The following is a 115,343-nucleotide window of genomic DNA, read 5'->3' as shown; positions in this document are numbered from 1 at the left end:
TCCGTCGGTGTGCGGCATGGCGTTTCGCGTCAAGGACTCGCAAAAGGCCTACACCCGCGCGCTGGAACTGGGTGCCCAGCCGATTCATATCCAGACCGGTCCGATGGAACTCAACCTGCCGGCCATCAAAGGTATCGGCGGCGCGCCGTTGTACCTGATCGATCGCTTCGGCGAAGGCAGTTCGATCTATGACATCGACTTCGTCTACCTCGACGGCGTGGAGCGCAATCCTGTCGGCGCTGGTCTCAAGGTCATCGACCACCTGACCCACAACGTGTACCGCGGCCGCATGGCCTACTGGGCGAACTTCTACGAGAAGCTGTTCAACTTCCGTGAGGCGCGCTACTTCGATATCAAGGGCGAGTACACCGGCCTGACGTCCAAGGCCATGAGTGCGCCGGACGGCATGATCCGTATCCCGCTCAACGAAGAGTCGTCCAAGGGCGCGGGGCAGATCGAAGAATTCCTGATGCAGTTCAATGGCGAGGGCATCCAGCACGTGGCGTTCCTCACCGACGACCTGATCCAGACCTGGGACGCCTTGAAGCGGATCGGCATGCGCTTCATGACTGCGCCGCCGGACACCTACTATGAAATGCTCGAAGGCCGCCTGCCCAACCACGGCGAGCCGGTCGACCAGTTGCAAGCGCGCGGCATCCTGCTGGACGGTTCGTCGATCGAAGGCGACAAGCGCCTGCTGTTGCAGATTTTCTCGGAAACCCTGATGGGGCCGGTGTTCTTCGAATTCATCCAGCGCAAGGGCGACGATGGGTTTGGCGAGGGCAACTTCAAGGCGCTGTTCGAGTCGATCGAGCGCGACCAGGTGCGTCGCGGTGTGTTGAGCACCGACTGACGCATAAATAAAAAGCCCGGCGTCGGCCGGGCTTTTTATTGCCTGCCATTCACGCCCGACGCTGGCGCACCAGGTGCTTGAAGCCTTCGAACACCAGCACCATCACCGCGATCCAGATCGGAATGTAGGTCAGCCATTCGCCCGGTTTGATGCCCTCACCGAGCAGCAGTGCCACCACCAGCAACAACACGGGTTCAACGTAACTGAGCAGCCCGAACAGGCTGAACGCCAGCAGTCGACTGGCAATGATATAGCTCACCAGCGCCGAGGCACTGATCAGCCCGAGTATGGGGATCAACGCGTAGAGTTTCGGGTGCGTATCCATCACCGCAAACCCCTGTTCACCGCTCTGCACGAACCACCAGGCGACCGGCAGCATCAGCGCCATGTCCAGCCATAGCCCGCCCAGGTGGTCGGTCTTGAGGTATTTGCGGATGATGAAATACAGCGGGTAGCCGATGATCACCACCAGCGTCGCCCAGGAGAAGCCTCCGGCCTGGAACACCTCGTTGAGCACCCCGAGCCCGGCGAAGAACACCGCAATTTTCTGCAGATAAGACAACTGCTCGCCCCACACCAGGCGCCCGGTGAGCACCATGGTCAGCGGCAGCAGGAAATAGCCCACCGACACGTCCAGGCTGCGTCCGTTGAGCGGCGCCCACATGAACAGCCACAACTGCACACCAAGAAACGTCGAGGACAGCATCGCCCCGACAATCAACTGTGGCTGGGCCGCGATCCTGCGCAACAACGCCCATGCACGCCGCCACTCGCCGGTGACGATCATGAACACAGTCATGCAGGGCATGGTCAGCAGCATGCGCCAGCCAAAAATTTCCAGGCCGCTCAACGGCGTCAGCAACGACGTGAAGTAGTACATGACGGCAAACAACACCGAAGCCGATACGGATAACACAACACCTTTAGACACGCTGCCCTCGCGCAAACCGTTCAATCCAATTTCAAGCGTAGATTATGGTGGTTTTAGCGAAGCAGCGTCGCGCTATTTTGGGGCGTTTTTTGACGGCTCCCGGCCGGCTCAGGCCTTCAGGCTGCGGGTCATGCGCAAAGCCAGCACACTGCCCGCCACAATCACCGCCGCCAGCAGGTACAACGCCATATCCGTGGACCCGGTGGCATCCTTCACAAAGCCGACGATATACGGGCTGAGGAAGCCAGCCATCTGGCCCATGGAGTTGATCAACGCCAGGCCGCCCGCCGCCGCGCCTGCACTGAGCATGGCGGTGGGCACCGGCCAGAACATTGGCAGGCCGGTAAGGGCGCCCATGGTCGCAATGCTCAGGCCGAGGATCGCGATTGCCGGCGTGCTGGCGAAATTCACCGCAATCACCAGGCCGATGGCGCCCATCAGCATCGGCACCACCAGGTGCCAGCGCCGCTCCTTGCGCAAATCGGCGGAACGCCCCACCAGCAGCATGAACACCGCCGCCAGCAGATAAGGAATCGCGCTCAGCCAGCCAATCACCAGGTTATCGCTGAATCCCAGGTTCTTGATGATCGACGGCAGCCAGAAGTTGATCGCGTAAACACCGCTCTGGATACAGAAGTAGATCAGGCCGAACGCCCAGATGACTGGGTTCTTGAACACCTCAGCCAGCGAATCGGTGCTGGTTTTCGGCTTGTTCGCCAGGTCTGTGGCCTGGTCGGCCTCCAGCACCGCACGCTCGTGGGGCGTCAGCCACTTGGCATGGGCAAAGCTGTCGCTGAGCAGGAAGTAGGCGAGGGCGCCGAGTATTACAGTGGGAACGCCCTGCAACAGGAACATCCACTGCCAGCCCGCAAGGCCGCCCTGGCCGGCGGCGAAATGGTTGAGGATCCAGCCGGAAAAGGGGCTGCCAAGCAGGCCGGACACTGGGATTGCCGACATGAACAAGGCCATGATGCGCCCCCGGCGGAAGGTCGGGAACCACTGCGAAAGGTACAGCACCACGCCCGGAAAGAAGCCCGCTTCGGCGGCGCCGGTAAACAGACGCAGGGTGTAGAAATGCGTGGGCGTGGTGACGAACAGCAGGCAGGTCGACAGCGTGCCCCACACGATCATCATCAGTGCGATCCAGCGCCGCGGGCCGAACCGCGTCAGCGCCAGGTTGCTCGGCACGCCGCACAGCACGTAGCCGATAAAGAAGATCCCGGCCCCCAGGCCGTACACGGTTTCACTGAACTTCAACGCGTCGAGCATCTGCAGCTTGGCAAAGCCGACGTTGACCCGGTCGAGGTAGTTGAACAGATAGCAGATGAAGATGAAGGGGATCAGGCGCAGGGTGACGCGCTTGTAGATCGCGTTTTTTGCGTCATCGGTGGCCGGTGCTGCAGCGGCGCTCTGGGACATGGCGGTCTCTCTTTATTATGATTTTTTGCGATGCGCAGGTAACGTTGATCGCCCAACGAGTCTCGGCCAACGGGCAGGCTGCTGTCTTTGTGCCCGCGCACAGTCAAGCATGCGCTGCGCTGTGCCGATGAACAACCTCGCTTTCAAGGAAAACAGTCCCATGTTCGAGCTTGATCATGACCTGGCACAGGATATCGTCGATCGCACCATGGCGATCCTGCCCTATAACGTCAATGTCATGGACAGTCAGGGCCTGATCCTTGGCAGCGGCGAGCCGGAACGCATCAACACCCGTCACGAAGGCGCGCAGCTGGTGCTGGCCAACGGCCGCGTGGTGGAGATTGACACGCAGACCGCCAAGCACCTCAAGGGCGTGCAACCGGGCATCAATCTGCCGCTGCTGCATGATCAGCGCCTGATCGGCGTGCTCGGCATCACCGGCGAGCCGCAAGGGTTGCGCACTTACGCCGAACTGGTGCGCATGACCGCCGAAATGCTGGTGAGCCATCGTCATCAGCAAATCGAGCAACAATGGCGACGTCAGCGCTGCGATGACCTGCTGGCGCTGCTGTTGGCCGACAACGGCGACTCGCCGCGCCTGGTGGATGAGGCGCAACGCCTGGGCCTCAAGCCGCAAGCGGCGCGCATGCCGTACCTGTTTGAGCTGGGGGCCGGGCAATCGGCTCAGGACTTGAGTGCCTGGCTGGCCTCACGCTACCCGGACAGCTGGTGCGTGAGTTCGGCGCCATCCTCACTGCTGTGGTGCCGGCCCGCCGCCGTGCCGGTGGATAATCCACGCCTGCTGGAAAAACTCGACGGTCTGGGCTGGAACGTCCTGCGCGTGGCCATTGGCGGGCAGGCCGAGGGGCTGGCCGCATTGCGTCGTTGTTACCGCCGCGTCGGCGATCTGCTCGCCTACGGCCGCGATGTGCTGCCGCAATCGCGCGTTCTTACCCTCAACCGCTACCGCCTGCCGGTGATGCTCTGGCGCCATCGCCACGAAGACGCGCTGGATGAGCTGCTCAACCCGCTGCGCCAGGTGCTGGCCAGGGACAACAATGGCCAGTTGCTGGCCACGCTGCGCAGTTGGTGCGAACACGACGGGCAGAGCCAGGCCTGTGCCGACGCCCTGGGCATCCACCGCAACAGCCTGCGCTACCGCATGGAGCGTATCGCCGAACTCAGCGGCGTTGACCCGCTGACCCTGGACGGCATGCTCGCGCTGTATCTGGGTGTGCAACTGTTGCCCCAGCCATTGTCACAATGAACAACAAACCTGCGCCGCACTTGTGCATCGGACAGGCGTCATGACCGGTGGCAACTGGCAGCATGGGCGTTATAAAAACCGGAGAACGCCCATGAAAATCATCATCGCCCCTGACTCGTTCAAGGACAGCCTGAGTGCTGCAGGCGTGGCCCAGGCCATTGCCGAAGGGCTGGCTCAGGTCTGGCCGACTGCCGAGCTGGTTCAATGTCCGATGGCGGACGGCGGTGAAGGCACGGTCGATGCCGTGCTGGCTGCGTGCAACGGCGAGTTGCGCAGCCAGACGGTTCGAGGGCCATTGGGCGGCACGGTTGAAGCCCGTTGGGGCTGGCTGGCCGACAGCCACACGGCCATCATCGAAATGGCCGAGGCCAGCGGCCTGCAACTGGTCGCGCCGGGCCAGCGCGACGCCTGCTCCAGCACCACTTACGGCACGGGGGAATTGATCCGCGCCGCACTGGATCTCGGCGCGCGGCGCATCATCCTGGCCATCGGCGGCAGTGCGACCAATGATGGCGGCGCCGGGGCGATGCAAGCCCTTGGTGTGCAACTGTTCGACGCGGCAGGCCAACAATTGCCCCCCGGCGGCCTGGCATTGGCGCAGTTGGCGCATATCGGCCTGGACAACCTTGACTCGCGCCTGGCACAGGTGCGTTTTGAAATCGCCGCCGACGTGAACAACCCGCTGTGCGGCCCGCACGGCGCTTCGGCGATTTTTGGTCCGCAGAAAGGCGCCAATCCCCGGCAAGTCCAATACCTGGACGCCGCGCTCGGTCATTTCGCCGACCACTGCGCCAGCGTGCTGGCCACCGACGTGCGCGACGAGCCCGGCAGCGGCGCCGCCGGCGGCCTGGGCTTTGCCGCCAAGGCATTCCTGGGGGCGCAGTTTCGGGCGGGAGTGGAGGTAGTCGCCGAACTGGTCGGCCTGGACGCCGCCGTGTGCGGCGCCGACCTGGTCATCACCGGGGAGGGCCGCTTCGACGCGCAGACCCTGCGCGGCAAAACGCCGTTTGGGGTGGCACGCATTGCCCAACAGCACAGCGTGCCGGTGATCGTGATCGCCGGCACCCTGGGTGATGGCTATGCGCAGATGTATGCCCACGGCGTGGACGCAGCCTTTGCCTTGCCGTCAGGACCCATGAGCCTGGAGCAGGCCTGCAGCGAGGCGCCACGCCTGTTGCGCGAGCGCGCATCGGATATCGCACGGGTGTGGCGACTGGCGGCGCCGGTTCAATCTGCACCGAAGCAGATCAGATAACGTTCAGGCTTGCGTCCGTATGCCAGGTAATCACCGACACTCTTATTGACGCAGGCGCTGCTGTCGGAAAAAGACACACCATGCTGATAGCTGCCCTTGAGCAACGTCATGTGGGTGTTGGGCAAGCTTTTGAAGGCTTTCAACGCGCCCGCTGCCGGTGTCTGGTCGTCAAATTCGGCCTGGACCATCAGGATGCTGTGCACGTGCTTCAGGTTTTTCACGGGAACACCGTTCAATGGTTGAACACTCCACCCAGCGCAGTGCGCGGCCTGGAAAAAGCTGCCGCCCACCGGGTACTGGGTGGCGTAGCGGTTGCCCTTGTCGGCCCAGAATGCCTCGCCCGCCGCTGGTGTGTCATTGCATAACACCGTGCTGCGTACAGAGGCCGTCGGCGTGAGCTTCAGCGGACCGGGTGCCAGACCATTCCAGGGTTCAGGGTTGCGGATGAGCGTAAGCAAGTGCATGAACGCACTTTTAGCAGACTGATCCACCTCGGTGTCCGGGCTGAATCGGTGGGTGCGTGCCCTGGACAGAAGGTGGGTGTCATTGGTGTCGGGCGTTTCTCGCAACCATTGACTGAGCAAGCGTGCTGCCATCAGATACTCTGCAGAACTGTAAAGCTCATTGTCCGAACGCAGTGCCGCGCGGACCTCGGGTAACAGTTCGAGGAAAATGTCACGTATGGCCTTGGGATCGTTGCCCATCTGATAGACCTGCGGGCGGCGGGCGGCGGGCTGCGCAACAAAACGTTCGAATATCTTTTCCTTCTCTGGCGCCTGGATTAATGAGGCGTCCTGGAAAGTCGATGTCCAGTCCGTGTTCGAATCGAGCACCATGCGACCAACGTGCTCGGGGAACAGTCCCGCATACCAGGCGCCCAGCCAGGTGCCGTAGGAATTACCCAAATAATTGAGCTTTTTCTCCTTGAGTAAAACGCGCACGAACTCCATGTCACGCGCAGTCTGAGCGGTATTGATATAGGGCGCCAGGCGCTGACTGGCGCAGCCACGGGCCAGTACGGCGGCGTTGTGTTGCAGGGCCATCAGGTTGGCGGGGCTGCGGTCTTCAGTGATGTCGTTGTGCGCGACGATCAGCTCATCGGATTGGCACACCAGCTGCGAATCTTTCGTGCTGCCCATTCCCCGGGGCGTGAGACCGATAACGTCAAAGGTGTCGGTCAGATGCCGATACGCCTCGCCGTCGGGCTTTTCGCCGTAGTTTTTCCAGATTGAAGCCAGCAGCACCGCAAAGCCGTCTGCTTCAGCACCGGGGCCGCCCGGGTTGGTGAATATCGCGCCTTCTCGCTTGCCTGGCTGGCGCGCGGTCACCCGCGTGATATCCAGGTCGAGGGTGCCGAGCGAAGGTTTCAGGTGATTCAACGGCACGCGGACGATGCCGCACTGTGTTCTGGCAACGACTTCCGGGTCCAGGCCGCGGATAGGCCGTGCGTCGCAGTCGGGGAGCCATCGAATATTTTCCGCCTGTTTTCTGGTCGCACAGGCTCCGCTGGTCATTAGCGCAATGATAATAAGGCTGCCCAATACTGTTCGTTGCTTGCTCACTGTTTGAAGACCCGGCTGTGGTTGGATGGCCGGGAGTATTACAAGGTCGGTCTGGCCGTGAATGTAGGAAAACACAGCGCTTGTTACCGGCAGGCTCCGGGAACGTACGGCACTTTCCTTTGCGCCGACTTGCGCCCTACACTGGGCGGCCATGTGTCTTTCAAAGGATGAAACACAATGCATGCGCCTGAAACCCCGATCGTGATCCAGCGCTTCACCGAGGCCCATCTGGAAGGCGTCACCGCCCTCTATAACGAGCCGGCGGTGTGCAGGCAGGTGCTGCAGATGCCCTTCCAGTCGGTCGAAGCCTGGCGCAAACGTCTGGTGCTGGATAACGAGCGCCGACTCCAGCTGGTTGCGCTGCATGGCGGCGAGGTGGTTGGCCAACTTGGCCTGGAGCAGTACCTGCGGGTGCGCCAGAGCCACGTCGGTTCGTTCGGCATGGGCGTGGCGACGGCCTGGCAAGGCAAGGGAGTGGGCTCCCGGCTGCTGGCGGCCGCGCTGGACGTGGCCGACAACTGGATGAACCTGCACCGGGTGGAACTGACGGTGTATGCCGACAACGAAGCCGCGCATCACCTGTACCGCAAGTTCGGCTTCGAGGTGGAAGGGCGCCTGCGCGACTACGCCCTGCGTGACGGTGTGTTTGTCGATACATTGAGCATGGCGCGTCTGCGCAGCTCGATCTGATCCGCAAACAGCCGACCAAATGCCCCGAACAGTTTTTAAGCCGTACGCCATGTGGGCGCATCTGCCATGATCGGGCTTCGCAACTTGGTTCACCCAAGGATTTCCGAAATGGACGATGTACACCAATTGGGCGAGATGCTTCGTCACTACGCTGATAGCGAAGCGCGTAAAAAACAGCTGTTCGATGTGCAGTCGGCGCGCTGGGCGCACAAACTCGGCGAGCTGTTCCAACTGATTGAACAGTGGCTGGAACCGGTAAAGCGCGCCGGATTGCTGGAGGTGAGCCGTGAAGCCTACGTCGCCAGCGGCCCGAGCGCAGCTGCACAGGCATCGGCCTTCAACACCGAAAAGCTCACTGTGCTAATCACCGGCAAAACCGTAGAGTTCGTGCCGGATGTAATGGGAGCGGGCGGGTTGATCTCCGTGGCGGTGACGGGCCTGACCGCGACGCGCCATGGCAGCATATCGCTGGTGCTGCCGGCGGACAAAAACGATTGGCTATGGAAGAAAACCAATGGCCTGAAAGACCCGGACACCTATGCCTTCGATGCCAACTTTCTGGCATCGCAGCTACAAAGCCTGATTCCCCGCGAACGCGCCTGAAGCGTCTATTTCAACGGCGTCAATGGAGGCAGTTTCCATTGCCCATTACCCACTTCAGGTTTGGGCAGGTACACCCGCAGTACCGCATAGAACGGGCCTGGTGGCGCCGGCAGCCAGTTGCTCTGTTCGGCCTTCGGTGGTTCGTGGTGCTGCAGCGCCAGGGTCAGGCCACCGTCAGCGTCGCGCTTGAGGGCGGGCAGCATGCGTGAATTGATCAGGTAGCGCTTCTTGTGGTTCGGCACCAGCAAGCGGGTTTTGGCGTCGTACATCGTCAGTGACCAGAACGCATCGGCGGGCGGCAACTGGTTCTTGGCAAAATGCACCGTGTAGCTGTGACGTGCACCGTTGGCCGGTTTGCCTTCGCTGTCGACGACGTATTTGAAGTAGGCCGCTTCATCACTCGAGTTGCCGAACAAGCCCGTTTCGGCACCGGCGTAGCGGTACAGGTAATTGTTCTGCAGGTGGTCGCGGCTGCCGTAGAGGTCTGCGCTGGTGACCTGACGGGTCTCGATTTTGTCTTTCTTGAACGCAGCGAACTCGGCCTTGGCGTCGGCGATGCCGTCTTCCAGCGCCTTGCGTTGCTCAGCCGTCAACTGTTTGACCTTGAACGGCGCGCCGGGGGCGATGCCGATGGTGGCAAAGCGCGCGAGCATCTCCTTTTCACTGTCCTGGGGCGCGGCAAAGGCCAGCATGAAGTTCAGATAGCGAAACAGCTGCGGGCCCTCGGTCATGGTCGCCATCGGCTTGGGCCACTCGACCTTTGCAACCTTGGGCGGCGCGGCCTGTTTCACATAGCTGCTCAGCGCCTGCACCTTGTAGCCTTCCTGGATCTGCCTGACCTTGTTCAGGTCCTTTTCATCGAACAACTGCGTGCGGTAGAGGGCGTAGGCGATATTGCTCTCGCTGTAGAGCACTCGGTCGACGTCCACCGGCTGCTGACCTTTCCAGTCAGGCCCGGCGATCATGTAGTGACCGCCGTTGTTACCCGTGCTGCGGGTGCCCAGGTAGGCGAAGTTCTGCGTATACAGGTCGATCAACTGCACCGAGTAATAGCGGTCGTCTTCGATTTTGGGCAGGGTCAGTACCAGCGGTTCCCTGCGCAGGTCCATCCATACGAAGGAGTAGGGCGTATCTGCGTTCGGGCTGGGGAACGCAGCGTCCCTGGGCGTCACCACCTGCGCGGCATTGCCGATCTGGTTGAACGGTGCCTTGTAGTTGACGCCGCCCTTGTCCACCGCCTGGGTGTAGAGCGTTTTGTACATTTGCACCACCGGGAAGCCATACAGGTAGGCTTCCTTGGCGATCGCCCGCGCTTGCGCCGGCGTCGCCGTGAAGTCGGCCCATGCGCCGGTACTCATGAGGAGGGAGAGGCTCGCCAGCACCAGGCGCGCAGGTTTTCCGATCATGTTGTTGCGTCCTTCCAGAGTTCTTTTGACTGACGGGAGATGAAGGCGACGAGTTTCCCGTTTTATTGGGCAAACGTCACGTAAATCCCTGCACGCACACTGAACTGAGCAAATGGATAAGGCGAGGGGCAGGTATCAGGCTGCGGGGAGCATGGACTTGACCTTGTCGCGCAACTGATCGATCGAGAACGGTTTGCCAATCACCTGCATGCCGGGGGGCACATCGATATTGTCGGCGTAGCCGCTGGCAAACAGGATCGGCAGTTCGGGGCGCAACTCACGTACTTTGGTTGCCAGTTGCTTGCCGTCCATGTCCGGCAGGCCGACGTCGGTCATCATCAGGCTGATGACCTCATCGCGATTCTGCGCAAATGCCAGTGCCTGTTCGGCGTCAGCAGCCTCCAGCACAGTGAACTCCAACTCTTCGAGTACATCGACGATCAGCATGCGCACGATGTTGTCGTCTTCTACTACAAGGATGGTGGAGGAGGTGGAGGACATAATGAGCATTCCTGAAAAGTGAGGGGCTGAACGTGACGAGGCAGAAGCTAACCCGGTAGTGAGTGATAACAATGCCAGCAAGTTCAAAATGAATGGCTGGCATTGTGACCTTAGGCACGCCGAATGTCCCGTCAGCGTGCTGGTTTACTCATACGTTTGACTGCCGAGGGGTTGCGACCCGCCTTGAAGTCGCTGGAGGCGTACAGAACGCCCGGCGTTGAAACCCTCTTGCACGAATGTGTGAGCCCTGGCTCAAAGAGCCGCGTTGAACAGCGCATACGGGTTGTTATAGGGCACTGTCATTAGAAAGTCAGACTCATTGAAAAGGCTGACATTGAATTGCGGCCTGCCGCTGGTAATGGCGACAGGGCTCAGTGTGCCTGCTGTTCTTCCGCTATTCAGGCAGACCTCTATTCCGCGCTGCATTGTGGCTTCGCTGGTGAACGTCGCCAGGCCGAAATTGGGGTCAAAGAAAAACCACTCCTTCTGGCCGTTGCTATTCAACATGGCCCCCGCGAGCAGACCGTGATTTTGCGTAGCGACCCTCATCATGCAGGGCGGGGTTGCTTTGCTCAGGGTAGCGCCGATGTCAATGTGTGACATTTGGGACACGGGTTGAACACCATGAAAATGGTCGCGAACGATCTGATGCATCTCGTTCAGTTGTTTGCGAAACGCGAGGACTTTGGAATCATTGGTCTTAATGCTCGCTTTGAAAAAATTATCGATCAACGTCTGTTGGCGCCCATTCTGAATGGCTATGGCCATGGTATTGACCAAGGCCGCGCATTCGCCGTTTGATGCCAGATCCCCTTGGCTCAGGTAGAAGTTTTGCGGCATCAGCGTGGCTTTGCCACCTGCGGCCGCGATTTGCTCGCTGAAGATTCTCGCGCTTTCAAGGCTATTGCGCACCATTCTGGTTTCTATCACTTTGGCCAACGAACCGATCTCTTCGGCCGTGCGCCCCGAACTGACGGTCAACTCCTTGAGATCCGAAACATTCATGGAACTGTAATACCCAGGGATGTTTTCGATGTTGCCAGCATCATGACCTCGGGTGAAGGCGGCAAGGTCATTAGCCTTGGCCTTTGCCAAGGTGTCTCTGAGGACATCAGAAATGTGGGGCGTTCTCGGGGTTGGAGCCACAACAGCGGTCAACCAATTAATCCAGTTGCCGTTTATCTCACCGTTGGCGGCGACCGTTACCGGTTTGAAGTTCGCCAACGCCGTTCCATAAGGACCAATGACCGGGTCCAACGAGTACCATTTACGGTTTTCAAACACTGCACCGCCTTGGACAACCTCGTCTGCCAGCTTGAAGGTGCCGGTTGCAACGATGCGATTATGTTTACTGGCTGCTTTGAGCGCATCGTAACTGCCACTTGCGCCCCTGAGCGCGGTGACCACATCGGCCCCCTTGGCAAGCCCTCTTCCAACCAGCTTGGCTCCTCCCACCAACACGTCGCCCACCCCGCCCACGGGATTAATAAACTCAATAGCAGCCGCGCCAATAAACTTTACCGCTTTGGTTGCCTTGGCAGCGGCGTTCAAACCCGACATGCCCTTGCCAAAGACTTTTACCGCTTGCGCCGCCTTGCCCGCACCCAGCGTGAGCAGTCCGAACGCGTCAATAGCCAGATCACCGACCCCGTCAAGGGTGTTGCCTTGCAGAAAATTATTGATAGCCGATCGAAACGGAATCAGGTTGAGAAAAAACTCATCAATCACGCTACCTAGCGCCCGACCTTTGTCGAAGGACGTAATACCTCTGGCGTGGTTCAACAGCTCCTCGCCATCCAGCGCGAGCGCTTTGACGTACATGTCGGCAATAAAGTCGGTGCGCTTGGAGCGATAGCTGTCGGGCGTTTGAGCGGTAACGGGCTTCTCTGTCGTTTCGCTGTCTCGAGCACCGTTGTAAGGGTTCAGCACGGACATTCGAGTAATGAGATTCGCGGCTCTGGAATCCATCTTCTCAGCGGTATAGGGCTCGCTGAGTCTGCGAATCAGGTGTTCCTTTTTTTCAATGGTCCCTGTGCTGGAGTCGATTTCATACACGTTGACCTCGCCGTTGAGCGTAGTCTTTACATGCATCGTGCGCGCACGATGTACCAGTTCGAGCGGTGAAGTGAAATCGAGTGCAATTTTGTAGTCGCTGGTGTGAAAAAATTTCACGTCGCCCTGTTCAAAATTCCTGCGGTCAGCCAGTGGCAAGTTGGATACCAGCTGCTTGACAAGTTCATGGTGGCCGTCACCCAGCGATTTCATGGCGGCTTCATAATGAGTGTCGAATAACTTTTTGACCTCAGTATGTTTTTTGGTTTTTAAGTAAGTGTTGAACGAGGCGATCGGAATTCGCCTATCCGGCGTGACCCATACGTGATGCTTGTCGAGCGGTTTGCCCTCCATCACGATATCAAGCATCGAGCGTCGCGTAAGATAAGCGGGGTAAACGCGGAGTGCGTTCTGGTCGCGTATTTGCAAATTCCTGATTTCAAAGACGGAAGGATCCACCTGAGGAAATTCAGCTTTCAGGTATTCCAGCGCGATGTCCTTTCGACTGGGCACGGGCGTCTCCAGTAATGACGAAGACTTCACCAGCGCGCTGAGTTGATCGTTATAGGCGATCCTGGCCTGTTGTATCTCGGCCGCAGAATGTTCGGTTTCGCTGGGCTTCAGCACTCCATTGGCTACGGCCCAATCGATCAGGGCGCCGCGTTGAGCCAATTGACTGGTGTAAGTGTCAGCCGCTATTGACTCAGCTTGAGCGATAACCTCTGCGTAGGTCATGTTCTGCACCCGACCCGGCGTCTGCGCCTCGATCCTGGCTGCGGCAATCGTCAACTGCGCCCACATGGCAGAGCCTACGGTGACGCCGCCTGGAATGTCTTTAACCAGAAATTGCGGTGCACTGGAGGCCAGTAAAAGGTGAGTCGCGAGCGTGGCTGAATACGGTGCAGCCCGTCCATTGTCGACAAGATGACGGCTCAGTTCGCTGACGACGTGCGACGGGGCGAGGCCCCAATGCTCGGGACGTAACAGATCAAAGTGCGCGGTGTGGTTGCGAATTTTTTTTAGAGAAGATTCCGGATCCAGCCGAAGGTGAATCGCCGCCAATATATAGTCGTAAATACTGGTGTCCGACGCCACACCCCCCAGGTGCGCCTGGAGGGCTTGCCCCAGCGCCAGGGCGTTTGGGCTGTCGAGCAATTTCTGCATGGCCATGGTGGCGGGGCCTTTCAAATCATCGTGTGTCACCGAGCTGCCAATCAATAAATAATCCAGCACACCCCTGTCAGTGGACAACGGTAAACCCGGCAGCCCCGTCTCGCTGGAAAGCAGGAATTGGGCGATGCGGTACTGGTCAGTTTGCGCCATCGGTATCGGCCAGGACAGCGCGCCACCGAAATCCCCCAGGAGGAGCACCGACGCTTTTTTCTCCAATATGTCTGCCAGCGCTTTGGCTTCAACGACGTTCTGCGGCAAGTCATAGCCAAGGTCGGTGATGACGGTAGCCAGGGTCGGGGGAGTGGTGCGCGCCAGAGCGTAGGAAGAACCTACATAGGGAAGCACGACATCGCTGTTCAACTGGTAGGAAAACTTGTGATCCACCCAGGTTGTCAGGCCCCTTAGTTTATCGGCCAAACTGAACATATCCTGTTGGTCCGCCAGCAATTGCTGCACGGTTTTGACGGCAGGTGTCGCAACCGAGGACGAACGGTCCCGGGGAGATGGGTTCGCTGTTACCGCACCCGCTTTTTTTGCACCCGGCTCAGGTGCTTCGGTGACAAGGTTCATCGGTCGATGCGCTACGCGGGTGATGCTCATTCGAAATACCCCGGTCTGTCAGAAGGACGCCTTTACGTTGGATCTCCCTGTTCCTGAGGCGCAGCCATGAGTGCCGGATCGATGCACTGACGTTCCAACTTCGCTGCGTCGATCTGTAAAAAAAATTGTAAGTAAGCTGGCGAAACTGGCGGTAAGAGGTGTGGGATTTATGCATCGAGCCCGTACTGTTGCGTCAAATCAGCGCACAAACATAGCCTCGGCACCCGATATTCGGGCAAACTCCCGGTTTTTCCGTATTGGCCAAGGCATGCCCATGACTCCTGCGTCATCCGTCGATGAAAAGAGCTTCCGTACCCTGCTGGGCCGAAACGTCGCGTTACCCTTAAGCGTCGGCGTACTCAGCGCGGTGTTTTTCGTCTGCCTGATCACCTATCTGCTGTCGGTGATCCAGTGGGTGGAGCACACCGACCGGGTCATCAACAACCTCAATGAGTCGTCGAAACTGACAGTGGATCTGGAAACCGGCCTGCGTGGCTTTCTGATCACCGGCGACGAGCATTTTCTCGACCCCTACGAAGTGGCCAAGCCGCGCATCATTGGCGACCTGCGTAACTTGCAGGAGCTGGTGGCGGATAACCCGCAGCAGGTGGACCGCCTCAAACGCCTGGAAGCGATGCAGGGCGAGTGGAACAAGTACGCCCAGTCGATGATCGACCTGCAGCGCAACAGCGGTGACTACCGCTCGGCGGTCAAGGCCGGTCGGGGCAAGGGCCTCACCGATGCGATCCGCCAGGAATACGCGGATGCGGTGGCGATGGAGCAGCAGTTCCGAATCGCGCGCAACAAGGACGTCACCCGTACCACCATTGTCAGCGTTGCGCTGTACCTGACATTCGTATTGGGGCTGAGCGGTTTTCTTGCCTATATCGGCCGCAGGAATTTGGTAGCGTTATCAGATAGCTACAGCGCAAACCTCGCGTCGCAACAGAAGATTGCGCGGCGTCTTGAGCAACAGGCCTGGCTGCGCAACGGCCAGACCGAACTGGCCGAGCAGGTCCTCGGCCAACTGACCCTGAACATGCTCGGCCGCAATATCCTGCAGTTCTTCGCTCAATACATGGGCTCTGCCGTGGCTGCGTTGTACGTGCGTCAGGAGCACGGGGGTCTCAAGCGTGTGGCCACTTATGGTTTCTCACGCGAGCAGGAACAGCACGAACAGTCGATCTACAGCGACGAAGGCATCGTTGGGCAGGCCGCCCAGCTTGATCGCCTGATTCGCCTGGACGATGTGCCGGTGGATTACTTCAAGGTCAGCTCCGGGCTGGGCGAGGGCTCGACGCGCAGCGTACTGGTGGTGCCGACCAGCGACGAGGACCGTGTCAACGGTGTGATCGAACTGGGTTTCCTGCGCCCCCTGGATGAACGCGACGTCGAGCTGCTGGAACTGATCGCCGGCAATATCGGCACCTCCATCGAAGCTGCGCGCTACCGTCAGCGCCTGCAGGAAGTGCTCGCCGAGACCCAGCAGCTCAACGAAGAGCTGCAAGTGCAGCAGGAAGAACTCAAGACCGCCAACGAAGAGCTCGAAGAACAGTCACGCATCCTCAAGGAGTCCCAGGCCCATCTGGAAACCCAGCAGGCGGAGCTGGAGCAGACCAACGAGCAGTTGGCCGAGCAGACCCAGACCCTGTCCGAGCAGCGCGACGCCATGGACCGCAAGAACATCGAACTCAACCAGGCCCAGCTTGAACTCGAAGACCGCGCCGACGAGTTGCAGCGTTCGAGCAAATACAAGTCCGAATTCCTCGCCAACATGTCCCACGAACTGCGTACGCCGCTCAACAGCTCGCTGATCCTGGCCAAGTTGCTGGCCGAGAACCCTCAGGAAAACCTCAGTGCCGAACAGGTCAAGTTCGCTGAGTCGATCTATTCGGCGGGCAACGACCTGCTGAACCTGATCAACGACATCCTCGACATCTCCAAGGTCGAAGCCGGCAAGCTGGAAGTGCGTCCGGAAACGTCCAGCGTGGCGCGTCTGGTCGAGGGTTTGCGCGGGATGTTCGAGCCGCTGGCCGCCGACCGCAAGCTGGGTTTTCAGGTGGATGTACAGCCCGGTGCGCCGGCCATGCTGTTTACCGACCGCCAGCGCCTGGAGCAGATCCTCAAGAACCTGCTGTCCAACGCGGTCAAGTTTACCGAGCAGGGTGAGGTCAGCCTGTCGGTGTCCCGTGCGCAGGATGCGGGCATTGCCTTTACCGTGCGCGATTCGGGCATCGGCATTGCGCCGGACCAGCAGGAAAGCATCTTCGAAGCCTTCCGCCAGGCCGACGGCACCACCAACCGCCGTTACGGCGGCACCGGCCTGGGCCTGTCGATTTCCCGCGACCTGGCCGCGTTGCTCGGCGGTTATATCAGCGTGACCAGCGAGCCGGGCAAGGGCAGCGTGTTCACCCTGGTCTTGCCTGAGCACTACGTGGAGCGCGAGGCCGATGCGCCGCTGGCAGAGCAGGCGCGCCAGCCGCTGGCGGCCGCGCCTGCGCCGGTCAAGGTCTCGCCGCTGCCGGTGGCCGATACCAGCCAGATCCCGCGCTTTGCCGACGACCGCGACAAGGCGCCGTTCACCACCCGCTGCATCCTCGTAGTGGAAGACGAGCCCAATTTTGCGCGGATCCTCTTCGATCTGGCGCATGAACTGGGCTACCACTGCCTGGTGGCCCATGGCGCGGACGAAGGCTACAGCCTGGCGGCAGAACTCATTCCCGACGCGATCCTGCTCGACATGCGCCTGCCGGACCATTCCGGTCTCACCGTGCTGCAGCGCCTCAAGCAGAACGCCGGCACCCGCCACATCCCGGTGCACGTGATTTCCGTGGAAGACCGCGTCGAAGCGGCGATGCACATGGGTGCCATCGGCTATGCGGTCAAACCCACCACCCGTGAAGAGCTCAAGGATGTGTTCGCGCGTCTGGAGGCCAAGCTGACGCAGAAGGTCAAGCGTGTGCTGCTGGTGGAAGACGACGACCTGCAACGCGACAGCATTGCCCGCCTGATCGGCGACGATGACATCGAGATCACTGCCGTGGGCTTTGCCCAGCAAGCCCTGGACCTGCTGCGCGATCATATCTATGACTGCATGATCATCGACCTCAAGCTGCCGGACATGCTCGGCAACGAGCTGCTCAAGCGCATGGCCACCGAAGATATCTGTTCGTTCCCGCCGGTGATCGTCTACACCGGGCGCAACCTGACCCGCGATGAAGAAGCCGAACTGCGCAAGTATTCGCGCTCGATCATCATCAAGGGCGCGCGTTCGCCGGAACGTCTGCTGGACGAGGTCACACTCTTTCTGCACAAAGTCGAATCCCAGCTGTCCCATGAGCGCCAGACGATGCTCAAGACCGCGCGCAGCCGCGACAAGGTGTTCGAGGGCCGCAAGATCCTGCTGGTGGACGATGATGTACGCAATATCTTTGCCCTCACCAGTGCGCTGGAACACAAGGGCGCTGTGGTGGTGATCGGCCGAAACGGCCGCGAAGCCATCGAACGGCTCGATGAAGTCGAGGACATCGACCTGGTGCTGATGGACGTGATGATGCCGGAGATGGACGGTTACGAGGCCACTGCGTTGATCCGCCAGGACCCGCGCTGGAAGAAGTTGCCGATCATTGCGGTCACCGCCAAGGCCATGAAAGACGATCAGGAGCGCTGCCTCGCCGCAGGCTCCAATGACTACCTGGCCAAACCGATTGACCTGGACCGGCTGTTCTCGTTGATTCGCGTGTGGCTGCCGAAGATGGAACGCATTTAAGTGGAGCGCAGTTTCTTGGACAAAAGCAGCGACATTGAGCTGCGCCTGTTGATTGAGGCGATTTACCTCAAATACAGCTACGACTTTCGCGATTACTCGGGCGCGTCGGTCAAGCGCCGTGTGGCCCATGCGTTGCGTCAGTTCGACTGTGCGACCATCTCGGCGCTGCAGGAGCGGGTGCTGCACGATCCGTCGGCGTTCATGCAACTGCTGCAATTTCTGACGATCCCGGTGAGCGAGATGTTTCGCGACCCTTCGCACTTTCTCGCGATCCGCCAGGAAGTGGTGCCGCTGCTCAAGACCTACCCGTCGATCAAGATCTGGATTGCCGGCTGCAGCACGGGGGAGGAGGTGTACTCGATGGCGATCCTGCTGCGTGAGGAAGGCTTGCTCGAGCGCACGATCATCTACGCCACCGATATCAACCCGGCGTCGCTGGACAAGGCCAAGCAGGGCATCTTCTCCCTGGAGAACGTGCGCGCCTACACCGCCAACTATCAGCAGGCCGGCGGCCAGCGCTCATTTGCCGACTACTACACGGCAGCCTACGATTACGCGATCTTCGACAAGACACTGCGTGAGAATGTGACCTTTGCCGATCACAGTTTGGCGACCGATAGTGTATTCTCCGAAACTCAATTAATTTCGTGCCGTAACGTGCTGATTTACTTCAATAAAAAATTGCAGGATCGCGCGTTTGGGCTGTTCCATGAATCGCTGTGTCATCGCGGCTTCCTGGTGCTGGGCAGCAAGGAAACCCTGGATTTTTCCGCCTACAGCAAGCAGTTCGAGCCTTTGGTCAAACAGGAACGGATCTACCGCAAATCATGAACGACGCCGCAGCCAACCCGATTCGCGGGATTGAAGCCATCGTCGTCGGCGCGTCCGCTGGCGGTGTCGAGGCGTTGCTGAGCATATTTGGCGAGCTGCCCACGGGCTTCGGCCTGCCGATCATTGCCGTGCTGCACCTGCCGGACGAGCGTCGCAGCCAGTTGGCCGAAGTGTTCGCGCGGCGCCTGCGCATCCCGGTAAAAGAAGCGCGGGACAAAGAGCTGATCGAGGCCGGCACCCTGTATTTTGCCGGGCCCGGCTATCACCTCTCGGTGGAGCAGGATCGCAGCCTGTCCCTGAGCCAGGAGGACCGCGTGCACCATTCCCGGCCAGCCATCGATTACCTGTTTGCCTCGGCTGCCGACGTGTACGGCGCCGGCCTGCTGGCGATCCTGCTCACCGGCGCCAACCAGGACGGCGCGCGCGGGCTGGCCCATGTCAAGCAATCGGGCGGCACCACGGTGGTCCAGGACCCCACGGAAGCACGCATCGCCGTGATGCCGCTGGCGGCCCTGGCCCTGCACACACCTGATCATATTCTGACTATGGGCCGAATCGGCTCATTGCTGGCTTCCCTGGAATCTTCCCCATGTTAAGTACCGTCCAGGCCAAACTGCTGATCGTCGACGATCTGCCGGAAAACCTGCTGGCCCTCGAAGCGCTGATCAAGCGTGAGGACCGTCACGTCTACAAGGCGTTGAGCGCCGATGAGGCCTTGTCACTGTTGCTCGAACACGAGTTCGCCATGGCGATTCTCGATGTCCAGATGCCCGGCATGAACGGCTTCGAGCTGGCCGAGTTGATGCGCGGCACCGAAAAGACCAAGAACATCCCGATTGTGTTCGTCAGTGCCGCCGGTCGCGAGCTGAACTACGCGTTCAAGGGCTACGAAAGCGGCGCCGTGGACTTCCTGCACAAACCGCTGGATATCCATGCGGTGAAGAGCAAGGTCAATGTGTTCGTTGACCTGTATCGCCAAAGCAAGGCCATGAAGCTGCAGGTCGAAGCCCTGGAGCGCAGCCGCCGCGAGCAGGAACTGCTGCTGACGCGCCTGCAGGCCACCCAGGCAGAGCTGGAGCAGGCGGTGCGCATGCGCGATGACTTCATGTCGATCGTCGCCCACGAAGTGCGGACGCCCCTCAACGGCCTGATCCTGGAAACCCAACTGCGCAAGATGCACCTGGCCCGGGACAACGCTGCGGCGTTTACCCTGGACAAGATGCACGCGATGGTCGACCGCGACGAGCGGCAGATCCGCAGCCTTATCCGGTTGATCGAAGACATGCTCGATGTGTCGCGTATTCGCACCGGCAAATTGTCGATTCGCCCGGCGCCTTTTGATCTGGCGCAGTTGGTGAGCAGCCTGGTGAACAATTTTGCGCCGCAGGTAACTGCCGCCGAGTCGTCCATGCAACTGGTGGTCGACGGGCCGGTGGAGGGGCATTGGGACGAATTTCGCATTGAACAGGTGATCAACAATCTGCTGACCAACGCGTTGCGCTACGGCGCCAAGAGCCCGGTGCACGTGCGGGTATACGCCGAGCATGGCGAGGCACGCGTGGAAGTGCGCGACCACGGCATTGGTATCAGCGAAGAGAACCAGAAGCGCATCTTCCAGCAGTTCGAGCGCGTTTCGGCCAGTCATGCAGCGGCCGGACTGGGCCTTGGGTTATTCATTTCCGAGCAGATCGTGGCAGCCCATGGCGGCACCATCGAGGTGGAGAGCCAGATAGGCGAGGGCGCCTTGTTTCGCGTGTGTCTGCCTCTGCAGGCGGCGCCCTGAAATCAATCGTCAGCTCAACGCAACCTCTGCTTGACCCCATGGTCGTAATTGCAGCAATTGACCGGACATAGGCTTCCCATGAGTGAAGATGCACAAGACGTCGTACTGATCGTCGAGGACGACGAATCCATTATGTTTGTGCTGGGTGAATACCTGGCAGGCCTGGGTTATCGGGTATTGAAGGCGGTCAACGGAAAAGAGGCGTTTGAAATTCTCGCGACCAAGCCGCACCTGGACCTGATGGTCACCGACTACCGTCTGCCCGGTGGCATCTCCGGGGTGCAGATCGCCGAGCCAGCTCTGAGGGTACGGCCGGAATTGAAGGTTATCTTCATCAGCGGCTACCCGCAGGAAATCCTCGACTGTGACAGCCCGATCACACGCAATGCGCCGATCCTGGCCAAGCCATTTGATCTGGATACGCTGCAGGAGCATATCCAGCGGCTGCTGGCCTGACAGCCTAGGGCTGCTTTCATGCAGCCCTAGGCCTGGATCATTTCCCGAACCTTGGCGGTCAACAGGTCAAAGGTGAATGGCTTGGTGATCAGTTGCATCCCAGGGTCGAGAAACCCGCCACGCACCGCCGCATGTTCGGCATACCCGGTGATGAACAGCACCTTCAACCCGGGTCGGATCTGCCGGCCAATCTCAGCCAACTGGCGTCCATTCATGCCCGGCAGACCGACGTCGCTGATCATCAGGTCAATGCGTTGCTCGGACTCGATGATCGGCACCGCCGTGACAGCGTCCACCGCCTCGACGAATCCATAGCCCAACTCCTTGAGCACCGCGCTGACCAACACGCGTACGGCGGGGTCGTCCTCGACAATCAGCACCGTTTCGCCGGCATTGGCGTACGGCAGCAGCGTCGGATTGGTGGCCTCCTGCGCGGCGATCTCACCGGCAAAGCGCGGCAGGAACAGGCTGACGGTGGTGCCTTTGCCCACTTCACTGTGGATGGTCACATGCCCGCGAGACTGGCGGGCAAAGCCGTAGATCATCGACAAGCCAAGGCCTGTGCCCTGGCCGATCGGCTTGGTCGTGAAGAAAGGATCAAACACTCGGCCTATCACGCTGTCGGGGATGCCACAGCCGGTATCGCTGACGCTTAATTCAACGTAATCGCCGGGCTGCAGGGTGCCGTAGGCGGCGGTAAACACGCTGTCCAGATGGCGGTTGCCGGTTTCGACCGTCAGGCGGCCGCCGCCCGGCATCGCATCGCGCGCGTTGAGCACCAGGTTGAGCAGCGCGCTTTCCAGTTGATTGGGGTCGGCTTCGGCGGTCCAGAGCGGGCCGCTGAGGCGCATGTCAAGCGCGATGCTTTCATTGATGCTGCGTTGCAGCAGCTCACCCATCGAGTTCACCAGTTGGTTGATCTCCACAGGCTTGGGGTCCAGCGATTGGCGACGGGAGAAGGCGAGCAAACGGTGGGTCAAGCCGGCGGCGCGGTTGGCCGAGGTGACCCCCAGGTCGATCAGGCTATCGAGGTCGTCGAGCTTGCCCCGTGCAATGCGCCTTCGCAGTAATTCCAGGCTGCCGATGATGCCCGTGAGCATGTTGTTGAAGTCGTGGGCAATGCCGCCGGTCAACTGGCCGACCGCTTCCATTTTCTGCGACTGGCGCAGGGCGTCCTCGTTGCTGCGCAGTTGTGCAGTACGCTCCTCGACTTGCTGTTCGAGGGTTTCGAGGGTGCTTTGCAGGCGCTGCTCGCTTTCGCTCAAGTCAATCAGGCGGTCACGGGCTTCGTATTGGCGGCGACGGCCACGCAGTGCGGCGCTCACCAGGCTGATCAGCGTGACCGGATGAAACGGCCGTTCCAGAAAGGTCACGTTACCCAACAGGCCGCTCAGGTGCGATGAGCCGTTTTGTTTGGTGCCGCCGTGGTGGGTCATCAATACGATCGGCAGGTCCGACCAGGCGGGTTGTTGATGCAGGTATTCAAGCAATGGTTCGAGGTCGACGCCGCGCAGGGCTTCTGCCGCAATCACCAGCAAGCCGGCGCCTTGTTCAAGTGCCTCGCACAGGGCGCCCAGGTTGGCGGCGACGATGCCACTGTAACCGGCTTCGTTGAGCATCATCAGCGCCAGTGAGCTGTCACGGCCGACGGGGGCCAGGATGATTGCCCGCTCGGAGACAGGGGAAAGACTGGTCACTGGCCCTCTTCCTTGAGCAGGGGAGAGCCCGCGCCCATGTAGGTAGGGATACCGCGCAATACGCCCTGGAAGTTGTCGAGGGGCTCACCCACGGTCAGCCCGCGCCCGCTGATGCGGTACTCGCGAATCGACGATTCATGGGCGCCGGTGCGTTTCTTGATGATCGAAATCGCGCGGCGGACCTTGCCCAGTGCCTCGAAGTAGCGCAGCAAAATTACGGTGTCGGCCAGGTAGGTGATGTCCACGGGTGTCTGCATATCGCCGACCAGCCCGTGCTGGGCAACCGTCATGAAGGTCGCCGCGCCTCGGCGGTTGAGGTACAGCAGCAATTCATGCATGTGCAGGATCAGCGCGTTCTCTTCCGGCATCGCGGCCTGATAGCCGTTGATGCTGTCGATGACCACGGTTTTGATGCCGCGCTCGTCGACGCAACGGCGCACCCGGTGCGAGAACTCGCCAGGCGACAGTTCGGCGGCATCTACTTGTTCGATCAACAGGTTGCCGGTCGCTTGCAGGGCGGCCAGGTCAATGCCCATGTTTTTCATGCGTTCAAACAGCAGGCCCAGCTCTTCATCGAAGATGAACAGCGCGGCTTTTTCGCCACGCGCCACTGCGGCGGCGGCGAAGACCATCGAAATCAGCGATTTGCCGGTACCGGCCGGGCCAAGGATCAGGCTGCTGGAACCGGTCTCGACACCGCCGCCCATCAGCGCATCCAGTTCAGGAATGCCGCTGCTCAGCGTCTCTCGTACGTAACCGCCACGGTGCTCGGCGGCCACCAGACGCGGGAACACGTGGATGCCGTCCTGCATGATGGTGAAATCGTGAAAACCGCCACGGTATTTCTGGCCCCGGTACTTCACCACGCGCACGCGGCGGCGCTCGGCGCCGTAGCTGGGCGTCAGCTCCTCCAGGCGAATCACGCCGTGGGCCACGCTGTGCACGGTCTTGTCCAGGGATTCGGTGGTGAGGTCGTCCAGTAGCAGCACGGTGGCGTCGTAGCGCACGAAGTAGTGCTTGATCGCCAGAATCTGCCGGCGATAGCGCAACGAGCTTTGGGCCAGCAGGCGAATTTCCGACAGCGAGTCGATCACCACGCGGCTCGGCTTGACCCGCTCGACGACCTCAAAGATCTGCCGGGTGGCTTCGCCCAGTTCCAGGTCGGAGGAGTACAGCAGGCTCTGCTGATGGTCGGCGTTGAGCAGGCTTTCGGGCGGGGTGAGCTCGAAGATATGAATATTGTCATCCAGGTCCCAGCCGTGGGACTTGGCACCCTGGCGCAATTCACGCTCGGTTTCCGACAGCGTGATGTACAGCGATCGCTCGCCGTTTTTGGCGCCCGCCTGCAAAAAGTGCAGGGCTACGGTGGTCTTGCCGGTGCCAGGTTCGCCTTCCAGCAGGAACAGGTGGCTGCGCGATAGCCCGCCGCAAAGAATGTCATCAAGACCTTCAATGCCGATGGCCGCCTTTTCACTGAACAGCTCGTTGGATGTAGACAAGAAGTGCCCTCAGGTCACGTACAGATAGAGGGCGTGCCCGCTTGGCACGCCATAATCTCTTGACCGTAGCGGCCTGTAGCCGTTCCGCGAACTTGCGATTATGTGCTGTGGGCGGCTCTCGGTTGTTGTGTGAGGCGGGTCTAACGGTGGAAAGCAGGTCTTTAATGTGGCGAGCGGGCTTGCTGTGTTGTGGCAAACGGGACCTGTTGTGGCGAGCAGGCTTATTGTGGCGAGCGGGCTTGCCCCGCGTTGGGGTGCGAAGCGCCCCCAATCAAGCAAAACGCGGTGTACCTGATACGGCTCAGCGCCTGGCTTTGGGACTGCTGCGCAGCCCAACGCAGGACAAGCCTGCTCGCCACAGGGAATCTGCGCTTAACTGAACGGCATTAGGGCAAGCCCGCTCGCCACAGCAGGTCCGTTTGCTGCGAGGATTTTTACAGGCCTTGCTGCAACGCGGGGTCGTCGGGGTTCTGTTGCTCAAGCTGCGCGAGCAATATCTGCACGTTCTGCAACTGCCCGCTCTCTTTCCAGTAGTTGACCAGTAGAACCCGCGCCTTGCGGTTGGCGGGGTGGCGCTGGATGATTTCCTCCAACTGGCGCTGGGCCGCTTCCAGTTCGTCCTGAGCGTGCAGGGTGGTGGCGAGGTCGTAGCGGTAATCCTGATTGTCCGGCTCCAGTTCGATCGCTCTGGACAGGCCGAGCAGTGCATAAGGCCGCTCGCCGTGGTGCAGCAACCACATGCCGAGCGCATGCTGCAAATAGGCCGATTCCGGGTGCGCCGCCAGTTGGCGCCCGAGCAATTGGCGGGACTCGTCGGTCTTGCCCTGTTTATCCAGCAGTTCAATCTGCGCAACCACGGCTTGCAGGTTGTCCGGCTGCAGACGTATTGCCTGCTCCAGCGCATTTTGCGCATCCGGCAGCAGAGCACTGTGAATGTACAGGCGCGCCAGTTGAATCCAGCCCTCGGCGGTTTCGGGCTCGGCCTTGAGCTTTTTCACGAACTCATCGAGCACTTGCTGCAACGGGCCGAAGTACAGGCCCAACGTGTCCGGCGAGAGGCCGAGCAAGGCATTGGCGGCGGCAAAACGAACCTCCTGCTCCGGGTCGTCCAGCGCCGGCCCGAGCAGCAGGGTGCGCTGGCCGGTGGGCACCAGGCCGACAATGCTGTGAATGGCCGCTTCGCGTACCACGGGCGAGTCGTCAAGCAGGTCTTTATCGGCCAGTTTCAATGCCTGGGGGCTGGGGTAGTTGGGCAGTTCGGCATGCAGGGCGGCGCGGCGTTCCGGCGACAGGTCCGGGCGGCCCAATTGCTGGTACAGCACCCGCGCCGCGCCCGGTTCGCCGTTGTGTGCCTGCCGCAGCGCCTTGGCATATCCATGGGCAATCGCAGGCGGCACCGCCGTCGGGGTGGATCGGGAGAAATACCAGGTGATCACTACAATAAACAGCAGGGCGCACAGGCCGGCAATCGAGTAACGGCGTGACTTTGACATGCGGGCGTCCAGAAAACGTGAGCGACTGTTACAAGGCCGTCAGCTTCGACCAGACCACGGCAGGTGTCAAACCTGTGTCCGCTCCCGCGCGCAATGGCCAAACCAGTCAACTATCTTGAAGGCTTTGACCATTGCCGCTGCAACACTCTGACGCCACTATTTCTGCTGTTGACGCCCTGAAAATAAAAACACAGAGGGATTTGAAGCGATGCGTGACTACCTGTCTGCGATCACCGAGTTCGATTACCCGCGTACCGTTGACGCGGCGCTGGCCGGCAACCTGCAGGCCCTCAACGCCTGCGTGGAATGCTGTGACCGCCACGCGCTGCCGGGGCGCATCGCGCTGTTCTGGGAGGGCCGGGACGGGCGCAGCGCCACGGTGACTTTCAGCGACCTGCAGGATCAGGCGGCACGCTTCGCCAATTTCCTCCTGGCTCAGGGCGTACGGCGCGGCGACAAGGTCGCGGGGCTGCTGCCACGCACCGCCGAGCTGCTGGTGGTGGTGCTTGCCACCTGGCGCATCGGCGCGGTCTACCAACCGTTATTTACCGCCTTTGGCCCCAAGGCCATCGAGCACCGCTTGAACAGTTCCGGCGCGGCGCTGGTGGTCACCGACGCGGTCAACCGACCCAAACTCGCTGACGTCGACGCTTGCCCGACCATCGTCACGGTCACCGGCCCCAAAGGCGAAGGCCTGGTGCGGGGCGACTTCAGTTTCTGGGCCGAGCTGCCCAATCACGCCCATCATTGCGAGCCGGTGATGCTGGGCGCGGACGAACCGTTCCTGCTGATGTTTACCTCGGGCACCACCGGCCCCTCCAAGGCACTGTCGGTGCCGCTCAAGGCCATCGTCGCGTTCCAGAGCTACACCCGTGACGCCGTGGACTTGCGGCCCGAAGACGCCTTCTGGAACGTCGCCGACCCGGGCTGGGCCTACGGCATCTATTTCGGCGTGACCGGGCCGCTGTCCATGGGCCACCCAATCACCTTCTACGATGGACCGTTCACCCTCGAAAGCACCTGCCGGGTGATCAACAAGTACGGCATCACCAACCTCACCGGCTCGCCCACGGCCTACCGTTTGCTGATTGCCGGCGGCAAGCAGTTCGCCGAATCGATCAAGGGCCGGCTGCGCATCGTCAGCAGCGCCGGCGAGCCGCTGAACCCGGAAGTGATCCGCTGGTTCGCCGACAACCTGGGCGTGACCATCCACGACCATTACGGCCAGACCGAACTGGGCATGGTGCTGTGCAACCATCACGGGCTGACGCATCCGGTGCACGTGGGCTCGGCCGGCTTCGCTTCGCCGGGCCACCGTATCGTGGTGCTGGACGATGACTGCCGGGAATTACCTGCCGGCCAGCCGGGCATCCTGGCCATCGACCGCGAACAATCGCCGATGTGCTGGTTCGCCGGTTACGACGGCGTAAACACCAAAGCGTTCGTCGGCAAGTATTACCTGAGCGGCGACACCGTGGAGCTGAACCCGGACGGCAGCATCAGTTTTGTCGGGCGCAGTGACGATGTGATCACCACGTCCGGCTACCGCGTCGGCCCGTTCGACGTGGAAAGCGCCCTGGTGGAGCACCCGGCAGTGGTCGAAGCGGCCGTGGTCGGCAAGCCGTGCCCGGAGCGCACCGAGTTGGTGAAGGCGTTTGTGGTGCTCAACGAGCAGTACCGCGCCACCCCGGAACTGGCCGAAGAGCTGCGCCTGCATGTGCGCAAGCGCCTGGCGGCCCATGCGTACCCACGGGAAATCGAATTTGTCAGCGACTTGCCCAAGACCCCGAGCGGCAAGCTGCAACGCTTCATCCTGCGTAATCAAGAGATCGCCAAGGCCCAGGCGGCCGTGGCGTGATCCACTTTTCAAGGAAACCATGATGCAGATTGAAAACAAGGTGTTTCTGGTCAGCGGCGGTGCCTCGGGCCTCGGCGCGGCCACGGCCGAGATGCTGGTGGCGGCGGGTGCGAAAGTGATGCTGGTGGACATGAACGCCCAAGCCGTCGCCGCCAAGGCCGAACAGCTGGGCGAGCGTGCACGCAGCGCCGTGGCCGATATCAGTCAGGAAGCTGCCGCCCAGGCGGCCGTGCAGGCGGCGGTCGACGCGTTTGGCGGCCTGCATGGGCTGGTCAACTGCGCCGGTGTGGTGCGCGGCGAGAAAATCCTTGGCAAGGACGGCCCTCACGGCCTGGCGAGCTTTGCCCAGGTGGTCAACGTCAATCTGATCGGCAGCTTCAACCTGCTGCGTCTGGCGGCGGCGGCGATGGCCGACAGCGACGCCAATGCCGACGGCGAGCGCGGGGTGATCATCAATACCGCCTCGGTCGCCGCCTTCGACGGGCAGATCGGCCAGGCGGCGTATGCCGCGTCCAAAGGCGCCATCGCCAGCCTCACATTGCCGGCCGCCCGTGAGTTGGCGCGTTTCGGGATCCGCGTGATGACCATCGCCCCCGGCATCTTCGAAACGCCGATGATGGCCGGCATGACCCCCGAGGTACGTGACGCCCTGGCCGCCGGCGTGCCGTTTCCGCCGCGCCTGGGCAAACCTGCCGAGTACGCTGCGCTGGTGCGGCACATCATTGAAAACAGCATGCTCAACGGCGAGGTGATCCGTCTGGACGGCGCCTTGCGCATGGCAGCCCGCTAAGGAGGTCTCATGAACGATCCGATTGTTATTGTCAGCGCCGCGCGCACGCCCATGGGCGGGTTCCAGGGCGACCTCAAGGGCTTGACCGCGCCGCAACTGGGCGCCGCCGCGATTCGTGGGGCACTCGAACGCGCCGGGATCGCCGCAGACGGCGTCGACGAAGTGCTGTTCGGCTGCGTGCTGCCGGCGGGCCTAGGCCAGGCGCCGGCACGTCAGGCCGCGCTGGGCGCCGGTCTGGACAAGGGCACACGCTGCACCACCCTGAACAAGATGTGCGGTTCGGGCATGCAGGCAGCGATCCTGGCCCACGATGCCTTGCTCGCCGGCAGCGCCGAGGTGGTGATTGCCGGCGGCATGGAAAGCATGTCCAACGCGCCGTACCTGCTCGACCGTGCCCGCAGCGGCTACCGCATGGGCCACGGCAAGATGCTTGACCACATGTTCCTCGACGGCCTGGAAGACGCGTACGACAAGGGCCGGCTGATGGGCACATTCGCCGAAGACTGCGCCCAGCATAACGGCTTTACCCGCGAAGCCCAGGACGCCTTTGCCATTGCCTCCCTGACCCGCGCACAGGAAGCGATCAGCCACGGCAGTTTTGCCGCCGAGATCGTCCCGGTGCAGGTCACCGTGGGCAAGGAGCAGCAAACCATCCTGCATGACGAGCAGCCGCCCAAGGCCCGACTGGACAAGATAGCCAACCTGAAACCGGCGTTCCGCGAAGGCGGCACGGTGACTGCAGCCAACTCCAGCTCGATTTCCGACGGCGCGGCGGCCTTGCTGCTGATGCGCCAATCCGAAGCTGACAAGCGCGGGCTCAAGCCTCTGGCAGTCATCCATGGCCATGCGGCGTTCGCCGATGAACCAGGGCTGTTTCCGGTGGCGCCGGTAGGGGCGATTCGTAAGCTGATGAGCAAGACCGGCTGGAACCTCGACGAAGTCGACCTGTTCGAGATCAACGAAGCGTTTGCCGTGGTCAGTTTGGTCACCATGAGCACGCTGCAGATTCCCCACGGCAAAGTGAATATCCACGGCGGTGCCTGCGCCCTTGGCCACCCGATTGGCGCCTCCGGCGCGCGGATCCTGGTGACGTTGCTTTCGGCGCTGCGCCAGCAAGGCCTCAAGCGCGGTGTGGCCGCCATCTGCATCGGCGGCGGTGAAGCCACGGCCATGGCCGTCGAATGCCTGTATTAAGGAATGAGCACCATGCTGCCCAATGACGAACAGCTGCAAATCAGTGACGCCGCCCGGCAATTTGCCCAGGAGCGGCTCAAGCCGTTTGCCGCCGAGTGGGACCGCGACCACCGTTTCCCCAAAGAGGCCATCGGCGAGATGGCCGAGCTGGGCTTTTTCGGCATGCTGGTGCCGGAACAGTGGGGCGGCTGCGACACCGGCTATCTCGCTTATGCCATGGCCCTGGAGGAAATCGCCGCCGGCGATGGCGCCTGCTCGACCATCATGAGCGTGCACAACTCGGTGGGCTGCGTGCCGATCCTCAAGTTCGGCAGCGAGCAACAGAAAGCGCAGTTCCTCGCGCCCCTGGCCAGTGGCGCCATGCTCGGCGCCTTCGCCCTCACCGAGCCCCAGGCCGGCTCCGACGCGAGCAGCCTGAAAACCCGCGCGCGCCGCGACGGCGATCACTATGTGCTCAACGGCTGCAAGCAATTCATCACCTCGGGGAAAAACGCCGGGGTGGTGATTGTGTTCGCCGTCACCGACCCGACCGCGGGCAAGCGCGGCATCAGTGCGTTTATCGTGCCGACGGATTCGCCGGGGTACAGCGTGGCGCGGGTCGAGGACAAACTCGGCCAGCATGCTTCCGATACGTGCCAGATCCTGTTTGAAGACCTGAGGGTGCCGGTGGCCAATCGGTTGGGCGAGGAGGGCGAGGGTTACCGGATCGCCCTGGCCAACCTGGAAGGCGGCCGTGTGGGCATTGCGTCGCAAGCGGTGGGCATGGCCCGCGCGGCGTTCGAGGCGGCGCGTGACTATGCGCGTGAGCGCGAGAGCTTCGGCAAGGCGCTGATCGAGCACCAGGCCGTGGCGTTTCGTCTGGCCGACATGGCCACGCAGATAGCGGTGGCGCGGCAGATGGTGCATTACGCGGCTGCGCTGCGCGACAGCGGCAAGCCGGCGTTGGTGGAGGCTTCCATGGCCAAGCTGTTCGCCTCGGAAATGGCCGAGAAAGTCTGCTCGGCCGCCTTGCAAACCCTGGGCGGTTACGGTTACCTGAGCGACTTTCCTCTGGAGCGGATCTACCGCGATGTGCGGGTCTGCCAGATTTACGAAGGCACCAGCGATATTCAACGCATGGTCATCTCACGCAATCTCTAAGGAGCCAATCCATGAGCTACGAAACCATTTTGCTCGACGTGCAGGGCCGTGTCGGGCTGATTACCCTCAATCGCCCGCAGGCGCTGAACGCGCTGAATGCGCAGTTGGTCAGCGAGCTGAACCAGGCGTTGGACGGCCTGGAAGCCAATCCGCAAATCGGTTGCATCGTACTGACCGGTTCGAAAAAAGCCTTCGCCGCCGGCGCCGACATCAAGGAAATGGCCGAGCTGACCTACCCGCAGATCTACCTTGACGATCTGTTCAGTGACAGCGACCGCGTGGCCAATCGCCGCAAGCCGATCATCGCGGCGGTCAACGGCTTCGCCCTGGGTGGCGGCTGTGAACTGGCGCTGATGTGCGACTTTATCCTGGCCGGTGACGGCGCCAAATTCGGCCAGCCGGAAATCAACCTCGGCGTGCTGCCGGGCATGGGCGGCACTCAGCGCCTGACCCGCGCCGTGGGCAAGGCCAAGGCCATGGAGATGTGCCTGACCGGGCGCTTTATCGATGCGGTGGAAGCGGAGCGTTGCGGCATCGTCGCGCGCATCGTGCCGGCCGATGAACTGCTCGACGAAGCGCTTAAAGTCGCGACCCTGATTGCCGGCAAGTCGGTACCGATCAGCATGATGGTCAAGGAGAGCGTGAACCGCGCCTTTGAAGTCAGCCTGTCGGAAGGTGTGCGCTTCGAGCGTCGAGTGTTCCACGCAGCCTTTGCCACCCATGATCAAAAGGAAGGCATGGCCGCCTTCGTGGCCAAGCGCGCGCCTGAATTCAAGGACAAGTAACCGATCTGCCCGGCGCTAAGGATAGCTGCGCCGAATGGAGCTTCTGTGGCGAGCGGGCTTGCCCCGCGTTGGGGTGCGAAGCGCCCCCAATCAAGCAAAACGCGGTGTACCTGATACGGCTCAGCGCCTGGTTTTGGGGCTGCTGCGCAGCCCAACGCAGGACAAGCCTGCTCGCCACAGGGAATCTGCGCTCTTGTGGGCTTATTGTGGCGAGCGGGCTTGCCCCGCGTTGGGGTGCGAAGCGCCCCCCATCGAGCAAAACGCGGTGTAACTGATACGGCTCAGCGCCTGGCTTTGGGGCTGCTGCGCAGCCCAACGCAGGACAAGCCTGCTCGCCACAGGGAATCTGCGCTTGTGGGCTTATTGTGGCGAGCGGGCTTGCCCCGCGTTGGGGTGCGCAGCGCCCCCAATCGAGCAAAACGCGGTGTACCTGATACGGCTCAGCGCCTGGCTTTGGGGCTGCTGCGCAGCCCAACGCAGGACAAGCCTGCTCGCCACAGGGAATCTGCGCTCTTGTGGGCTTATTGTGGCGAGCGGGCTTGCCCCGCGTTGGGGTGCGAAGCGCCCCCAATCGAGCAAAACGCGGTGTACCTGATACGGCTCAGCGCCTGGCTTTGGGGCTGCTGCGCAGCCCAACGCAGGACAAGCCTGCTCGCCACAGGGAATCTGCGCTTGTGGGCTTATTGTGGCGAGCGGGCTTGCCCCGCGTTGGGGGGCGAAGCGCCCCCAATCAAGCAAAACGCGGTGTACCTGATACGGCTCAGCGTCTGGTTTTGGGGCTGCTGCGCAGCCCAACGCAGGACAAGCCTGCTCGCCACAGAGGAATGTGGCTGCCTGAGACTTCAGGTTTTAAAGTCAAAAAGTTATTGGGTGTTTGATAAGAGGGAGCAAGCTCCCTCCCGCAGCTTGGCGTTGCATCAGTCAGAGCGGATAGTTTTTCAACTCTCTGGCAATCACCATCCGTTGAATCTCACTGGTGCCCTCGTAAATCTGCGTGATCCGCGCGTCCCGGTAGTAGCGCTCCACCGGGTAGTCCTCCAGGTACCCGTACCCGCCATGAATCTGCAGCGCAGACGAACACACCTTCTCGGCCATTTCCGAGGCAAACAGCTTGGCTTGCGAGGCTTCCGACAGGCACGGTTTGCCGGCACTGCGCAGGCGCGCGGCGTGCAGGATCAGCAATCGGGCCGCATTAAGGCGGGTCTGCATGTCGGCCAGCAGGTTGGCCACGCTCTGGTGCTCGATGATCGGCTTGTCGAACTGCGTGCGGTCACGGGCATACACCAGCGCCGCTTCGAACGCTGCACGGGCAATACCGAGGGCCTGGGCGGCAATGCCGATGCGGCCGCCTTCCAGGTTCGACAGCGCAATGGCGAGACCCTTGCCGCGCTCGCCCAGCAAGTTGGCCTCGGGCACGGTGCAGGCCGTGAAGGTGACGGCGCAGGTGTCGGACGCGCGGATGCCCATTTTGTGTTCGGTACGGTCGACCACGTACCCCGGGGTGTCAGTGGGCACCAGGAACGCCGAGATGCCTTTCTTGCCGAGATCGGGGTCGGTCACCGCAAACACGATCGCCAGCTGCGCGCGCTTGCCGTTACTGACAAATTGCTTGGCGCCGTTGATCACCCACTGACCGTCGCGCAATTCGGCGCGGGTGCGCAGGTTGTGCGCTTCGGAACCGGCCTGGGGCTCGGTCAGGCAGAAGCAGCCAATCGCCTGGCCGCTGGCAAGTTTCGCCAGCCAGGTTTGCTTCTGCTCCAGTGAGCCGTAGTTGAGGATTGGCCCGCAACCTACTGAATTATGGATACTCATCAACGCACCAGTAGCGCCATCCCCGGCGGAAATCTCCTCCACCGCCAAGGCATAAGCCACGTAATCGACATAGGCGCCGCCCCATTCCTCGGGGACCACCATGCCCAGCAGGCCCAGTTCGCCCATCTTCGCGACCAGGGCGTCGTCGATCCAGCCGGCTTTTTCCCACGCCTGGGCATGCGGGGCGATCTCATGGCGCGCAAAGTCGCGTGCCATGTCGCGAAACATTACCTGATCTTCTGTGTATTCAATATCTTGCATGACTTATCTCCCAACCTGCTTGAAGTCGCGAAAGAAGCGTTCAACGTGGGCGGCGTGCAGCTCGTGGAGGGACGGCGGGTTCCAGCGAGGCGCCTTGTCCTTGTCGATGATCAACGCGCGCACGCCTTCGATGAGGTCGCCGTGCTCGAACCACTGGCGGTCCAGGTGCAGCTCCAGGGCGAAACATTGCTCCAGCGGCAGGCGGCGGCCGCGACGCAGCATTTCCAGGGTCACCGCCATGGCAAGCGGCGAGCGGGTCTGCATCAGGCTGGCGGTGGTGATCGCCCATTCATGGCTGTCGGCGACCGTGACCTGCTGCAGCTGTTCGACCATGCTCGGCACATCCGGCAAGGCAAAGAAGTGGTCGATAGCCCGGCGCAACCCGGCCAGCGGTGCATCGGGCAGTTGCTGCACGGCCAGTCTGGCCAGCACGCCCTGCAGGTCCTTGAGCGGGGCGCCGTGCCAGCGCAGGTCGTCCAGCTTCTGATCCAGGTCGGTCAGCCGCTCGCTCTCCAGGTACCAGTCGGCCAGGCCGCAATAAAGTGCATCGGCCGCACGAATCTGCACGCCGGTAACGCCCAGGTAAATCCCCAACTCACCGGGAATGCGCGGCAGGAAGTAACTGCCGCCCACGTCGGGGAAGTAACCGATGGCCACCTCCGGCATGGCCAGTCGGCTGCGCTCGGTGACCACCCGCAGGTCAGCGCCTTGCACCAGCCCCATGCCGCCGCCCAGCACGAAGCCATCCATCAGGGCCAGTACGGGTTTGCGGTAATGGTGGATCGCCAGGTCCAGCGCGTACTCCTCGACGAAAAAGTCCTCGTGCAGGGTATCGCCGGCCTTGAAGCTGTCGTACAGGGAGCGGATATCGCCGCCGGCGCAGAAGGCTTTTTCGCCGGCGCCGCGCAGCACCACCGCGTACACCTGCGGGTCATCGGCCCAGGCCTGCAAGTGGCGGTTGAGGCTGCGCACCATGTCCAGCGTGAGAGCGTTCAAGCCGGCCGGGCGGTTGAGGGTAAGGTGGCCGATATGGTTGCGGACTTCGGCCAGAACATCCGTGGTGTGCGTGTCGACGTGGCTTGCCTCGGCGGAAACCTGAGCAGTCATCTCTAACTCCCTGCTTTTTATTGTCTTTATCAAGATATTCGCGAACGAACCTGCTCACGATCCTACCAGTGCAAATTTGCCCAGTACAACCTTCAAACATGCAGGTGCTTCCTGCATTTATGCAGCCATGCTCACGCCGCGCGACGGGCCAGGACTTCGCCGATGCTGCGGCGGCGCGCATGGCCCTCGGCCGCATGGACCAGTTGCTCCAGCGCGTTCGGTTCAATGTCGTAGAACTGTTCCATTTCAGCCAGGGCCCGCTTCAGGTCGGCGGCGGTGATCGCCGGGTCAGTCATCGGCGGTTGGCTGCCCATGACGGCCTCGGGTGACCTATCGGCTGCCTTTGGATAGCGGAGGCGGGTGGCATTGTTGTAGGCCAGTGCACAGGTCAGCAATGCGCCGGCGCCGAGCATCACGGCGAACAGTTCGTGCCAGCCAAGGGTGGCGGACGCAGGATCGGCCAGCACCAGGGTCATCGCCAGCCCCCCGGCCGGTGGGTGCAGGCAGCGCAGCCAGCACATCAGGATTACCGTCATGCCTGCCGCCAGACACGCGCTGCCCAGGGTGCGCCCCAGGACCCGGGCCACCAGCAGCGCAACGACCGTCGCACACAGGTAACCCCCGATGATTGACCACGGCTGCGCCAGTGCGCCGGATGACACCGCGAACAGCAACACTGCCGACGCACCCAGCGGCCCCAGCAGGTGCAGCGCTACGTCCATGCCAAATACCTGAGCGCACAGCCACACGCTGAACAGGGTGCCCAGGGCCATGCCGATGGCGGCACGGCTCCATTCGGCGGGTCGGGTATTGATGGCTGCGGGTAACCAGCGAGCGAACATTGTACGAATCCATGAACAGCGGGCAAAAAAAAGGGCTTGCCTGGTTTCCCGGAAAAGCCCTCGCAAGTTCCAACAATTGGGGGAAGGAACCTGCGCAGTGTGCCGCCGTTGAATGGGCGGGTCCAATGCATATTAATGCAGGTTGAATGCAATAAAACTGGAGTCAAGGCCATCAGCCAAAGGGAATTTGCCGGGTGTCTTGTGCTGACACCGCACTGATGCGCCCCAGCACGCGGGTCCTGCGTTCCTCGTTGAACAGCTGACGGTGCAGGTTTTCCTGCACCGCCGGGTCCTCCGCCAGCGGCCCGTTCAGCGCCACCACGGCATCGCGAAGTTCCATCAATCCATCCAGCCTCGGCACGGCAACAAGCAAAAAATCATCCGACACGGCATTGCCCTCTTTTATGCAGTAGGCGGCCGTGATGAGGCTGGCCGACAGCGTCCTTGTGGTTATGCAGTGTGCGTCGGGTGGTAGATAGTTAACGCACTGGCAAGCGAGTTTACCGACGGGGTGGGGGCGCCGAAAGGCAGAGTTAATCGGTCTTTACGCATAGATGTGTAGGGTGTTTCCGGGTGCTTGTGACGAAAAACGCCCGCTCCTGAAAGAGCGGGCGTCACGTCCTACAAATCGGTCAACACTGCGCTCAAGGCGGCGAAGCCTTCTCCAGATGCAGCAGCACGTAGGCATCCTTGTCGAAGGTTCCGGTGAGGGTCGGTGTGAGGTCATGCAGGCGCGGGTCTTCCAGGCGGGCGAAGTCCTGGGCACTCATCACCAGCCATGCCGGCCCTTGCAGCGGTGCCAGGTCTCTGGACGTCCGGGTGAACAGGGGCACCTTGTCGCAGCCATAGCCGACCATGAACTTGATGGCTTTCGCATCCTTGCCCAGGCCGTGCAGCACCAACGGGGCAGGCTCCTGCTGGATCCGCGCCTTGACCGCAAGGCTGAAAGCGCGGGTGTCGTAGACCGCGCGCTCGAGAGGCTCGACCACCACGATGTAAGTCGACCAGATCGCAAGCACGGCCGCCAACGCCGGCCCCAGCGGGCGCCATCGCGGCTTCAGCAACGAAAGCAATGCCAGCAGTTGCAGCGCCGCGAGCACGGCAACCATCAGCCCAAGGCTGTCCAGCTGCTGCGGATAACGCCGCCGCGCAACCATCAGCCCGATCGCCAGAAGTGCCGGCGACAGCGTCCAGATGCCCAGCATCAAGGCGCGCAATCCGGCGAACAAGCGTCCCTGGCTGACCTGGAACGGGTAGGCCGCTATGATCGCCGCCATCGGCAGCATCGGCAGGATGTAGCGCGCCTTTTTCGCCTGTGGCACCGACAGCCCCAGCATCACCAGCACACCGGCCGCCGCGCAGTACAGCACCAGTTGTAACGCCGGGTCCGGGGGGCGGCGCCCGCCGGCGAGCACCGCCAGCAGCACCAGCACCGCCAGCGGGTAGGCGAGGGCATAGTTGCCCAGCGAGCTGGTGAAGTAATACAGCACGCCGCTCGAGCCTTCGCTGCCGTCCATGCGTCCCAGAAATTGCATGCGGATCACGTCCTGCATGAACACTTCGCCGCCACTGAGCTTGGCCAGCAGCAGCAACAGGCCCATACACGCCGCCAGCAACGCCAGGGCCAGCAGGCCGAAGCTGAACAACTGGCGCCATTGGCGATTGAGCAGGTAGTAGCTGCACAGCACGCCGACAGGAATCACCAGCCCGATGGGCCCGCGAATGGCGAAGCCGATGATCAGCAGCAGGAACAGCCAGTGCACGCGCCTGGCTGCGCCGAAATGATCATGGGCGTAACCCAGGTAGAACACCGCCAATGCCACGGCGGCGAGCATCTGGTCGAGGGATACCGCGCGGGTCTCGGTAATGAAGGTACTGCTGAGCAACAGCATTGCCACGCTCAGCAGGCCCCAGCGCGTGGAGTAGGGCGCCGTCAGGCGATATACCAGGGTAACGATCAGCGCCGACGCCATGGAGGTGGGCAGCCAGGCCGTAAAGCTGGTGACCTGGCCAAACGGCAACGACAACACCCAGGTCAGCAGGGTGGACGTCGCCAGGTAGTCGGCGTAGGGCTGCCCGTAAGTGGTGGGGAAAAAGCTCGGCCCATGGCGCAGCATCTCCTGGGCAAACACCACGAAACGCGAGTCAAAGCCGATGATTGCCTGATGCCAGTTACCGACGACAAACAGCAACAGCGCCAGCAACCCCAGACCCAGGGATTGGCGGCGCAGCGTTGCAGTGAGCGGGGAGGGTTGCGCTTTGTTCACGTATCAGGCTTCCACAACCTGGGGCAACCATTGCTGCTGCGGTATCGGCAGCGTGCAGGAGTCGCCACGGCCCATCGGGAAATACTGGAAGCCTTTGCGCGCCAGGCGCTCGCCGTCATACAGGTTGCGGCCATCGAAGATCACCGGGGTTTTCAGGCGCTGGTGGATCAGGTCGAAATCCGGCGCCTTGAACTGCTGCCATTCGGTGCAGACGATCAGCGCGTCAGCGCCCACCAGCGTGGACTCCGGGGTGCCCATCAGCATCAGGCGCTCTTCATCGGCGTAGAGGCGCTGGGTTTCCTGCATGGCTTCGGGGTCGAAGGCGCGCACGTTGGCGCCGGCGGCCCACAGGGCTTCCATCAGCACGCGGCTGGGGGCGTCGCGCATGTCGTCGGTGTTGGGCTTGAAGGCCAGGCCCCAGAGGGCGAAGGTCTTGCCGCGCAGATTGCCCTTGAAGAACGCGTTGATGCGCTCGAACAGCTTGCTCTTCTGGCGCTGGTTGATCGCTTCCACCGCCTCCAGCAGGTCGCTGGAGCAGTTGGCCTGCCTGGCGCTGTGGATCAAAGCGCGCATGTCCTTGGGGAAACACGAACCGCCATAACCGCAGCCCGGGTAAATGAAGTGGTAACCGATGCGCGAGTCGGCACCGATGCCCAGGCGCACGGCTTCGATGTCGGCGCCCAGGTGTTCGGCCAGCTCGGCGATCTGGTTGATGAAGCTGATCTTGGTGGCCAGCATGCAGTTGGCGGCGTACTTGGTCAGCTCGGCGCTGCGCAGGTCCATGAAGATGATGCGGTCATGGTTGCGGTTGAAGGGAGCGTACAGGTCGCGCATCACCTCGCGCACTTCTTCACGCTCGCAGCCGATGATGATGCGGTCCGGGCGGCGGCAGTCGGCAACGGCCGAGCCTTCCTTGAGAAATTCCGGGTTGGAGACGATATCGAACTCCAGGTGACGGCCGGCCACGCGCAGGGCTTTTTCAATGTGCGCGCGCAAGGTGTCACCGGTGCCGACGGGCACGGTGGATTTTTCCACCAGAATCACCGGGGCCACACGATGGCGGGCCACGGCATCACCCACCGACAGCACGTATTTGAGGTCGGCCGAGCCGTCTTCGTCCGACGGCGTGCCCACGGCGATAAACAGCACTTCGCCGTGTTCGACCGCCAGTTTTTCATCAAAGGTGAAGTGCAGGCGACCGCTCTCCAGGTTCTCCTTGACCATGGCCGCAAGACCCGGTTCGAAAATGCTCACATGGCCCTGCTGCAACAGCTTGACCTTGTTTTGATCCACGTCCATGCAGATGACATCGTGACCGACTTCGGCTAATACGGTGGCCTGCACCAGACCGACGTAACCACTACCAAATACACTGATTTTCATGAGGCATTCCTGGGACTTGCTGCGCTAGCACGGCGGGAGTTGATAACCAACACACCGAGGATGACAAACGCCACCCCCAGGGTTCTTGAAAGCGAAAAATATTCGTTGAACACTGGCAGGCTGGCAGCCAGCAGGTACACCAGCGCGTAGCTGATGCTCAGTAATGAATAGGCACGGCCCAGCGGCAGGTGTTTGAGCGCACCCAGCCAGCAGAGCATCGACAGCGCGTAGGCGAGGATCGCGAGGATCACCACGCCCAGCGCACTTGGATCAATCGGTGCACTCAGCCACTCATGGGGCAGCGGCAGGCGCGTCATGCTCCAGCGCATGCCCAGCTGTGCGGCGCTGACCAGGCCGACGCTGCCCATGGCCAGGGCGAAACCCCGTACGCGGCTCATACCTGGCGCCCCAGCAACACAACGCCGGCAATCACCAGTGCCACGCCCAGCCAGTGACGGCCGTCGACGGGCTCATGGAACACGAACCGCGCCATCAACGTGACCAGCACAAAGTTCAGGCTGAGCATCGGGTAGGCAATCCCGACTTCCAGGCGCTGCAACACCAGCAGCCACACCAGCAGGCCAAACCCCAGGCACAGCAGCGCCGACCACAGCCACGGCGAGCGCAGCTTTAACGCCCAGCCCGCGGGCAGGTGGCGCCAGCTTTCCACGGCAAACTTCTGCGAGACCTGGCCCATGCAGGTGAGCAGGCACGCGGCGAGTAACAGCAACAGGGTGATCACGGTGCCACCTGGGCGAAGATCAGGATCACGATGTTGCCTTGCTCGTACCGTTTGCCGTCCTGGGGCAACAGATTGACTTCGGCAATCTCGTCATCGCCCTTGACCCGCATCACCACGCCGACCGGACCCTGCTTGCGCGCATCGATCATCCATTGCTGAATCTGGTGGGTGTCCACCATGTGATGGCCGGCATCCGGGTAGGCGAGGCCGTATTTCACTTCGCCGATGGAGTTGTAAAGGGTCACGTCAGCGCGTTGCAGGCGCCAGGCCAGGGCCGACGCGGCGCCCAGGTCGTTGCTCAGCAGCGCGGTGGCGGGTTGCAGCTCTTGCAGGTGATCAAGGATGAATTGATCCGGGGTCTTGTTGTAAACCACCGAATGGGGCAGCGCGGCCGGGGCGAGGGCAACCAGCAAGCCGCTGCCGATCAGCGGTGCCGCCCACAGCGTCAACGGGCGCATGGCCTGCAGCAGGTTGGCGATGACCCAGCCGAACAGGCAGACACACACCAGCACCAGGCTGAAGGTTTCCTGGCCGGGTTCATACAGCGGTTTTTTCAGTTGCACCCAGGCCAGCGCCAGCAGCGCCACGACACCGAGAATCAGGTTCAGCCAACCGTTGATGCGCAAGGCACGGGTGCGGCCTTGGGCCAGTGTGTCGGCCAGCACATGGCCCATCAGCAAGGCCAGGGGCAGCAGGCACGGCATGATGTAGGACGGCAGCTTGCCTTTGGCCAGGCTGAAGAAGGCCAGGGGCATCAGCAGCCACAGCAACAGATAGGTGATTTTCGGCGAGCGCTTGTCCAGCCAGGCCCGCTTGAAGGTGGCCGGCAGCAGGCCCAGCCACGGCAGCGAAAAGGCGGCCAGCAGCGGCAGGTAATACCAGAACGGCTCGGCGTGCTGGGCATCTTCGCCGGCAAAGCGTTGGATATGCTCGTGCCAGAAGAAGAAGTGCCAGTAGTCCGGCTCCTGCAGGTGTACGGCCAGCGCCCATGGCAGGCTGACAGCCGTGGCAACCGCCACCGCGATCAGCCCATGACGCATCAGTTCACCCACACGCTTTTGCATGACCATATAAGGCAAGGCAATCAACACCGGCAGCAGCCACGCCAGAAAGCCTTTGGTCAAGAAGCCCATGCCGCAGGCGAACCCGAGCAGGGCCCACGCCCACAGGCGGCCACGCCGGGTGCTGCTGTCCAAGCAAAACCACAGCGCAACGCCGGTGAGGTTGACCCAGAAGGTGAACTGCGGATCGAGGTTGGCATAACCGCCCAGCGCCGCCACGCTGACGAAGCTCATGTACAGCGCGGTGCTGATCAGGCTTTTCTGACGGTTATCCCACAAGCGGCGCGACACGGCGTACACCAGGAGGATGCTCAGGCCGGTGCTCAGGGCCGAGGCAAACCTTACGCCGAACAGGTTCTGCCCGAAGATCGCCTGGCCGAACGCGATCATCCAGTAACCGGCGGCAGGTTTTTCGAAATAGCGGATGCCCATGAAGTGCGGCGCGGCCCATTTGCCGGTCAGCAGCATTTCCTGGCTGATCTGCGCATAACGCGACTCATCCGGAATCCACAGGCCATGGGTGGCCAATGGCAGCAGGTAAAACGCGCCGAAGGCCAGCAACAACAGGGGCAGCGCCCAACGCCGAATCATGCCTGCTGCACTCCAAGCCAGCCTTCGCGGCCGCTCAAGGCGCCGCGTACCAGTTGCTGCCGGGGGAGGGTGTCGATGTCGGTGGGCAACAGCTCACCCAGTGGCGCGAACTCGATGCCGCGCTGCCCTGCCTGGGCGAGCAACTGGCGAAAATCATTGGCCATCAGAATCCCTTCTACTTCTGCGTGGATCGTGTAGACGTTGAGCTTGGCCGCCTCAAAGCGGTCAAGAATGAAGCCGTTGAAGTCTTTGGCAGCCACCACCGGCCCGACGACTTCGTCGAAGGTCGGCAGGTCTACCGGAATTTGTGGCGTACCCGCGCTGCCGTCGGCCAATGTCGGCCGAAACAGGCTGGTACCCCGGCAATCGCTGTTGTAGCGAAAGTTGAACCCTTGCTTGGCTTGCACCACGCGCTCATCGGCACGCCAACCGGCGGCCGCTGAACAGTCGATGCGTTCACCCAGGATGTCGCTCAGGGTGTCGACGCCACGGCGGATCTGTTCGATCAGTTGTGCTTCGCTCCAGCGTCCGGTGTTGGCCTGCCAGCCGTGGTGGTCCCAGGCGTGCAGGCCGACTTCGTGGCCCGCCGCCTTGGCCTGGCGCATCAGGTGCCCCAGGTCGCGGCCGATCGGTTTGCCCGGCCAGGCGGTGCCGGCCAGCAAAATATCCCAGCCATACAGGCCGGCAGCGTTGGAACGCAGCATCTTCCACAGGAACTGCGGACGGATCAGGCGCCACAGGTGGCGCCCCATGTTGTCCGGCCCGACGCTGAAGAAGAACGTCGCTTTAACCCCGGCTTCGTCCAGGGATTCGAGCAGCCGCGGCACACCTTCACGGGTGCCACGGTAGGTGTCGACGTCGATGCGCAAGCCTGCCTTCATTACTTTTTGTCCGCGATTTCGAGCATGGCTTCGCGCAGGAAGAAGTCCAGCGTGTTGCCGATGGTTTCGCTCATCTCCACGGTCGGCGTCCAGTTCAGCAGGCGCTTGGCGTTGTCGATGCTCGGCTTGCGGTGTGCCACGTCCTGGTAACCGGTGCCGTAGAACGCCTTGCTCTCGACGTCGCGGAAACCGGCGAACGGCGGGAAGTTGCCACGCAGTGGGTGGGCTTCGAACTGACGCAGCAGTTCTTCGCCCAACTGGCGGATGCTGGCTTCGTTTTCCGGGTTGCCGATGTTGATGATCTGGCCGTCGCAGACACCGTTGTCGTTATCGATGATGCGCGCCAGGGCTTCGATGCCGTCGGCGATATCAGTGAAGCAGCGCTTCTGCTCGCCACCGTCGAACAGGCGGATCGGCGTGCCTTCCACCAGGTTCAGGATCAACTGGGTGATCGCCCGGGAGCTACCGATACGCGCCGAGTCCAGACGGTCCAGGCGCGGGCCCATCCAGTTGAACGGACGGAACAGGGTGAATTTCAGGCCTTTGTCGCCGTAGGCCCAGATCACGCGGTCGAGCAGTTGCTTGGACACCGAGTAGATCCAGCGCTGCTTGTTGACCGGGCCGACCACCAGGTTGGAGGTGTCTTCGTCAAAGTACTGGTCCTGGCACATGCCATAGACTTCGGAGGTCGACGGGAAGATCACGCGCTTGTTGTATTTGACGCAGTAGCGCACCAACTTGAGGTTTTCCTCGAAGTCGAGCTCGAACACGCGCAGCGGGTTGCGGGTGTATTCAATGGGCGTGGCGATGGCCACCAGCGGCAGCACCACGTCGCATTTCTTGATGTGGTATTCGATCCACTCGGTGTGGATGCTGATATCACCTTCCACGTAATGGAAATTGGGGTGGCTGCGCAGGCGCTCGATGGCGTCGGAGCCGATGTCCAGGCCATAGACTTCGTAGCGGTCATCACGCAGCAGGCGCTCGGACAGGTGGTTACCGATAAAGCCGTTGACCCCCAGGATCAGCACACGTGTACGGCGTGGCTTGCGGCCGGATTCGGCGCCGCGCAGCACGGAGCCGTCCACCAGGCCCAGTTCATCGGCCAGGGAAGGGCCGGCCAGGTACAGGCCGGTGGCGTTGCGCTGGCCGAACTTGATCACCAGGGAGTCTTCACCGCAGGCGATGCGCAGCGGGTTGACGCTGATCACGCGGCCCGGCGCCAGGCCTTCGTTGCCCTTGACCACCTCGGCCTGCCATACGATCAGTTTGTGCTCGCCCACGGCGCAGAAGGCGCCCGGGTAGGGTTGAGTCACCGCGCGCACCAGGTTGAACAGCTGTTCAGCCGGCTTTTTCCAGTCCAGCTTGCCATCGGCGGCGGTACGGCGACCGAAGCAGGTGGCCTGGCTTTCGTCCTGGGCGGTTTCAGTCAGCTTGCCCTGGGCCAGCTGCGGCAGGGCGTCGCGCAGCAGGCTGGTGGCCGCGTCACGCAATTTGGCGTGCAGGGTCAGGCCGGTATCGCTGCGGTCGATCGTGACTTTTTGCTGGGCGAGGATCGCGCCGGCATCGGCACGCTTGACCATGCGGTGCAGGGTCACGCCGGTTTCGGTTTCGCCATTGACCAGCACCCAGTTGGCCGGGGCGCGGCCACGGTATTTGGGCAGCAGCGAGCCGTGCAGGTTGAACGCGCCATTTTTGGCGGTGGTCAGCAGGGCTTCGCTCAACAGGTTGCGGTAGTAGAAAGAGAAGATGTAATCCGGGTTCAGCTTGGCGATGCGTTCGACCCACAGCGGGTGGTTGGCGTCTTCCGGAGCGTGTACCGGGATGCCATTGAGTGCGCACAGTTGCGCGACGGAGCCGTAGAAATTGTTTTCCTTGGGATCATCGGCATGGGTGAACACGGCAGCAATGTCGTAACCCGTAGCGAGCAGGGCTTCGATGCCTGCACAGCCAATATCGTGGTACGCGAATACAACAGCTTTTGAACTCATGACTGAACCTGATCGGAAGAAGTGGAGGTATGGGAAGACACCAGGCCGTCGACGACGACCACGGGTGCAGGTGCTGCCGGTTGGTTGCGCAGCACTTTTTCGATAAAGAAACGGGGGCGGGCGCGCACATCGCTGTACATGCGTCCCAGGTATTCACCCAGCAAACCCATGCCGATGAACTGGCCGCCGGTGAACACGAACAGCACCGCGAACAGCACGAACATGCCGTCACCGGCCCACTGTGCACCGAAGGCCAGGCGCAGGATGACCAGCGCGAAGGCGAACAGCACGCCCAGCGCCGCCAGGCTGAAACCGACAATGGAGAGCAGGCGCAGTGGCGTGGTGGTCATGCAGGTGAGCAGGTCGAACATCAGGCTGACCAGGCGCATGGCGCTGTATTTGGATTCGCCGTGTTCACGCTCGGCGTGGTGCACCAGGATTTCCGTGGTGTGGCGGGCAAAGCCGTTGGCCAGGATTGGAATGAAGGTGCTGCGCTCGCGGCAGGCGAGCATGGCGTCGACGATGGTGCGGCGGTAGGCGCGCAGCATGCAGCCGTAGTCAGTCATGGCCACGCCGGTGGAACGCTGCACGGCGAGGTTGATCAGGCGCGAAGGCCAGCGGCGAAAGGCCGAGTCCTGGCGATTGTTGCGCACGGTGGCGACCACGTCGTAGCCAAGGGCGGCCTGCTCGACCAGGCGCGGGATCTCTTCCGGCGGGTTCTGCAGGTCGGCGTCGAGGGTGATCACCACCTCGCCCCGGCATTGCTCGAAACCGGCCATGATCGCGGCATGCTGGCCGTAGTTGCGGTTGAGGATCACTGCCACGATGTTGCTGCCGTCTTCGTTCGCCGCGTCTTCGAGCATCTGGGCCGAGTTGTCGCGGCTACCGTCATCCACCAGGATGATTTCGTATTCGTAGGCCAGTTGCTTGCAGGCGGCAGTGGTGCGACGCAACAGTTCAGGCAGGCTCTCTTGTTCGTTGTAGACCGGAATAACGATCGACACGCAATGAATAGGGTAGGGTTTCAAAGATTCATGACCTCGGGGTTAGCGCAACTTGAAGCGTGAAAACAGCAGCAATCAGGGGGCGAACCTGCAGACCGCGGGTAACTGAGCGGTATCAAAGCTGGAACATTATCAACAGGTTAGCCTGTGTAGCGCGGTTTGCTGTGAAGTACTGTGTTCAAGATTAAGCGCAAAAATGTTGAACAGATATGAAAGCCTGATGAAAAACTCGTTTATTTGACAGGTAGACAGCTAGGGTTCAGCTAAGCAGTCAGGGGCCTGCAGGCGAGATTTGGCCGGAAAAAGGGGGACAGGCAACTGCACATTGCGCGCGACTCCGTCGTCTGTGATTAGCCAGCGGATTTTATTCAACAATCTTCTCTGCATTACGCCTCAAGTGCCGGTAAAGTAAGCCATCTCGTGCCAGGGTAGTCGGATGAATAGCGTGCAGCTTTTGCGCGGCCAATTGCGGCCTGCGTTGATCGGTTTAATGATGACCGTGGCCTGTGTCGGTACGGTGCGGGCCGATGAAGGGGTGGCGCTCACGCCTGTCAGTCAGGTGCCGGACGGCGTCGAAGTGCGCGGCAAGCAGGTGGCGGCGTTCACCTGGGACGATCGCCAGGGCAAGAACCTGCTGGTGCTCGCCGAGCAAATCAGCGAGCGGGACGACGATGGCAGTCAGTCTGCATTCGTCTACGCGGCCCAGTACCTGATCGATGGTGACCGCCCCAGGCGCATGTGGATGCTCTACGACGACGTGCAACGCTGCGAATTCGATGCGGCGCTGCGTTTCGACATGGCGGCCACCAGGGTCACCGACCTCGCGGGAGACGGCAGCACCCAGGCCACCGTGGGCTATTCGCTGACCTGCGCCAGCGACGTCAGCCCCAATCAATTCAAGCTGATCATGCATGTGGGCAAGTCCCAGAAGTACCGGCTGCGCGGTGTCGACCGTTACGGCGCCGCGTGGTGGGACGAAGAGCTCGGCGCGTTGCGCGGCATGCCCTTGCCCACCGACTGCAGCGTGGCTGCGCAACAGGCGCTGGTCAGCCAGTACAAGGAGCAGGGCACCGAACTGCCGTTGCCGGGGTGCTATGGCGATGAGAAAGACTTTGCCAAGGGCCCCGAGCGCTACCTGACCTTCATGCGCCAGCACTGGTTTGCGCTGATGAAGAAGCAGGACACCGAGTGGGGGCAGGCCCAGGCACAACCCCAGCCGCAGGAACCCACCGTAGACGAAGACTCGGCGCCGTGATGTGGTGCGAGGGCTGATCCTGCGTTAGACTCAGGCCTCGCCAATTCACTAAATACCTCGATTAATCAATCGATTACTTGAGGTATTTAATCCAAAGGCTGATCTACCTTGACTGAGTCTATCCGCAACCCACTGACCCTCTATCTCACCCGCCTGGCCCCCTCCAGCCAACTGACCATGCGCTACGTGCTGCAAGACGCGGCCGACCGCCTGGGCTTCGACGACATCAACCTCGAAGACATCGACTGGCACCATCTGCAACCCGAACACGTGATCGCCCTCGTCGCCGCCCTGCGCGAAGACGGCTATGCGCCCAATACCTCATCGCTGTATGTGAATGCCGTGCGCGGGGTGATGAACGAGGCATGGCGCATGAGCCTGATCAGCCAGGAGCACCTGCTGAAAATGCGCACGGTCAAGGCCACCGCGGGCAGTCGCCTGAGCCAGGGCCGCAACCTGCGGCGCACGCTGATCCGCGAAATGATGGACGTGTGCGCCGCCGACCCACGCCCCCAGGGCCTGCGCGACGCGGCCGTGATCGGCATTCTGTATGGCTCGGGCATGCGCAAGTCGGAATCGGTGAACCTGGACCTGGCGCAGGTCAATTTCCAGGAGCGCAGCCTGCGAGTGATCGGCAAGGGCAACAAGGAACTGGTCAAGTACGCGCCGGATTGGGCATTCGCCAAGCTTGCGGCCTGGCTGGATTTTCGTCGCGAACAGCTCAAGGAGGGCGAGCAGGACGACAGCTTCCTGTTCAACCGTATACGCCGGGGCAGTCATATCACCCGCGAGCGCATCACCAAGCATGCGATCTATTACATCGCCCGCCAGCGCGGGGAGCAGGTGGGGGTGAAGATCATGCCCCACGACTTTCGCCGCTCGTTCATCACCCGCGTGATCGAGGAGCATGACCTGTCGATTGCGCAGAAGCTGGCGCACCACACCAATATCCAGACCACCGCCAGTTATGACGTGCGCGAGGATAACGAGCGGCGACGCGCGGTGGACAGGTTCGACCTGTAGCGGTCGCCCGCCTGGATGAAGAGCAACGTTTGATGAACATCAAAAGGTGGGAGGGGGCTTGCTCCCGATTGCAGTGTGTCAGGCAACCATTTTTTGGCTGATACACCGCTATCGGGAGAAAGCCCCACACACTTGCGTGGGGTATTAGAGAATCGGCTTGCCACCGGTCACCGCGTAGCGCGAGCCGGAGATGTAACTGGCCTCATCCGAGGCGAGCAACACGTAGATCGGCGCCACTTCCACTGGCTGGCCCGGCCGGCCCAGTGGGGTTTCGCTGCCGAAGCTCTGCACGTCTTCATCGGTCATGGTGGCCACGATCAGCGGCGTCCAGATCGGACCGGGGGCCACGCTGTTGACGCGAATCCCCTTGCTGCCCAGCAACTGCGCCAGGCCACCGGTGAAGTTGGCGATGGCGCCCTTGGTGGCGGCGTAGGCCAGCAGGGTTGGCTTGTGCATGTCGGAGTTGACCGAGCTGGTGTTGATGATAGAGCTGCCAGCCTTCATATGCGGTAAAGCGGCCTTGCAGAGGCGAAACATCGCGGTGATGTTGATATCGAAGGTCTTGACCCATTCTTCATCCTCGATCTCTTCGAGGGTTTCGTGGTTCATCTGGAACGCGGCATTGTTGACCAGCACATCAATGCGGCCGAACTGCTCGACGGTCTTGTCCACCAGCGCCTGGCAGGTGGCTTTCTGCGCGATGTCACCGGGCAGCAACAGGCACTGACGGCCGGCTTCTTCAACCCAGCGTGCGGTTTCCCGGGCGTCTTCGTGTTCGTCCAGGTAGGCGATGGCCACATCGGCGCCTTCACGGGCGAATGCAATGGCGACGGCACGACCAATACCGCTGTCGGCGCCGGTAATCAACGCGATCTTGTTGGCCAGCCGACCGGAGCCTTTGTAGCTCTGCTCGCCGCAGTCAGGGTACGGATCCATCTTCTTTTGAGTGCCTGGCACGGCTTGGGCTTGTGGGGCGAAGGGAGGGCGTGGGTAGTCAGTCATAACAATCTCCATAGATTTCCAAGGGTGCTATGGGATTAGTAGTTTTGGCTCCGGCGATAGTTGTGATGGATGCGGCGCAGGCCCGACGAGTGGTTGATACCCGCCTAGCGGCGCGCTGCTGAAATTTACCTAAAAGTCCTGTGATCACTGCCGATAACGCTACTAGCGGCAGGACCGCCAATCGGCGGCCCATACAGGGGATAAGGCATGACGATCAGACTACGCTTGATGCTGTTGATTGCGACCGGACTGCTCACGGCGCTGGTCATGAGCCTGGCCGGTTACCTGGGCAACACCCGCATGGGCGTAGCCGTGGCCGATAACGCGGTGAGCATGACGGTGCTGCGCAACCACATGGAAGCGGACATGATGCACGATGCCCTGCGCGCCGACGTGCTGTCGGCGATGCTGGTGGGACTGGGCAAGAGCACCAGCACCAAGGCCGAGGTCACCCAGTCGCTGAGAGAACATGCCGAGCACTTCCGCCAGGTGCTGGGCGATAATCTCAAGCTGCCGCTGGACGCCACCCTCAAGACCAACCTGGAAAAGCTCAAGCCCAGCCTGGACACCTATATCAGCGCGGGTGAGCGTATCGTCGCCCTGGCGTTGGACAACCCCGAAGCCGCCCGCGCCGAACTGGATACGTTCAACAGTGCGTTCAGTCACCTGGAAGAACAGATGGCCGCCTTGAGCGAGGTGATCGAAGGCAACACCGAACAGAGCGGCGCAAGCACCCGGCAAACCCTCAGCAATGCCAACCTGACCCTGGGCGTGGTGTTGATCGTCAGCCTGTTGCTGCTGCTGACGCAGGGCCGCTGGGTCATCCTCAGCATCATGGGGCCGCTGCAGACCGCGAGCCGCATTGCCGCGAGCATTGCCAGGGGCAATTTGAGCGAACCGATCACCGAGCCTCGGCGCAAGGACGAAGCGGGCATGTTGATCAGTAGCCTGGCGACCATGCAGCGCGACTTGCGCGGCATGATCGAGGTAGTGCGCAGCAACGCCCATGAGGTCAACCACATGAGCGAGCAGCTGAGCCACGGTTGCCACGAGGTTGCCAACAGCAGCCAGCAGCAAAGCGGCGCGGCCAGCACCATGGCGGCCGCTGCCAGCGAAATGACCGCCAGCATCGAGGAAATCACCCGGCATGCCGGGCGCGCCCTGGACATGGCCAACCAGGCCGAAGCCCTGGCCAAGGACGGTGGTCGAGTGATTCACCAGGTGGTCAGCGACATGGACGGCATCGCCCGCTCGGCGCAGCAATCGGCCCAGGTCATCCGTACCCTCGACAAAGAGTCCGAGGCGATCTACAGCATTATCCAGGTGATCAAGGGCATCGCCGACCAGACCAACCTGCTGGCCCTGAATGCCGCGATCGAGGCCGCTCGCGCCGGTGAACAGGGTCGTGGTTTTGCGGTGGTGGCCGATGAAGTGCGCAGCCTCGCAGGCCGCACCAGCGCCTCGACTCAGGAAATTGCCAGCATGGTAGGACGCATCCAGCAGAGTACGCGTGAGGCGGTGACCAGCATGGAGGAGGGCGTCGCCCAGGTGGACAAAGGCATGGCCGTGACCGCCGAGGTCGAACGGGCCATCCGCGAAATCCTGCAGGCCACCCTCAGCACCACCGAGTTGGTCAACGATATTTCGCGCACCATCGGCGAGCAGAGCCTGGCCAGCAATGAAATTTCCCATCAGGTCGAGATGATCGCCGGCATGTCGCAAAACAACAGCCGGGTGATCGGCGAAACCGCGTCCACTACCGACCATTTGTCCGGGCTGGCCGGCAAGTTGTCGCAATCGGTGGATCGCTTCAGCTTGTAACGCTCGCTACGCAACGCGCCGGCCCACCATGGGCCGGCTTTTTTTGCCTGGACTCGATGCGACACCGCAAAAAAAGATTGAATATTCACACCATATGTTATTTAAATAACAAAACAAGAGCGACATGACCTGCCTGGCCGTGCCGCAACAAGGTGGAATAGCAATGAGCAAGATCGCAGTCATCGGCAGCAACATGGTGGATTTGATTACCTACATCGACCGCATGCCGGCCCAGGGCGAAACCCTGGAAGCGCCGGACTTTGCCCTGGGTTGTGGTGGCAAGGGCGCCAACCAGGCGGTGGCGGCTGCCAAGCTCGGGTCGCGGGTGCTGATGGTGAGTAAGGTTGGCGACGACATGTTTGCCGACAACACCCTGGCCAATTTTCAGCGCTTTGGTATCGACACCCGTTATGTGCAGCGGGTGGCTGGCGTCTCCAGTGGTGTGGCACCGATTTTTGTGCGCGCCGATTCCCACAACAGCATTCTTATCGTCAAGGGCGCCAACGCGCATCTGGCGCCGGCGGACATTGATGCGGCGGCGGCCGAGCTGCGTGAGTGCACGCTGATCGTGCTGCAACTGGAGATCCGACTGGAGACGGTGTACTACGCCATCGAATTCGCACGCCGGCACGGTATTGCAGTGCTGCTCAATCCGGCGCCGGCCCTGGCGAGCTTGAGCCCTGAGCATCTCGCGCAACTGGACTTTCTGATCCCCAACGAATCGGAGTTGGCGCTGATCACCGGGCAGGTGGTGGACTCACCGGCTGCCGCTCAAACCGCTGCACGCACCCTGGTTGCCAGCGGCATTCGCCACGTCATCGTCACGCTGGGCGAACAGGGTGCGCTGTACGTGGGCGAGGAGGGCGAGTTCCGCGTGCCGGGCCGCCAGGTTGCGGCCCGCGACACCACGGGCGCCGGTGATGCCTTTATTGGTTGCTTCATTCACCACTGGAACCGCGACGGCAATATTCAGCAGGCCATGGAGCAGGCGGTAGCGTACTCGGCATGCTCGGTCATGGCGCTGGGCACGCAGTCTTCCTATCCCGACGGCGAAGCGTTCGCGCGCTTCCAGCAACAGCCGTAACACCTTCAACCCAGCCCGGAGAACAATAATGAACAAACCTGCGCTGCAACAGACACCCGACGGTTTCTACCTGAACCGCACGCCCTGGTTCGCCTTTATCCTGCTGTGCAGCATCTTTGCACTGTGGGCCGCTGCGGCGAGCATGAACGACGTGCTGATCGCGCACTTCAAGAAAGCGTTTTTGCTCAGTGATTTCCAGACCGCGTTCGTCCAGTCGGCGTTTTACCTGGGCTACTTTTTCGTGGCCATTCCGGCCGCGATGGTGGTGCGGCGCTTTAGCTACAAGAGCACGATTCTGATCGGGCTGTTGTTGTACATGCTCGGCTGCCTGCTGTTTTTTCCGGCGGCGTCCACCGCCAAGTACGGCATGTTCCTGCTGGCGCTGTTCGTGATCGCTGCGGGCCTGTCGTTTCTGGAAACCGCCTGCAACACCTACTCGACGCTGATGGGCCCACGGGAAACCGGCACGCGGCGCCTGAACATCTCGCAGACCTTCCACCCATTCGGCGCAATGGCCGGGGTGTATGTCGGCAGCTTTGTGATGTTCAAGTCCACTGACGCCACCACCGAACAGCTGACGCAGATGAGCGCCACCGAGGCGGCGGTGCAGCAGTTGCAGATGATTCAGTCCACCTTATTGCCCTACAAGTGGATGATTGCCGTGCTGGTGCTGATGTTTATTCTGGTCGCCATCACCCGTTTCCCCGCCTGCAAGGGCAATAAACCTGCCGGCAGCAAGGCGGGTAGCAGCGTGCGTCAAAGCCTCGGTCGCCTGTGGCGTAACCCGCGCTTTACCTTTGGCGTACTGGCGCAGTTTCTGTATGTGGGTGCCCAGGTCGGCGTGTGGAGTTTCACCATTCGCCTGGCCATGCAAATGGGCGGCATGAATGAGCGCAGCGCTTCATGGTTTTTGATGACCACCTTTGCCGCCTACTTTGTCGGCAAGATGATCGCCAACCTGTTGATGCGACGCCTGCACCCGGCCAAGGTCCTGGCGATCTACGGTGTGCTGTGCATCGTGCTGCTGGCCTACACCATTCTGGTGCCGAATATCTCGGCAGTGTATGCAGCGGTCGGCGTGAGTATTTTCCTCGGTCCTTGCTGGCCGACCATTTATGGCCTGACCATCGACGGCCTGGGTGAAGACACCGGCGTTGGCGGCTCACTGCTGGTGATGAGCATCGTCGGCGGCGGCGTCATCCCGATCTTCCAGGGCCTGCTGTCCGACGCCAGCGGCGGCAATATGCAACTGGCCTACAGCGTGCCGTTGCTGTGCTTTATCGTGATCGTCATCTACGCACTCAAGTGCATGCGCCAGCCAGGCCGCGAGCCGTTGACGGCAGCCGGGGCGGTGGCTTCATGAGTACCCGTATCCCGCTGTACCCCGCGCTGTTCGGCGAGCAGGAGAAAATTATCCTGCAGTCGCAGGCCTTCAAGGTCAGTGCCTGGACCTATCCGTCCGGCGTGCAGGCCCTGAGCCTGGAAAACAGCCGTGGTCGTCTGGTGCTGTTGCCTTATCAGGGGCAGATGATCTGGTCCGCCGTCTTCGACGATTGCGACCTGACCATGCCCAACCTGTTCGAGCAACCCCGGCCCAGCCCGACGATCATCGATACCTACGGCTGTTTCATGTTTCACAGCGGCCTGCTGCGCAACGGCTGCCCGGCGCCGCAGGACACCCACGCGCTGCATGGCGAGATGCCCTGCGCGCCGATGGACACGGCCTGGCTGGAACTGGGTGAAGACTGCGTGAGCCTGAACGGTTCGTACGAATATGCCAAAGGCTTCGGCGATCGCTATCGCGCATGCCCCAGCGTGACCCTGCGCGCCGATTCGGCCCTGTTCGATATCGGCATGGCGGTGACCAACCTGGCCGGCAAACCCATGGACCTGATGTATATGGCCCATATGAACTACGCCTATGTGGCGGGTGCGCGGTTCGTCGAGCCGTTGGGCATGCAACGCCAACGCCTGCGCACCAGCGTGCCGGACCACGTCAAACCGACACCGGCCTGGAGCGCCTACATGGCGCAATTGGTCGAGCATCCGGCGCAATTGGCCAGTCTCGATCAGCCATCGCTGTACGACCCGGAAGTCGTGTTTTTCTTCGACGGCGTGGGCACGGACGCCGCAGGCCAGGCGCATTTTCTGCTGGATCATCCCGACGGTGCGGCGTTTTACACCCGTTACCGCCCCGAGCAGTTCGAGCATGCCGTGCGCTGGATTCTCTACACGCCGGATCAGCAGGTGGCGGCGTTCGTGCTGCCGTCCACCTGCGAACCCGAGGGGTATAACGCCGAAAAAGCCAAGGGTAACGTGCGGGTACTGGCCGCCGGCGCCAGCGCTTCGTTCAGCCTGACCACCGGCTACCTGAGTGCGCAGGAGCGGCAAACGGTGCTGGGTTAAACCAGCAATTGCGCACCGCTGGCCAGGATGGATTCTTTGTAGCTGCGCGGGATTTTCTTGTCGCTGACCACGTACTGAAAGTCTTCCAGGGTGGCGAAGTGAGCGGTGCGCACCGTGTCGAACTTGCTGAAGTCGGCAAGCAGCACCCGTTGCTGGGCTTGGCGTATGACCTTTTGCTTGACCTCGACCTCATTGAAGTTGAAGCAGGTCACGCCGAATGCCTGGCTGACGCCGGCGGCGGTCACGAAGGCCCACGTCAGGCGCACGCTGTCGAGAATGCTGCTTTCGGCACTGCTTTCGAAAACCTGGTTCTTGCGGTGAAAGGTGCCGCCGCACAAGACGATATGGCAATTGGGCTTGTTCTGCAGCCTGAGCAGCACGTTCAGCGAACTGCACACCGCAGTGAATTCCAACTGATCGGGAATGAAATCAATCACAAACGGCGAGGTGGTGCCGCAGTCGAAAAACACCGTGTCGCCAGGCTGGATCAGTTGGGCGGCGAGCTTGCCGATGCGGCGTTTTTCCTCGACGTGGCGAGTGTCTTGATCGGCCACGCGGTAATCGCCGACCTCATTGCCGACCCGGGTGATATAGCCGCCCAGCAGGCGCAGGTGCTCGGTGAAGTGAGCGAGATCGCGGCGCAGGGTCATCTCGGAAACGTCCAGCAGGGCCGCCATTTCCCGCAGGTGAATGGCGTTCTGGTCCTGCAGGGCTTGCTGGATAAGCTTGAGTCGCTCGACTTTTCTACTGTCCACGCGTATTCCAGGGCTTGATTGATGATGTTAAATAAGCAACATTAAGTGTTACTATTGTAACGGATTATGTGAGCACTGTGACAGCGCTTCACACTTATTGGAAACATACAGGCAAGGGGCCATTAAATGAACAGTCTTCCACCCGCCGCATTGGCCAAGTACATCGATCACACATTGCTGGCTCCCGACGCCTCCGTTGATCAGATCAAGACCCTGTGCGACGAAGCGCGGGAACATGGCTTTTATTCGGTATGCGTCAATTCCGGGCAGGTGCCCTACGTGGCTTCGTGCCTGACCGATAAAAGCGTGGTGATCTGCGCGGTGGTGGGCTTCCCCCTGGGCGCCGGCCTGAGTGACACCAAAGCCTTCGAAGCCGAACGAGCCATTGCGGCCGGGGCAGGGGAGATCGACATGGTGCTCAATATCGGCTGGCTGAAGGACGGCTTGCTGGACGCCGTGCGCGACGATATTGCACAGGTGCACAAGGCCTGCGCGGCCGTGCCGTTGAAGGTCATCCTGGAAACCTGCCTGCTCAATGACGCACAGAAGGTTCAGGCATGCGAGATCTGTCGCGACCTGGGCGTGGCATTCGTCAAGACATCCACCGGGTTCAGCCGCAGCGGCGCTACCGTTGAAGACGTAGCCCTGATGCGCAAGACCGTGGGCGCCGGTATTGGGGTAAAAGCATCCGGTGGGGTGCGTGATTATCCGACGGCTGTGAAGATGATTGAGGCGGGGGCGACTCGGTTGGGTAGCAGTTCGGGGATTGCGATTGTGGGGGGAGCGGCGACGGCAGGCAGTGGCTACTGAAGAGCATTTGGTTCGCTTTGTGACTTAACTCAACTAAATAGTCATTTAGTTGAGTTGGGGCTATATATTCAAAAGGCGCTGTACATAAGGGCTCACTTGCCTGGCCGTTTCGAAGTAATCAGCTTGCGCATCGCAGAAGTCAACCAAATCTGTAGTCCACCCGGTTTGGCCAGTCATTATCACGAACAGAGGGGGTGTATGAATATTACGCGTCAAACCAATTTTGATTCGGCTGTCAATCATGAACAGTATTTGCTGGCCTGGCAGGTCGGGCTCCGGCGTAACGTCGAGTAATTGACCCCTTGGAGACCGCCAGACGCAGTGGTACTGAGCGACATTCAACATTTTCCCGTCCGCGTATGCGCCAGCGAACAGATTCCATCCATAAACAACATCGCCTGCATTGATGCTCTGGTAATGGCGACAGTTGTGGATGCATTCGAGGGGCATGTAAGTCGAACCCTGCAATTTAACCACCGCATAAACCGAGCCGTCATCTGCCTGTAGAGACCCGGCGGGTAGCCTGGCGTTGTGAAGTGACTGCGCAAGCAATTTTCTTTGAAGCTGAGGAAGGTTTGGGTCGTTCGCAAGCATGTATTTAAGTGTCGGGGCTGACATCGATATTTCCTTATCGGTGAAGCTGTACATTGCCCGAGTGCTTGAAGGTAGGCAATCCTCCATGAGCGTTGAGATGCCCGTGTCAAGGCCGCCGGTTACGTATATTGGAGTACGCATAATGTATATTATGTTAAATTGATGTATCAGGCAACATGAACGCACCGCGCAATTGTGGCTGTAATCATAAAATGATAATTCGTGAGTTCAAAAATCGTACCGTGAAATCAACAGCTTAGCCCCACAACCTGCCAGCTTGGCATCGTTACGATAAGTCATTGAGGCGAAATATCTGTCTTTCGCTCGTTACCTGAAGCCCAAATAACAATAATCTTCCCTTTTGAGCGGGCCCTTAAGGAAGGTCTGAAGTAGTCAGCGATTTTTGATGCCCTCGTTGGTAGAGATTCAAAAAACGCTGGCTGGTCAGAAATCAGACCTTTCCTGTTCTTAACTCATCGTTTCACCCTTGAGCGACGCCTTTTCAAGGCGCTTTTCCCGCATTACAGGCGCACCTCTCCCGCGACCAGCAGTCGTTTTCGCATCATCCACAGGTTCGACAGGGCAAATAGCGTGGCCTGTTGCGCGGTGTTTTTCATCAGGCCGCGAAAGCGCACTTTCGTATAGCCAAACTGACGCTTGATCACTCGGAATGGATGCTCAACCTTCGCCCGCACTTGTGCTTTCGCATATTCGATTGTGCGCCGCAGGCGCCCGATCAAACTCTTTTTCGCGTGTTTTTTATAGCTGCTGGGCCGGGCGGCAATCGACCAGATCATCTTGCGATTCTGATGCTCAGGACGCTTGTCCACGCCGGTGTAACCGGCATCGCCAGATACGTATGATTCCTCGCCATGCAGCAACTGATCGACCTGCGTCACGTCCGCCACATTGGCCGCCGTGCCCACCAGGCTATGCACCAAACCCGACTCGGCATCGACGCCGATATGCGCTTTCATCCCGAAGAAATACATGTTCCCCTTCTTCGTCTGATGCATTTCGGGGTCGCGTTTGCCGTCTTTATTCTTGGTCGAACTCGGCGCATGAATGATCGTCGCATCGACCACCGTACCGTGGCGCAACATCAGGCCACGGTCGCCCAGATAACCGTTGATGACCTGCAAAATCCCGCCGGCCAATTCATGTTTCTCCAACAAGCGCCGGAAGTTGAGGATCGTGGTTTCATCGGGAATCCGATCCAGATGCAGTCCCGAAAACTGGCGCAGGATAGTGGTCTCGTACAGCGCTTCTTCCATCGCCGGATCGCTGTAGCCGAACCAGTTCTGCATCAGATGAACTCGCAACATCGCCATCAACGGATACGCCGGACGACCACCTTCGCCTTTCGGATAATACGGCTCGATCAAGGCAATCAGACCCTTCCAGGGCACGACCTGATCCATCTCGATCAGGAAACGCTCGCGGCGGGTCTGCTTACGTTTGCCGGCGTACTCGGCATCGGCGAAGGACATCTGTTTCATCGGGGCTCAACCGTCGTATTCGGATCAGACGGCTATTTCACCAAATCTGAAAGTCTTTTTCAGAGTTTCCTTAAAGACATAAAAATCAAGGGGTTGAAACTTTTATAGCTCAAATACTTGAGCCTGATTAGGTGAAAAGCACTTGAGAAACAATGAGATATTTAGTGCTGATGATTTTAAAAAAAATGCTCGAAATCGAATTTTTGATAATGACGAACCAGATCAAGGGTTTGCTGAGGAAGTGTTTTTTTTAAAAAAAATAATGTCAAATTCCATGATGATCTCCTACCCTCATTAAATCATTTGTCGAGAGACAGCCATCATGAGCTTGCCTAACCCACTCTTTTCAGGCATGACCAGTATTTCTTTAAGTGAGCTTGCCTATTACGGGGAGCATCCAGGAGTAGAGAGATACTTAGCTAAATTCGATTCAAACCTGAATGCTTTCAAGTTCGCGAATATAGCGCGAGAATTCATTGCTTCTCGTGTCGGCGCACATAGTGATGGAGAAAATCTGTCAGGTTTTGGATCTGCGAGGAGTATTACAGAACGCCTATTACTCTGGTCATGGATCGTAAAAGGAAAGTCTGTAGAAGCGATCGAAAAGGAAGAGTTTCGAGAATTCTTAGAGTTCAACTCATGCCCCCCTTCCGAATGGGTAGGCGACGTCGCACGTCGACGATTCGATTGGGTTGATGGAGTCGGCTACATTGCTAACCCGGCCTGGCGCCCATTTTCAAAGCCCGCCAATGAAACCGGGATGCGTACAATGAACATGTTTAAGCTCATAGTCTCCTGTTGCACGTCTTTCTATGATCACCTAATCCGCAAAGGAATTTGCCAGTTTAATCCGGCACAAAATGTAGAAAGGCTCCCCCTTCAAACTTTTAGTGCCGAAGCTAGGTCAATTGACCGCGGACTGACGATTTGGCATGTGGATCAAATCTTAAGAATCGGTGCAAATCTGGACTGCGGTCGCCATGAACGAGCCTTATTCATTGTGGCCTTGATGAGGTATCTTTTAGTGCCGATCCGGTGGATTGCGAAAGACGTAAGAAGAACTCCTTCATTTAACCTCTTAAAACATACTACCTGCGGTTTTCAGTATTTAGTTGAAGGTCTACGGGGCGTCGAAGCAGTGACTGCCCCAAACATATTCATTCCATATCTTCAAAGGTATCGGTCAAGTCGTGGTCTGCCTAGGGAGGCTCCCGACGATGAGGATGAGCCGTTGCTGGTGACCTCACATGGTCGTCCTGGTTTGACGCAACGTCAAATCAGAAACCTCGTGTATGAGATTATACTAGTAACGGTTCACCAGCTGGAAATTGAAGGAGCGGATAATCAAGAAATAATTCCTCTAAAGTCATCATGTTTGGACTCTATACGAATTGCTAGCATAAGTGGCAGCCTTCGAGAGTACGGTGTTTACGAAACTCAAAAAAAATTAGGCTCCGAAATATTCAGTTCGATTCTGCGTAAAGGAATCTGAAATGAGTGCTATTTTCCAAGAAGACCGTTCGATTCCCGACGGGACAATGGCTATGCGACCCGGGGCGTTCTGGCACAGCGGTTTCAGGGGGTTCAAATTCTCGTACTCATCACGCGCGTTGTCATAGAAAAAAAAAGTGCTTTTTTCGCAGGGCGGTCCAATTCGTACTTCCATAAAGACTGACTAGCGCCCTACTCCTAATCCCAATTTCCTCCTTTGAGGATTGGCGGAAATTCGAGAGCTGGCGCTCCTCCCTTCGCCTGGAAGACTTGGAATGCAGCTTTTGCGAGCTGCCCATGCTGTCCCAGGAGCAACACGTGGAAATCAGTGTTCTTATTCGTCAGGGCCTGTCTATTAGGGCCATTGCCCGCCAGATGCGCTGCTCGCGAAATACCATTCGACGCCACCTCAAATTACAGTCCCAGCGCCAACCCATCGTCTACGGCCCGCGCGCGCAGCGCGTGGGTAAGCTTGCGCCTTTCGAGGCCTTCGCAGCTCGGCCGCATTGGATTCCTGCGATCGTGCTGCTCAGGGAGATCCGCGAGCAAGGTTACGAAGGCGGATATTCGATCCTCACCAGCTTCCTGCTGACGTTGAAAACCAAGGCTACTGAAACCGTCGTTCGGTTCGAAACCGAGCCTGGTGAACAGATGCAAGTTGACTTCACCGTCATCCGACATGGCCGTGATCCGTTGCTGGCATTCGTTGCAACGCTGGGTTGGAGCCGGGCAAGTTATGTCGTTTTCTCCCGTCGCGAAGACTCCGTCGCATGGTGTTCCGGGATTGAAAAGGCCCTGCGCTTCTTCGGCGGAACGCCGAGAAAGCTGCTCTTCGATAACGCTAAAGGAGCGTGATGTCTACGGCCCCGGAGAGCACCGATGGAATCCGGCGTTTGAGCTTGGCCGAGCGCTATGGCTTTACGCCGAAGGTTTGTCGACCTTATCGGGCGCAGACCAAGGGCAAGGTCGAGCGCTTCAACCACTATTTGAAAAACAGCTTTGTAGTGCCGCTGGCCGCATCACTCAATCAAGTCAATCTGGTGCTGGACGTTGAGGGGGCGAACAGCAGAATTGGCCCTTGGTTGATGGAGATCGCCAACGCCCGGATACATATGCAGTGTTTTAAACCCATGACTAACCCACTATATGGATTTTTCAGATGAACGGTTGAGCAGTTTGGCACAAGAAAAAAGCAATCTCATTTCGCCATCTTTAGGGTCGCCCTCCTCCAGATTGTGTGCGAGGATTCTGCCACGGCGATGGCCGATCAGGGCGTACCAGACCGCAGACGCTTACCACTAACGTTATGCCTGAACCAATGCACTAACGAACAGCTCGTAAAGTGCTTGTGGTGGTATTGGGGGGAATACGCAACTAGCACGGTTGAGGTTACAAGCGCCAGCTGAGTGCAGCGTGAGTGCCCCACCAGTTAAAAGAAAACTGATGCTCCGGCGACTCCTGAAGTGGCTGGCATTTGTTTCTTCATCTGTTCCGGCACATGGTTGAAGGTCTAGCCAGTAGCGTGCAGGATCGGGTTGGATGGTACAGCGGTTCTTACACCCATCAACTTGATCTAGAAATTGCCTCTTTGCTAATCAGTGTCTGCGCTCGCACATATTGTCCTGGCGTAACACCCGTTATCCGACGGAACATGGCAATGAAAGCACTAATATTTTCGTAGCCAAGCTCAATCGCCGTTGTCGTCACTGACATCCCCTCGACCAATAGTTGAATAGCGCGCAACGTGCGTGCACGTTGTCGCCATTCAGAAAAACTAAAACCGGTTTCAGCGACCAGACGCCGGGCAAATGTTCTAGGTGCCATACCTGACCAAGCAGCCCAATCCTCAAGTGATCTATTGTCATCAAGTTGAGCAAGTATCGCATCGGTGATACGCCTCAAGCGCGGGTCATTGGGGTGCGTCAGACCGATGGGTTCAGCGGGTGAGGTAGCAATTTCATCCAAGATGACTGCTGCAACCCGCGACTCCATTTCGTTGCGGGGTGGTTGTCCCCACGACGCAGCGCGGCTTACCGCTTCGCGCAGCAAACTGCTGACCCTAAATGTGCATGGCATTTGATGCAGGATCCCGCACTCTTGCTCCGCGATATAGACCATCGCTCCTGCAAAAGCGCCATGTGACATCATCGCGTGTGCGACACGGGGAGGTATCCAAATGGCATGGGTAGCCGGCACTACCCATGAGCCGCCGTCAGTGCTGACGGAAAGCAGCCCGGCAAGGCTTGCGATGAGTTGGCCTGTCGTATGAGTGTGGGGCGCCGTTTCGCGGATCGCCCGGTCGCGTTGCTCTATCGCCAGCAGTGGCATAAGCGCGCGGTTCATGGCTGGTTTACGTTATCCAATGTCATATCCGAGGTAGCCATATCCTGAATGCCTAATGGAGAATAAGACCGGTCAGAGGAATACTCAATGTCTAAAAATCGCAAATGTTGCTTCTCTTGGATTGGCCTGATTATGCGTACCTCTCACAGATTTATTTTCTGTGTTTTGGCCGTAACAGCTGGATGCGCAAGCTCACCTCCCTATTTGGCCCGTGAACCTTTAAAGGATCATTTGATGAATTCTAACCACATGGTGCATGCCGTCGATCATATTGGCTTCGCAGTCAGTTCATTGGAAGAAGCCATTCGCTTCTGGACAACTGGACTTGGGTTCACTCTTGAGCGTCAGTCGGAAATGGGCGGATCATTCATTTTGCAAGTAACCGGCACCGCCGATCCGAGCGTGCGAACGGCGATAGTCAAAGGCCCGGATGGCAGGCGAGTAGAGTTGCTGGAATATTCGCAGGGTGACCGCCACGGTATCACTCCACCTACGGCATCAGCGATTGGTTCAGCGCATTTGGCATTGAGAGTGCAAGACATATACGCCGTACTCGAACGCATTGAGCAAGCAGGCTGGAAAGCAAGAGGCACGCCTCAAGCGATTCCCGCAGGCCCACGCAAGGGAACTCTAGTTGTATATGTGACCGGGCCAGATCATATCACTCTGGAACTAATGCAGGCTAATGAGTAGCTTCCTGCCGAAGGCTGTTAAGCTTATTTCCCTAAAGCAATTACTTAAAGCGCTCTCTGTCGCGCATGACGTCTCATGGCAAACATAAAGATCATCACCTTCAAGTATACAGCTGGCGTAATCATACACTTCGCCGGCCACATAAAATTTGGATTTCCTTTCTGGCACTCCACTACGCAGATCGAAAAGCTAAAGCCCTGTTAGTGCGCTAGAGCGCAGATCACTAACGCGTAAAGGCGCAAATTTTAAATTACCGCCATATAGGATCTATCAATGACTGCTTTTGGCGGCGGACATTCCTGAATTAGCAGCTTCTAGCCTTTCGTCCCTATTGCGAACATCCGCGGTCCCAGGCGTTTGCTCTCCATCTTATGCTGCAAACCTGAGCGAGTTCAAAGATCCCGCAGCATCAATCGCTGCTCCTTACCCCACGCCCGAAAAAACTCCTGCACCTGCCATCCACGCTTGGCGTAGTAGTCGCTGCGATCATCGGTGTGCAAGTACAACCGCGTGGTGCCGTTGGCCTTTGCGGCGTCGCAGATGCCTTCTATCAATTGTTCCGCCAACCCTCGCTTCCTTGCCTGCGGGGCGATAACGACGCAGGCTAGCCAGGGCCCCAGCTCCGGGCGTTCGGGCAAGTCGCTGGCGGCAAGTGCAGCGCCGCCAAGTAGCTGGTCATTCTCTAGGACGATCAGACATTGCCAATCACCGTTGCCCTGGCCTTCCGCGAATTCGCGTTGCCAATTGGCCAATGGCTGCTCAACAAACTCGTATGCGAACTGCTGATGCAGCCACTGCGCCAGGGTGTCGCTGTGTTGCATATGGTCACGCAGCCAAACCAGGCGGGGCATGTGAGAGTCTTCCTTGTTTTTGGATCAGTACGCGTATGTGGCCGCAAGGAGGGAATAGGGTCAAGCGCAACGGTGAAAAGGTGACTGAAACGGTGACAGATTTATTTTTTCTTCCGGAATGACCGCTTCTGGCCGATTATGTTGAAAAAGTAGGTTTTCCCAAAGCACTCGAATATTATGGATGAAAACACCTCTGTCGCCCGCCGCTACGTGAAATTCGAGTACTGAACCTTCTACCAAAAATTCAGATTTCAATCTCAGGCGTACTTTTCTGGCGTGGAATTCGAAACCGACTTTTTCAAAAGAATCGGTCGACTTTTGCCAGTCAGGGCCACCCAGTGTGCTGGTCAAATTCGATGCGAACGACTGGTCAAGTCGAATGCAAATGAGTAGACAAGTGGAATTATCCTGATTAGCGTCCAAACTGAAGATCTTCAGGCGAAATTAAGAAAAACCCCTCTTCAACCCCGCATTTCTCGATGGCACGCTCAAGTGAGACATAGTCCCAAGCAGGATTAGGCCCACTAGCAAAATTTACTAGCGCGTACGTATCCTCGCTCGATCGGCCTTCATCCGCGCTGACATGCAAGCGGTCTGTGCAAGCTATTTTGAGGATGGCTGGCTCGCATGGGAGTTGAGTGACGTAAGGCCAGTCACACACTCTGTAACCATCCGTGCGGCACCGGGTATCTACGAGGTAAGTTTCCTACTCCCAGACAAACGCTGAATATTGAGCAAGATGTGTTGGGTAGACGCTTACGCAAGACCCGTCTGGCAGAGCTGTTTTATCACCCAGGACATCAGACGTACCCGCAAGGTCGGGCGTTTAGTCTAGATATACCTCTATTAAGGTAAACCGCATTTTCTTTATCTACAAAGCTGGTTAGCGACACTATCAAGCTCGCGATCCAAATCAGCTTTATCCGCAGCGCTTAAAACGCCCTGCTTCGCAACGAGATTTTCGGTTTGCTTTCGTACTCTGCTGACTCGTTCAATCATGCCACTCGCTTCATTCTTCGTTATTTTACGGCTTTTGCGCGCTGTACTAATATCGGCATTCAACACATTGGTCCGCATTGAGATGTGAGCTTGCTTCACATCTTTGACTTGACCTTCGATCTGGACCACCAAAGCGCGCTGCTTCGTTAAATCACAACTCGGCAGGTCCACTCCTGTTTGAGCGGCTTGAACATTAAGAGTCAACACCAGCAACATAAATGGATATAGGTTTCTCATGTGTGCTCCCCCAAGGAATGTTCTATATCAATTAAAGGTAACCTATCCCTCAAACCCAGCGGACCAGCCGGCTTAAGGCGCGCGACTTTTAGATCATATCGGTTTTACGTCGCGTGATTATTAGCGCCAGCAATATCGTGCACATCCCGTATGGCGCCTCAAGAATCTTTAGGACTTTTGATCAGCCTCCTATTGCGCTATTGGGTCTTGATAAACTCCAGCATCATGTTATTGCCGTCAAGAATGTCCGTGCAGATCGCTTGCCTGGCGGCGGCGCCATCACGGTTTTTCAGGGCGGTTAAGACTTCCCAGTGGTGCTCGATGGCTATCTGCTCCGAAAAGTGGTCGTACGCCAGCGCCAGCAATGGCCCGGTGCGCATCCACAGACTGTCCAGGAAGGCTCGCAACAGCGGCATCTGGGCGATCTCGGCAAAGAAGAAGTGAAACGTCTGGTTAAGCTTTAACGCTTCGCTCATGTCTTCACGATGAATCGCATCAATGTTTGCCACAATGTTGGCTTCGATACGGTCCAAATCCTCGTCAGTGACCATCGTGGCCGCCGTCTCTGCAGCCAGTCCCTCCAGCGCCAGTCGCACCGCACGAATTTCCAAATATTGTTGGCTCGTCAAGATAGGGACACGAATGTCCTTGGGCGTCTTCATGACCAGGGCCTGCTCTTTGGCAAGCTGAAGAATCGCATCACGCACCGGGGTGACGCTGGTGCCCAGTTGCATGGCCAAGTCGCGGATACGGAGTTTGTCATCGGGTTTGAGCTTGCCCGTGACCAGCGCCTCCCGCAGCGATGAATAAACGCTGGTGCCGAGATACGCGTGTTTTATTTCGCCGATTGGATAGCTCATTTCAGATCCGAGTGAGGAAGGCTCTAGTTGGCGGGAAATACCTCCCCGTCAGCAACGAATTGCATCATCGCGGTTTTTTTGGGAAAAAACCAGCTACACAACATGATGCATCATGCATTATGATTTACCTGGCAGTCCCACTCAATAGCGAGATCATCATGAGCACACCACGTTCCTCCCTGGCCGATAAAGACATGCGTCACCAACTGCACCCATACACCAACGCCCGTGCTCACGAGGAACAGGGGCCTTTGGTGATCGAACGAGGGGACGGGGTGTACGTGATCGACGAAAACGGCAAACATTACATCGAAGCCATGGCCGGCCTGTGGAGCGCGGCACTGGGTTTCAGCAATAAGCGGCTGGTGGCCGCGGCTGAAAAGCAAATGTCGATCCTGCCCTTCTATCACCTGTTTGGTCACAAGGCACACGCGCCCAGCATCGAGCTGGCGGAGAAGCTGATCAACATGGCGCCGGTGCCCATGAGCAAGGTGTTCTTCACCAACTCGGGGTCCGAAGCCAACGACACCGTGATCAAGCTGGTCTGGTACCTCAACAATGCACAGGGCAAACCTGCGCGCAAAAAATTCATCAGCCGCATCGGCGGCTATCATGGCATTACGCTTGCCGCCGCCAGCCTCACCGGCCTGCCGGCCAACCAGCGCGGTTTCGACGCACCGTTGCCGGGCTTTCTGCACACCGGCTGCCCGCACCACTACCGCCATGCACTGCCCCACGAGAGCGAGGAGCAATTTGCCGATCGCCTGGCCGCCGAACTCGACGCATTGATCGTGAAGGAAGGCGCGGACACCATCGCGGCCTTCGTCGGCGAACCCTTGATGGGTGCCGGTGGCGTGATCGTGCCGCCACGTACCTACTGGGAAAAAATCCAGCGCGTCTGCCGCAAGCACGACATCCTGATCGTTGCGGATGAGGTGATTTGTGGTTTTGGGCGTACAGGCAAGATGTTCGGCAGCCAGACCTTTGGCATCGGACCGGACATTTTGATCCTGTCTAAGCAATTGTCGTCGTCCTACCAGCCTATTTCCGCCATCCTGCTCAATGACCGCGTGTACCAGGGCATTGCTGACCAGACCAAATCTTTCGGCGCGCTGGGCCATGGCTTTACCGGCGGCGGCCACCCGGTGGCGGCAGCGGTAGCTCTGGAAAACCTGAAAATCATCGACGAAGAAAACCTGGTGGCGCACGCCGCCAGCATGGGCGAGCTGCTTCGCAGTCAGTTGCAGACCTTCAGTGACCACCCTCTGGTAGGGGAAGTGCGTGGAGCCGGCCTGATCGCGGCGGTCGAACTGGTCGCGGATCGCGCCACCAAAGCCCCTCTGGACGCGCCAGGCAACCTGGGTCGCTACCTCGCGGGGCGTGCCCAGGCGCATGGTATGATCACCCGTAACATGGGCGATGCCATCGCTTTCTGCCCGCCGCTGATCATCAATGAAGCGGAAGTCCGGGCCATTGTCGACCGATTCGGCATGGCATTGGACGACACCAGCAAGTGGGTCAATGGCTAAATGAGCCACATAAAAAAGGCCTGGTGCGAACCAGGCCTTTTTTGTTTTAGCTGGCCTCAGTTCAACTCGCTCAGCAACGCCGGCACCGCCTCGAATAAGTCCGCCACCAGGCCATAATCCGCCACCTGGAAGATCGGAGCTTCTTCGTCCTTGTTGATCGCGACGATCACCTTGGAGTCTTTCATACCGGCCAAATGCTGGATCGCGCCGGAGATACCGACGGCGATGTACAGCTGTGGCGCGACGATCTTGCCGGTCTGACCGACCTGCATGTCGTTGGGCACGAAACCCGCATCGACGGCCGCGCGCGAAGCGCCGACCGCGGCGCCCAACTTGTCGGCCAGGGCGTACAGTTGCTTGAAGTTGTCGCCGTTCTGCATGCCACGCCCGCCGGAAACGACGATCTTGGCAGCGGTCAGCTCGGGGCGATCCGACTTGGCCTGCTCTTCGCTAACAAAGCTGGAAGTGCCCGCATTGTGGGCGGCAGAGACGGCTTCAACCGCGGCCGAACCACCCTCGGCGGCGACCGGGTCGAAACCGGTGGCGCGCACGGTGATGACCTTGATCGCGGCGCTCGATTGCACGGTGGCAATGGCGTTACCGGCGCAGATCGGGCGCGTGAAGGTGTCGGCGCTTTCCACCGAGATGATCTCGGATATCTGGTCGACGTCCAGCTGCGCGGCCACGCGAGGCAGGATGTTTTTACCGTTGGAGGTCGCGGCCGCCAGGATGTGGCTGTAGCCCTTGCCCAGCTCTGCCAACAGCGGTGCAACGTTTTCCGGCAACTGATGCGCGTAGGCAGCGTTGTCGGCGTGCAGCACTTTGCTTACGCCAGCTATTTTTGCAGCAGCCTCAGCCACCGGGCCTGCGCCCTCGCCGGCTACCAACAGGTGAATATCGCCCCCGATTTTAACGGCAGCGGCCACGGTGTTCAGGGTGGCCGGGGCCAGCACTTTATTGTCGTGTTCAGCGATTACCAAGATAGTCATGATCAGATTACCTTCGCTTCATTCTTCAGTTTCTCGACCAGTTCAGCCACCGACTTGACCTTGATGCCTGCGCTGCGTGCAGCCGGTGCTTCGACCTTGATGGTCTTGTTGGTGGAGGCGGTGGAAACGCCCAAAGCGTCCGGAGTCAGCACTTCGAGCGGCTTCTTCTTGGCTTTCATGATGTTTGGCAGCGACGCATAGCGCGGCTCGTTCAAACGCAGGTCGGTGGTGACGATGGCCGGCAGTTTCAGCGAAACCGTCTGTGCGCCGCCGTCGATTTCGCGGGTCACGGCAACGCTGTCGCCGCTCACTTCAACTTTCGACGCGAAGGTGCCCTGGCCGTAACCGGTCAGCGCCGCCAGCATCTGGCCGGTCTGGTTGTTGTCGCTGTCGATGGCCTGTTTGCCGAGGATCACCAGTTGCGGCTGTTCATTGTCGACAACCGCCTTGAGCAGCTTGGCCACGGCCAGTGAGGTCAGCTCTTCAGCGGACTCGACCAGAATGGCGCGGTCGGCGCCCAATCCCAGGGCGGTACGCAGTTGCTCCTGGGCAGTGGTCGGTCCGATGGACACCACGACGATTTCGGTCGCCACGCGCCCTTCTTTTATAGAGCGTTCTTTCAGGCGTACGGCTTCTTCCACGGCGATTTCGCAAAACGGGTTCATCGACATCTTGACGTTAGCGAGGTCGACGCCGGAATTGTCCGCCTTGACGCGAACCTTGACGTTATAGTCGATCACTCGCTTTATAGAGACCAGGATCTTCATCAATTACCTCAGTGATCACAACACAGGGGGGCGGAATAACGGATCAGGCAGGACTCGCGCCACGCAGCTTTTCATTGCGTCGGCGCAACCACTCCATCAACAGTAAAAGCACGGCGGAAGCAGCGATCATCAGGGTGGCCGCGGCAGCGATAGTCGGGTTGAGGTTCTCGCGAATGCCGCCAAACATCTGCATCGGCAAGGTGCGTTGCGCGGGGCTGGCCAGAAACAGGGTCACCACCACCTCGTCGAAGGACGTGGCAAACGCAAACAAGGCACCGCTGATTACACCGGGCGCAATCAAAGGCAGCATTACTTTGCGAAACGCGAACCAGGGGGTCGCCCCGAGACTGGCCGCTGCGCGGGAAAAGTTGCGGTCATAGCCCTGCAAGGTCGCCGTCACGGTGATCACCACAAAAGGCACGCCCAACGCGGCATGCGCCAGTACCAGGCCGAGGTAGCTGTTAAGCAGGTTCAACTGGGCGAAAAAGAAATACAGCGACACGGCAATGATCACCAGGGGCGCGATCATTGGCGAAATCAGCACCGCCATCACCAGCCCCTTGCCGCGGAATTCGCCGCGCGCCAGCCCCACTGCTGCCAGAGTTCCCAGCGCGGTCGCCAGCAACGTGGCGGCGGGTGCGATGATCAAGCTGTTGCGCAGTGCCCGCATCCATTCCTGGGAACCGAGAAACTCTTGATACCAGCGCAATGAAAAACCGCTCAACGGGTAGCTGAGAAACGACCCTTCATTGAACGACAGCGGCACGATCACCAGGATCGGCACCACCAGGAAGATCAGCATGCTGACGCTGAACACGCTGAAGATCGGCGCCCATAGGCGCTCGATCAGTGTGGAATGATGATTCATCAGACACCTCATGCACGCTGGGCGGGGTTGGCTGGACGGGTGACGCGCGAATACACCCAATACAGCAGCAGGACGATGATCAGCAACTGGCTGCCCAGCGCAGCGGCCATGCCCCAGTTGATGGTGGTGTTGGTGTAGAACGCGACGAAATAGCTGAGCATCTGATCACCCGGCCCGCCCAGCAGCGCGGGAGTGATGTAGTACCCGATCGCCATGATGAACACCAACAGCGCGCCAGCAGTGACGCCGGCAAATGTCTGCGGTACGTACGCCGACCAGAACGCCCGGAACGGATGTGCGCCGAGTGACACCGCCGCACGCACATAGTTGGGTGAAATGCCCTTCATGACCGCATACAGCGGCAGGATGACAAACGGCAGCAATATGTGGGTCATGGAGATGTAAACCCCGACCCGGTTGAATACCAGTTGCAGCGGCTGATCGATCAGCCCCAGTGCGATCATCGAGTGGTTGATCAGCCCGCCGTTCTGCAGCAGCACAATCCAGCCCGCGGTGCGTACCAGCAGTGAGGTCCAGAACGGCAACAACACCATGATCAGCCATAGGTTCGCGCGGCTGCTCGGTTGCCTGGCCAGCCAGTAAGCCACCGGGTAGCCGAACAGCACGCACAGCAGTGTGACCACCAAGGCCATCCACAACGTGCGCATCAGTACCGACAGGTACAGCGCCTGCCCCTTGGGCAGCTCGACGATATCGCCGCTCTGGGCATCGACCTGATGATCGAAGGCGGCCAGCACGTAATAAGCTGTCAGCGTGCGCCCCGCGCGTTGAATGCTGCGCCAGGTGCTCGGCTCCGCCCACAGCGTCGACTGTGCGATCAGCGCTCGACCGGTGGACTCGACGCCGTCATCCGGCAACTTGCGCAACGCCATTGTAAGCAGCGTTCGATAGCGCCCATCTTCATAACCCAGGCGTTTGATAAGAGATGGAATCTGCCCCTCGTCCTTGGCGGTTTTCAGGTCCTTGACCAGCGCCACGAAGACTTTCTCATCCGGGCGGCTCTCGCCGTCCCAGTCTTGCAACGCCAGCAGCGTGGTTGGTAATGCCCTGGCAACTTCAGGGTTATCGAAGCTCTTCCACAGTATGTTGCCGATCGGGAATACGAAGCTGATCAATAGAAAGATCAACAGCGGCGCGATCAACAGCATGGATCGCCTACGGTAAGAGCCTTCGGCACGCAGCAAGCGCTGCTTGAGCGAAGCACCCTTCTCGGTTGAATGATCGATAGCCGTCAGGCTGACTTCTGACATGCTGGTCTCCAGAGATAAGACGGAACCGGCTTCACGCACGTGAAGCCGGTGAGTGACAGGTTACTGCGCTGCCCAAGCGTTGAAGCGTTGCTCCAGTTCTTCACCGTGTTCGATCCAGAAATCGGTATCCACGCCGCGCGCACCTTTCAGGTTGGCGGGCGCGGTGGGCAGATCACCGCGCACCTTGGGGTCGATCTGCGCGATCGCCAAGGTGTTGGTCGGGCCGTAGGGGATGGTTTCGGCGAACACTTTCTGGTTTTCGGGGCGGTTGGCGAACGCGATGTACTTCTCGGCCAGTGCCTTGTTCTTCGAACCTTTGACGATTGCCCAGCTGTCCATGTCATAAAGGCTGCCGTTCCAGATGATCGAGAACGGGTGCCCTTCTTTCTGAGCTGCCGTGACGCGCCCGTTATAGGCCGAGGTCATGACCACATCACCGGACACCAGCCATTGCATGGGCTGAGCGCCGGCCTCCCACCACTGGATGTTCGCCTTGAGTTCATCGAGCTTCTTGAAGGCACGGTCTACGCCTTCGGGCGTGGCCAGCACGGTGTAGAGCTGACCTTGTGGAACGCCGTCAGCGAGCAAGGCGATTTCCAGGGTGAACTTGGCACTTTTACGCAGCGCACGTTTGCCTGGATAAGTTTTCACATCCCAGAAGTCCGCCCACCCGGCAGGTGCCTTGGCGAGTTTTGTCGAATCGTAGGCCAGCACGGTCGACCAGATAAAAATGCCTGCGCCGCATTCGCTGGCGGCTGAGTCGATCATCTGTTTCCTGTCACCCAGCTTTGACCAGTCCAGAGGCTCGAACAGCCCTTCACTGCAACCACGCACCAGTTCCGGGCTTTCCACCTCGACCACATCCCAGCCGACCTGGCCGGTCTCGACCATGGCCTTGATCTTGGCCATTTCGCCGTTGAACTCGCCCGCTTCAATATCGACGTTGTTCGCTTTGGAGAAGGGTTGGTAAAACGCTTTTTCCTGGGCCTGCTTATTCAGCCCGCCGAACGACACGACCGTCAGTTGCTGGGCTTGCACCTGGCTTGCCGCCCCGGCCATCAACGCCAATACCGCAATTTTCTTGAACATGGCAACGCTCCTTAGCAGTGTTTTGAACAACGCTTTTTTTAGTGGTGAACCAAGGGATCGAGCGCACTGGCGTCGTGACTGAACCAACTGACCGGTACTGTATGGCCGGCCAGCCAGTCGTCATGCATGTCCGCGATCGGCACTTTTGCGGTGAACGCCTCATGCCCGGCGACGTTGAGCCGCACCCGAACGTGATCGCCCAGGTAGATCAATTCTTCGATACGTCCCGACAGGCTGTTGGCGCAAGGCGCATTCAATGCAATGCGTTCCGGGCGAATGGACAAGGAAGTGGGCTCGCCGGCACTTAACGCGGTGGTCGCGCGGGCACCCACCTCGGAACCGTCCGCCAGGCGCACGCGGCATTCAGCGCCGGAAACCGAAACCACGGTGCCCGGCAGTGCATTGTTTTCACCGATGAAATGCGCGACGAACGAGTTGCAGGGGTGTTCATACAGCGCCCTGGGCGTGTCGATCTGCTGGATCACCCCGTCGTTGAACACCGCGACGCGGTCCGACAGGGTTAGCGCTTCCGCCTGGTCGTGGGTGACGAACACGACGGTCAACCCCAACTGGCGATGCAGGCGGCGGATTTCGAGTTGCATCTGCTCACGCAGCTGTTTATCCAGCGCGCCCAACGGCTCATCCATCAGCACCAGGCTGGGCTCGAACACCAATGCACGTGCCAGCGCGATGCGTTGCTGTTGCCCACCGGAGAGTTGCGCGGGGTAGCGTTGCGCGAGATGGCCGAGCTGCACCATGTCCAACGCCCGCTTGACCTTCAATTCGATATCGACGGCGCTCATCCGCCGCACTTTCAGCGGAAAGGCCAGGTTCCCCGCAACCGTCATGTGAGGAAACAGTGCGTAGTTTTGAAACACCATGCCGATGCCGCGCTGATGCGGCGCAACCGTATGTAACGGCTTGCCGTCGAGCAGGATTTCACCCTGGGTCGGTGTTTCAAAGCCTGCCAGCATCATCAAGGTGGTGGTTTTTCCGGAGCCCGAAGGCCCGAGCAAGGTCAGGAACTCACCGCGCTGGATATCGAGGTCAAGCTTCTTGACCACCAACTGTTCGCCGTCATAGCTCTTCTGCACACCTTGAAAGCGTACATAAGGGGGGACACTGCTCATGGCTGCACCTGCGTCTTATTGTTTTGGAAAAATTGCGTCAGATCACTTGTAGCCATTTTAAGCACACCTCCAATTATGATGCATCATGTTTTATACTTCACGATAAAAGCATAATATGTGCCAGATTCGGCGGAGCTGTTGGCCAAGAGGAAAAATCAGCATAGACACGGATGTGCGGCACTCATGCAGTGCGCTGAAGACTGTCGCGCACTGCATAAGCGCGATCACCGAGGTAAAAAGGAGCAGTTGACAGTACCAAGAGAGTTCAACATGATGCATCAAACATCACTTAACCGAGACGATCGAGGATCACCATGAAGAAAACCCTCCTGCTGACAGGTGCGAGCAGAGGCATCGGGCATGCAACGGTTAAATATTTCAATGCGGCCGGCTGGCGCGTGTTCACGGCCTCGCGCCAGAGCTGGGCGGCCGAGTGCCCCTGGGCCGATGGCCAGGAGAACCATATCCACCTGGATCTCGAAGACATCGGCAGTATTGAAGCGAGCATCGCCCTGATCAAAGAAAAGCTCGGCGACGGCAAGCTGCACGCACTCGTCGATAACGCCGGCATGAGCCCCAAGGGTCCCGAAGGCGGGCGCCTCGGCGTGCTGGAAACCGATTACGCAACCTGGTTGCAAGTGTTCAACGTCAACCTGTTCTCCACTGCCCTGCTTGCCAGAGGCCTGTTCGCGGAATTGAAGGCGGCCCAGGGCACCATCATCAATGTGACCTCCATTGCCGGCTCCAGGGTTCACCCGTTTGCCGGGGTCGCGTATGCCACGTCAAAAGCCGCCCTGTCAGCATTGACCCGCGAAATGGCCTACGACTACGGCCGCCATGGCATCCGCGTAAACGCTATCGCGCCAGGGGAAATCGACACCTCAATCCTTTCCCCCGGCACCCAGGACATCGTCGAGCGCGATATTCCGATGCGGCGGCTCGGCAAGCCCGAAGAAGTCGCTTCCCTGATTCATTTTCTGTGCACCTCGGGCGCCTCCTACATCAATGGCTCCGAGATCCAGGTCAATGGTGGTCAGCACGTCTGATCGGTTCCCCCTCTTTTCGTGATGCGTTCAACCGGAGTTTTTATGAAATTGCGTGATGACAGTCTGTTCCGCCAACAAGCCTATATAGCCGGGGTCTGGAGCGACGCCGACAACGAACAACGCCTGGCCGTGAATAATCCGGCGACGGGCGAAACCCTCGGCCATGTGCCGAAAATGGGCGCCGCCGAAACACGCCGCGCCATCGAAGCTGCCGAGCAGGCACTGCCGGCCTGGCGTGCACGCACCGCCAAGGACCGCGCCACCGTGCTGCGTCGATGGTTTGACCTGATCATCGCCAACCAGGACGACCTGGCCTGCCTGATGACACTGGAACAGGGTAAACCCCTGGCCGAAGCCAAAGGCGAAATCGCCTACGCCGCATCGTTCATCGAATGGTTTGCCGAGGAAGGCAAGCGCGTCTATGGCGACATCATTCCAGGCCACCAACCGGACAAACGCCTGCTGGTCATCAAACAGCCTATCGGCGTGACTGCCGCGATTACGCCGTGGAATTTTCCATGCGCCATGATCACGCGCAAGGCAGGCCCGGCGTTGGCCGCCGGCTGCACCATGGTGATCAAGCCGGCGAGCCAGACGCCCTTCTCGGCATTGGCCCTGGCTGAACTGGCCTCCCGCGCCGGCATTCCTGATGGCGTGCTCAGCGTGGTGACCGGTTCTGCGGCGCACATCGGCGCAGAACTGACCAGCAACCCAATTGTGCGCAAACTGTCATTCACCGGATCGACCGAGATTGGTCGTCAGTTGATGGCCGAATGCGCCCAGGACATCAAGAAGGTTTCGCTTGAGCTCGGCGGCAACTCGCCGTTCATCGTGTTTGAAGACGCGGACCTAGATGCGGCCGTCGAAGGCGCCTTGTCGTCCAAATACCGCAACGCCGGGCAAACCTGCGTCTGCGCCAACCGTCTGTATATTCACGACAGCGTCTACGATGCCTTCGCCGAAAAACTACAGGCCGCCGTCGCCAAGCTGCGTCTTGGCAATGGCCTGGACGAAGGCATCACGACCGGCCCGCTGATCGATGAAAAGGCCGTGCAGAAAGTTCAGGAACATATTGCCGATGCCATCCTCAAGGGTGCACGGGTGATTCAGGGAGGCAAGCCCCATACCCTGGGCGGCAACTTCTTCGAACCGACCATCATGGTGGATGTGCCCAAGACCGCCCTGGTCGCACGCGAAGAAACCTTTGGCCCCCTGGCTCCGCTGTTCCGTTTCACCAGCGAAGCGGACGTTGTTGCGCAGGCCAATGACACCGAGTTCGGCCTGGCGGCGTATTTCTTCGCACGCGACCTGTCGCGGGTGCTCCGCGTAGCCGAAGCGCTTGAATACGGGATCATCGGCATCAACACCGGGATTATCTCGACTGAAACCGCGCCTTTCGGCGGTATGAAAGCGTCCGGCCTGGGTCGTGAAGGTTCCAAATACGGCATCGATGATTACCTGGAAATCAAATACATGTGCCTGGGCGGCATCTGAGACTTTGAAGGAGTCGTGACGTGAGTGTGGATATTGATTGCGTAGTCGTAGGCGCTGGCGTGGTAGGGCTTGCCGTGGCACGCGAAATGGCCCGGGCCGGCCATGAAGTGCTGGTGATAGAAGCTGGCGAGGCAATCGGTATTGGCACGAGTTCGCGCAACTCGGAGGTCATTCACGCGGGGATCTATTACCCGCCCGGCAGCCTGAAAGCCAGATTGTGCGTCGAGGGTCGACACGCCCTCTACGCGTACTGCCTCAGCCATGGGGTCGATACGCGCAGAACCGGAAAGTTGATCGTTGCCAACACTGACGCGCAGGTCGCTCAGTTGGAATCTTTGCTCAAGCGCGGGCTTGAAAACGGTGTGGATGATTTACGCCTGCTTGAGCGCAGCCAGGCCACTGCACTGGAGCCCGCGCTTGAATGCATCGCGGCGTTGTATTCGCCGTCCACCGGCATCGTCGACTCCCATGCGCTGATGCTGGCGCTGCAAGGAGATGCCGAAGCGGCCGGCACTAGTGTCGCGTTTCACGCGCCACTAATCGGAGCCAAAGTCATAGCGGACGGTTTTTTGCTGGACATCGGCGGGGAGTCGCCCATGCAGCTCTCCTGTCGCAGGCTGATCAATTCGGCGGGGCTTCATGCGCCGGCACTGGCAAGGTTCATCGAAGGGTTGGAGCCAGACAAGGTGCCACGCGACTATTTGTGCAAGGGCAGTTACTTCAGCGTTTCAAAGCGCGTGCCCTTCACGCACCTGATCTACCCGGCACCGGAATCAGATGGTCTGGGCGTACACATGACGGTCGACCTGGGTGGCCAGGCACGCTTTGGCCCGGACACCGAATGGGTCCACACCGAGGACTACCAGGTCGATCCGGCACGCGCAGACGGTTTCTATTCGGCCATCCGCAGCTACTGGCCCGATTTGCCGGATGACAGCCTGCAACCGGGCTACAGCGGGATTCGTCCAAAAATCTCGCCACCGGGCGAGCCGGCCAGCGATTTTGTGATCAGCAGCCAGCGCGAGCATGGTGTACCGGGACTGATCAATTTGTTCGGTATTGAGTCACCGGGCCTGACGTCGTGCCTGGCCCTTGCGAATCATGTACGAACGCTGATTGAGTCAGAGACGCCGCTCCCATCGCACGACTGAATTTCCCCTGCCATGTCGGCAAGGCTTCGCCCTCCCCCCCATTACAGATGAGCATTGCCGATGAAATTCAGTCATAAGATATTGCTGGCCGCCGTCTCGGTCGTCACACTGGCGTTTGCTGCCTTTTCGACTTACAGCGTGCAGCTTCAAGAGCGCTACATCATGAACACTCTGCAGGCGCGCTTGAGCGATAGCGGCCAAAGCACCGCCAACCATGTGCAAAGTTGGTTCGAAGGGCGCTTGCTGATGATTCAGAACCTGAGCCAGAACATCGATCTGGATCCGCGTCCGGAACATATCAAAGCGCTGATCTCGCAAAAGGCCCTGGCGGGTGAGTTTCTGCAGAACTTCATCGGTTTGGCCGACGGTAGCGTGGTCATGGAACCGGTGACCGCCCTGCCCGCCCAATACGACCCACGCACCCGCCCCTGGTACAAAGACACGGCGACGAGTAACACGCTGAACCTGAGCGAGCCCTACGTCAGCCAGTCCACCCAACAACTGGTGCTTTCAATCAATACGCCGTTGAACAGCGATGGCAAACTGATTGGCGTCGCCAGCGGTGACCTTAGCCTGGATGCCTTGACCAAAATGATCGGCGGCCTGGACCTCAGTGGGCTGGGCTATGCCTTTATGGTGAACGCCCAGGGCAAGATCCTGGTCAGCCCAAACCGTGACCATTTGATGAAAACCCTCGCTGAGGTCTATGGCGACCACCCTCCCCAACTGGAGCCCCCCTTTAACACCGTCATGCTCGATGGCCGTGAACAGATCATAGGTTTTACCCCGATTCGCGGGCTCTCGGGCGCGCAGTGGTATATCGGCATCTCCATCGATCATGATAAGGCGTATGCGGCCCTGGGCGAGTTGCGCAAGTCTGCCGTGTTGGCAACGCTCATCACCGTCGCCATCATCGTTGGTTTGCTCGGCAGCCTGATGCACGTCCTGATGAGGCCCCTGCGAACCCTGGGCAAAGCGATGCAAACGGTCGCCGAGGGTGAAGGTGACCTGACCTTGCGCCTGTCCGCGCAAAGCCGCGACGAATTTGGTACCGTCGCGCAATCCTTCAATACCTTTGTCGAGCGAATCCATCGCTCGATGCTCGAAGTCGCCTCCACCACTCGGCATCTGAATCAGATGGTCGAACAGGTGCACAGCAGTTCCGTCGTGTCGCTGAGCAGTTGCGACGAACAGAACCAGCGCAGCAACAGCATCGCCACCTCGCTCAATGAGCTGGGCGCCACCGCCCAGGAAATCGCCAGGAATGCCTCCTCCGCCTCCGTGCAGGCGTCGACGGCAAAATCCCAGGCGATGGAAGGCCAGGTCGTCCTGACCAAGACACTTGCAGCGATCAACGAGCTGTCCGAAAAAATACACACTGCTTCCGGCCGGCTCGAAGTCCTGAATGGCAGGACTGTCGACATTGGCAGGATCCTCGAAGTCATCAAAAGCATCTCCCAACAAACCAACCTGCTGGCGTTGAACGCAGCCATCGAAGCCGCCCGTGCGGGAGAAGCCGGCCGCGGCTTCGCCGTCGTCGCCGACGAGGTCCGAAGCCTTGCCCACAGGACACAGTCTTCGGCAGAGGAAATCCAGCAAATGATTGAAGAACTTCAATCGGATTCCCGCTCCTCCGTGACCACCATGGATGAAAGCCAGCAGTACAGCGCGCAGAGTATTTCGATCGCCACGCAAGCCGGTGAACGTTTTGATGCGGTGACCCAGGGCATCACGCTCATAGATGGCGTGAACCAGTCAGTGGCGGCCGCGACCGAGGAGCAGACGTCGGTGATCGAGTTGCTCAACGTTGACATCGTTGAGATCAACACGCTCAACGGCCAATCCGTCGACAGCCTGAATGCCACGCTGGCGGCCTGTGAACAATTGCAGTTGCAGTTCTCCGGCCTGTCTCAGCTCGTTGGTTCTTTTCGGGTGTAAGAGTGGCGTGGAGGAACAGCATCTGGTGGAGCTGGAATCTGAGCAACAGATTACGCCCAATGACATCAAGGCGACGTTCGGATCGGCTGCCACTCAGTTGCGAAATGCGCGCCTGGGTATGCGGCTTTTATGAACCCGGTGCTCAATACAAACATGACTAACTGAGTATGGGTTAAATCAGCTACGCTCGGCTCACACGCTCAGAGTACTTTCTGCCAGGACTACAAGTGCATGTAGGACGTCAGGAAAGTCGGATGACACTTGCGCACAGATATCCTCGGCATCCTCTCCCGTGACATCAATCGAATAGACGATTGAGTGGTTTCCATTCGGGAGCGCAATGATTTCGTGCTTGACGCGAACGGTTACATCGCCAAGCACGGTTTCATCCGTAAACCCAATCGGCGCATTGACCTCGACCAGTTGCGACTTGATAACCTGCTGGTCAGGCAACACCATGGTCATCCATACACCTTGGATGAACGGGCCTTCAAGCACGCATGAATAGACGCCCGCGTTCCAGTCCTTCCATAGCTGAACGTCTTCAAAAAAAGCCCAGACTGTCGCCGCAGATGCGCTGGTTTCGTGACTATATGAAGCACTGGCTTGAATGGGACTGGACATGTCAATTCCATTTTTTTAAGTGAGCTTATCCTAAACACACATATACTAATTATCAACTTCGTATACGCATGAGGAAGCGAGCCAGCCGGCGCTATTTGACCCTTCAGCGACGATGAGAGGTTCTCGCTAATATGTAAGCAAGCTGAGGGCTGGGGTTCTCTGCGAAGGGCAGCTTTCGGCCGATTCTGTTGGAAAAGTCGGATTTTCAAATGGCCTGAACTCAGGCACGACCACCACCGGAGAACCTACTCACCACATTGAGTGGTTTTTCGGCCCTTCGGTGACCTTTGCTGCTCTGTTATTGGGCTAATTTGAGGTTTTTTGCTTGGTGCAGGCGCCCCTATCCCATGACTGGTGGCCCTTGAGATGAAAATTTGGCCAGCCGTCGCAGGTTCTGCACCGCAGCGGCCAGCGTGAATTCATCCGTCGCGCCACTCATGCCACGGAGCCGCAGGCGATCCAATTTCAGGATGCGCTTGAGGTGGGCAAACAACATTTCGACCTTTTTACGTTCGTGACGAGATCGCACATATTCCGGCGTCTTCGCGATTCGCCGAGCCACATCACGAGCCGCTTCATGAACGCTACGGGCGATCTTACGAACCGATGTGTTCGGGCAGCACTTGGCTTTCATCGGACAGGTCGAGCAGTCGGTTTGTCTGGATCGGAAGATGATGGTGTTGGCTTTAGTTAGGTGTGAGCGTTCGTTCTTGAAGGCTCGCCATTCGCTGCGCAATGGGTTGCCGGCCGGGTAGCGGTATTCCTCAGCCGCTTCATTCCAGTGGAAATCATTACTCGAAAAACTGTCGTTCTTGCGCTCGGTTTTGTCCCACACCGGCACATGCGGCTCGATGTCTTTTTCCTCCACCATCCAGGCCAGCATCGGCGCTGTACCGTAAGCGGTGTCGCCAATGAGGCGTTCCGGCTTGATGTCGAACTGCGCTTCGACCCGTTCGATCATCGTCTTGGTGCTCTCGACTTCTGCGGTTCGATGAGCCGGTGTGGATTCCACATCCACAATCACACCGTGCTCGGTATCGATCAGATAATTCGTGGAGTAAGCGTAGAAAGCTGGGCCTCCTGGAGCAGCGGTCCAGCGGGCCTGAGGATCAGTCAGCGACAGGCGCCTCGGTAGCGTTTCGGCCAGAGCCTCTTCATCGAGTACCTCAAGGTACTCATGCACGGCGCGGGTGCTCAGAGATGGATCGCTCTAGTTGACCTGTTCATCTCCCGGTACGCCGCGCTGCCGACTCGCATCTGCTTTGATAATGCTGGCGTCCACGGCAAAGCCTTCGCCCTTGACCAGACCGGCGTCCATGCAGCGACGCAGCACTTCATTGAACAACCAGCGAAACAGATCACTGTCCCGAAAACGGCCGTGTCGATTTTTGGAAAACGTCGAGTGATTGGGTACTTCATCTTCAAGGTTCAACCGGCAGAACCAGCGATACGCCAGGTTCAAATGGGCCTCTTCGTACAACCGCCGTTCGGAGCGGATGCCGTAGCAGTAGCCGACGATCAGCATGCGGATCATCAGTTCAGGATCAATCGACGGACGTCCAATCGGGCTATAGAGATCGGAGAGGTAATGGCGCATGTCGCTCAGATCGATCAATGCTGCGCAGAAGGTGATTGGCGGGGATGTGGTCTTCAAGGTTGAACGAGTAAAACAGTCGCTCCTGCCCACTCCCATCATGCTGTGTGATCCCCTCCGGCCAATGCGGAGATTTTGCCGGAGGCCAGCCAGGGGAGCTACTTTTTCAACAGAATCGGCCAGAAGCAGCCTCTGACGGGTGTCTAGGAAATAGGGGCGACTCAATTCGTGGAATAGGACCGTCTCGTCTCTCCATGCACCTGCATGGCATGGACTACACTGGCTTTCTCTCATTTCTCAGTTGCCACTAAAAGGACGCGATCGTGCTCGAAAGAATTGAATGGATTCGCGGTATCGGGCTACTTCACGATGTAGACGGCAAAGCATTCAAACTTTCAAAAACGCAGTTGATCTATGCGGACAATGGACGTGGAAAATCCACTCTGGCCAGCGTCTTGCGATCAGTTGCGGACGGGGACGCCTCAGTACTTCTCGATCGGAAGACAATCGATGGCTCGAGCGCACCAAATGTATCTTTAGCATTCGGTAGTGGACATAAGGTCACTTTAACCAAAGGCAAATGGTCAGAATCACGGCCAGAGCTTCTTGTTTTTGACACGGAGTTCATAGAAAAAAATGTGCACTCCGGTGGTATCGTTTCGCCAGGGCAGCGGAAAAACCTCTTGCAATTTGCATTGGGCGCGTCCGCCGTTAAAGCGAGGGCCGAGGAGGAAAAAGCCACCAAAAAGTCATTGGAAGCCAACGCAGAACTCGCTCGTACGACGGCTCAGCTTGCTGGCTATCATCAAGGGATGCTCTTCCAAGAATTTCAGAAGTTGGCACCAACTACGGAGTCAATTGCACAACCTCTGATTGATAACCTAAGAAAGCGCTTACAGGTTGCACAAAACATCGATGCAGTGCTTAAGCGGCCCCTCCCTGAAGACATTCAAGAGCCGTCTTTCGACTTGGATGCCCTGTTCAAGATCCTCAATCTTTCATTGAGGGACGTTGAGGAAGATGCAGAGCAGAAAGTCTCGGCACATATTGCCCACATGCGCAATCCCTCACTCGAACGATGGATCAGTGAGGGCCAGGAATTCGACAATGGTTCAGTCTGCCCTTACTGTACTCAACCCACTACTAATGTCGAATTAGTACGTGCCTACCGAACTCATTTCAACAAGGAGTATGAGCAGCTCAAGAGCAACGTGTCGATGCTCGAGCGAGGAGTTCAAACAAGAACTGCCGAGGCTGTGATTGATAAGTTAGCGATGGCAACAGCCAACGCCTTTGCTTCCATCGCCTTATGGGCGGGAGAGGTACAAATCGATAGTCCTAACTTCGACATAGACCAGGCCAAAATCGAAATAGGCGCGGTTCGTGCCAGCTTGCTCAGCTTGGTTCAAGCCAAATTGAACAGACCACTAGAGCCAATCGGTAGCAGCGATGAAAAAGCCAGCGCTCAACAGCGTTGGGATACGGTTTTGAAGCGCGCTCGAGAAACTAACACACAGATTCAGCGGGCACGGTTGCTGATTAATGAGTTTCGTGGAGGGTTGACGACGGAGAATGTCGGCGCAATTAATCAAGAGGTAATGAAATTACAGCTGAGCGTGACGCGCGGAAAAAAAGAGGTAGCCGATCTATTGACACTATTAGCTGATATAAAGAAAAGATCGCAAGAGGCAGAGTCCAATAAGAAGGCTGCACGTGCGACTCTTAATGACCAGATGACGACAACCCTAGCGGCTTTTCAAAAGACGATTAACCAGATTTTGAAAAGATTTGGGGCCTCTTTCAGCATTGAAAAAATGGACGCTAACTTCCGAGGCGGCCTACGAAGTGAATACGGTCTATCTCTTCGTGGAATGTCCATCACACTCGACGGCACGCCAAAATTTGCTACGGCGTTAAGTGAGGGGGATAAGCGGACTCTGGCGTTTGCCTTTTTTATTGCCACGGTCAACTCAGATTCGGACTTAGCGAAAAAGCTTGTAGTTATCGATGATCCAATGTGCAGCCTAGACACCAATCGTAAGTCCCAAACCAAAGAGATACTTCGTATCATCAGCACTCGTGCTGAACAGCTTATCGTACTTGCGCATGATCCTTTCTTCATCCGAGATATGAAGGAGGTCCTCATTCAGAAGGGCTTGCCTGCCTTAGAGGTGCTGCAATTGCAACACTCAATTGACGGCTATAGCCAGTTAGCAAAATTCAACGTGGAGCAGGAGTGTGAGTCATCTTTCTACAGACACCACAGGCTGCTAATGGAGTTCTGTGCTGGTACTCCCCAAGATAGTCGAATGGTGGCTAAAGCGATCCGACCTTTTCTCGAAGGATACCTGCACAGACGATTCCCAGGTCTGGTGCCTAGGGACCTAATGTTTGGCGGAATACTTGCACATATAGGGACTGTGCTCCCCACTGACCCCTTAAACTTCGCCTCCCCGCTTGTGGAGGAACTGAAAGATATCAATGGCTATGCAGGCCAATTCCATCACGATACTAACCCTGGGATTTGTGACACTCTGCCTGTTACTACATCCGAACTTCTTACTTATAGCCAGAGAGCACTGTTTTTGGTTTATCGCGGAACGGTGTAATGCACCTTCGGCGTGCCATCTGATATGGCAAGTGAGTGACTGCTCCTGGCAGAGAGCTACCTCTGCTGAAGTCAGGAAACGGCCAAAGGTGGTCTGTGAGAAGCGTCCAAAAAAGCTCAAGACTATTCATTCTCTTGGGCATCGATGAGCGCTTTGAAGAGTTGATTATTCACGTGCATAACGAAGTCATGGATATCTCTCATCATTGCTAGGACCGCAATACTCGAGAATTCCTGCTCTTTGCCTTGGAGGCTTCTCCCGTTACGATGTACGATATCGTGCCGAAGAGCAACCGCACGATGAAGTCGCTCTTTAAGTTCAAGGCTTGGGAAAATCTGAATATTGAATGCAATCTCATAAAGCTGCTCAACTTTTCCCAGCCGATGATAGATCTGATCTCGCAAGTAGTCCTGGACACGTCTTTCTACCGTCAAACTCTCATTCCATGCCTCAAAAAGGGTGATCTTCTGAAAAGACAATTTTTCCTCTTTCAAGAGAAGATTCTCAGTTGCGCCTATCTCTTCTGCCACAAGTGCCATAAGTGTGTTGGCAAGGTAAGCCTCCATTGCGCTGATTAGTCCAGATAGCACCAATTTATTAATTTCCGGAGCAGAGCTCTTCAGTAATCCTGATCCGCCAATACCATACGTATGCAGCACCTCAGTCATATGGGTGTAGCTCGACAAGAACTCGAATAGCGGATCGTCAGTCGCCCGGACGTTATTCTGACCAGAGCTGGTGGCCTGCGAATCGGAAAGTTCTGTGAGCTCACTGGAGAATACCTCAACATGTTGGTAGTCCACTAACTTGACTTCGTACCTGTAGGGAGTTTTTTTCACAGTTACGTCGTAACGCTTTCCGCAATGGTCACAGTCAATCACAGCATTTCGAGTGGAAGCCCCTTCAAGCCAGCTTGTGTCGGGAGCAGGTACTAAGGTCCGACTGGTGTGCGCACAACTAGGGCACTTAAACAGAACGACGGTGCTGAAAGGCATTGGAGACCTCCGGAAAGAGACAATGAAGGGAACGCTACACAACCCTAGCTGAGTTCGGTAATGCTTTGAAAGTTTTGATACTCGATTGCGATGATCTCCATCCGTTGGAGTCAGTCTAAAAATAGACCTTCGAGAATACCCGCTTGAACCCGAGGTCCGCTTTTGGCCCAGAGTGTGTAAAAACGCGCTAATGCATCGGCTTGTTGCGCCGCTTTTGAGAGGGGCGCCGGTGAAGGAGCCGTCGAAGACACCGTTGTTAGACTGCTGATGCGAATTCTGAGGCAGGGTGCTGAAGGCGTATAAGTCTGCCTCATGATTCGCCCGTATGACCGCAATGGGTCCAGAGTGTGTAAAAACTCTTCGTTAAAATTGAAGTGCGCGCGTCTACGTTAAATCTGAAATTTATCGGCACGTCTGCAGATGTGGATTTCGCGTAGAAACGCGATTTCCAGTCCGGTTTTGAGCACTTGGCGCGCTCAAAAACGTTTTTACACAGCCTGGGCCGTTTCCTGCCGGTCAAGACGTAGCCGTGCGCTGGTCACATCCGATGCAAATGGCTGGTCAAGTCGAATGTAAACAGGTGGTCAAATCAGTGCAATTACCCATTTGGACGGCCAGCATTGATTTATGGCGACTTGGAGTGACGTCAGTCCACCTTGTCGCCGTCGTGCTACGCTGAAACAGGCTTTATTACAGGGAATAGATTTCCGCTCCAACATCGGTGCGGAAGCGTTGAGTAATCTGCCTCGACGCACGACTGACCGCGAGTAGAGTCAATGAGCATTACGGATAGCGGCGCATTCATTCGAGAGGTCAAGAAGGCCCCTCAGATTTTCTACACCATTCACTACTCCTGCCAGAGCCTGTACGACGATAACGAAGGCCTCTCCCCCGTATCACCTCCATTGCCATTACGCTACCGGTCAGGCCGTTAGTTTCTCCACGCATTCCATCGCTGAAGAGCTTCGAATCGGACGGAAAGACGTTCTCGGGAATTTCGACGCGGTAGAACTCCAGTTGCTAACCGGTTTTTATCAGTTCGTCCGTGACAGGCGCGACAAGTACTGGGTGCACTGGAATATGCGAAACCTTACCTACGGATTCGAACACCTTGAGCATCGGTACCGAGTATTAGGCGGAAGGGATGCTTCCGTCATCCCCGTGGAGCGCCGGCTGAATTTGAATGACCTACTGGCCGACCGCTGCGGCTCTGGTTACGCGCACCACCCCAAAATAAAGTCCCTAATGGAGCTCAACGGTGGCATTCGCCGGCATTTCCTTGAGGGGAAAGAGGAGATCCAGGCCTTCGAGAACAAGGAGTTCATCAGGATGCACAACTCAACATTGTCGAAGGTAGAATTTCTGAACTCCACCATCCGGAAAATGGTAACCGGAAAATTTAGAAGCGCTTCAAGAGGTTTCGGCGTTGCGCTTGACCGTATTTTCGAAGGCAGATTAGCTAAAGCGATTGCCCTCGTTGGCGCGCGGATCGGGATTTGTGTTGGAGTTTGGCAGTGTTCTCTGGTTCAAGGACGTTTAGCAAGCGTCCTAGGCTGCGACCTGTGCATAGTTGATGCACGGTTGTCATTTACAGAGTAGCCATTCACGGGATCACCTAGGCTCCCGAAAACGCGCGCATCATGCATCGCTGAATGATAAGACAATTGCCGCCTACTGGAGGCGCGTCTAGGGATAGGTAAACCATGAGCACTGATGCAGAATTCGAGGCCATTAAAAGCCTTGGCCGCGTGGCCTTACCTGGTAGCAATGCCCACCTGTTTCGTTTGGGTTTTGCCTGGTACGGTTTCGCCTAGATCGCCAGTTTCATGGCCAAGGTTACCTGCCACCTTGATCCCACTTTGAACCGGACGAAGCTTGAGGAGCAGATGCGCGCAGGTTTGCGTAACGCCTTTCGAAAGGCTGTGGAGAAAGCGGCTCTGTCCTACCCCGGTGTCGTCGCACCTGGACAATTGGCGGCTGACTTGTTTCAGACGATGAACGCCGAACGCTCAGACATTGTCCATGCCTACGCCATCACCAATCTTGAGGGTGAGCAGATCCTCCATCGGCGCAAGGACAGTCAAGGCAAATACTTTGAAGTGACCGATGTGCTCCTGGACAGTCAGCTCATACTTGCACGAGGTAAGTCTGCAGCTTTACGCCATACTCAGAATCGTGAGGCCTGATCTAGGGGACTGAACAGGCAATTAATGCTCAGCCCTCGGTTGACCGGGCTCAGAAGCCCTGGCTGCGCTCTCGACTCCTTGGGCTGCTGTGCGGCTCCTCTCCTCTACCCCCCAATTATGACCCCACCGCCCCTCACTTAGAAGCCGCTTCCATTTCTTCCTGCACCTGTCTAATCAGGGAGGCTAGATTAACTGTTGGGTCGAGGATCAGGAAAGTCTCGATTATCAGAGTGAGAGGATGAACGCCAGTGCGCTCGGCCAATGCAGCTGCTTTGTCAATGGTAACGTTTTTGAGCCCGCGCTCTAGCGTGCTGATGTAGGTCCTACTGCTGATGTCGTAGAAATCTTCCTGCGTTAAGCCCCGACGAACCCTGGCATTTCGGAGCGCAATCCCGAACGCCTGCTTCACTTCCATGACCATTCCTCGCAAAAGGAACGATGAAGCCTTTTTGCTCACTATAGGGCTACAATCTATAGTGTTCATTTCGGTAGAATTGCGTTGCGGCAACGCAAACCTGCAAGGGAAATTTCTTAGCGCGGCTGTGGGCTTTTTTTCTATCCATCGCAAGCAGTGCATTTTCCAAAACCGATGCCTTCTACCAGTCAGGGTGCCCTAATTGATTTTTGTTTATGACCCCGCTCAGCGTGAGGTACGGAATTGGACTCACGGCGAAATGGAGGGACTATGCTTTATTGCCACTATCATCTCCCTGCACACGGGGCAGACCAATCGTGCAGCCATACTCAACTGTGCTTACGAATTACAGTACTACCTAGCTGCAGTCACGGACGTAGAGATTAGGCATGTTCACATGATGTGCCCGCCGTCCATCAGCGGTCGTACCTACTGGACTTTAGAGGAGCTAGAGAGCGTTACCGTCTTCAACGGCATCTCTACTGATCAAAGCGCGGTCGTTTACCGAACTGCTTCAGCCAGTTACAAACTGGGTGACCTGGATCTTCGTCGGAAAAAGAAATCACGGGTGTTGTATTGTCCCAGGCACCTTCAACAACAGAACTTTCAGCTATCAGAGAACTATTCGGCAGCATCCAATACCCAGCTTTTTGGACCCTTAGGGAGACAGTGAGAAATATAAGCTTCCATCAACCGCTCTATTAGTACTTTGCATGTTCAGGCCTGCTGGCCGCTACAGGTCAGCCGAGATAGTTGAGCTTGCTATACCGTCGTAGTCACTGCTGGTTCAATGACTCCGACCTGAATGACCTCCTCGGCTAACGCGCTGACTAGACAGCGCTGGCTGAATAACCGCATGGATACCAAACATGGAGATATGATGTGGTTTCACAGAGCACTCGTTCGCATCAGACTTCGCCAGGCGGTCGCATGCGATTCAAGCACCGACCTGCATCGAATTTGATCACAGCGCTTCCAGAGCGAGGAATTTTCTCCAACGCACAACAACCCTGCCGCTCACCGCGTGTTCGGCAAATTAAGAAGAGTTACTCGCTTTCTGCGTTGGAGATAGTCTCCAGCAGTGCTTGATGCACCTAGTATTACTATGACTTTTGAAACTCAAAAAAGGGGGGGGTAATGAAGGGGAGACGAAAAGTAAAGACACTCAAGTGGAAAATGAAAGCAGATTTTGAAGAGCATGCTCAGGGCTTGCTTCGGAACAGATCTGATAAACAGAACAGGTTTCTGGACCGAGCCCTGTTAGACGGATTCGAACTAGAACCGGTTTGAAGGCTCGCCGGCTGATCCACGCATCTAGGGATAACGTTTCAGTAAGAAATACCATAGATCTTTTGACCCTCACCAAGTCAATGGATGTTGTCAAACACGCAACCAAGGACCGCTGATGGTGGGCGATGTTGGCAATTTGTCGGGTTTTGGTGGCTTCACTTCGGGCATGGCTAACGTGTTCTGCACAGGAGTCCGTTGCGCAGCATAACGCCGATTGATTTCGTCCAAGCACTCACGCACGAGGGGCCTTAGCCTAAGGAACCTAGTAGCATGTTCTCTGTGTGGCCGATACGGCACGTCAACTAACTGTAGGTCAAGACATCATGGGAAGCACTCGCCAAGCGTGAGCACCTAATTACGGCAGCACGATGACTAAGAGGGCTTAAACATGACCATGCCGATTGAACGTACCCGGGCAGTAATCCAAACGGGGGAGTTTCTGCTCGAGCTCTCCCGAGACTTATCGATGCCAGAAAGGGTACGCCGTGACGCCAAATTCCTCCTGCGTCACTATCCATCTCAGTTTCAGGTGCTTCTGGCAGGACGGATTGAAGAAGCGTCAGATACTGACGTGTCCCCGATGGGCCCAGTCTTCAGCTCCGCAATCGATAGCAGCTACCACACCCCGTTCGTTTGCGCTGCAGCCGACAAAGCTTCCAAAGGGCATGCTGGGATCGCGCGATCAAAGCCGTGACTGCCGCTCGAAAGGTTGTGTTTTTTACCGGCGCCGGCATATCTGTTAAAAGTGGGATTCCGACTTTCCGTGACAAACTCACAGACCTTTGAGAAAGGTACGATCCTGAGCGGTTGGGAACGGCCCAGGCTTTCCGAACATCCTCTCGCTATTTATGTTGGCTCTGCCGAGAAGCTATCTCGGGTTGCTCAAGCGTTCGAAATATCCTGATGATGCCTGAACCCGCAGGCGCGACTGGATGCTCATCCATCATGCAGCTCTCAACGGACAGATGAACTCAGGATTAACGTTTAGCCTTCAAAAGAACAGCAATACCGAGGACAGCGGAAAGAATAGAGCCCATTAGCACCCCAACCTTCACCTCATCGACCAAATGCGGGTTATCCGGGAAGGCCAGCGCCCCGATGAACAGGCTCATTGTGAAACCAATTCCGCACAGCAGCTCTACACCACAGGAGACTGCACGCTATCAGGTAAGGACAGAGCCGGGTCACACCGAATCGGTTGGGCATCACCAGGAACACAATAACGCTCAGTGAGGCCAGCAACATGCTGACCGACAAGCCGCTGGTGTAAAACAGGGCGATGATCAGTACAGCACCAAGGTCATCAAGAATCGCCAGCGCGGACAGAAAGATTTTCAACGAAATGGGAACACGTTTACCGAGCAGCGACAGTACGCCCAAGGCAAACGCGATATCGGTCGCTGCAGGAATAGCCCACCCTTGGCGAATAGTGCACGGTACTCAGCCGCGAAATAGCTGAGCGTCGTCTTGATGGTGATGCCAGGCTGGTTCATGTGGCTGGCAATTTTTTCTTATCAGCTAACACGTAGCAGGAAGTCTAAGGCCGTAGTTGAATATGCAGATCAATTCGGCTGAGTTTCTCCAAAAAGCCTCTGCGCCAAGCCTGGCCGGCATCCGCTGACCAGGCAATGCAACTAAAGTCTGCTTGCGCCCCCGTTGCGATCTATCGGTCGATAGACTGACCGACACACCGTAATCCCGAACACTCAGGTACTCACCTGCCCTACCGCGCTCAATCCTCGAGCGCACGAACGCGCTGCATGCGCTTCTGCTCTAATGGTGCAGCGGCCACCTGCAGCTCAAAATCAAAATCAATCTGCGCAAAGCGCCCTTCCACACCCAACTCCCGCGCCAGCTGTTGATCGTCACTGAAGCGGATTTCGGCGATCAATTCATCGCGTGTCGCATAGGCGAAATCGTCATGCAGGTAAGGGTCATCCGACAGATTGATCTGCGTAGTCAGATGCCGATAACCCGGTGCCGAGATAAAGAAGTGGATATGCGCCGGCCGTTGTCCATGGCGCCCCAGTTGGTCGAGCAGTTGCTGAGTCGGACCGGTCGGCGGGCAGCCGTAGCCCGACGGCACGATGCTGCGAAAACGGTAGTTGCCCTGGGCATCGGTCTCGATGCGCCGGCGCAGGTTGAACTCCGATTGGCTGCTGTCGAACCAGGAATACGTGCCGCCGGTGTTGGCCTGCCACACATCGACAATCGCGCCAGCCAGGGGATTGCCGTCGGTGTCACGCACCTGACCACGCATGAACAGCGGCGCGGCGGCATCGGTCCCATCATCCAGCCGCGCTTCGTATTTGGACAACGGCGCACCGGCCACGTACAGCGGGCCTTCAATGGTACGCGGTGTGCCACCGGTCTTGCCGGCCTCGACATCGGCGGCGTCCATCAACATGTCCAGGTAATGCTCCAGCCCCAGCCCCGCGACGAGCAGCCCGGCTTCCTGGTTCTTGCCCAGTTCGTTGAGGTAGTTGACCGCCTTCCAGAATTCTTCGGGGGTCACCTCCAGGTCTTCGATGATGTTCACGGTGTCGCGCAGAATCCGGTACACCAACGCCTTGGTGCGCGGGTTGCCTGCGTCGTTAAGTTTGCCGCTGGCTTCTTCGAGAAACTGTTGTGCATGAGCGGTCTGGGACAGTCGGATGGACATGGTGCATTCCTCATCTTGTAATTATTGGGTGCGTGACAGGCTTAACGGTCGTCTTCATGGATCGACGAAGGGTGCCGGCACAAGGCATTCACTTCGATCGACATATAGGGGTAGAGCGGCAGTTGCATCAGCAGGTCGTGCAGGTCTTGCACGCTGTCGACATCGAACACGCTGTAGTTGGCGTAATGCCCGGCGATACGCCACAGGTGGCGCCATTTGCCTTCCTGTTGCAGACGCTGCGCCAGAGCTTTCTCATCGGCCTTGAGACTGGCCGCGCGCTCGGGGTTCATGTCCAGAGGCAGGTTCACGGTCATTTTCACATGGAACAACATGGCAGTTGCCTCTTAGTGTTTGTCACGACGGAAGAACGCCAGGCGCTCTTCATCGATGGCCAGGCCCAGGCCCGGTGCGGTGGAGACATGCAGGTGGAAATCGCGGTACACCAGCGGCTCGGCAAGAATGTCCTCGGTCAGCAGCAGCGGGCCGAACAGCTCGGTGTCCCATGCCAGTTTGTTCAACGTGAGGAAGGCATGCGCCGAAGCCAGGGTGCCGATACCGCCCTCGAGCATGGTGCCGCCGTACAGGGCGATACCCGCCGCCTCCGCTATCGCGGCCGTGCGCAACACCGCGCGCGGGCCGCCGTTCTTGGCGATCTTGAGGGCGAACACCGACGCCGCGCCTTCACGGGCCAGGTTGAAGGCGTCCTCGACACATTCGATGGATTCATCCGCCATGATCGGCGCCGGGCTCGACAGATTGAGCCGGACCATACCGCCGCGGTTATAGCGAGAAATCGGTTGCTCGATCAGGTCGATACCGTTGTCGCCCAGCACCTTGCACGCGCGCAATGCCACCGCTTCGTCCCAGGCCTGGTTAACGTCCACGCGCACACTGGCGCGGTCGCCCAGGGCCTTTTTGATGGCGATCACGTGGGCCAGGTCGTGGTCGACCTCACCGGCGCCGATCTTCAATTTGAAGATGCGGTGGCGGCGCAGGTCGAGCATCTTCTCGGCCTCGGCAATGTCCTTTTCAGTGTTGCCGCTGGCCAGGGTCCAGGCCACCGGCAATGCGTCACGCACACGACCGCCGAGCAGTTCGCTCACAGGAAGATTCAGGCGTTTGCCCAACGCATCGAGCAAGGCGCTTTCGACGCCGGACTTGGCGAAGGTGTTGCCGCGAATGCTGCGCTCCAGGCGCAACATGGCCGCATTGATATTGCTGGCGTCCTGGCCGATCAGCAGCGGCGCAAAATGGCGATCGATGTTGACCTTGATGCTGTCGGGGCTTTCATTGCCGTAGCTCAGGCCACCAATGGTGGTGGACTCGCCAATGCCTTCGATACCGTCGGCGCAGCGCACGCGGATGATCACCAGGGTCTGGTTCTGCATCGTGTGCATCGCCAGCTTGTGCGGGCGAATGGTGGGAAGGTCGACGATGATCGTCTCGATCGACTCTATGGCGCAAATGGGCATGGTGATACCTGTTGAGTTACTTTTAGATTTAAGCCGATTCTGTTCCCTATTTTTCAAGGCATCCAATATAAAATGGGTCTCGAACAATACCCTTAGGGTATGAAAGGAGTGATCATGGAATTACGTCACCTGCGTTATTTCCAGGTGCTTGGGGCAACCCTTAACTTCACCCGCGCCGCCGAACGCCTGCACATTGCCCAGCCGCCCTTGAGCCGGCAGATCCAGCAACTGGAGGATGAACTGGGGGTGATTCTGCTCGAACGCGGCCGGCCGCTGCGGCTGACCGAGGCCGGGCGGTTTTTCTATGAGCACGCCAATGTGTTGCTGGAACAACTGAACAAGGTGTGCGAGAACACGCGGCGCATCGGCTTGGGTGAAAAGACCTGGCTGGGTATCGGCTTTGCGCCCTCGACGCTGTACGGCGTATTGCCGGAGCTGATTCGGCGGTTGCGTACCCATGAAGCGCTGGAGCTGGAGCTGGGCCTGTCGGAGATGACCACCTTGCAACAGGTCGAAGCGCTCAAGGCCGGGCGGATCGATGTAGGATTCGGACGGATCCGCATTGACGACACGGCCATCGTCCAGCGCGTCCTGGTGGAGGACCGCCTGGTGGCGGTATTGCCCGCCGGCCACCCGTTGCTCGCCGCGCCCGCTACCCTTGCGCAATTATCCGCCGAGCCTTTTGTGCTGTACCCCGGCAACCCGCGTCCCAGTTATGCCGACCATGTGATCGCGCTGTTCGACGCCCATGGCCTGAGCCTCAAGGTGGCGCAATGGACCAACGAATTGCAAACCGCCATTGGCCTGGTCGGCGCGGGCATGGGCGTAACCTTGGTGCCGGCCTCGGTGCAGGTGCTGCATCGGGCAGATATAGGTTATACGCCGATTGTGGAAGCCACCGCGACCTCGCCGATCATTCTGAGCCGGCGGGTGAATGACCAGTCGCCGGGGCTCACACATTGCCTGCACTTGGTGGAAGAATTGATCTGAGTTCTTCTGGTCGGGCTTGTCTGAATTCGGCTGCCGTTCGCCCCTCCAGCGAACATGGCATTCAGCAAGCCTTGGAGGCTTCACCCAGGCGGTGATAGGCGCGGTTGAAATATACCAGGCCCTCTTCCGCCTCACCCTGGCGGATGGTCTGGATCTCGCAGTAGAAAATACTGTGGGACCCCACTTCGTGTACCTGCGCGATACGGCAATCGAAGTTGACCAGCGCGTCGAGCATCACTGGCGCACCGCTTTCCAGGGTGGTCCACTGCGTCACGGCAAAGCGCTCATCCATGCTCAGCGCCCGGTTCGCGAACGCCCCGGACATGTCCTGGTGATCGCCACGCAGAATGTTCACGCACACCGTGCCATTACGCTTGAAGTGCTCGTTGGAATGCGAAGATCGATTCATACACACCAACAGCGTGGGCGGTGAGTCGGTGACGCTGCACACCGCCGAGGCGGTAAAGCCGAACCGGCCCGCCTCGCCATCGGTGGTGATGACCGTCACGGCGCCGCCGAGCATGGCCATTGCATTGCGAAAGCTGCCTATGTCTACCATGGTCGTTCCCCTCAGATATCCAGCACGAGTTTTTTGGATTTGGCTCGTGAACAGCACACTAGAATTTGGTCATTGCCGGCCTTTTCATCGTCCGTGAGGTACACGTCGCGATGGTCCGGCTCGCCTTCGAGCACGTCGCACAGGCAGGTCCCGCACACGCCCTGCTCGCAGGAGATCTCGATCTTGATGCCGACCTCGGCCAGCGCGGCGAGAATGCTCTGCCCTTCGGCCACTTGCACAGTCTTGCCGCTGCGTGCGGCCACCACTTCAAAGCTGCCACCCGAGCTGTCCACTTCCACCTGGAAATATTCCTTGTGGATGTGCGACTCGCTGTAGCCCTGCTTGCGCGCGCCCTGGATCACCCAGTCCATGAAGCCTGCGGGGCCGCAGGTATACATGTGCACGCCGGCCTCACCCTTGCCCAGCACCTTGGCCAGATCGAGCTTCTGCTCGGCCCCTTCGTCATCGAAGTGGGTGAACACCTGCGCGGCAAACGGTGCGCTGGCCAGTTCCGCGAGGAACGCACTGCGCCCACGCTTACGCCCGCAGTAGTGCAGTTCGAAGGTCTGGCCGGCCGCGTGCAGTGCATAGGCCATGGCGATCATCGGCGTGACACCGATACCGCCACCCAGCAACACAGAACGCGTCGCCCCGGCGGCCAGTGGAAACAGGTTACGCGGCACACTGATCTGCACCTCGCGGCCTTCGAGCAGGGTGTCGTGCACCCCGACCGAACCACCCCGCGAAGCCGGGTCCCTGAGCACACCCAAGCGATACAGGCTAGGGTCGGCAGGATTGCTGCACAGTGAGTACTGGCGCACCAGCCCCGGGCCGATATGGATGTCCACGTGCGCACCGGCATCGAACACCGGCAGCGGCGCGCCGTCACGACGGGTCAGGTCCAGGACGACAACGCCGTCCCCTTGCAGCTCGCGCTTGCGCACGACTACGTCCAACAGTTCTTCAGTCATGGCCGTTATTCCATGGAGTTCGCAAAGGCCGCCGTGGCGGCCGCTATCAGTCAGCGCATGAACAGGCCGCCATTCACATCCCAGGTCGCCCCGGTGGTGAAATAGGCTTCGGGCCGTGCCAACTGCACAATCAAGTCACCGAGAAAATCCGCATCGCCCAGGCGTTGCACCGGAATATTGGCCAGCAGGCCCGGCAGGCGTTCGGCCGGAATCGCCGCGCGCACTGCCGCCGACTCGATAGGGCCTGGAGCAATAGCGTTAACCGTCACCCCGCGTGCGGCGAACTCCTTGGCGAAGATCTTGGTCAGCGTCACGATGCCGCCCTTGCTCGCGGCATAATGCGCGCCGGTCGCGGTACCGCCGTTCTGCCCGGCCAGGGAGGCCATGTTGATGATGCGTCCATAGCCGGTCTCGGCCATGTACGCGCCCAGCACCTGGCAGCCGAGGAACACACTGCGCAGGTTCAGGCCGACCACCGCGTCGAATTCCTCGGGGCTGATCTGCATCAGCGGCGTGGTCTTGGTCACGGCGGCGTTATTGATCACCACGTGCAGGGCGCCGAAACGCACCAGCACTTGATCCAGCCCCGCTTCGAAATCGGCCTTGCTGCCGGCATCCAGTTGCAGCGCCAGCGTGCGCTCACCGGCCGGGTCCAACTGTTTGGCGCAGGCTTGTGCGGCGGCAAGGTCGAGGTCGGTGACCACCACCAAGTACCCCGCCAGCAGCAGGCTGGCGCAGAAATGCTGCCCCAGGCCCTGGCCCGCGCCGGTCACCAATGCGATCTGGCTCATGTCGGCGCTCCTTAAAGGATGTAGCCGATACCGGCAAGGGCATCGTCACTGTTGATCAGGCTGATCACTTTGCGCTGGATCTTGAAGCTCCCCTCGCTGCGGATCAGTTCATAGGTGAGGTCGGCGCTGTAGAACTTCAGGCTTTCCTTGCGGAACTCACGGATGTTCTGCGCGCAGCGCACCGTTACCTGCGCGCCGTCATCGGCCAACACCCGGAACCGCGACTGCATGCGCACGGTGCGCGGTTGCGGGCTGGTGGAGATCGATTCGCCGCCGGTCAGGCGCTGCACCCGCAACTCACGCATATGATGGTCGTCGTAGGCGTAGTTGAGGGTGTTTTCGAAGTCGGTTTCCTTGGGGTCGATGGGAATGATGTAGGTGCCCTTCTCGGTCCACATCTTCAACCAGCCGTCGTATTCACCGTGGTCAAGCATGTCGCCTTCCTGCCAGATGAAAGCGGTCACTTCTTGCAGTAATTGCAGGTTCATAAGGTTCTCCACGGATCAGGCCGACATCATCTTTTTCCACTGCTGGTAGGCGGCGCGCATACCGGTTTCGGCACTCACGTCGGATACCCGTCCGTCTGCGCTGACCTGCTCGCCGGGCAGGCCGCGGTTGAGCATGATCCACAGGTCTTCACCGGCGCTGGCGCCCTTTTGTACCCGTTCCCAGGCCTCGGAATCGTCCGGCGTACCGAAGCCCATCGGGCCCTGGAAGTGTTCATGCAGACGCAGGCGGTAACGGTTGGCCACGGCCGGGCCGCCGTCCATGGTGATCACCGAGTGGTGGATTTCGGTCTCGGTCACAGAAATCGGTTGCAGCACCCGGAAAAACGCCATCGAGCAGGCGACGTTGGGGAAAAGGTTGAGGTTGAAACCGGTGCCGCCAACCGCACGCACGATGCGGCGCACCTGTTGCTCTTCGATGCCTTCGTCACGCAGCTCGGCCGCCAGCCCTTCGAAGCGCTCGGGGATGGGCTTATCAAGGTCGGCCTCGAGGTCGACCAGGTCGGGAATCATCACCATCACGCTGTGCCCGTTGCCCAGGTCCTCGACGTAACCGGGGCCCTTGACGAAGTCGAACAGTTCAAGGGTCTGCTCATCCACCGACGACAGAAAGCTCTTGTGCACCAATGGGAAGTGGTAGGCGTCGGTGGTGTTTTCCAACTGGATCTTCCAGTTGCCGGGGAAACGGAAGCGGTGTTCGCCCGGAACCTTGATGCCATAGCCGGCGCCCTGTTTCATGAACAGGTCGATCCATTTCTTCGCCGCGCCGAGGTAGTCCTCCAGCGGCTCGATGTCGTCCTTGAACGTGGCGAAGATCATGCCGGCATAGGCTTCGGTGCGCAGGCTGACCAGCGGCAGCTCGGCCTTGTCGATGCAATCGCCGTAGCTTTCCGGGTGCGGAATACCGCGCAGCGAGCCATCGAGCGCGTAGCCCCAGCCGTGGTACGGGCAGACGAAGCTGTTGGTCTTGCCTTTCTTGTGTTCGCACACGGTGGCGCCACGATGGCGGCAGCGGTTGAGCAGCACGTGCACGTCTTTCTTGCGGTCACGCACCACGATCACCGGCTGCTTGCCGATATAGGTGGTTTTATAGCTGCCGTTGTCGGGGATCTCGCTGACGTGGGCGACCCAGATCCAGGTGCTGTAGAAAATCTTTTCCAGCTCGGCGTCGAACAATTGTGCGTCGGTGTACATCGAGGTGTGGACGCGGTCGGCCTGCACCAGGTCGGCGGGGTCGACCTCAAGGTTTACTGCGGGAATCAGCTTGCTCATGGGGAGTGTCCTCGTCGGCATCAAGTACGCTGAATGATCAGCTCGCGCCCAACCCGGGCTTCGATCTTGGTGTAGCGCCACAGCTTGTACGGGCCATCTCCCACGGGTGTTGTGCGAAACAGGTTGCAGGCGGCATGCACGGTCTCGATGTCCGGCACGTCGGCCAGCAGGTAGGTGGTCCAGGGGAAGCCATCGGAAGGCCCGACCATGCTCTGGTCGTCATCCATGTTGCCCAGCACCTTGACGCCGGCGAGGTCGTGAATGCCGTTCCACATTGCACTGAACGCTGCCCACACCTGCAATTGCTCGTCGCGCGCGGCATCGAAAAAATTCTGGTTGATGCCCATGCAGAACAGCACGCGCAAGGTCTTTTTATCGCTCATTTTATTTCCTCGACGGTTAGAGGTAGCCAGGCAAAGGCTGTTTGCCGAAGAACATGGCTCCGGCGTTTTGATAGGTGATGTCGCCCATGAAGGCGTGCTGGGTTACCACTTGGGCGTCGTTGACGCAGCGGGCCAGCGGGCTGTCGTTGTACACGCCGCTCATGCCCGAGAGCATTTGCGCGGTACGCGCCACATCGGCGGCGACGCGGGTGGCATGGGTCGACGACAGCCGCAGCAGGTTGGTCGCGGCCACGGGTACCGCGTCGCCGGCCAGGACGTAGTCCCAGGCGCGGTCGATGGATTCGTAGAAGAACGCCCGCGCGGCACGCAGCTCGGCTTCCGCCCGGGCAATGTCGACCTGGGCCAGGGGCCGATCGGCAATCGCCGGGGCGCCAGTGACCGAGACACGCCCGCTGGCCATGTCGGCCAGGGCATCGAGTGCCGCACGGGCCACGCCGAGGCCAACCACCGAGAGCACCTGGGTGGCGAATGACAGCGATGGGTAGCGGAAGAACGGTTCGTCCAGGTTGGGCAGGCCGCCGCGCACGAAGGTCCACTCCTCGCTGACCCGCACATTTTCGGCGACCAGGTCGTGGCTGCCGGTACCCAGCAGGCCGACGGTGTCCCAAGTTTCGTCGATGCGGATCGCACTGCGCGGTATTACCGCAATGCGCGGCAGGCCGAAGGTATCGCCGTTTTTCGGGGCGATGCCGACACCGACGATATTGGAGCCCAGGGAGCCGCTGGAGTATTTCCAGCGACCATTGACCACAAAACCGCCCTCGACCACTTCAGCCGGCTGCGGCGGGAAGATGCCGCCAGCGAACACCACGTCCGGGCCGTTGGCATACACCTTGGCGATGCTCTCGAGTGGCAATGCCGCGAGGTAGACCGGGCTCATGCCGAAACTGGCGACCCAGCCGGCCGAACCGTCGGCCTGGGCAATGCGCTCGATCACCTGGCAGAACTCGGCAGGCGAACATTCCAGGCCACCAAAGCGCTTGGGCACCAGTGCCCGGTAGACGCCGTGCTGCTTGAAGGCCTCGATCACGTCCAGGGAAATTTGACGCTGACGGTCGAACTCACCGGTGCGGGCACGTTCACGCACATCGACAAGCAAGGCTTCGAAGGCGGGGCCACTGGCAAGCGCGCTCACCGTATCAACCGCTGGTTTTTTAAGCGAATGCATAGATTAACTCCGTTGTCAGGAACGGTATTGGGCTGGGCAGGAAGTCAGCGTCGAGCTGAGACGCGGGGCGGAGCGAGGGCGATGGATCGGCATAGCGGTTACCTTTGTTTTTGTGGGTGCCGTTGGGGAGAATTTGAGCGCAATTACATGAATTGTCAATTGAATTGTCGCGCTTATAAACACGACTAATCACGTAAATAATTTCGGAAAACAAAAAGAAATAGTGACTTATGTCTCTGTTTTATTGAGTAATGCTCTGAATTGAACCTTGGATATCTTCTAAATTTTTTTGATTAATTTGTTATTTTAAAAAATTTGAGTTGGCTTGTCCGCTCCCACACCGGATCTGTGCCATTTTTCAGCGCAACGGCGAGAACGGCGCCGGCAGGTACACCGTGGAGTGCATCTGCAGCAGTTGCGGCGCGGAATTTTCCGGCGGCCAGGCGCCTTCGGCCACGGCGCGGGTGCGCACTTCAAGACGCTGCTCCAGCGAGCTGTAGGGCCAGATGTGCAGATAGCGCGGAATCTGCCCGCTGGTGGCATAGAAAGCGGCATACACCTGGGAATAGTCCGGCCCGGTTCGCCGCTCCACGGCCTTGCCCCAACCGCGCAATGTTGGCGTCAGCCCACTGGGCACGAGGTTGTATTCGCGCAATTCATAGAACGGGCCGTGAATGCCGGGAGGCAGTGGATCGACAAAGGCAAAGGCGCTGTAGTCATCCACCTGTTGTTCAAGCAGAAATTCGCCAATCGCAAAACCATCGGACGCCAACAAATAGCGCTCGCGCTCGCGTTCGCGACACCCGCCATCGTCGAACCCGCGCAGCACCGCGATACGGTTCTGCGAGCCGATTTCCGATATCCAGCAGCCCATCAAATGCACGCCCTCGCCCGTCTCCCGCAAGCTCTGCTCCAGGCGCGGCAAGGCTTGCGGCACGGTGCGCACCCGTAAAGTGAAGGTCAACAGTTCGAAGTGTTTCATGGCAATCTCCAGCGCTACGCGCACGGCACGACCGCCCTTGCGGGGCAGTCGTGGGAAAGGGTGAGGTTATCAGTGCGCGCTACCGCTCACTGTGCGGCAGGCTTGGGCACCGGCAGCTCGGCGTCGCTGTTCCATGCCTGCACCGGGCGACTGAACAGGTTTTCGGTCTGGAAATGCGCCATGCGCCACTGCCCGTCTTCCTCGGCAAAGCGCACGCTCAGGCGCGCGGCGTTGAGATGGGAGGCGCCGCTGGCGAAGGTGGAGGTCTGCAGCATCACCCAACTGCCGAGCACGGCGTCGGCCTGCACCTCGATCAGTTCGCTGGTGAGAAAGTGCACGTTGAGGGCAAAGTGCGCCGGAGTTTTCATGTAGCCTGCGAACATCGCGGCAATGGCTTCGCGCCCGCGATAACCGCCGAAGCTCTGGGCGTACTTGGCGCCCTTACCCTCCCACACCGCATCCTCGGTGAACAGGCCGGCCAGTTCGTCGAGCGGCGTGTGGGCGTCAAGGGCATCACACAGCACCATGTAGCGGTTCATGCAGGCGCGCGCGCTGTCCTGGATTTCAAAACGGCGCAGGCGTTGTTCTAGGTCCGGGCGGGGAATGGTCGTGCTCATCTCACACCTCATGCCCGCTATACAGGCGTTCAAGCAGGCGACCGGCGATGGCCAGCAGTTGCTCATCCGCGCCCTTGGCCCCTACCAATTGCAGGCCAACCGGCAGGCCCTCGGCACTGGCCAACGGGATGCTCAACGCCGGGTGCCCCGACAGGTTGAACGGGCGCACGAAAGCAGTCATGCCCAGCACTGCCTGGGTGTCGGTCGCCTCGGCCAGGGTCAACGGGAACTCCGGCATGGTCGGCAGCACGAGCACGTCGACCTGCTGCAGCGCCGCATCGACCTCGGCGGTGAAGCGCAGGCGCACCTGCTCGGCCTCGGCCAGCGCGGCCGCCGTGGTGTTGCCGGCGGCCGCCAGGCGCGCGGCGATGTCGGCGCCCACCTTGCCGGTGTCCAACAAGTGCCCGCAAGCGTCGAAGGTCTCGCGGTTGATCACCACCATGCCGGCGTCATAGGCCGCCTTGAGGCTCGGCAATATGAGGATTTCGGTGGGCAGACGGCTGTCGGCGATGGCCGCGGCGATCACGCGCTGTACCGCTGCGCTGGCCTGCACGCTCACAATGCCCAGGCGCGGCGCGGCCGGCGCCGGTGCCGGTGCCGGCTTGAAGTCTGGGTCGATTGCCTGCATGGCCGTGACCAGCATCGGTAGGCTCGCGGCGAACGGGCCGACGCAATCAAGGCTGCTGTGCGTCGGCATCACGCCACGGCGGCTGATCCGGCCGAACGTCGGCTTAAAACCGAACACGCCACAACAACAGGCGGGAATGCGCACCGAACCGCCGGTGTCCGTGCCCAGGGAAAAATCCGCCAGCCCGGCGGCCACGGCGGCGGCTGAACCGCTGGAGGATCCGCCTGGAATACGCCCGGGGAAACGCGGGTTCGGCGCGGTGCCGACCCAGTGATTGATCCCCGTGGTGCCAAAGGCCAGTTCGTGCAGGCTGGTCTTGCCCACCAGGCGGCAGCCTTTATCCAACAGGGCTTGCACCACCTCGGCATGGGCCGCGGCCGGCGCGGCATCGTCCAGGGCCTGGCTCGATGCACGGGTAGGCAGGCCGGCGATATCGATGGTGTCCTTGACCATTACGGTCGGCCCATCGCCGCCAAGGGAAAGCTGTTCAATCACCAGGGTCATGTCACGTTACCTTCAGTGCGAATTGCGGAATGGGGGCGCCCGATGCGCCCTTTCCTTTTTTCACACTCACCGAATATTACGTGAATTGTCAATTATATTTCTGAATGTCGGCGTGGATCGCACGGATCAATAACCGTGCCCAATTCACGAGAAAAGTCTATGATTGCTCGCCTCCCTCGACATGAGCACATCATGAGCCCACCAAAAAAACACGCAGGCCGCTACGACCCCGGCAGTGAAGACTTTCATAAAGAAGATTTCCCGTTCTACTGGCTCGCCATGGTGCATGGCCGCTACAGCCAGTACATGGAAAAGGCTCTGAAGAAAATCGGCCTGGACATCTCGCGCTGGCGAGTGCTGTTCATCCTCAAGGAGAACGGCCAGTCGAGTATTTCGGAAATTTCCACCCACGCCATCGCCAAGCTTTCGACCATCACCAAAACGGTGTATCGCATGAAGGAAGACGGCCTGGTGGACACCGCGCCCTGCGAGGACGATGGCCGCGTCACTCAGGTGCGCATCACCGCGCAGGGGCGCGAAGCGATCGAACGCATCCAAGTGGCCACCGGTGATGTGTTCAAGCGCAGTTTCAACGGCATGACCGAAGCGCAGATCCAGCGCCTGAACCGCATGCTCGAAACGGTGTTCAACAACCTCGGCGAACCCTAGGCCAGCCGCGACACAGCCTGTCGCGCATAACCAATTCCCTGGCAGGCTCGCACAAGCAGCCAGGCGTGTATCGGCTTTTAATGCAGAGGTCTTTCGAGCGCCCGACGGGCGCGACGAACCCTTCATTGGAGCGCCGCCATGCACATTGCCTTATTGCCCTCAGTCGTTGCTTTCCTGGACCGCGACCATTCCAACTTCATCGATGGCGCCATGCACACCAGCGCGTCGGCGCAACGCATCGGCATCGTCGACCCCGGTACCGGCGAGACCGTCGCGCAGTTGCGTGACGCCCAGGCCGAGGATGTCAACCTGGCCGTCAACAGCGCCTCCGTCGCCTTCAAGGGCGCCTGGGCAAAGGTCACGCCCTACCAGCGCGGCGTTCTGCTCAACCGCCTGGCCGATCTGATCGAGGCCAACGGCGAAGAGCTGGCGCAACTGGAAACCGTGAGTTCCGGCAAATCGATCAACCTGTCGCGGCATATCGAAGTGGGCCAGAGCGCGGTGTTCCTGCGTTACTTCGCCGGCTGGGCCACCAAAATCGGCGGCCAGACCATGACCCCGTCGTTGCCCTCCATGGACGGCGAGCACTACAGCGCCTACACCCTGCGCGAGCCGGTCGGTGTGGTTGCGGCCATCGTGCCGTGGAACTTCTCGTTGATGATCGGCGTATGGAAGCTCGGCGCCGCGCTGACCACCGGCTGCACCGTCGTGCTCAAACCCAGCGAATACACGCCGCTGTCCCTGCTGCGCCTGGCGGAACTGGCGATCGAGGCCGGGATTCCAGCGGGTGTGATCAACGTGGTCAACGGCCGTGGCCAGGTCGGTCAGCAACTGATTGCACACCCGCAGGTGCGCAAGGTGTCGTTCACCGGCTCGGTGCCCACCGGCATTGCCGTGGGCAAGGCCGCCATGGGAGCCGACCTGACCCGTGTGACCCTGGAGCTGGGCGGCAAGAACGCCGCCGCGCTGTTGGCCGACGCCAATGTCGATGACGCCGTGGCGCGCTTCGTACAAGCGGCTTATGTGCACCAGGGCCAGGTGTGCGCATCACCCGAGCGCTTGTTCGTGCACCGCTCACTCGTCGAGCAAGTGACACAGAAGATGGCGGCGATGCTGTCGCAGATGATCATCGGTTCACCCCTGGATGAACACGCACAGTTCGGCCCGCTGTCGAACAAGCCGCACTTCGACAAAATCCTTGGTTTTTTCGAGCGCGCCCTGCAAAGCAACCAGGTGGTGTGCGGCGCGCTCGCCGTGGACCGCACCGGTTACTACGTCGAGCCGACGCTGATCGTGGCCACCGGCAAGGACGACCCGCTGCTGCACGAGGAAACCTTCGGCCCGGTGGTGTGCGTGCTGGCGTTCGACGATGAAGAAGAATTGGTCGAGCTGATGAACGACAGCCCGTTCGGCCTCACCGCCAGTATCTGGACCAACGACCTGTCCAAGGCTTTGCGCCTGATCCCGCAAATCGAAGCGGGCACGGTGTGGGTCAACATGCACACCTTCGTCGACCCCAGCGTGCCGTTTGGCGGGATGAAGGCGTCGGGTGTCGGGCGTGAGTTCGGCAGTGCGTTTATCGACGATTACACTGAGCTGAAATCGGTGATTATCCGCTATTGACAAGCAGGCGCTCGCGGGCCGACCGGGTGTTTGCTCTGACGGCACAGAGATCCAGATATGGGAACGAGTACGGCAGACACTAATCGGTCCACCGTACTCTACTGCTGGTTGAACGATCAGAACCTGGTCGAGATCAACACCGTGCTATACACATTGAGCTTGTCATCCCCCAACTGCGCGCCGCCATGATCCGCATCTTTGCGCGGGTCGTAGAGACCCAGCATGGGCGACAGCGTGATAGTGGGTGTCACCGACCAGTCCAGGATCAAATCCAGCTCGCGCCCCGAACTGTCAATGGCACCACGGGTACGCTGGTTACAAAAATCATAAGCCAGAACGTTCACCGCGAGTGTCTCGTACGGCTGCGCGCGCCAGTACACTTGCTGGATCGTGGTATTGGCGCCAAAGGGTCCTGTATAGTTGGCGGCAACTTCGCCCTGGAACCAGGTACCGTAACCACGGCTGAAGCCATAGAGAAGAGAGTCCCATTCGACCCCATACTGACTGAAGCGATAGCCCAGTGTCTGCTTGCCCGGCAGATCGGCGAAGGTCCATGCTGCCTCGACATAACCCGCCTTGGCATTACCCCGCCGGGTGTTTTGCACAGCGATTTCCGATGACAGGAACAGCCCAGGTACGCCGGCATTTCCCGTAGCGCGCAAGCTATAGACATCCATGCCATCGCGGTCCGCCTGAATACCGCTTGCGAGCTTCCGATCAACCCCAAGCCCATGCAGATATGTCAGGCCAATCGTTCCCATATCGGCAGTGTATTCAAGGGTGGAAAACGCCATCTCGACTTTCGCCTGAATCGGGTTGTCCGACTTGAACCAGCCGAGCGAGCCATGCAGTCCCTGCTGACCACCGAGCTTCAACCAGAAAGTCTGGTCAAATGCACGGCGCGGCGTGATGTAATAGCCGCCCCCACGATTGTAACGGTTGTCTGCGACGCCCCTGCCCGCGCTGATGCCGTCACCGGCGACGAGAAAACCGTCACCGAGCAGGATCGCCTGCCGGCCGGCGGAAACTTCCACGCCGTCTTTGCCAAGCGCCGGAAAGAGATCAGTCGAGCGCCAGCCGGCAAAGGCCTCTTCCCATTTATCGGTGCGCTCGGTGCCATTGGTAAAACCTGCCGCATCACCATCGCCCCACGTCGCCGACGCGGTGCGGTTCACCGTACCGAACACCGACCCCAGATCATCGCTGGTCAAACTGCCGCTCAAGCCATACTTGATGTAGCCCTCCTGCCAGCTGGAATGCCCCGGTGCGCGATTGCCCCACTGTTGATAATTTTTCTGGCTGTGGAAAACGCCCACGGTAGAGCTCACATCCAGCGACAACGTGCGATCGGGCTCATCGACCAGCACATAGGCCTGCCCGACAGTGCACCAAAGACTCCCCGTGATGCAGACGCAACACCCTATTACATTCGTCAAACTTGGTTTCATGACTTGCGCGCTCCCTGGCGCGCCGCACGGCGGCGCACCGTTATTATTATTGTGTTGACCAAGCCTCTATCACTGAGCGATTGCACCATTGGCAAACATGTCTGCGACGATGAACCAATGACCGTGCTCTTTCTTCCAGACAAACAGGCTCTTCATCTTGAAGGGGGCCTCGTTACCTGCCGGAGTCACGTCCCACGTCACCCAGGTGTAGGCGGACTCATCGTTGAGTTGCACCAAGCGATTGAGATGTATGACGGTGCTCTTGGAGCCCTCCATCAGATGCTGAACCAGGCCGGTAAGCTGCGCTTTGCCCTGATAAAGCTCCGCTACCCCTTCGCCGGTGATCTGCGTCTGCTCGGTGTAGACCTGCTCGACAACTGTCTTGGCGTCTTTTTTCGGCCAACTGGCGACAATGCCGTTCAGCTTGCTCTCAATGATGGCCTGCAACGGTTCGGACGATTGCGCATGTGCGTAGGCAGAGCCGCAGGCCAGAGCAGCCAGAAGCACAAGGGAAGACGACATTTTCTTGTTCATGGAGCACCCGTTTCAAGAATGAATGGATCAGATCGCTGTGGGCCAGTTTCTAAACTGGCGCACAGAAATTCTGATGCAGTTGGGCGCCGATTGATTGGACGTGCTGGACAGCATTTTGCAAATTATTGCCAGGTTGCGCTCAAATCGCGGACAACAAAAAGCCGCGAGGATGCGACACTAAAGCAGTCACATCCGCGCGGCTCGCCGCCCCCAGGCTCAGTGCCCGCGACTTCTGTAGGTGCTCGGTGTCAGCCCCGTCTGCTTTTTGAACGTCTTGGAAAAATGCGCCGAGTCGGCAAACCCCCAGTAGCTGGCGATCTCGGTGATCGAGCGATGCGCGCAAACGGGGTCGCGCAGATCCTGCGCCGCCTTCAACAACCGCTCACGCAGAATGTACCGGCAAACACTGTCGCCACTGGCTTCGAACAGCCTGTAGAGCTGGCGGTTGGAAATACCCAACTCTTCAGACAACGACGCCGGCGACAGCCGCGGTGAGTCGAGTCGCTGCTGGATGAGCGATTGCACTTCATGCAATTGCCATCCCGGCGAGTGGTCGCAGGCGCGGTATTCCAGCACTGACTCAAGCAAGGCAACCAATGCTCGCTGCATACCGTCACCATCCTGCGGGCAAGACCACTGCGCCAGCTCGCCTCCAGCAACCTGACGCACCAGCGTGCCAAGCAGTTGACCACAGACCCCCGTAGTCGACAGCTTGCCGAAGCGGGTACGGTCCAGGCCCTTGAACAACTCGCGCGACAAAGGAATCGATACATGGGAAAACAAGCCCTGGGGAGTCATTTTCACGCCCTCGGAAAAGTCGAGCAAGGCGAGGTCACCCGCGCGCAGGTCAATCACCCTGTCCCCCAGCTCAAGGGCCATTGAACCTTGCTGTTGTAACACAAGGAAACACCGACCCGCCGAATCCCGCACGCTTGCCCGACCCGCCTTGGCAATCACATTGGCATTGCTGCGGATGTGGGCAACCGCCGTGCTGCCCATCAGCGTTTGTTTCATATCCCCGATGAAAAGGCTCTGGCAGTGGTCATAGCGCGTTTCGAAACGACCGCAGACCGCATGCACTCTTTCGTTCCATGCCGACAACGCTTGACCATTCATAGATATTCTCCCGGGGAGACGCTCCAAATTAGTGCGCTTTTCACGTGATTAAGGTAACAAAAAAGTCTACTTTTAGTGACCAAGCACAGAGCGCGCCAACTCGTGGAAAAATCCACTGGATGGCTATGATTTTGTCTGCTGCCGCCAAGCCTTTGTGCAAGGGCGCCAGCCCATATAGTTTGCAGCCCGAGCCCGATAGCCTGTGGTATCAACCACGCGCTGCGGAATCCAGCACATCATGACCCTGGTATTGAGTATTCAAAACAAGATCGCCTTGCTGGCAAGCGTCTGCCTGGCCGCAGTGCTGGCACTGGTTGTGGGGCTGTCCCTTGAGCAACGCCAAACCAGTGAGGATTTAATGCTCGGCGCGTCGGGCCAGCTGTTGCTCACGGCCGCCCAAGGCAACCTGCAGGCCGAAGGTCAATCTCAGGCCCTGACCATCCAACAGGGATTCAGCCAAACGTACGCGTTTGGTCAAGGCCTCAGTCGTCAGGTGATGCACCTGCGTGATAGCGCCGACAAGAGCCCGGCGGCCTCCCGCGCACTGAGAAAGGACTTGGCCCAGGTACTGCAAAAGGCACTTACCGAACGCCCCGAGTTGCTGGGCCTGTTCGTTGCCTTCGAACCCGACGCCTTGGATGGTCACGATACGGAATTCAAAGGCCAGTCAACGCTGGCCAGCAACGACAGCGGGCGCTTCTCGATGTACTGGCTGCGGCCCTCGCCCGGCAAGCTGGAAATGATCCCGGGCGATGAAAAACTCTTGGCCGATACCTCGCCAGGCCCCAGTGGCGCGCCGTTCAACACCTTCTTCACCTGCGCCCGCGACCACGCCAAAGCCTGCCTGCTTGATCCCTACATCGATACTTCAAGCGCGCCGGCGCGGCTGGTCACCACGATTGCCATACCGATGATTGAAAACGGTAAAGTCGTGGCTGTGCTGGGCCTGGACATCAGCCTGGAGACCTTGCAACGGAATGCTCAAAAAGCCAGCGCCAGTATCTATGACGGCCAGGGCGGCATTTCGATTGTGAGCGCGGCGGGCGTAATTGCCGGTGACAGCCTTCATCCGGAGCAACTGGGCAAGCAGTTGCAATCGATAATTCCCGCACAGGCGGCCGATGTGCTCAAGGCTATGCGCGAAGCACAGGTGCGGCCCCTGGAAAATGATCAACGAATCAGCGTGATCGTGCCGATCCGGCCGTTTGCCGATGCAACACCGTGGGGCGTGGTCGTCACCGTCGCAAAAGACGTCTTGGCCGCCCCGGTGGTCAACTTGAAGGACCAGATGCACAAGCAGCGCGTCAGAAGCCTGCTGCTTGAACTCGCCCTGGGCATTGCGGCGACGCTACTGGGGGGCGCAATGATGTGGCTGACGGCCCGCAGCGTCACCCGTCCCCTGCTGCGCGTGGCACGACTGCTGGAGGATATCGCCGATGGCGAAGGCGATCTCACACGGCGCTTGGCGTACCCGGCTAGGGACGAACTGGGCCGAGTGTGCAACGCCTGCGACCGGTTCCTTGATCAATTGCAGCCGGTGATCGCAGCGGTGCAGGGGGCTGTCCATCACGCGCGCGAGACGGCCGACCAGTCGGCTCAGGTCGCCAGTCGCACCCATGCCGGTATGCAACAGCAGATTCGCGAGTTCGAACAAATGGCCACCGCCCTGCACGAGATGTCAGCGACGTCGCAGGATGCCGCCCGGAGCGCCGCGCAGGCAGCGGATGCTGCTCGGCATGCCGACCAGGCCACGGGCAATGGGGTGCGCGTGATCGAAAACACGGCCCAGGGTATCCAAGCCCTGGCCGCCGGCATGAGCAAAGGCATGATGCGTTTGCAGGCATTGTCGTCGAGCAGTCAACAGATAGGCACGGTCATGGAAGTCATTCTCTCTATCGCTCGGCAGACCAACCTGCTCGCCCTCAATGCCGCCATCGAAGCGGCACCGGCCGGTGATGCAGGTCGCGGCTTTGCGGTGGTGGCCGATGAAGTCCGTAGCCTGGCTCAGCGCACACAGGCGTCGGTCGAAGAGATCGGTGCCGTGGTCGAAAACTTGCACAACGGCACCCACGATGTGACGACGGCGATGCAGCAGAGTCATGACCTGGCCCAACACAATGCCACCGAGGCGCGCCTGGCACTTGACGCGCTGGAACAGATTCGCCAGGCGGTCGGCATCATCACCGACATGAACGTACAGATAGCCTGCGCCACGGAAGAACAGAGCAGTGTCGCCGAAGAGATCAATCGCAACGTCGAAGCGGTACGCGACGTCACGGCCTCGCTGTCGACCCAGGCCGAACGCTCGGCGAGCATCAGCCAGCAACTGAACGAACTGGCCACCGAACAACAGGCGCTGGTGCAGAAGTTCAAGACCTGAGCCGCAATGGCCAGACCCTCTTTCCATCACCCAGGATGCCACATGTTCAAGATCGCTTTAGTGACGTTATCCCTGACATGCACACCTGTACTTGCCGAGACGAATATGAATTCAAAAGCCGATGAAACCGCATTTGCGGCGCTGATGCAGAAGGAAATCACCAACCGAGCCACGGCTCGCTACGCCATCGAAGCCATTCTGAATCGGGATCAGCCGCAGGCGGCCAGGCAATTCTGGAGCAGCTATCAAGCGCTTGAGACATTGAATGAGGAGGTCTATGCAGCACCGACCCTGCAATTGCGCGTGAAGCCCAATCGCTTCAGCGCATGGCTCAAAGGTCAGTCAGCGGCGTTGTACTACTGGCTGGCGCCCAAGCGCATGATCAAGACCATGGCGCAGGCCACCGGGGAGTATTACAAAGAGATCAATGCCGATGCCGCGCGGGTGCCTGCGCGGCATGAGGGTTTCTACCAGTATGTGTTGCGCCAGGAGAACGTCCAGGTTGAAGCGTTTGCCCTGGCGGACAAGGATGATTACGCCACCGCCAGCGAACGCCTGGCGGCGTTCGTCGACGCTCAGCGCAACAACGCGGTGCGCGCGCAATAACAGCTTGTCACCTGTCTTACAGTCTGGACATGACCGCGGTGTCTGAATCCCTGGCGCGATTGGACGCCAGTTGAGCTCTCAACACCGCAGCACCATAGATGGCCAGGACCGCCACCGAACAGGCTCCAGAGAACACCAATACCGCCGAGTAGCCAAACGCCTCGATCAGGAACCCGCCAATGGCCGGCCCGAATGCCGCACCGAGAGATAGGCACAGCGCGCCCAGCGCGACAAGCTTGCCCGACAGGTCGAACTCGGCCATGACGCCAAAGGTGTAAGCCAGCACGAAGCTGATCGAAAACAGAAAGCAGATAACCCCCACGACATAGGTCGTCAGAGAGGAGAATTGCGCCAGCGCCACCAGGCCCAGCAACTCCGCGAGGATGATCACGGCCACCGGCATGAAGCGCCCCACCTTCAGGCCGATCGCCGACGCGATGAAACCACCGCCCGCATTGATCAAAAAGCCCAGCGCCAGCACCATGCCGATAGTATCGGAGCTCAGTCCGGTCTTTTTCCCCATCAGTTCGAGGAACGCCCACACCGACATGATGCCGGTCAGGAAAACCAGGCTGGCCACCAGACTCAACCATACGATGGCGCGACTTTCGGTGCTGGGAATCTGCACAGCAGCATCGGACGCATCCAATTGGCGCTCGCTACGGCGCGGCACCCAGGGCAGCGGCAGAATGCCCATCACCACCATGGCCAGGGCGATGGTGATCAACATGCCTTCAAAACCCCACACCGGCGCCACCGCCACCGGCAGCAGGATGAGCAGGAAGGCGCCCGGTACCGTCTCGATACCCAGCTTGAAACCAAACGCACGTTCGGGCTGGGAGCTGTCACCGAAAATCGTCATGGCCAGGGCATACAAGGCGCCCGTTCCGGCGCCCGCCAAGGCCATGATCACCAGCAGCATTTCATAGGAAGGGTCACGCAGAACAAATAACACCGCGCCCACCACCAGCGCCGAAGACAGCGCTGAAATAACCCGCCAGCTGAGTCGGTGGATCCACAGCAATGACGCCAGCCCGAACGCGCCAAACCCCAGGTTCATGGCCATCGCGAGGTTACCCAGTTGGTGCTCGCCGAGCTCGAATCGCTCGGCAAACGCTCCAAACAGCACCGGTAGCACGTTCAATAACAGTGCGCCCGCCCCTGAGACCAACCCTGCACACAGGTAGACGGAAGTTTTATCGATCGGATTTGTTTTTGTAGTTTTCATTGAGGTATCCCGGCTTGATAAACAATGTTTACTTAACGACGGCCTACACGGTAGGCATTGAGTTGGCGAGAAACCTTGCCCAGGGAGCACAGCACTGCCCTGAAACGGTCCTTGCCGAAAATACGCTTGCGTGGAATCGAACTCATCGCATCCCAGGCGGGCGAGCCACCGCTCATGCCGTCGGCGATGACCCTGGCGATCACCTGGCTGGGTGTGACCCCGAACCCGGAATAGCCCTGCACATAGAACACATTCGGATGCTCATCCAACGTGCCGACCTGCGGGAATAGGTTCAATGAGCAATCCATCGGGCCGCCCCAGGCCAAATCGATTTTGGTCGTGGCGAGGTAGGGAAACAGTCTCAGCATTTTTTTGTGGTTCCACGCTTTCAGGTCCAGCGGGACATACTCGAGCAGCATGCCGGCGGTGCCGTACATCAGCCGGTTATCCGCCGTGATCCGGTAATAATCGATGATCGGCGTGATATCGCTGAAGGCGCCACGGATCGGGCTGATGCGCTCGATCATTTCATTGGTCAGCGGCTCGGTGACCGTATTGAAGGCGTAGACGTTGATGGTGGAGTTGTCGAGCGAGCGGTCCAGCTTGTTGAGAAAGGCCCCGCACGCAAACAGCAGTTTGTCGGCCTTGACCGAACCTTTCGCCGTGCGCACGGTGATCTTGGCTCCATAGTTCACCTCAAGCACCGGGGACTGCTCGAAAATCCGTCCACCATGGATTTCAGTAAAGGCCTGCGCCTGCCCCAGCAGCAGGTTCAGCGAATGGATATGCCCATTGCCCATATGCTTGAGCGCACAGGTGTAGATATCTGCCCCGACAATACTGCGCACCTCTGAACCTTCCAGGTAAGTGATTTCCTGATCCGGGTTCAGGCTCTGGAAGTCTTTGGCCCAGGACTGCAAGAGTTTGCCCTGACGCTTGTTGAACCCCATGTAACCGTAACCGTGCCGGAAATCCGCCTGGATGTCATACCGCGCGATACGTTGCTTGATGAGGCTCGCGCCCAGGTCGCTGATCTCGAAAATCGCCTTGAGCCCCTCGGGGCCGACGTCCTTTTCGATATTTTCCAGGTCATGCCCGATGCCCGCCATCACGTGGCCGCCGTTGCGACCCGAACCGCCGAAGCCCAGGTAATTGGCTTCCAGCACCACCACGTTGGTGATACCCCGCTCGGCCAGCTCCAGCGCCGTGTTGATACCCGAAAAACCGCCCCCGATGATTACGACCTCAGCCTCGATATCGCTTTCGAGGTCGCGATAGTGCAGGTCGTATTTACGGGTCATGGTGTAGTACGAAGAAGGGTTTTCCAAAGACAACGACATACCAGCCTACCTTTTTATTATCAGGGCCTATCACGTCCACAGTGTGGAACGGATTGGCTTGGCTGGCATGTCCAATATTGCCGAATTCTTGGTCAGGGCTGACAACCCATCGGCAAGTGGGCTCAAGCCGTCACGGCGACCGCCCGGGCAGGCAGGCGAAGGGTCACACCATAAGCAACCAACGCGCCCAACCCGCAACACCCCACCACCAGGCACATCGGCCAGGCGCTGCCATCAGCCAAATGGCTGCCCCACAGACTGGCCAGCGCCCCGGTAGCGAATTGCACCGAAATCCCCAGCGCCACGCTCGCGCCGGCCTGGCGTGGAAACAGCATCATCAGACTGGCCATGCAGTTGGCGCCGATCAAACCGGTCACGCCCATGTACAGCACCATGCAACACGCGATGCTCGCCAGCCCGCCCCATCCGGTATAGCCGACCAGCATCATCGCCAGCCCTGCCCCGCTCGCCAGTACCGTGCCCACCCCGAGCATGCGTTGCGGGCCGAAACGGCCCACCCAGCGGGCGTTAATGAAGGTCACCAGGATGATGCCGAGGATGTTCAGGGCGAACAATGCGCTGAATACCCGCGGCGAGACGCCGAAGTACACCACGTAGACAAAAGGCGACGCGGTGATAAAGGCGAACATGCCGCCAAACCCCAGGGCCATGCACAGGATCAGCGCCACCGCCCTGGGTTGCCGGGCAATGGCAAGGTACGCCGCGAAGGCCGCCTGCACAGACGCACCGCGCTGCTGCACGGGCAAACTTTCCTTCAGGGTCAAGGCAACCAGCAACAGGCACAGGCTGGACAGGATGAACAACGCCGCGAAGATGGTGCGCCAGCCCTGGATCAGCACCAGCCAGGTGCCGATCATCGGCGCGACCAGGGTCGCCATCATGGTCAGCACGTGCATCCACGACAGTACTTTGGCCGCCTCCACCAGGCCGACCAGGTCCCTGGCGACGGCGCGGGCCAGCACCAGCGCGCCCGCGCCACCCAGCGCCTGGAAAAAGCGCCAGGCAATCAGTTGCTCGACGCTGCCGGCAAACAGGCAACCCAGGGTCGCCGCCACGTACAGCGCCAGGCTGCCGAGCAGCAACGGGCGCCGGCCATAGCGGTCGGACAGCGGCCCGTAGCACAGCATGCCCAGGCACAGCCCGGCAAGAAACGCGCTGATGGTGTGTTGCACTTGCGCGGTGCTGGTCGCCAGATCCTCGGCGATTTGCGGAAAGCTGGGCAGATAAGTGTCAATCGAAAACGGCCCGAAGGCCGTCAGCGATGAAAGCAATACGATCAATCGGGCCCGCGGTTTCATCGGCCGGGTATCGCGAGGCTGTCAAGGAACGCGATGACCAGCCGGTTGAACGTCTCACCCTGGTCGTCATGCACATAGTGACTGGCGTCCGCGACTTCGGCGGTTTGAATCTGCGCATTGCTGTCGCGCATGGCTTGCAGGGTCGCCACCGGCAAGAAATCCGAGCGCGCGCCGCGAATGAACAGGGTCGGGCAATCCAGGGCGCGCACCGCCGGCCACAAGTCAGTCGGTTCGATGCTCAGGCGCGCCTCGGCGATGCCTTGCTGGTCGTGGCGCCAGGTGATCACGCCGGCGCTTTCTTTCATCGAGTGGGCCAGCCGGGAGGCCAGGCCCTGTTCCGACAAGCCCGGGCGCGAGGTCTGCCAGAACGTGCGGGCGGCCTCCCAATTGTCGAATTGCAGCGGGGTCTGGTTCATCTCCCGGCGGATGCGCGCCGCACCGTCGCCCTGGCTCGAAGACCCGGGTCCGATGTCTTCGATGATCAGGCCAATCAAGCGGCCAGGCGTCTGCCGTGCGTATTCGAGGGTATTGGCGCCGCCCAGTGAATGCCCCAGCAACACGAAGCGCTGTAAGCCGGCATGGGCGACGAAATCCTGCAGATCCTCCACATAGAACTGTGTGTGGTAGCTCGCGGCCGGGGCCCAGTCACTCAGCCCGCGACAGCGCTGGTCGAGGGCGTAGATGCAATAACCACCTCCCAACGCCTCGACCAACGACTCCCAGGTCTGTGCATAGGCACGCAAGCCGTGCAGCAGAACCAGAGGCACGCCGCTCGGGTTGCCCCAGCGCAGGACATGCAGGTTCAAGCCTGCTCGAGTGGTGAAGAAACTGCTGACTGAGTGCATAGCTTCGCTCCGCTAATCTGCGTAGGAGCGAGCTTGCTCGCGAAGAGCGTCAACGAAAAACGCGGGCATCCTGTATGAACGCGGTCCATTTGAGTTCTTCGCGAGCAAGCTCGCTCCTACAGTGGCATGAGGTTTGGTTCAAATCAGAAACGATCGAAGCGATACAGGCTCGGACAAGTAGATGAAGTCTATGTTTGTGGTAATGGACATTATTATTCTCGACTGAAGGGGATATCGGCTGCCCCCACGCTATCGAGGTCGAGTATCGGCGTGCGGTTGATGACGGTATTGTAAATTTCGGACATCAAGCTTCGAGCGGGCCCTCGGCGTTGGCGCGAAATGATGCTCGATGTCGCGGCGACGCTGTCAGGAAAGTCGATTGGGCTAAAATCGTGAGTGATCCAGACGAAATAGTCTTAGGAAACGCAACGCCAGAATAAAGCGGCCAATAA

General features: G+C 59.3%; 96 protein-coding genes and 5 pseudogenes (1 of these 101 only partly in view). 40 read left to right on the top strand and 61 right to left on the bottom strand.

Translation table 11 applies throughout. The features are described from left to right. Positions 1–853, top strand: the 3' portion of a protein-coding gene (gene hppD / locus JOE32_RS05285) for a 4-hydroxyphenylpyruvate dioxygenase (protein ID WP_209982039.1). It extends 224 nt beyond the left edge of the window; 853 of the gene's 1,077 nt are visible here — the last part of the coding sequence; its start codon lies beyond the left edge, outside the window; it ends in the stop codon at positions 851–853. A gap of 49 nt (positions 854–902) precedes the next feature. Here hppD and rarD read toward each other — a convergent pair whose 3' ends face one another. Both rarD and JOE32_RS05275 read right to left on the bottom strand, forming a co-directional pair. After that, positions 903–1,784 carry an EamA family transporter RarD gene (rarD, locus tag JOE32_RS05280; protein WP_209982037.1) on the bottom strand — a complete coding sequence of 294 codons (882 nt, stop codon included), beginning with the start codon at positions 1,782–1,784 and terminating at the stop codon, positions 903–905. Between the two features lie 108 nt (positions 1,785–1,892). Further along, a complete protein-coding gene (locus JOE32_RS05275; RefSeq protein ID WP_209982035.1) occupies positions 1,893–3,203 on the bottom strand; it encodes an MFS transporter in 1,311 nt (436 codons plus the stop codon). A 160-nt stretch (positions 3,204–3,363) separates the two neighbouring features. Here JOE32_RS05275 and JOE32_RS05270 point away from each other — a divergent pair, with 160 nt between their 5' ends. Next, positions 3,364–4,470, top strand: coding sequence for a sugar diacid recognition domain-containing protein (locus JOE32_RS05270; RefSeq protein ID WP_209982032.1), 1,107 nt, complete (start codon positions 3,364–3,366; stop codon positions 4,468–4,470). 91 nt (positions 4,471–4,561) lie between these two features. Further along, positions 4,562–5,725, top strand: a complete 1,164-nt coding sequence (locus tag JOE32_RS05265; protein WP_209982030.1) for a glycerate kinase — start codon at positions 4,562–4,564, stop codon at positions 5,723–5,725. Here the strand turns inward: JOE32_RS05265 and JOE32_RS05260 are convergent. Continuing rightward, a complete protein-coding gene (locus JOE32_RS05260) occupies positions 5,698–7,287 on the bottom strand; it encodes an alpha/beta hydrolase (protein ID WP_209982028.1) in 1,590 nt (529 codons plus the stop codon). The two genes, JOE32_RS05265 and JOE32_RS05260, sit on opposite strands and share 28 nt — an antisense overlap. A 177-nt stretch (positions 7,288–7,464) precedes the next feature. Between JOE32_RS05260 and JOE32_RS05255 the strand changes: the two genes are divergently transcribed. Both JOE32_RS05255 and JOE32_RS05250 read left to right on the top strand, forming a co-directional pair. Then, a complete protein-coding gene (locus JOE32_RS05255) occupies positions 7,465–7,977 on the top strand; it encodes a GNAT family N-acetyltransferase (RefSeq protein WP_209982025.1) in 513 nt (170 codons plus the stop codon). 108 nt (positions 7,978–8,085) lie between these two features. Further along, positions 8,086–8,580 carry a hypothetical protein gene (locus JOE32_RS05250; RefSeq protein WP_209982023.1) on the top strand — a complete coding sequence of 165 codons (495 nt, stop codon included), beginning with the start codon at positions 8,086–8,088 and terminating at the stop codon, positions 8,578–8,580. Positions 8,581–8,585: 5 nt separating this feature from the next. On the opposite strand, the gene JOE32_RS05245 is transcribed toward JOE32_RS05250, so the two are convergent. The 3 genes from JOE32_RS05245 to JOE32_RS05235 form a co-directional block, all read right to left on the bottom strand. Continuing rightward, the gene (locus JOE32_RS05245; RefSeq protein WP_209982021.1) at positions 8,586–9,986 is read right to left on the bottom strand and encodes a DUF1254 domain-containing protein; all 1,401 of its coding nucleotides are present in this window, start codon (positions 9,984–9,986) and stop codon (positions 8,586–8,588) included. A gap of 135 nt (positions 9,987–10,121) precedes the next feature. Beyond that, positions 10,122–10,487: a response regulator gene (locus JOE32_RS05240; RefSeq protein WP_209982018.1), complete on the bottom strand. Its 366-nt coding sequence runs from the start codon at positions 10,485–10,487 to the stop codon at positions 10,122–10,124. Positions 10,488–10,739: 252 nt separating this feature from the next. Further along, entirely contained in the window at positions 10,740–14,312 is a 3,573-nt protein-coding gene (locus tag JOE32_RS05235) for a hypothetical protein (protein WP_209982016.1), read from the bottom strand. Between the two features lie 274 nt (positions 14,313–14,586). Here JOE32_RS05235 and JOE32_RS05230 point away from each other — a divergent pair, with 274 nt between their 5' ends. The 5 genes from JOE32_RS05230 (at position 14,587) to JOE32_RS05210 (ending at position 21,151) form a co-directional block, all read left to right on the top strand. Continuing rightward, complete coding sequence (locus JOE32_RS05230; protein WP_209982013.1) at positions 14,587–18,081, top strand: response regulator; 3,495 nt, start codon at positions 14,587–14,589, stop codon at positions 18,079–18,081. Between the two features lie 15 nt (positions 18,082–18,096). Continuing rightward, a complete protein-coding gene (locus JOE32_RS05225) occupies positions 18,097–18,912 on the top strand; it encodes a protein-glutamate O-methyltransferase CheR (RefSeq protein WP_041931614.1) in 816 nt (271 codons plus the stop codon). After that, complete coding sequence (locus JOE32_RS05220; protein ID WP_209982011.1) at positions 18,909–19,508, top strand: chemotaxis protein CheB; 600 nt, start codon at positions 18,909–18,911, stop codon at positions 19,506–19,508. The genes JOE32_RS05225 and JOE32_RS05220 overlap by 4 nt, the downstream gene beginning before the upstream one ends. Then, on the top strand, positions 19,502–20,695 hold the full coding sequence (locus JOE32_RS05215) for a hybrid sensor histidine kinase/response regulator (protein ID WP_209982009.1): 1,194 nt from the start codon (positions 19,502–19,504) through the stop codon (positions 20,693–20,695). The genes JOE32_RS05220 and JOE32_RS05215 overlap by 7 nt, the downstream gene beginning before the upstream one ends. 78 nt (positions 20,696–20,773) lie before the next feature. Next, positions 20,774–21,151 carry a response regulator gene (locus JOE32_RS05210; protein WP_057009991.1) on the top strand — a complete coding sequence of 126 codons (378 nt, stop codon included), beginning with the start codon at positions 20,774–20,776 and terminating at the stop codon, positions 21,149–21,151. Positions 21,152–21,177: 26 nt separating this feature from the next. Here the strand turns inward: JOE32_RS05210 and JOE32_RS05205 are convergent, their stop codons facing one another. The 3 genes from JOE32_RS05205 to JOE32_RS05195 all read right to left on the bottom strand — a co-directional run bounded on the left by JOE32_RS05205 (position 21,178) and on the right by JOE32_RS05195 (position 25,840). Next, entirely contained in the window at positions 21,178–22,848 is a 1,671-nt protein-coding gene (locus JOE32_RS05205) for an ATP-binding protein (RefSeq protein WP_209982007.1), read from the bottom strand. Next, positions 22,845–24,347 carry an ATPase domain-containing protein gene (locus JOE32_RS05200; RefSeq protein WP_209982005.1) on the bottom strand — a complete coding sequence of 501 codons (1,503 nt, stop codon included), beginning with the start codon at positions 24,345–24,347 and terminating at the stop codon, positions 22,845–22,847. The genes JOE32_RS05205 and JOE32_RS05200 overlap by 4 nt, the downstream gene beginning before the upstream one ends. Before the next feature lie 434 nt (positions 24,348–24,781). Beyond that, a complete protein-coding gene (locus JOE32_RS05195; RefSeq protein ID WP_209982002.1) occupies positions 24,782–25,840 on the bottom strand; it encodes a HEAT repeat domain-containing protein in 1,059 nt (352 codons plus the stop codon). A 208-nt stretch (positions 25,841–26,048) separates the two neighbouring features. On the opposite strand from JOE32_RS05195, the gene JOE32_RS05190 reads away from it, so the two are divergent. The 5 genes from JOE32_RS05190 to JOE32_RS05170 are packed head-to-tail and all read left to right on the top strand — an operon-like array spanning position 26,049 to position 31,607. Beyond that, entirely contained in the window at positions 26,049–27,698 is a 1,650-nt protein-coding gene (locus tag JOE32_RS05190) for an AMP-binding protein (RefSeq protein ID WP_209981999.1), read from the top strand. 22 nt (positions 27,699–27,720) lie between these two features. Further along, positions 27,721–28,488 carry an SDR family NAD(P)-dependent oxidoreductase gene (locus tag JOE32_RS05185; RefSeq protein WP_209981997.1) on the top strand — a complete coding sequence of 256 codons (768 nt, stop codon included), beginning with the start codon at positions 27,721–27,723 and terminating at the stop codon, positions 28,486–28,488. Between the two features lie 9 nt (positions 28,489–28,497). After that, positions 28,498–29,682 carry an acetyl-CoA C-acyltransferase gene (locus JOE32_RS05180; protein WP_209981995.1) on the top strand — a complete coding sequence of 395 codons (1,185 nt, stop codon included), beginning with the start codon at positions 28,498–28,500 and terminating at the stop codon, positions 29,680–29,682. Between the two features lie 12 nt (positions 29,683–29,694). Continuing rightward, positions 29,695–30,822 (top strand): acyl-CoA dehydrogenase, encoded by a 1,128-nt coding sequence (locus tag JOE32_RS05175; RefSeq protein ID WP_209981993.1) that lies wholly within the window; start codon positions 29,695–29,697, stop codon positions 30,820–30,822. Between the two features lie 11 nt (positions 30,823–30,833). After that, a complete protein-coding gene (locus JOE32_RS05170) occupies positions 30,834–31,607 on the top strand; it encodes an enoyl-CoA hydratase (RefSeq protein ID WP_209981990.1) in 774 nt (257 codons plus the stop codon). 921 nt (positions 31,608–32,528) lie between these two features. Here JOE32_RS05170 and JOE32_RS05165 read toward each other — a convergent pair. The 12 genes from JOE32_RS05165 to arnC all read right to left on the bottom strand — a co-directional run bounded on the left by JOE32_RS05165 (position 32,529) and on the right by arnC (position 45,573). Next, positions 32,529–33,680: an acyl-CoA dehydrogenase family protein gene (locus JOE32_RS05165; RefSeq protein ID WP_209981988.1), complete on the bottom strand. Its 1,152-nt coding sequence runs from the start codon at positions 33,678–33,680 to the stop codon at positions 32,529–32,531. Positions 33,681–33,683: 3 nt separating this feature from the next. After that, positions 33,684–34,787, bottom strand: a complete 1,104-nt coding sequence (locus JOE32_RS05160) for an enoyl-CoA hydratase/isomerase family protein (RefSeq protein ID WP_209981986.1) — start codon at positions 34,785–34,787, stop codon at positions 33,684–33,686. A gap of 131 nt (positions 34,788–34,918) precedes the next feature. Beyond that, the gene (locus JOE32_RS05155; RefSeq protein WP_209981984.1) at positions 34,919–35,629 is read right to left on the bottom strand and encodes an HPP family protein; all 711 of its coding nucleotides are present in this window, start codon (positions 35,627–35,629) and stop codon (positions 34,919–34,921) included. Between the two features lie 172 nt (positions 35,630–35,801). Next, entirely contained in the window at positions 35,802–35,969 is a 168-nt protein-coding gene (locus JOE32_RS05150; protein ID WP_209981982.1) for a hypothetical protein, read from the bottom strand. 304 nt (positions 35,970–36,273) lie between these two features. After that, positions 36,274–37,896, bottom strand: a complete 1,623-nt coding sequence (locus JOE32_RS05145) for a phospholipid carrier-dependent glycosyltransferase (RefSeq protein WP_209981980.1) — start codon at positions 37,894–37,896, stop codon at positions 36,274–36,276. Positions 37,897–37,899: 3 nt separating this feature from the next. Beyond that, a complete protein-coding gene (locus JOE32_RS05140; protein ID WP_209981977.1) occupies positions 37,900–39,279 on the bottom strand; it encodes a UDP-glucose/GDP-mannose dehydrogenase family protein in 1,380 nt (459 codons plus the stop codon). Next, positions 39,276–39,677 carry a 4-amino-4-deoxy-L-arabinose-phosphoundecaprenol flippase subunit ArnF gene (gene arnF, locus JOE32_RS05135; RefSeq protein WP_209981975.1) on the bottom strand — a complete coding sequence of 134 codons (402 nt, stop codon included), beginning with the start codon at positions 39,675–39,677 and terminating at the stop codon, positions 39,276–39,278. The genes JOE32_RS05140 and arnF overlap by 4 nt, the downstream gene beginning before the upstream one ends. After that, positions 39,674–40,021 carry a 4-amino-4-deoxy-L-arabinose-phosphoundecaprenol flippase subunit ArnE gene (gene arnE, locus JOE32_RS05130; RefSeq protein ID WP_209981973.1) on the bottom strand — a complete coding sequence of 116 codons (348 nt, stop codon included), beginning with the start codon at positions 40,019–40,021 and terminating at the stop codon, positions 39,674–39,676. Before arnE ends, arnF begins: the two co-directional genes overlap by 4 nt. Beyond that, positions 40,018–41,673, bottom strand: a complete 1,656-nt coding sequence (gene arnT, locus JOE32_RS05125; protein WP_209981972.1) for a lipid IV(A) 4-amino-4-deoxy-L-arabinosyltransferase — start codon at positions 41,671–41,673, stop codon at positions 40,018–40,020. Before arnT ends, arnE begins: the two co-directional genes overlap by 4 nt. After that, positions 41,670–42,554, bottom strand: a complete 885-nt coding sequence (gene arnD, locus JOE32_RS05120) for a 4-deoxy-4-formamido-L-arabinose-phosphoundecaprenol deformylase (protein WP_209981971.1) — start codon at positions 42,552–42,554, stop codon at positions 41,670–41,672. The genes arnT and arnD overlap by 4 nt, the downstream gene beginning before the upstream one ends. Beyond that, positions 42,554–44,545: a bifunctional UDP-4-amino-4-deoxy-L-arabinose formyltransferase/UDP-glucuronic acid oxidase ArnA gene (arnA, locus tag JOE32_RS05115; RefSeq protein WP_209981969.1), complete on the bottom strand. Its 1,992-nt coding sequence runs from the start codon at positions 44,543–44,545 to the stop codon at positions 42,554–42,556. The genes arnD and arnA overlap by 1 nt, the downstream gene beginning before the upstream one ends. Beyond that, positions 44,542–45,573, bottom strand: coding sequence for an undecaprenyl-phosphate 4-deoxy-4-formamido-L-arabinose transferase (gene arnC / locus JOE32_RS05110; protein ID WP_209981967.1), 1,032 nt, complete (start codon positions 45,571–45,573; stop codon positions 44,542–44,544). Before arnC ends, arnA begins: the two co-directional genes overlap by 4 nt. A 412-nt stretch (positions 45,574–45,985) precedes the next feature. On the opposite strand from arnC, the gene JOE32_RS05105 reads away from it, so the two are divergent. Together JOE32_RS05105 and JOE32_RS05100 are read left to right on the top strand one after the other, a co-directional pair. Then, positions 45,986–46,804 (top strand): hypothetical protein, encoded by an 819-nt coding sequence (locus JOE32_RS05105; protein ID WP_209981965.1) that lies wholly within the window; start codon positions 45,986–45,988, stop codon positions 46,802–46,804. Positions 46,805–46,912: 108 nt separating this feature from the next. Next, positions 46,913–47,827 (top strand): tyrosine-type recombinase/integrase, encoded by a 915-nt coding sequence (locus JOE32_RS05100; protein ID WP_209981962.1) that lies wholly within the window; start codon positions 46,913–46,915, stop codon positions 47,825–47,827. 144 nt (positions 47,828–47,971) lie between these two features. Here the strand turns inward: JOE32_RS05100 and JOE32_RS05095 are convergent, their stop codons facing one another. Continuing rightward, positions 47,972–48,829 (bottom strand): SDR family oxidoreductase, encoded by an 858-nt coding sequence (locus tag JOE32_RS05095; RefSeq protein WP_209981960.1) that lies wholly within the window; start codon positions 48,827–48,829, stop codon positions 47,972–47,974. Positions 48,830–49,036: 207 nt separating this feature from the next. Between JOE32_RS05095 and JOE32_RS05090 the strand changes: the two genes are divergently transcribed. The 4 genes from JOE32_RS05090 to JOE32_RS05075 all read left to right on the top strand — a co-directional run bounded on the left by JOE32_RS05090 (position 49,037) and on the right by JOE32_RS05075 (position 54,140). Next, complete coding sequence (locus tag JOE32_RS05090) at positions 49,037–50,650, top strand: methyl-accepting chemotaxis protein (protein ID WP_209981958.1); 1,614 nt, start codon at positions 49,037–49,039, stop codon at positions 50,648–50,650. A 163-nt stretch (positions 50,651–50,813) separates the two neighbouring features. Continuing rightward, the gene (gene rbsK, locus JOE32_RS05085; protein WP_209981956.1) at positions 50,814–51,734 is read left to right on the top strand and encodes a ribokinase; all 921 of its coding nucleotides are present in this window, start codon (positions 50,814–50,816) and stop codon (positions 51,732–51,734) included. A 28-nt stretch (positions 51,735–51,762) separates the two neighbouring features. Then, the gene (gene fucP / locus JOE32_RS05080; RefSeq protein WP_209981954.1) at positions 51,763–53,097 is read left to right on the top strand and encodes an L-fucose:H+ symporter permease; all 1,335 of its coding nucleotides are present in this window, start codon (positions 51,763–51,765) and stop codon (positions 53,095–53,097) included. Next, positions 53,094–54,140 (top strand): aldose 1-epimerase family protein, encoded by a 1,047-nt coding sequence (locus tag JOE32_RS05075; protein WP_209981953.1) that lies wholly within the window; start codon positions 53,094–53,096, stop codon positions 54,138–54,140. The genes fucP and JOE32_RS05075 overlap by 4 nt, the downstream gene beginning before the upstream one ends. Here the strand turns inward: JOE32_RS05075 and deoR are convergent. Further along, the gene (gene deoR / locus JOE32_RS05070; RefSeq protein WP_209981951.1) at positions 54,137–54,895 is read right to left on the bottom strand and encodes a DNA-binding transcriptional repressor DeoR; all 759 of its coding nucleotides are present in this window, start codon (positions 54,893–54,895) and stop codon (positions 54,137–54,139) included. The genes JOE32_RS05075 and deoR overlap by 4 nt on opposite strands. A 126-nt stretch (positions 54,896–55,021) precedes the next feature. Between deoR and deoC the strand changes: the two genes are divergently transcribed. Beyond that, the gene (deoC, locus tag JOE32_RS05065; protein WP_209981949.1) at positions 55,022–55,705 is read left to right on the top strand and encodes a deoxyribose-phosphate aldolase; all 684 of its coding nucleotides are present in this window, start codon (positions 55,022–55,024) and stop codon (positions 55,703–55,705) included. A gap of 60 nt (positions 55,706–55,765) precedes the next feature. Here deoC and JOE32_RS05060 read toward each other — a convergent pair whose 3' ends face one another. Together JOE32_RS05060 and JOE32_RS05055 are read right to left on the bottom strand one after the other, a co-directional pair. Beyond that, a complete protein-coding gene (locus JOE32_RS05060) occupies positions 55,766–56,353 on the bottom strand; it encodes a hypothetical protein (protein WP_209981946.1) in 588 nt (195 codons plus the stop codon). Between the two features lie 467 nt (positions 56,354–56,820). Then, entirely contained in the window at positions 56,821–57,798 is a 978-nt protein-coding gene (locus JOE32_RS05055; RefSeq protein WP_209981727.1) for an IS5 family transposase, read from the bottom strand. 322 nt (positions 57,799–58,120) lie between these two features. On the opposite strand from JOE32_RS05055, the gene JOE32_RS05050 reads away from it, so the two are divergent. Together JOE32_RS05050 and istA are read left to right on the top strand one after the other, a co-directional pair. Next, positions 58,121–59,290 (top strand): hypothetical protein, encoded by a 1,170-nt coding sequence (locus JOE32_RS05050; RefSeq protein WP_209981944.1) that lies wholly within the window; start codon positions 58,121–58,123, stop codon positions 59,288–59,290. 296 nt (positions 59,291–59,586) lie between these two features. After that, positions 59,587–60,401 (top strand): annotated as a pseudogene (gene istA / locus JOE32_RS05045) (IS21 family transposase); the annotation flags it as partial. Positions 60,402–60,852: 451 nt separating this feature from the next. Here the strand turns inward: istA and JOE32_RS05035 are convergent. After that, positions 60,853–61,632, bottom strand: a complete 780-nt coding sequence (locus tag JOE32_RS05035) for a helix-turn-helix transcriptional regulator (protein WP_231986826.1) — start codon at positions 61,630–61,632, stop codon at positions 60,853–60,855. Between the two features lie 234 nt (positions 61,633–61,866). Between JOE32_RS05035 and JOE32_RS05030 the strand changes: the two genes are divergently transcribed. Beyond that, the gene (locus JOE32_RS05030; protein ID WP_057010023.1) at positions 61,867–62,325 is read left to right on the top strand and encodes a VOC family protein; all 459 of its coding nucleotides are present in this window, start codon (positions 61,867–61,869) and stop codon (positions 62,323–62,325) included. A gap of 392 nt (positions 62,326–62,717) precedes the next feature. On the opposite strand, the gene JOE32_RS05025 is transcribed toward JOE32_RS05030, so the two are convergent. From JOE32_RS05025 to JOE32_RS05010, 4 genes are all read right to left on the bottom strand, one after another. Next, a complete protein-coding gene (locus JOE32_RS05025; RefSeq protein ID WP_057010024.1) occupies positions 62,718–63,176 on the bottom strand; it encodes a GNAT family N-acetyltransferase in 459 nt (152 codons plus the stop codon). A gap of 60 nt (positions 63,177–63,236) precedes the next feature. Further along, positions 63,237–63,527: a hypothetical protein gene (locus JOE32_RS05020; RefSeq protein ID WP_139136791.1), complete on the bottom strand. Its 291-nt coding sequence runs from the start codon at positions 63,525–63,527 to the stop codon at positions 63,237–63,239. 516 nt (positions 63,528–64,043) lie between these two features. Continuing rightward, entirely contained in the window at positions 64,044–64,412 is a 369-nt protein-coding gene (locus JOE32_RS05015; protein WP_057010026.1) for a hypothetical protein, read from the bottom strand. Positions 64,413–64,609: 197 nt separating this feature from the next. Continuing rightward, positions 64,610–65,272, bottom strand: a complete 663-nt coding sequence (locus JOE32_RS05010; RefSeq protein WP_057010027.1) for a GntR family transcriptional regulator — start codon at positions 65,270–65,272, stop codon at positions 64,610–64,612. 158 nt (positions 65,273–65,430) lie between these two features. Here JOE32_RS05010 and JOE32_RS05005 point away from each other — a divergent pair, with 158 nt between their 5' ends. Then, the gene (locus JOE32_RS05005) at positions 65,431–66,801 is read left to right on the top strand and encodes an aspartate aminotransferase family protein (protein WP_209981940.1); all 1,371 of its coding nucleotides are present in this window, start codon (positions 65,431–65,433) and stop codon (positions 66,799–66,801) included. Between the two features lie 56 nt (positions 66,802–66,857). Here JOE32_RS05005 and JOE32_RS05000 read toward each other — a convergent pair whose 3' ends face one another. Genes JOE32_RS05000 through JOE32_RS04975 form a run of 6 tightly spaced genes read right to left on the bottom strand, consistent with a single transcriptional unit; the run spans position 66,858 to position 72,915 of the window. Continuing rightward, a complete protein-coding gene (locus JOE32_RS05000) occupies positions 66,858–67,790 on the bottom strand; it encodes an FAD-binding protein (protein ID WP_209981938.1) in 933 nt (310 codons plus the stop codon). A gap of 2 nt (positions 67,791–67,792) precedes the next feature. After that, entirely contained in the window at positions 67,793–68,557 is a 765-nt protein-coding gene (locus tag JOE32_RS04995; RefSeq protein ID WP_057010029.1) for an electron transfer flavoprotein subunit beta/FixA family protein, read from the bottom strand. Positions 68,558–68,600: 43 nt separating this feature from the next. Beyond that, positions 68,601–69,428, bottom strand: coding sequence for an ABC transporter permease (locus JOE32_RS04990; protein WP_231986921.1), 828 nt, complete (start codon positions 69,426–69,428; stop codon positions 68,601–68,603). A 5-nt stretch (positions 69,429–69,433) separates the two neighbouring features. Further along, a complete protein-coding gene (locus JOE32_RS04985) occupies positions 69,434–70,696 on the bottom strand; it encodes an ABC transporter permease (protein ID WP_057010031.1) in 1,263 nt (420 codons plus the stop codon). A gap of 60 nt (positions 70,697–70,756) precedes the next feature. Next, the gene (locus JOE32_RS04980) at positions 70,757–71,785 is read right to left on the bottom strand and encodes an ABC transporter substrate-binding protein (protein ID WP_057010032.1); all 1,029 of its coding nucleotides are present in this window, start codon (positions 71,783–71,785) and stop codon (positions 70,757–70,759) included. Positions 71,786–71,823: 38 nt separating this feature from the next. Continuing rightward, the gene (locus JOE32_RS04975) at positions 71,824–72,915 is read right to left on the bottom strand and encodes an ABC transporter ATP-binding protein (protein ID WP_057010033.1); all 1,092 of its coding nucleotides are present in this window, start codon (positions 72,913–72,915) and stop codon (positions 71,824–71,826) included. Positions 72,916–73,223: 308 nt separating this feature from the next. Here JOE32_RS04975 and JOE32_RS04970 point away from each other — a divergent pair, with 308 nt between their 5' ends. From JOE32_RS04970 to JOE32_RS04955, 4 genes are read left to right on the top strand one after another with little or no spacing between them, the layout of a single operon-like run. After that, positions 73,224–73,961, top strand: coding sequence for an SDR family oxidoreductase (locus JOE32_RS04970; RefSeq protein WP_139136789.1), 738 nt, complete (start codon positions 73,224–73,226; stop codon positions 73,959–73,961). Between the two features lie 42 nt (positions 73,962–74,003). Beyond that, positions 74,004–75,455 (top strand): NADP-dependent succinate-semialdehyde dehydrogenase, encoded by a 1,452-nt coding sequence (gene gabD / locus JOE32_RS04965; RefSeq protein ID WP_209981936.1) that lies wholly within the window; start codon positions 74,004–74,006, stop codon positions 75,453–75,455. Between the two features lie 20 nt (positions 75,456–75,475). Further along, complete coding sequence (locus tag JOE32_RS04960) at positions 75,476–76,606, top strand: NAD(P)/FAD-dependent oxidoreductase (protein ID WP_057010036.1); 1,131 nt, start codon at positions 75,476–75,478, stop codon at positions 76,604–76,606. A 60-nt stretch (positions 76,607–76,666) separates the two neighbouring features. Next, positions 76,667–78,544, top strand: a complete 1,878-nt coding sequence (locus JOE32_RS04955) for a methyl-accepting chemotaxis protein (RefSeq protein ID WP_209981934.1) — start codon at positions 76,667–76,669, stop codon at positions 78,542–78,544. Between the two features lie 192 nt (positions 78,545–78,736). Here the strand turns inward: JOE32_RS04955 and JOE32_RS04950 are convergent, their stop codons facing one another. Further along, positions 78,737–79,168 carry an SRPBCC family protein gene (locus JOE32_RS04950; protein ID WP_057010038.1) on the bottom strand — a complete coding sequence of 144 codons (432 nt, stop codon included), beginning with the start codon at positions 79,166–79,168 and terminating at the stop codon, positions 78,737–78,739. 340 nt (positions 79,169–79,508) lie between these two features. Next, positions 79,509–80,874 (bottom strand): annotated as a pseudogene (locus JOE32_RS04945) (IS1182 family transposase). 211 nt (positions 80,875–81,085) lie between these two features. On the opposite strand from JOE32_RS04945, the gene JOE32_RS04940 reads away from it, so the two are divergent. Then, on the top strand, positions 81,086–83,371 hold the full coding sequence (locus tag JOE32_RS04940) for an AAA family ATPase (protein WP_209981932.1): 2,286 nt from the start codon (positions 81,086–81,088) through the stop codon (positions 83,369–83,371). 122 nt (positions 83,372–83,493) lie between these two features. Here JOE32_RS04940 and JOE32_RS04935 read toward each other — a convergent pair whose 3' ends face one another. Further along, positions 83,494–84,366, bottom strand: coding sequence for a hypothetical protein (locus JOE32_RS04935; RefSeq protein ID WP_156792485.1), 873 nt, complete (start codon positions 84,364–84,366; stop codon positions 83,494–83,496). Positions 84,367–85,142: 776 nt separating this feature from the next. On the opposite strand from JOE32_RS04935, the pseudogene JOE32_RS04930 reads away from it, so the two are divergent. Next, a pseudogene (locus JOE32_RS04930) lies at positions 85,143–85,881 on the top strand (hypothetical protein); the annotation flags it as partial. Between the two features lie 311 nt (positions 85,882–86,192). Beyond that, complete coding sequence (locus JOE32_RS04925; RefSeq protein ID WP_209981930.1) at positions 86,193–86,552, top strand: hypothetical protein; 360 nt, start codon at positions 86,193–86,195, stop codon at positions 86,550–86,552. 133 nt (positions 86,553–86,685) lie between these two features. Here the strand turns inward: JOE32_RS04925 and JOE32_RS04920 are convergent, their stop codons facing one another. After that, positions 86,686–86,967 (bottom strand): helix-turn-helix transcriptional regulator, encoded by a 282-nt coding sequence (locus tag JOE32_RS04920; protein ID WP_042944669.1) that lies wholly within the window; start codon positions 86,965–86,967, stop codon positions 86,686–86,688. A gap of 1,678 nt (positions 86,968–88,645) precedes the next feature. Between JOE32_RS04920 and JOE32_RS24940 the strand changes: the two genes are divergently transcribed. Together JOE32_RS24940 and JOE32_RS24935 are read left to right on the top strand one after the other, a co-directional pair. After that, the gene (locus tag JOE32_RS24940) at positions 88,646–88,951 is read left to right on the top strand and encodes a BPSL0761 family protein (RefSeq protein ID WP_245228974.1); all 306 of its coding nucleotides are present in this window, start codon (positions 88,646–88,648) and stop codon (positions 88,949–88,951) included. Further along, positions 88,891–89,106 (top strand): annotated as a pseudogene (locus tag JOE32_RS24935) (Sir2 family NAD-dependent protein deacetylase); the annotation flags it as partial. The gene JOE32_RS24940 and the pseudogene JOE32_RS24935, both read left to right, overlap by 61 nt. Before the next feature lie 128 nt (positions 89,107–89,234). Here the strand turns inward: JOE32_RS24935 and JOE32_RS04915 are convergent. The 4 genes and pseudogenes from JOE32_RS04915 to JOE32_RS04900 all read right to left on the bottom strand — a co-directional run. Next, positions 89,235–89,676 (bottom strand): annotated as a pseudogene (locus JOE32_RS04915) (Na+/H+ antiporter NhaA); the annotation flags it as partial. Between the two features lie 313 nt (positions 89,677–89,989). Continuing rightward, positions 89,990–90,919: a catechol 1,2-dioxygenase gene (catA, locus tag JOE32_RS04910; RefSeq protein WP_209981929.1), complete on the bottom strand. Its 930-nt coding sequence runs from the start codon at positions 90,917–90,919 to the stop codon at positions 89,990–89,992. A 41-nt stretch (positions 90,920–90,960) separates the two neighbouring features. After that, positions 90,961–91,251 carry a muconolactone Delta-isomerase gene (catC, locus tag JOE32_RS04905; RefSeq protein ID WP_124377915.1) on the bottom strand — a complete coding sequence of 97 codons (291 nt, stop codon included), beginning with the start codon at positions 91,249–91,251 and terminating at the stop codon, positions 90,961–90,963. 12 nt (positions 91,252–91,263) lie between these two features. Continuing rightward, on the bottom strand, positions 91,264–92,391 hold the full coding sequence (locus tag JOE32_RS04900; RefSeq protein ID WP_209981927.1) for a muconate cycloisomerase family protein: 1,128 nt from the start codon (positions 92,389–92,391) through the stop codon (positions 91,264–91,266). Between the two features lie 114 nt (positions 92,392–92,505). Here JOE32_RS04900 and JOE32_RS04895 point away from each other — a divergent pair, with 114 nt between their 5' ends. After that, positions 92,506–93,381, top strand: a complete 876-nt coding sequence (locus tag JOE32_RS04895) for a LysR family transcriptional regulator (protein WP_209981925.1) — start codon at positions 92,506–92,508, stop codon at positions 93,379–93,381. A 61-nt stretch (positions 93,382–93,442) separates the two neighbouring features. Here the strand turns inward: JOE32_RS04895 and JOE32_RS04890 are convergent, their stop codons facing one another. The 10 genes from JOE32_RS04890 to JOE32_RS04845 all read right to left on the bottom strand — a co-directional run bounded on the left by JOE32_RS04890 (position 93,443) and on the right by JOE32_RS04845 (position 101,783). Further along, on the bottom strand, positions 93,443–93,940 hold the full coding sequence (locus JOE32_RS04890; RefSeq protein WP_209981923.1) for a flavin reductase: 498 nt from the start codon (positions 93,938–93,940) through the stop codon (positions 93,443–93,445). A gap of 11 nt (positions 93,941–93,951) precedes the next feature. Then, positions 93,952–94,911, bottom strand: a complete 960-nt coding sequence (locus JOE32_RS04885) for a PDR/VanB family oxidoreductase (protein WP_209981921.1) — start codon at positions 94,909–94,911, stop codon at positions 93,952–93,954. A 50-nt stretch (positions 94,912–94,961) separates the two neighbouring features. Beyond that, the gene (locus JOE32_RS04880) at positions 94,962–95,702 is read right to left on the bottom strand and encodes an SDR family NAD(P)-dependent oxidoreductase (RefSeq protein WP_209981919.1); all 741 of its coding nucleotides are present in this window, start codon (positions 95,700–95,702) and stop codon (positions 94,962–94,964) included. Between the two features lie 11 nt (positions 95,703–95,713). Beyond that, a complete protein-coding gene (locus JOE32_RS04875; RefSeq protein WP_209981917.1) occupies positions 95,714–96,190 on the bottom strand; it encodes an aromatic-ring-hydroxylating dioxygenase subunit beta in 477 nt (158 codons plus the stop codon). A 15-nt stretch (positions 96,191–96,205) separates the two neighbouring features. Next, complete coding sequence (locus JOE32_RS04870) at positions 96,206–97,480, bottom strand: aromatic ring-hydroxylating dioxygenase subunit alpha (protein WP_209981915.1); 1,275 nt, start codon at positions 97,478–97,480, stop codon at positions 96,206–96,208. Between the two features lie 20 nt (positions 97,481–97,500). Continuing rightward, positions 97,501–97,863, bottom strand: coding sequence for an IacB protein (locus JOE32_RS04865; protein WP_209981914.1), 363 nt, complete (start codon positions 97,861–97,863; stop codon positions 97,501–97,503). A 16-nt stretch (positions 97,864–97,879) separates the two neighbouring features. Beyond that, on the bottom strand, positions 97,880–99,052 hold the full coding sequence (gene iacA / locus JOE32_RS04860; RefSeq protein WP_209981912.1) for an indole-3-acetate monooxygenase: 1,173 nt from the start codon (positions 99,050–99,052) through the stop codon (positions 97,880–97,882). A 358-nt stretch (positions 99,053–99,410) separates the two neighbouring features. After that, positions 99,411–100,034 (bottom strand): NIPSNAP family protein, encoded by a 624-nt coding sequence (locus tag JOE32_RS04855; protein ID WP_209981910.1) that lies wholly within the window; start codon positions 100,032–100,034, stop codon positions 99,411–99,413. A gap of 86 nt (positions 100,035–100,120) precedes the next feature. Beyond that, positions 100,121–100,651 carry a nuclear transport factor 2 family protein gene (locus tag JOE32_RS04850; RefSeq protein WP_209981908.1) on the bottom strand — a complete coding sequence of 177 codons (531 nt, stop codon included), beginning with the start codon at positions 100,649–100,651 and terminating at the stop codon, positions 100,121–100,123. Position 100,652: 1 nt separating this feature from the next. Beyond that, positions 100,653–101,783, bottom strand: coding sequence for an amidase (locus tag JOE32_RS04845; RefSeq protein WP_209981906.1), 1,131 nt, complete (start codon positions 101,781–101,783; stop codon positions 100,653–100,655). A gap of 192 nt (positions 101,784–101,975) precedes the next feature. On the opposite strand from JOE32_RS04845, the gene JOE32_RS04840 reads away from it, so the two are divergent. Together JOE32_RS04840 and JOE32_RS04835 are read left to right on the top strand one after the other, a co-directional pair. After that, the gene (locus JOE32_RS04840; protein ID WP_003232707.1) at positions 101,976–102,452 is read left to right on the top strand and encodes a MarR family transcriptional regulator; all 477 of its coding nucleotides are present in this window, start codon (positions 101,976–101,978) and stop codon (positions 102,450–102,452) included. A gap of 138 nt (positions 102,453–102,590) precedes the next feature. Beyond that, positions 102,591–104,075 carry an aldehyde dehydrogenase family protein gene (locus JOE32_RS04835; protein WP_209981903.1) on the top strand — a complete coding sequence of 495 codons (1,485 nt, stop codon included), beginning with the start codon at positions 102,591–102,593 and terminating at the stop codon, positions 104,073–104,075. 116 nt (positions 104,076–104,191) lie between these two features. Here the strand turns inward: JOE32_RS04835 and JOE32_RS04830 are convergent, their stop codons facing one another. The 3 genes from JOE32_RS04830 to feaR form a co-directional block, all read right to left on the bottom strand. Beyond that, the gene (locus tag JOE32_RS04830; RefSeq protein WP_245228973.1) at positions 104,192–105,523 is read right to left on the bottom strand and encodes an alginate export family protein; all 1,332 of its coding nucleotides are present in this window, start codon (positions 105,521–105,523) and stop codon (positions 104,192–104,194) included. 69 nt (positions 105,524–105,592) lie between these two features. After that, complete coding sequence (locus JOE32_RS04825) at positions 105,593–106,057, bottom strand: DUF4440 domain-containing protein (protein ID WP_032870204.1); 465 nt, start codon at positions 106,055–106,057, stop codon at positions 105,593–105,595. A 216-nt stretch (positions 106,058–106,273) separates the two neighbouring features. After that, positions 106,274–107,173, bottom strand: a complete 900-nt coding sequence (feaR, locus tag JOE32_RS04820; protein WP_032870207.1) for a transcriptional regulator FeaR — start codon at positions 107,171–107,173, stop codon at positions 106,274–106,276. A 238-nt stretch (positions 107,174–107,411) separates the two neighbouring features. On the opposite strand from feaR, the gene JOE32_RS04815 reads away from it, so the two are divergent. Together JOE32_RS04815 and JOE32_RS04810 are read left to right on the top strand one after the other, a co-directional pair. Then, complete coding sequence (locus tag JOE32_RS04815; protein WP_209981901.1) at positions 107,412–109,553, top strand: methyl-accepting chemotaxis protein; 2,142 nt, start codon at positions 107,412–107,414, stop codon at positions 109,551–109,553. Between the two features lie 105 nt (positions 109,554–109,658). Next, entirely contained in the window at positions 109,659–110,159 is a 501-nt protein-coding gene (locus JOE32_RS04810) for a hypothetical protein (protein ID WP_003232716.1), read from the top strand. A 16-nt stretch (positions 110,160–110,175) separates the two neighbouring features. Here the strand turns inward: JOE32_RS04810 and JOE32_RS04805 are convergent, their stop codons facing one another. From JOE32_RS04805 to JOE32_RS04790, 4 genes are all read right to left on the bottom strand, one after another. Next, complete coding sequence (locus JOE32_RS04805; protein WP_245228972.1) at positions 110,176–111,387, bottom strand: MFS transporter; 1,212 nt, start codon at positions 111,385–111,387, stop codon at positions 110,176–110,178. Between the two features lie 32 nt (positions 111,388–111,419). Further along, on the bottom strand, positions 111,420–112,727 hold the full coding sequence (locus JOE32_RS04800) for an FAD-binding oxidoreductase (RefSeq protein ID WP_003232718.1): 1,308 nt from the start codon (positions 112,725–112,727) through the stop codon (positions 111,420–111,422). A gap of 122 nt (positions 112,728–112,849) precedes the next feature. Next, a complete protein-coding gene (locus JOE32_RS04795; RefSeq protein WP_209981899.1) occupies positions 112,850–114,046 on the bottom strand; it encodes a multidrug effflux MFS transporter in 1,197 nt (398 codons plus the stop codon). Further along, positions 114,043–114,891 carry an alpha/beta hydrolase gene (locus tag JOE32_RS04790; RefSeq protein ID WP_209981897.1) on the bottom strand — a complete coding sequence of 283 codons (849 nt, stop codon included), beginning with the start codon at positions 114,889–114,891 and terminating at the stop codon, positions 114,043–114,045. The genes JOE32_RS04795 and JOE32_RS04790 overlap by 4 nt, the downstream gene beginning before the upstream one ends. Positions 114,892–115,343: the final 452 nt, after the last annotated feature.

This window comes from Pseudomonas sp. PvP025 (assembly GCF_017832155.1).
GTDB lineage: Bacteria > Pseudomonadota > Gammaproteobacteria > Pseudomonadales > Pseudomonadaceae > Aquipseudomonas.
The sequence above is the reverse complement of the archived record's forward strand: the minus strand, read 5'-3'. Positions and strand labels throughout refer to the sequence as shown.

Excerpts from the sequence above, each read along its gene's own strand:
- JOE32_RS05275 (WP_209982035.1), bottom strand. The coding sequence starts at position 3,203 with ATGTCCCAGAGCGCCGCTGCAGCACCGGCCACCGATGACGCAAAAAAC.
- JOE32_RS05270 (WP_209982032.1), top strand. The coding sequence starts at position 3,364 with ATGTTCGAGCTTGATCATGACCTGGCACAGGATATCGTCGATCGCACC.
- JOE32_RS05265 (WP_209982030.1), top strand. The coding sequence starts at position 4,562 with ATGAAAATCATCATCGCCCCTGACTCGTTCAAGGACAGCCTGAGTGCT.
- JOE32_RS05255 (WP_209982025.1), top strand. The coding sequence starts at position 7,465 with ATGCATGCGCCTGAAACCCCGATCGTGATCCAGCGCTTCACCGAGGCC.
- JOE32_RS05250 (WP_209982023.1), top strand. The coding sequence starts at position 8,086 with ATGGACGATGTACACCAATTGGGCGAGATGCTTCGTCACTACGCTGAT.
- JOE32_RS05245 (WP_209982021.1), bottom strand. The coding sequence starts at position 9,986 with ATGATCGGAAAACCTGCGCGCCTGGTGCTGGCGAGCCTCTCCCTCCTC.
- JOE32_RS05240 (WP_209982018.1), bottom strand. The coding sequence starts at position 10,487 with ATGTCCTCCACCTCCTCCACCATCCTTGTAGTAGAAGACGACAACATC.
- JOE32_RS05235 (WP_209982016.1), bottom strand. The coding sequence starts at position 14,312 with ATGAGCATCACCCGCGTAGCGCATCGACCGATGAACCTTGTCACCGAA.
- JOE32_RS05230 (WP_209982013.1), top strand. The coding sequence starts at position 14,587 with ATGACTCCTGCGTCATCCGTCGATGAAAAGAGCTTCCGTACCCTGCTG.
- JOE32_RS05220 (WP_209982011.1), top strand. The coding sequence starts at position 18,909 with ATGAACGACGCCGCAGCCAACCCGATTCGCGGGATTGAAGCCATCGTC.
- JOE32_RS05215 (WP_209982009.1), top strand. The coding sequence starts at position 19,502 with ATGTTAAGTACCGTCCAGGCCAAACTGCTGATCGTCGACGATCTGCCG.
- JOE32_RS05210 (WP_057009991.1), top strand. The coding sequence starts at position 20,774 with ATGAGTGAAGATGCACAAGACGTCGTACTGATCGTCGAGGACGACGAA.
- JOE32_RS05195 (WP_209982002.1), bottom strand. The coding sequence starts at position 25,840 with ATGTCAAAGTCACGCCGTTACTCGATTGCCGGCCTGTGCGCCCTGCTG.
- JOE32_RS05190 (WP_209981999.1), top strand. The coding sequence starts at position 26,049 with ATGCGTGACTACCTGTCTGCGATCACCGAGTTCGATTACCCGCGTACC.
- JOE32_RS05185 (WP_209981997.1), top strand. The coding sequence starts at position 27,721 with ATGCAGATTGAAAACAAGGTGTTTCTGGTCAGCGGCGGTGCCTCGGGC.
- JOE32_RS05180 (WP_209981995.1), top strand. The coding sequence starts at position 28,498 with ATGAACGATCCGATTGTTATTGTCAGCGCCGCGCGCACGCCCATGGGC.
- JOE32_RS05175 (WP_209981993.1), top strand. The coding sequence starts at position 29,695 with ATGCTGCCCAATGACGAACAGCTGCAAATCAGTGACGCCGCCCGGCAA.
- JOE32_RS05170 (WP_209981990.1), top strand. The coding sequence starts at position 30,834 with ATGAGCTACGAAACCATTTTGCTCGACGTGCAGGGCCGTGTCGGGCTG.
- JOE32_RS05165 (WP_209981988.1), bottom strand. The coding sequence starts at position 33,680 with ATGCAAGATATTGAATACACAGAAGATCAGGTAATGTTTCGCGACATG.
- JOE32_RS05160 (WP_209981986.1), bottom strand. The coding sequence starts at position 34,787 with ATGACTGCTCAGGTTTCCGCCGAGGCAAGCCACGTCGACACGCACACC.
- JOE32_RS05155 (WP_209981984.1), bottom strand. The coding sequence starts at position 35,629 with ATGTTCGCTCGCTGGTTACCCGCAGCCATCAATACCCGACCCGCCGAA.
- JOE32_RS05150 (WP_209981982.1), bottom strand. The coding sequence starts at position 35,969 with ATGGAACTTCGCGATGCCGTGGTGGCGCTGAACGGGCCGCTGGCGGAG.
- JOE32_RS05140 (WP_209981977.1), bottom strand. The coding sequence starts at position 39,279 with ATGAAAATCAGTGTATTTGGTAGTGGTTACGTCGGTCTGGTGCAGGCC.
- arnF (WP_209981975.1), bottom strand. The coding sequence starts at position 39,677 with ATGAGCCGCGTACGGGGTTTCGCCCTGGCCATGGGCAGCGTCGGCCTG.
- arnT (WP_209981972.1), bottom strand. The coding sequence starts at position 41,673 with ATGATTCGGCGTTGGGCGCTGCCCCTGTTGTTGCTGGCCTTCGGCGCG.
- arnD (WP_209981971.1), bottom strand. The coding sequence starts at position 42,554 with ATGAAGGCAGGCTTGCGCATCGACGTCGACACCTACCGTGGCACCCGT.
- arnA (WP_209981969.1), bottom strand. The coding sequence starts at position 44,545 with ATGAGTTCAAAAGCTGTTGTATTCGCGTACCACGATATTGGCTGTGCA.
- JOE32_RS05105 (WP_209981965.1), top strand. The coding sequence starts at position 45,986 with ATGAATAGCGTGCAGCTTTTGCGCGGCCAATTGCGGCCTGCGTTGATC.
- JOE32_RS05095 (WP_209981960.1), bottom strand. The coding sequence starts at position 48,829 with ATGACTGACTACCCACGCCCTCCCTTCGCCCCACAAGCCCAAGCCGTG.
- JOE32_RS05090 (WP_209981958.1), top strand. The coding sequence starts at position 49,037 with ATGACGATCAGACTACGCTTGATGCTGTTGATTGCGACCGGACTGCTC.
- rbsK (WP_209981956.1), top strand. The coding sequence starts at position 50,814 with ATGAGCAAGATCGCAGTCATCGGCAGCAACATGGTGGATTTGATTACC.
- fucP (WP_209981954.1), top strand. The coding sequence starts at position 51,763 with ATGAACAAACCTGCGCTGCAACAGACACCCGACGGTTTCTACCTGAAC.
- JOE32_RS05075 (WP_209981953.1), top strand. The coding sequence starts at position 53,094 with ATGAGTACCCGTATCCCGCTGTACCCCGCGCTGTTCGGCGAGCAGGAG.
- deoC (WP_209981949.1), top strand. The coding sequence starts at position 55,022 with ATGAACAGTCTTCCACCCGCCGCATTGGCCAAGTACATCGATCACACA.
- JOE32_RS05060 (WP_209981946.1), bottom strand. The coding sequence starts at position 56,353 with ATGTACAGCTTCACCGATAAGGAAATATCGATGTCAGCCCCGACACTT.
- JOE32_RS05055 (WP_209981727.1), bottom strand. The coding sequence starts at position 57,798 with ATGAAACAGATGTCCTTCGCCGATGCCGAGTACGCCGGCAAACGTAAG.
- JOE32_RS05050 (WP_209981944.1), top strand. The coding sequence starts at position 58,121 with ATGAGCTTGCCTAACCCACTCTTTTCAGGCATGACCAGTATTTCTTTA.
- JOE32_RS05035 (WP_231986826.1), bottom strand. The coding sequence starts at position 61,632 with ATGAACCGCGCGCTTATGCCACTGCTGGCGATAGAGCAACGCGACCGG.
- JOE32_RS05030 (WP_057010023.1), top strand. The coding sequence starts at position 61,867 with ATGAATTCTAACCACATGGTGCATGCCGTCGATCATATTGGCTTCGCA.
- JOE32_RS05025 (WP_057010024.1), bottom strand. The coding sequence starts at position 63,176 with ATGCCCCGCCTGGTTTGGCTGCGTGACCATATGCAACACAGCGACACC.
- JOE32_RS05015 (WP_057010026.1), bottom strand. The coding sequence starts at position 64,412 with ATGAGAAACCTATATCCATTTATGTTGCTGGTGTTGACTCTTAATGTT.
- JOE32_RS05010 (WP_057010027.1), bottom strand. The coding sequence starts at position 65,272 with ATGAGCTATCCAATCGGCGAAATAAAACACGCGTATCTCGGCACCAGC.
- JOE32_RS05005 (WP_209981940.1), top strand. The coding sequence starts at position 65,431 with ATGAGCACACCACGTTCCTCCCTGGCCGATAAAGACATGCGTCACCAA.
- JOE32_RS05000 (WP_209981938.1), bottom strand. The coding sequence starts at position 67,790 with ATGACTATCTTGGTAATCGCTGAACACGACAATAAAGTGCTGGCCCCG.
- JOE32_RS04995 (WP_057010029.1), bottom strand. The coding sequence starts at position 68,557 with ATGAAGATCCTGGTCTCTATAAAGCGAGTGATCGACTATAACGTCAAG.
- JOE32_RS04985 (WP_057010031.1), bottom strand. The coding sequence starts at position 70,696 with ATGTCAGAAGTCAGCCTGACGGCTATCGATCATTCAACCGAGAAGGGT.
- JOE32_RS04980 (WP_057010032.1), bottom strand. The coding sequence starts at position 71,785 with ATGTTCAAGAAAATTGCGGTATTGGCGTTGATGGCCGGGGCGGCAAGC.
- JOE32_RS04975 (WP_057010033.1), bottom strand. The coding sequence starts at position 72,915 with ATGAGCAGTGTCCCCCCTTATGTACGCTTTCAAGGTGTGCAGAAGAGC.
- gabD (WP_209981936.1), top strand. The coding sequence starts at position 74,004 with ATGAAATTGCGTGATGACAGTCTGTTCCGCCAACAAGCCTATATAGCC.
- JOE32_RS04955 (WP_209981934.1), top strand. The coding sequence starts at position 76,667 with ATGAAATTCAGTCATAAGATATTGCTGGCCGCCGTCTCGGTCGTCACA.
- JOE32_RS04950 (WP_057010038.1), bottom strand. The coding sequence starts at position 79,168 with ATGTCCAGTCCCATTCAAGCCAGTGCTTCATATAGTCACGAAACCAGC.
- JOE32_RS04935 (WP_156792485.1), bottom strand. The coding sequence starts at position 84,366 with ATGCCTTTCAGCACCGTCGTTCTGTTTAAGTGCCCTAGTTGTGCGCAC.
- JOE32_RS04925 (WP_209981930.1), top strand. The coding sequence starts at position 86,193 with ATGGCCAAGGTTACCTGCCACCTTGATCCCACTTTGAACCGGACGAAG.
- JOE32_RS04920 (WP_042944669.1), bottom strand. The coding sequence starts at position 86,967 with ATGGAAGTGAAGCAGGCGTTCGGGATTGCGCTCCGAAATGCCAGGGTT.
- JOE32_RS24940 (WP_245228974.1), top strand. The coding sequence starts at position 88,646 with ATGACCATGCCGATTGAACGTACCCGGGCAGTAATCCAAACGGGGGAG.
- catA (WP_209981929.1), bottom strand. The coding sequence starts at position 90,919 with ATGTCCATCCGACTGTCCCAGACCGCTCATGCACAACAGTTTCTCGAA.
- catC (WP_124377915.1), bottom strand. The coding sequence starts at position 91,251 with ATGTTGTTCCATGTGAAAATGACCGTGAACCTGCCTCTGGACATGAAC.
- JOE32_RS04900 (WP_209981927.1), bottom strand. The coding sequence starts at position 92,391 with ATGCCCATTTGCGCCATAGAGTCGATCGAGACGATCATCGTCGACCTT.
- JOE32_RS04895 (WP_209981925.1), top strand. The coding sequence starts at position 92,506 with ATGGAATTACGTCACCTGCGTTATTTCCAGGTGCTTGGGGCAACCCTT.
- JOE32_RS04890 (WP_209981923.1), bottom strand. The coding sequence starts at position 93,940 with ATGGTAGACATAGGCAGCTTTCGCAATGCAATGGCCATGCTCGGCGGC.
- JOE32_RS04885 (WP_209981921.1), bottom strand. The coding sequence starts at position 94,911 with ATGACTGAAGAACTGTTGGACGTAGTCGTGCGCAAGCGCGAGCTGCAA.
- JOE32_RS04880 (WP_209981919.1), bottom strand. The coding sequence starts at position 95,702 with ATGAGCCAGATCGCATTGGTGACCGGCGCGGGCCAGGGCCTGGGGCAG.
- JOE32_RS04875 (WP_209981917.1), bottom strand. The coding sequence starts at position 96,190 with ATGAACCTGCAATTACTGCAAGAAGTGACCGCTTTCATCTGGCAGGAA.
- JOE32_RS04870 (WP_209981915.1), bottom strand. The coding sequence starts at position 97,480 with ATGAGCAAGCTGATTCCCGCAGTAAACCTTGAGGTCGACCCCGCCGAC.
- JOE32_RS04865 (WP_209981914.1), bottom strand. The coding sequence starts at position 97,863 with ATGAGCGATAAAAAGACCTTGCGCGTGCTGTTCTGCATGGGCATCAAC.
- iacA (WP_209981912.1), bottom strand. The coding sequence starts at position 99,052 with ATGCATTCGCTTAAAAAACCAGCGGTTGATACGGTGAGCGCGCTTGCC.
- JOE32_RS04855 (WP_209981910.1), bottom strand. The coding sequence starts at position 100,034 with ATGAAACACTTCGAACTGTTGACCTTCACTTTACGGGTGCGCACCGTG.
- JOE32_RS04850 (WP_209981908.1), bottom strand. The coding sequence starts at position 100,651 with ATGAGCACGACCATTCCCCGCCCGGACCTAGAACAACGCCTGCGCCGT.
- JOE32_RS04845 (WP_209981906.1), bottom strand. The coding sequence starts at position 101,783 with ATGACCCTGGTGATTGAACAGCTTTCCCTTGGCGGCGATGGGCCGACC.
- JOE32_RS04840 (WP_003232707.1), top strand. The coding sequence starts at position 101,976 with ATGAGCCCACCAAAAAAACACGCAGGCCGCTACGACCCCGGCAGTGAA.
- JOE32_RS04835 (WP_209981903.1), top strand. The coding sequence starts at position 102,591 with ATGCACATTGCCTTATTGCCCTCAGTCGTTGCTTTCCTGGACCGCGAC.
- JOE32_RS04830 (WP_245228973.1), bottom strand. The coding sequence starts at position 105,523 with ATGAAACCAAGTTTGACGAATGTAATAGGGTGTTGCGTCTGCATCACG.
- JOE32_RS04825 (WP_032870204.1), bottom strand. The coding sequence starts at position 106,057 with ATGAACAAGAAAATGTCGTCTTCCCTTGTGCTTCTGGCTGCTCTGGCC.
- feaR (WP_032870207.1), bottom strand. The coding sequence starts at position 107,173 with ATGAATGGTCAAGCGTTGTCGGCATGGAACGAAAGAGTGCATGCGGTC.
- JOE32_RS04815 (WP_209981901.1), top strand. The coding sequence starts at position 107,412 with ATGACCCTGGTATTGAGTATTCAAAACAAGATCGCCTTGCTGGCAAGC.
- JOE32_RS04810 (WP_003232716.1), top strand. The coding sequence starts at position 109,659 with ATGAATTCAAAAGCCGATGAAACCGCATTTGCGGCGCTGATGCAGAAG.
- JOE32_RS04805 (WP_245228972.1), bottom strand. The coding sequence starts at position 111,387 with ATGAAAACTACAAAAACAAATCCGATCGATAAAACTTCCGTCTACCTG.
- JOE32_RS04800 (WP_003232718.1), bottom strand. The coding sequence starts at position 112,727 with ATGTCGTTGTCTTTGGAAAACCCTTCTTCGTACTACACCATGACCCGT.
- JOE32_RS04795 (WP_209981899.1), bottom strand. The coding sequence starts at position 114,046 with ATGAAACCGCGGGCCCGATTGATCGTATTGCTTTCATCGCTGACGGCC.
- JOE32_RS04790 (WP_209981897.1), bottom strand. The coding sequence starts at position 114,891 with ATGCACTCAGTCAGCAGTTTCTTCACCACTCGAGCAGGCTTGAACCTG.